Source organism: Serratia sp. H402Y, from assembly GCF_051172415.1.
In the GTDB taxonomy this organism is placed as follows: domain Bacteria; phylum Pseudomonadota; class Gammaproteobacteria; order Enterobacterales; family Enterobacteriaceae; genus Serratia; species Serratia ureilytica.
Map to the genome: position 1 here is coordinate 113,675 of NZ_JBPIYZ010000003.1, position 110,639 is coordinate 224,313.

Consider the following 110,639-nt stretch of genomic DNA (forward strand, 5'->3'; position numbering starts at 1 on the left):
CCCGCACCGTACAGGCGGCGCTGGACATCGCGCGTTACACCTCTGAAGATCCTTGCGCCGGCCCGGCGGAGAAAGATTTGTTGGCGTTTGAGGCGCCGGATCTCGATCTGTTCCACCCGACCGAGCTGGACGCCGAGCGCGGCATCGAGCTGGCGGCGCGCGCCGAGCAGGCTTCGCTGGCGGCGGACAAACGCATTACCAACACCGAAGGCGGCAGCTTCAACAGCCACTACGGCATCAAGGTGTTCGGCAACAGCCACGGCATGCTGCAAAGCTACTGTTCCAGCCGTCATTCGCTGTCCAGCTGCGTCATTGCGGAGCAGGACGGCGACATGGAGCGGGATTACGCTTACACCATCGGCCGTGCGATGGGCGATCTGCACAGCCCCGAGTGGGTGGGGCAGGAGTGCGCCCGCCGCACGCTGGCGCGTCTCGCGCCGCGTAAACTGTCGACCATGAAGGCGCCGGTGCTGTTCGCCTCCGAAGTGGCCACCGGGCTGTTCGGCCATCTGGTGGGGGCCATCAGCGGCAGCAGCGTCTACCGCAAGTCCACTTTCCTGCTGGACGCGCTCGGCAAGCAGATCCTGCCGTCGTGGCTGACCGTCGAGGAACATCCCCATCTGCTGAAAGGGCTGGCGTCAACGCCGTTCGACAGCGAGGGCGTACGCACCCAACGGCGCGATATCGTCAAGGATGGCGTGCTGCAAACCTGGCTGATGACCAGCTACTCGGCGCGCAAGCTGGGCCTGCACAGCACCGGCCATGCCGGCGGCATCCATAACTGGCGCATTGCCGGGCAGGGCGCAGACTTCGCCGGCATGCTGAAACAGCTTGGCACCGGCCTGGTGGTCACCGAATTAATGGGCCAGGGCGTCAGCGGCGTCACCGGCGATTATTCTCGCGGCGCCGCCGGTTTTTGGGTGGAAAATGGCGAGATCCAGTACCCGGTCAGCGAGATCACCATCGCCGGCAACCTGAAAGACATGCTGCGCAACATCGTCAGCGTCGGCAGCGATATCGAAACCCGCAGCAATATCCAGTGCGGTTCGGTGCTGCTGCCGGAAATGAAGATCGCCGGCCAGTGATCCTCTGTGCGGTCGGCGCCCGCCGGCCGCGCGTTATCCCGTCTCAACCTTGCTTACAAATCTCCGGTTTCGATTTTGCCCGGCCTTGCCTATGGTAGCGGTGGGTTAACTAAAACAATAACTGGAAGGTGAGCAAACATGCAGAATACCCTGAAAGCGCTGGCGGCGTTGACGCTGCTGGCGGCCAGTTCGCTGGCGGCCGCCGCCGATCTGGGCGACGATATGGACACCCTGGCGGAAAACTACAAAACGGTGCTGAATACCGACTCCGCCGCCACCCTCAAACAGAGCCTGCAGAACATGCGCGCCGCCGCGCAGGATGCCAAGCAGGGCACTCCGCCGAAACTGGAGAGCAAAGCCGCCGACAGCCCGGAGATGAAAGATTTCCGCAGCGGGTTGGATACCCTGATCGGCCAGATCGATCAGGCGCTGGCGCTGGCCAATCAGGGCAAAGTCGCCGAAGCCAAGCAGCTGGCGCAGGGCTTCAAGCAAACCCGCGACGCCAACCACAAGAAATTCCGCTAACCCGTCAACCGTCGCGCCCGTCTTCCGTCAGATAGGAGGAGGGCGCCTGCCCCAGCACGCGGCGAAACATGGTTGAAAACGCCGCGCTGCTGTCATATCCCATCTCCATGGCCACCTGCGTCACGCTGCGCCCTTCGGCCAGCAGCGCCAACGCCAGCACCACGCAGGCGCGCTGACGCCATTGCGAAAAAGGCAGGCCGGTCTGCGCGCGAAAGAAGCGACTGAAGGTGCGAATGCTCATGTACAGACGAGGGGCCCATTGCTGCGCGGAGTCGTGGGCGTCGGGGTGCTGCAAAAAGGCGCGGCACAGCTCGCCCAGCCGGGGATCGGCGGGCAGCGGGATGTGCAACGGCAAGGGTTGCAGCCGGGCCAGCTCGTGCAGCAGCAACGTCGCCAGCGCCCCGTCGCGTCCCTCCCGCTCATACTCCAGCGGCATGTCCACCGCCGCCATCAACAGCTGGCGCATCAGCGGGGTGACGCTGACCACCTGGCAAACCTGAGGCTGTTCGGCGGGCAACGCGCCCGGTTCGAGGTACAGACTGCGGGTAGTGACGCCGACCATCCTCACCGCGTGCGGCATCTGTGGCGGCAGCCACACCGCGTGCTGCGGCGGGACGATCCAATTGCCTTGCTGCGTGAAAACGTGCATGACGCCGGTGGCGCCGTACAGCAACTGCGCGCGCCGGTGGCTGTGCATCGGCAGCAAATGCCCCGGCGGATAATCGGTGCCGATGGCGATCACCGCGCGCGCTACGTGGTCGATGTCATCAATGCGGACGTTGCGCATGTGTCCCCTTTGGCGGCAGGTTGGCCGAAACGCAATGATAGTTGGCCTTTCATATAAAGCAAGCCAGCGGCGGTCGCCCTACTATCGGGGCAGAAAAATAACGCTTGTCCGGGGCGCCGTTATTTTATCGGCCATAAAGCCCGCGCAAGTTTTCACACCGGGGTGAGAAGAAGGTTTTCGTTCTCGCAATACAAGAAGTTAATAAGGAATAAATCGTCATTTTATTCCAACACCTGAAGCAATAGTTCTTAGCGCAGTTCAATGACTATAAGGTGATATTTCATGTATAAGTTCGGTGTGATTGGCGGCGGAGCCGCCGGCATCTCTTTTGCGTATAACTTTATAAAAAATAAGTCGGTTAATCATTGCAAAAGGCCGCTTTCCCTGACGGTGTTCGACAAGCAGGGCTTCAAGGGCGGTATGGCATACAGCAGCGATTTTGACAGCCATATATTAAATATGGCGCCAGAAAATATGTCGGCGGATATTTTCGACGACGCGCACTTCGTCGATTGGATCGCCATGCATTTCCCGCAGTTTTGCCAGGATCGTTATCCGCCGCGTTGGCTGTATCGGGAATATCTCGATTTTATTCGCGACATGACGATGTATATGGCGGCGGACAGCAACGTGGCGCTGAATTTCGTGACCGCCGAAGTGAATGCCATTGCGCCGCACGAGGCAGGCTATCGGCTGACCACCGCCTGCGGCGCCGCCGAACAGATGAACGCGCTGGTGTTGTGTTCGGGGCATAACCCGCCGGAATGTCTCTATCCGGTGGACGGGGTGATCGCTTATCAGGCCCACCGGGATCTGCCGCCGATCAACCCTTACTCAACCATCGGCGTGATCGGCTGCAGCCTGACGGCGATCGACGCCATCGTTGAACTGATGGAGCGCCTGGGGGCCACCGATATCTGCGCCCTGTCGCGTTCGGGCCTGTTCCCCAGCGTGCAACCGGCGTTGATGCGTCCGCCGCCGGAGGCGTTTGTTGAGGGGCTGCGGCGCTTTGTCGCCGGTCACGATTTTATTGATGCGCATCAGCTGGTGCATGCGATCAATGCCGCGCTGGCGCGTCACTATCCGGGGCCGGAACGGTTGACGGTGCTCTCGGCGCTGGGGGAAAGGCGCGATTGCTACCGCGATCTGGCGGACAGCCTCGACCGGGCGCGCTTTGCCCGTGAGCACATCTGCAGCTACCTGGCGGCGATCCATCCGACGGTGTGCGCCGCCTGGGTCAAAATGGATGCCAACAACCGGCAGATCTTCATGCGCTTTTACAACTCCTCCTGGATGCGCAATCGGCACGCCATGCCGATCAAGAACGCCTACAAGATCGTGGCGGCGTTGGAGAGCCAACGCCTGCGCGCCTGCGGTGGCCTGGCGGATATCAGCAAGGGGGAGGACGGATTTATCCTTCGTTGCCATGAGACGCGGGTGCATGCGCAGTATCTGTTCAACTGCACCACGCCTTCTTATCAACTGCCGCCCAACCGCCTGAGCCATCAACTGCTGCAAGACGGGGTGGTGCAGGAGAACCTGTTCGGCGGCGTGAAGTGCAACCCGCACACGCTGAAAATCGCCGATCGCCGCGGCCGCGAGCAGCATCTCTACTCGCTCGGCGCGCCCGCCAAGGGCGACCTTTTTTACACCTCGGCGATGGAATCCATCACGCGAGATATCAGCAAAATCGTGTTTAACAACCCTATTTTCAACGCAAAGAAGGCTGAAGCATGAAAAACGTAGCGCTCTTTGTCGGCAACGACATTTTCTCCTGGCTGGTGTGTCAGGATCTGATCGCCGCCCTGAAAGGCGAGTGTGCTTTTACGGTGTATTTCCCCCTGGCGAAAAGCGGCGGCCGCGCCCAGGAGCCGGCGGTTCGCCGCCTGGGGCTGTATGAGCGCGAGGTGCTGAACGATTTCGTGTTCCCGTTCGTTGGCCGCAACGCCGCCGCCTGTGAGGGCGCCTATCAGCCGCCGGCTCTGTTCCTGGCCGCCGCCGGGGTCAAAGCGCATCGCGTTCTCGACATCAATGACGCCGCGTTTATCAGCAGCCTGGGTCATATGGACGGGGTGATTTCTTTGCGCTGTTATCAGAAATTTTCCGCCGACTATGTGCGGGCCTTCAGCCGGCGCGGCAAGCTGCTGTGGAACCTGCATCCGGGCGACTTGCCGCGCTATCGCGGGGTGATGACGCTGTTCCGCGCGATGATGAACGGTGACAAGGACTGTGCGGTGACGCTGCATGAAATGGACGAACATTGGGATGCCGGCCCGGTGCTCGCCCGCCTGCCCGCCGAGCTGCGCCACGACCTGTCGTTCCTGGAAAACATGATGTTGCTGGGCGTGCAGAGCGGCACCTTCCTGGCGCGCCAGCTGATGCGGGCGGAACGGAGCGAAGCGATAGCGGCGGAAAAGCAGGGCGATTCGCGCTATTGGGGCTTCCCGGATGCGCAGACGCTGGCGCAGGCGGAACAGGCGGGCATTGAGCTGGTGGATCACGACGCCGTGCGCGAGCAGTATCTGGGGCTGTTCGTCGGCGATCGTTTCCACCCGCTGGCGGGGCAGTTCTGCGCCGGGTTCGACGACTTCGTGCGGGCGCACGGCCATGATTGAAATGTTAATCGTTCTGGGTGCCGGTTTTCTGACCGGCATCACCACCATTCTGTTCGGCTTCGGCGGCGGCTTTGTGGTGGTGCCTTTCGTTTACCATTTGATCTCCGCCTCAGGCGAGCAGCCCGGCCAGGCGATGCATATTGCGGTGGCGACCTCGACGGCGGTGATGATCCTCAACGCGGGGTACGCCACCCTGACCAACTGGCGCAGCGGCAACCTGCTGCGGGAAACCATCGTGCCGCTGATCTTTTTCATCGGCATCGGCGCGGCGCTGGGCGCGTTTGCCTCCTCGCTGCTGGCGGACGGCGTGATCCGCGTGCTGTTCGTGGCCTATATGGCGGTGACCATCGCTGACTGTCTGTTCCGCCGGGGGTTCCTGACCAAACCGGCGCGCGCTGAACTTTCCCCTGCCACGCTGTGGGGCGGCGGGCCGCTGATCGGCGGCATCGCCACGCTGCTGGGGGTGGGCGGCAGCGTGATGACCGTGCCGCTGCTGCGCCGCCATGGCTATGACATGAAGTATTGCGTCAGCGCCGCCAACCCGCTGTCGATCCCGGTGGCGGTGATCGGGGCGCTGATGTATATCGTGTTGGGATGGCGCGAGATGAGCGGGCCGCAGTATCTGGGCTACGTCAATCTGAACATTCTGGGGCTGCTGGTGGTGGCGGGGATTGCGGGGATCGTGTTTGCCAGGCGCTGTTTGCCGAAGGTGAGCGATGCGCTGCATGCCAAAATCTACGTGCTGCTGCTGATCGCCGTGCTGATCGCTATCTGCCTCTGAAACAGAAAGGGCGGCCGGATGCCGCCCTGAGAACCGCTTAACGGTGGTATTCGCCCGCCGCTTCCGGCTGGTACAGCAATTCCAGCACTTCAATCCGCGCTTCTTCACCGTTCGGCAATTGCCAGGAGATCTGCTTGCCGACGTGCATGCCGAGCAGCGCTGCGCCCAGCGGCGCCATCACCGACAGCTGATCGTGGCTGTCTTTCAGCGAGGCTGGGTAAACCAGCGTGCGCACGTGCTCTTCATCGGTGTGCAGATCGCGAAAACGCACGCGGCTGTTCATGGTCACCACGTTGGCCGGCATTTTCTCCGGCGGCAGGATTTCCGCGCGATCCAACTCGTCGTTCAGCGCGGCGGCGACGTCGGTGTTGGCAAAGGCCGGTTGTTCCAATAGCGCATCCAGGCGTTCCGCATCCAGCTCATTAATAGTAATGATGGGTTTGGTCATTCCACTCTCCAGTCAAATCAAAGGGCGCCAGTCTGTGCACCCATAAATTCGGAAAAACAACACAAAGCAACACCCCCGCGCCAGAGGAGCGGGGGTGTGGGTAATGTCGATTTGTCCCATTGATAGTAGGCGGTTGGGGCGAGAAAAGAAAGAGATCCCGATCACGAAGGCTTTTATCGTCAATCGAGGCAAAAAAAACCGTTAGCCGGGTTATGTAATTGTTATCTCATTTACTTTTTCGCCTTAACGCCGTTTTGCGAAATGGATCTCCGCGCGTCATTCGATTTCCACTTCGAACTGGAAAAAACCGGTCTCCACAGAAAATCTTACCGGGGGTAGGGTAAAGACATCACAGAAAGCGGATTATTCAGGTGATGCGCTTTACGGCTTACTGATTAATGTGGGATCTAGGGGTACTGAAAAGTGAATGATGGATCTGCTTCGATAAAAGAAATTGAACAATCCGATATCAGCGAAGCCGGTGAGATCACCGCTCGGGTGCTGGCGGATATTACCGCGATGCTGAATGCTGAGAATATTTATACCAATGCGGTGCAGCAACAGATGCTGGAATCGCATATTCGCGCCATGGTGCTGCGCTCAATAACCGGTGAGCCGTTGCCGGAGGTGGATAAATCACTGTTCGACGAAATTTCCGCCGAGTCCATGCAAATGGCGGAGCGCGTGGTGGATCAGTTTGGCACATTGCCTATCGAAGAAGCCTATTTGCTTTCAGTGCACTTCGAAGTGGCGAAAGATAATAACGCATAGCGGTTAACGCATCGATTTCAATCAGGAGAATATACCATGGGTCAAATTACCGTAGTGATCGGCGATCGTTTGGGAAAAGGGCAAAAAGTCGGCCAGGGCGTTGAAAACGCAGGCGGAAAAGCGGTGGTTATCCCCGGCGTGGCGGCGGATATGAAGCTGGGCGACGTCATGAAAGCGGAAAACGCGCAGCTGGGCATCTCTTTTTGCGGCAGCGGCGGCGCCGGCGCGATTACCGCGCAAACCAAATACGGCTACAAAGCCAAATACGGCATGCGTTCGGTGGAAGAGGGCGTGACGGCAATTAACGAAGGCTGCAACGTGCTGGGGTTCGGCTTTATGGATAAAGAAGAGCTGGGCCAGAAACTGGTGGAAGCCTACGTCAAAAAACATGGCAACCCATAATGAAAGAGCAATATACCACATCGGTAAAGGTGGAGGGTAAAGGCGACAGCAAAGCGAAAGCTTTTGCTTCCGCCTTGGCTAATGTGCAGGGCGCGGTATTAAAGTCCACCAACAATATTCTGCTGCGCATCGAGCCGCAGGACGTCAGCGTGGTGAAAGCGGAAGAGAAAATAACAAAAGAGAAATTTCTTTTCTTCTTTTTGCCGCGTGAAAGAAAGAGCTATGCCGTTTCTCTGGAAATAACCGTGAACGTAACCATTATCAATACCGAGAAGGTTGTCTTCGTCACGAAATAAAAACGTTAGCATAAATGAAAGGGTATACTGATGTTTTTAATCATCTTATTTAAATCGATTATTATCGGTGGGCTGGTGGGGGTCGGCGTAGGGGCCGGCGCCGCACGCATGTTCCACGCGCCGACAACACAGGGCATGGGGGCGTTTCGCACCCTGGGCGAGCTGAACTCCTGCGAGGGCGATCCGGCTTCCCACTTCTCATTCGGTCTGGGCTTCTTCTTCAACGCCTGGGCGTCTTCCGTGGCGGCGGGCTCCTTCACGCAGGATGTCGATCACCGCATCATCCCGCACTGGGGCGCGGCGGCCCTGATGGTCAAGAACCGCAATCTGGCGCAAACGCTGCACGATCCGAAAAAAATGGCCATCGCCTGCGGCATCATCGGCATGCTGGTGGTGGCCTTCCTCAATACCACCGCTTCCGCCGTGCCTGCCGCGCTGCAGGTCACCGCGATCAAGGTGCTGGTGCCGGCGGCCAACCTGCTGGTGAACACCGTGATGCCGGTGATCTTCTGGCTGGCGGCGATCGACGCCGGGCGCCGTTCCGGCTTCTGGGGCACCATTTTCGGCGGCCTGGCGCAGCTGATCATGGGCAACGCCGTACCGGGCCTGGTGCTGGGCATTCTGATCGGCAAAGGCGTGGAAGAGAGCGGCTGGAACAAAATCACCAAGATCATGATGGCGGTGATCGTGCTGCTGTTCGTGCTGAGCGGCTTCTTCCGCGGCTTCGACATGAAAGTTCTCGAGTCCTTCAGCCTCGGCGTGCCGGGCTGGCTGGACGCCATTCACAACACCCTGAGCGGTAAATAAGGAGCGGGATGATGGAAGAGCAAACCCAAAAAGGCTTCTGGTACGCCGACTGGTCATTCCCGATTTTTGTTGGCCTGCTGTCCTCCGGCGTGTTCGCCGGGACGCACATGTACTACCTGTACGGCATCGGCGCCTTTAACGAAGTGGCCTTCGTCTCCATGCTGCGGGCGGGGATGGATACCGGCGTGTACGGCGCGGTGGCGGCGTTCGGCGCCAGCTTCCTGTTCGCGCGCATCATCGAAGGTTCACTGGTGGGCATCCTCGACATCGGCGGCGCGATCCAGACCGGCGTCGGGCTGGGCGTACCGGCGCTGCTTTTGGGGGCCGGCATCGTGTTCCCGGTCGCCAACTTCGCCGCTTCGCTGGCTACCGGCCTGATCATCGGCCTGGCGATCGGTTATGTGATCATTCTGGCGCGCAAATTCACCATCAATCAGAGCAACTCCACCTACGGGGCTGACGTGATGATGGGCGCGGGCAACTCCTCGGGCCGCTTCCTTGGGCCGTTGATCATCCTGTCGGCAATGACTGCCTCGATCCCGATCGGCATCGGTTCGTTGCTCGGCGCGCTGCTGTTCTATATCTGGGGTAAACCGATCACCGGCGGAGCGATCCTCGGCGCGATGATCCTGGGGGCGATCTTCCCGGTAGCCATTTCTTAAGAGGCCTGCGCCAGGCGCCGCCCGATGCTGCGGCGGCGCCCGGGCTAACAGGAGCAATGCGGTATGTATGACTTAGTAATCAGAGGCGCCAGACTGGCGGACGATACGCTGATCGATCTGGCGGTGAAAGACGGCAAAATAGCCTCGGTGGGGCGGTTGGCGGCGGACGTCAGCGCCGTTCGCCAGCTGGATCTGGCGGGCAACTGCCGCCTGAGTGCCGGTTGGATCGATGCGCACGTGCACTGCTATCCCGAATCGCCGATCTACCATGACGAGCCGGATCGGGTCGGCGTCGCCAGCGGCGTCACCAGCGTGGTCGATGCCGGCAGCGCCGGTGCCGACGATATCGACGCCTTTTATCAGCTGACGCGCAGCGCCAAAACCAACGTTTTCGCCTTCCTCAATATCTCGCGCATCGGCCTGCTGCGGCAGAACGAGCTGGCGGAGTTGACGGACATCGACAAGCGCGAGGCCGGCCAGGCTATCGCCAACCATCCCGGTTTCATCATCGGCATCAAGGCGCGCATGAGCAGCAGCGTGGTGGGCAAGAACGGCACTCGCCCGCTGGTGTTGGCCAAAGAGATCCAGCAGGAAAACCGCCAGTTGCCGCTGATGGTGCATATCGGCAACAACCCGCCGGATCTGGACGACATCGCCGATCTGCTGACCCGTGGCGACATCATCACCCACTGCTACAACGGCAAACCGAACCGCATTCTGACGCCGGCGGGCACGCTGCGCGAGTCTATCCAGCGCGCGCTGCGGCGCGGCGTATTGCTCGACGTAGGGCACGGCACCGCCAGCTTCAGCTTCGAGGTGGCGCGCCAGGCGGTCAAACTGGGCATTTTGCCGCACACCATCAGCTCCGATATTTACTGCCGCAACCGCATGAACGGGCCGGTGCACAGCCTGGCGACGGTGATGTCCAAATTCTTCAGCGTCGGCCTGACGCTGCCGCAGGTGATCGCCTGCGTGACGGAGAACGCCGCGTCGGCGCTGCAGCTGAGCGGCAAAGGGCGGCTGGAGCCGGGCTATGACGCCGATTTCACGCTGTTTGAGCTGCGCCGCGAACCACAGGTATTCGCCGACGCCGAAGGGCAAACCGCCGAGGGCGAACGGCTGCTGGTGCCGCTGGCCGCGGTGGTGGCCGGGGAAATCCTATTAACCGAACAAGGGGAGGCAAGCCATGTCTTCGATTTATGAAAAATACGGTTTGAAGCAGGTGATCAACACCTCCGGCCGCATGACCATTCTCGGCGTTTCCACGCCGCGCCAGGACGTGATCGACGCCGTTGATTACGGCCTGAACCACTATTTCGAAATCAAGGATCTGGTCAACAAGACCGGCGCCTACATCGCCGATCTGCTCAACGTGGAGGATGCGGTGATCGTCTCCTGCGCCTCGGCGGGCATCGCCCAGTCGGTGGCGGCGGTGATCGTTAAAGATAACGCCAATCTGCTGGTGAACCTGCATTCGGCGCCGATCGCCGTGCCGCGCGAGATCGTGCTGCCGCGCGGTCACAACGTCAACTTCGGCGCGCCGGTGGACACCATGGTGGCGCTGGGCGGCGGCAAGGTGGTGGAGGCGGGGTACGCCAACGAATGTTCGCCGGAGCAGATTGAAGCCTGCATCACGCCGCAGACTGCGGCGATCCTGTACGTCAAATCGCACCACTGCGTGCAGAAAAGCATTCTGTCCGTCGAGCAGGCGGCGGTGGTGGCGCGCAAACATAACCTGCCGCTGATCGTCGACGCCGCGGCGGAAGAAGATCTGATGTGTTATTACCAGATGGGGGCCGATCTGGTGATCTACAGCGGCGCCAAAGCCATCGAGGGGCCGACCAGCGGTCTCGTGATCGGCAAGAAACAGTACGTCGAGTGGGTGAAGTTGCAATCCGGCGGCATCGGCCGGGCGATGAAGGTCGGCAAAGAGGGCATCCTCGGCCTGACCCAAGCGATTGAAAGCTATCTGACGCTTGAGAAAACCACCGGGCAACAGATGGTGGAGCGGATGACGCCGTTCCTCGACAGCCTCAACACCCTGACCGGCGTCAGCGCCAGGACCGTCTGGGACAGCGCCGGCCGCGATATCGCCCGCGCCGAGATCGCCTTTGACGAAGCGGTGCTGGGGCGGTCGACTTATGACATCGTCCAGGCGCTGAAAACCGGCGATATCGCCATCTACTTCCGCGGCTACAAGGCCAACGAGGGCAAGATTGAGGTCGACGTGCGCAGCGTCGACGAGCGGCAACTGATGACCGTCTTTACCTGTATCAAAAATCTGTTTACGGAGAAACAAGCATGAAGCTGCAGCCTAACTACTATCGCGACTGCGTCTGCCTGAACGTGCTGGCCGGCTCCAAAGCCAACGCGCAGGACATCTACGCCGCGGCGGAAGGCCATGTGCTGGTGGGCGTGCTCTCCAAGAACTACCCGGACGTCGACAGCGCGGTGACCGACATGCTGCGCTATGCGCGCCTGATCGAAAACGCGCTCTCGGTCGGCCTGGGCGCCGGCGATCCGAAGCAGTCGGCGATGGTCAGCCTGATCGCTCAGCAGGTGCAGCCGCAGCACGTTAACCAGGTGTTCACCGGCGTCGGCGCCAGCCGCGCGCTGCTGGGCCAGAACGACAGCGTGGTCAACGGCTTGGTGTCGCCGACCGGCCGCGTCGGTTGGGTGAAGATCTCTACCGGCCCATTAAGCGCCGCGGCGCCGGACGGCATCGTGCCGGTGGAAACCGCCATCGCCCTGCTGAAAGACATGGGCGGCAGCTCCATCAAGTATTTCCCGATGGGCGGCCTGAAGTGCAAGGACGAGTACCAGTACGTAGCCAAGGCCTGCGCCGAGCATGACTTCATGCTGGAGCCGACCGGCGGTATCGATCTGGAGAACTTTGAGCCGATCGTCGAGATCGCGCTGGCGGCCGGCGTGAAACGCGTGATCCCGCATATCTACAGCTCGATCATCGACGCCACCAGCGGCGATACGCGTCCGCAGGACGTGAAAGCCCTGCTGGCGATGACCAAAAAGCTGGTGGGTTGAACGCGTAATGGGATGAGGTAAACGCTGGGAGGCGAAGGTTTTCCCGTGGCGCGGCATGCCGCGCCGTTACCTATATTGAGGACTACTATGCGAAACTGGCAGGCTCCAACCCGACGCACCGCGTTGTTTATAGCGCTGCTGGCCGTGACCGGCCCGACGCTGCATGCTGAGGATGCAATGAACTCCACGTCATCTCATTTTGCCTATATCGGCACCTACAATCCCAACGGCGAAGGCGTTTACCGAGTGCGGGTCGATCCGGCCAGCGGCGCGTTGAGCCAGGTTACGCTGGTCAGCAACGTGCCGAATCCGGCGCAGCTGACGCTGGGCGCTGATGGCAAGACGCTGTATGTCGCCAGCGAAGTGGCCGATTTCAACGGCGGCAAGCACGGCGGCATCACCGCCTACCGGATCAATCCGGCCGATGGCGCACTGACTCAGCTCAACCAGGTGGATTCGCAGGGGGCGGGGCCGGTGTATCTCACCTCGACGCCGGACGGGCAGCATCTGCTGGTGGCGAACTACGTCAGCGGCAGCGTGGCGGTCTTCCCGATTGAAGCGGACGGCAGCCTGGGCGCCGCCAGCTCGGTGCAGCAGCAACAGGGCCCGGCGGGCGCGGCCAAACCGGCGGCGGCGGTGAACGGCAGCTTCGCCGTCAGCGATCACAACGGCCCGCATGCCCATATGATCGCCAGCGATCCGAGCGGCAAGTTCGTGTTCTCCACCGATCTGGGATTGGATCGCATCTACCAATGGCGCTTTGACGCCGCGAGCGGCCGGCTGACGCCGAACGATCCGCCGTGGATCGCCGCCTCTTCCGCCGGCGCGGGGCCGCGTCACTTTGTGTTCCATCCGGACGGCGAAACCGTGCTGCTGGTGAACGAAGAGGCCTCGACGTTGACCAGCTACCGTTTTGATCGCCAAAAAGGTACTCTGAAACAACTGCATGCGGTTTCCGCGCTGCCCGCCGACTATCAGGGCACCAGCTTCGCTTCGGGGTTGGCGCTCAGCAAGAACGGCGACACGCTGTACGTCGCCAACCGGCTGCATAACAGCATTGCCCAGTTCAGCGTGGGCGCTCGCGGTGAGTTGAAACCGGTGGCGGAAACCTGGACCCGCGGCGATTATCCGCGTTCGCTGGCGCTGAGCTTGGATGGCCGCTATCTGTATGCGTTGAACCAGCGCAGCGATAACGTCACCCGCTTCAGCGTCAACCCGACGGACGGCAAGCTCAGCTTTGTGGGCGGCTATCTGCCGATCGGCAGCCCCTCGCAAATGACGTTTCTGCCGCCGCCGAAGTAACCCGTGGCCCGCCCGGTTCGTCGGGTGGGCCACCTGATTGACGGACACAGAATGGTGCGATTTCCTTACCCGCGTTTGGCTTACTTGTTCGATGCTTTGCAAACCGAGACTTTGCCGCAGGATGAGCTGGCGAAGCGTTTCGCCGTGTCCACCCGCACGGTGCGGGCGGATATCACCGCGCTGAACGAGATCCTGGACAAATATGGCGCGCGCTTCGTGCATAGCCGCGGGGCCGGCTATCGTTTGCAGGTCGATAATGCCGCGCTGTTCAGCGCCCTGCAGCATCAGGAGCGCCGCAAACACGCCACCCCGCGCAGCGCGCAGGAGCGAGTGCATTATCTGCTGGTGCGTTTTTTGACCTCAGCCTTCTCCCTTAAACTGGAAGATTTGGCTGACGAGTGGTTCGTCAGCCGCGGCACGCTGCAAAACGACATGGCTGAGGTGAGAGAGCGTCTGGCGCACTATCAATTGACGATCGAAACCAAGCCGCGCTACGGCATGAAGCTGTTCGGTGCGGAGATGGCGATCCGCGCCTGCCTGACCGACCTGCTGTTCCAGCTGCAGTTGGCCGACGCCGAGAACCCGCTGCTCAACAACGAGATCCTGCTGCAGCCGCAGGTGGCGGCGTTCGCCGGATTGCTGCACCCGCTGCTGTCGCAATATGCCATTCGCCTGACCGACGAGGGCGAGCAGTACCTGATTTTCTACTGTGCGGTGGCGCTGCGGCGCATCAACGATGGCTATCCGCTGTCGGACTTCGAGGTGGAGGACGGCGACGAGGCGGTGCGCCAGGTGTCGACCCGCCTGGCGGCGGAGCTGCGTGCGGCCTCCGGCAAAGAGATCTCGATGGCCGAAGAGGCCTATCTGCGGGTCAACATCGCCGCGCGCCGCGTGCAGGACGTGCAGCCGACCGAAATCAACGCCGACGATGAAGAAGCGCTGGTGGACTACATTCTTTCCTACATCAACGCACACTATAACTACAACCTGCAGGGCGACGAGCAGCTGCGGGCCGATCTGCTTACCCATATCAAGACCATGATTACGCGGGTGAAATACCAGATCAACATCCCCAATCCGCTGTTGGCCAACATCAAGCAGCACTATCCGATGGCTTACGACGTGACGCTGGCGGCGGTCTCCAGCTGGGGCAAGTACACGCCTTATACGCTGAGCGAGAACGAAATCGGTTATCTGGTGCTGCACATCGGCGTGGGGCTGGAGCGGCATTACAACATCGGTTATGAACGCCACCCGCAGGTGATGCTGGTGTGCGACACCGGCAACTCGACGGTGCGCATGATCCAGGCGCAGATTGCGCGCAAGTACCCGCAGCTGGTGATGACGCGCATCGTCTCGCTGCGCGATTATGAGATGCTCGCGCACATCGACGAAGACTTCGTGATTTCCAACGCCCGCATCGGCGAAAAGAACAAGCCGGTAGTGGTGATGTCGCCGTTCCCGACCGATTATCAGCTGGAGCAACTGGGCAAACTGGTGCTGGTGGATCGCACCCGACCGTACATGCTGGAGAAGTTCTTCGACGCCGAGCATTTCATGGTGCTCAACGAGCCGCTGACGCAGGCGGAACTGTTCAGCCGGGTGTGCGGCCAGCTGGAGCGGGAAGGGTACGTCGGCGCGGACTTTTATCCGTCGGTGGTCGAACGCGAGGCGATCGTCTCCACGCTGCTGGGCGAAGGCATCGCGCTGCCGCACTCGCTGGGGCTGCTGGCGAAAAAGACCGTGGTGGTGACGCTACTGGCGCCGCAGGGCGTCGCCTGGGGCGAGGGCGAGGTCGCGCACGTGATTTTCCTGCTGGCGATCAGCAAGAGCGACTATGAAGAGGCGATGGCGATCTATGAGCTGTTCGTCACCTTCGTGCGTGAACGCTCAATGAGCCGCCTGCTGGGCAGCGACAGCTTCGACAGTTTTAAGGCGGTGGCGCTGGACTGCCTGAGCCGGAGTTGAGGGGAATTAATCCGCTTCCGGCAGGAACAGGGCTGGGGGCAGATTGAAGCGTTTGGCCAGCGCCATAATGTGCGGAATGGTCAGCGATCTTTTGCCGTTCAGGATTTGGTTAACCAACGACTTTTTGCCGATCTCATGTTCAAAATCACTTTGGCTGAGTTGGTGCTGTTCCATCAATACGCGAAGCGCGGCCACCCCCTGCGGGAGTTGGGCGATACGCTGGTTGAATGCGGTAAATTCGGCGCTGTTGTCTTCATATTCGGCGATTTTTTTTGCCAACATGTCAATCAGCGGATGGCGTTCATCGTTTTCCAGCAGATATTCCACCAATTCGAGCGCTTCTCGGTAGTCTTGCTGAGCGTGGCTGCCCTGCAATAAGGGGACGGCGCGCAGTAGCGCATCGGCCGCCTTAATGGCATCTGTAATCATGACGAACTCCTTCGATAGTGCTGCATCAGCTTGTCGTATTCGGCGTGGCTAACGATATGCTTTATGAAGACTTTCTGTGTCTCGAAGCTGGCAAAGAACAAGATCCGCAGGTGGTTGCCGCCGACGTCAATGACCCACCATTTCTCTTTGTACTTCATACGATCGAGCGAAGGAAAAAGCGCTTTTAACTCGTCCGGCGTGCGGAACTCACCCCGTCGCAACGCTTTATAAATGGCCTCGAGAGCAGTGGCTTCATTGGGATATTGCTTCGTTGCGTTATTGAACGGTTCCCTGGAAATGATATGCATCGTTCCTTCGATTCCTACCCGGTGAACATTATAGCGACTGCCGGTGAAGTTCACAAATTGTAAACTTTCTGTTGTCCCGCAAGCAAAGCGTGGGGAAACATCCGCCTGTTGTCTGTTTTTGCGTTACACACTATTGCGATTACCGTGGTGGGGGTAAATCCATAACGTGAATTTACAGGCGGTTACGGCTGATTCTGGAAGCGGATTCGCAAAATGAGAAACGGGAGGGCTACACTATGGGAGGGGCGGAGGCAACACATGCGCCGAGGCGACGCATGGGAAGAGTCTCAGCGACTAATCTTCATCAAACCCGGAGTTGAACAGCTCGACCACCGCCGCCAGCGCGTTGACTTCATCGGGGCCGGTCGCTTCGACTTCGATGTGCCGACCCTGGGCGGAGTCCAGCATCAGCAGCGCGATGACGCTGCTGGCTTCGGCTTCGGTGCCGCTTTCGTTGCGCAGCATCACTTCGGCGTCGAAGCTTTGCACCAGTTCGAACAGTTTCATCGCCGGGCGCGCGTGCATGCCCAGCTTGTTTTTGATTTCAACCGTCTGTTTGACCGTCATTGTTTGCGCTTTTCCAGCGTGCGGTGGCGCGATTGCACGTTCTTGCCGCGCGAGCGGAAGTAATCGGCCAGCTGTTCCGCCACGTACACCGAACGGTGTTTGCCGCCGGTACAGCCGATGGCGACCGTCAGGTAGCTGCGGTTGTTGGTTTCCAGCATCGGCAGCCACTGTTCCAGATAGCTGCGGGTCTGGTAAATGAAGTTATGCACTTCGGTATGGCGATCGAGGAACGACGCTACCGGCTTGTCCAGACCGGTCATCGGCCGCAGCTTCGGATCCCAGTGCGGGTTAGGCAGGAAGCGCACGTCGAACACGTAGTCGGCGTCGATAGGAATACCGTGCTTGAAGCCGAAGGATTCGAACACCATCGTCAGTTCGCGCTCGCGCTTGCCGAGCAGGCGGGTGCGCAGCATTTCGGCCAGTTCGTGCACCGACATTTCCGAGGTGTCGATAATCAGGTCAGCCCGCGAGCGCAGCGGTTCGAGCAGATCGCTCTCTTCGTCGATCGCGCTTTCCAGCGACAGGTTTTTGCTGGAGAGCGGGTGCAGGCGGCGGGTGTCGCTGTAACGGCGGATCAGCGTGTTGCGATCGGCGTCGAGGAACAGCAACTGCGGCGAGAAGCTGTCCGGCAGCTGAGTCATCGCGTATTCGAACACTTCCGGCGATTCCGGCATGTTGCGCACGTCGATGCTGACCGCCGCGGAGATATTGCGTTCCGCCAGCGTATTGGCGAGCTGCGGCAGCAGAACCACCGGCAGGTTGTCAACGCAGTAAAAACCCATGTCTTCCAGCGCCCGCAAGGCGACGGATTTTCCGGAACCGGAACGGCCGCTGACAATCATCAGCACCATGTGGCAACTCCCCTGGCATCGCGGCGGCGTTCATCGCCACCGTTAAACTTTGTTATTCCGGCCGCAGCCGGATCCATCATCGTAAAACAGTATCGTTATCCGGGCTGGAAGTCACGCCGGCCGGGCATCACTCGGTGATGATTTGGTAAAGTTCTTCGTCGCTCTGCGCGGCGCGCAGGCGGCGGCATACGGTTTTGTCTGCCAGGCGTTTGGCGACCAGCGACAGCGTATGCAAATGGGTTTTGCACTGATCGGCAGGCACCAGCAGCGCGAACAGCAGGTCGACCGGCTGATTGTCGATAGCGTCGAAAGCGATGGGTTGGTCGAGACGGATAAACACGCCAACGGCCCGCAGTGTGTCCTCTTCCAGTTTGCCGTGGGGAATGGCGATACCGTTGCCGATACCGGTGCTGCCCATGCGCTCCCGGGTGAGAACCGCGTCAAACACCACCTGTGAAGGCAGATTGAGCTGTTTGGCGGCCAGTTCGCTGATAATTTCCAAAGCCCGCTTCTTGCTGGTGCAGTGTACCGAGCTTTTGGTGCACTCGATGTTTAACACCGAGCTTAATTGCATATATTCGTTGTTCATCTCATCTTCACTTAAAACCGCGCCGCCGGGCGAACCCGGCAAGGCGGTTTTTCGTCGGTTTTGACCCTGATTACCGTTCGGCGCGTCACCCATGCGGGTCACGCGCCGAAGGGAGAGGCGGCGATGGATGCCGCCTCACGGAATGGGTCAGGGTGTCAGTGTTGCTTCAATTTGTCTTTATGTTTGTTCAATTGACGTGCCAATTTGTCGATCAGCGTATCAATTGCGGCATACATATTCTCGTCTTCCGAGGTGGCGTGCAACTCGCCTCCATTCACGTGCACCGTTGCTTCCGCAATTTGCTGCACTTTTTCCACACTTAATACAACATACACCTGATTGATGCGATCAAAATACTGTTCGAGTTTGGCGAACTTGTTGTTCACGAACTCGCGCAACGGATCGGTGATTTCGATGTGGTGTCCGGTAATGTTGAGCTGCATAGTGTCTTCCTTCTCAATAGAGGTCAAACCAACTGTTTGCGCTGGTTCGACGGCGGGATGGACAAAGACTCTCGGTACTTGGCGACGGTGCGCCGGGCCACGATGATCCCCTGATCGGCGAGCAGGGTGGCCAGCTTGCTATCGCTGAGTGGTTTGGCGGGGTTTTCCGCCGCAATCAATTTCTTCACCAACGCGCGGATCGCCGTCGAGGAGGCTTCGCCGCCGCTGTCGGTATTCACGTGGCTGGAGAAGAAATATTTCAATTCGAAAATGCCGCGCGGGCTGTGCAGAAACTTCTGCGTGGTGACGCGCGAGATCGTCGATTCATGCATCTCCACGGCCTGGGCGATATCCGCCAGCACCATGGGTTTCATAAACTCTTCGCCTTGCTCGAAGAACGCCTGCTGCTGATCGACGATGCAGCGGGTGACCTTCAGCAACGTCTCGTTGCGGCTCTCCAGGCTTTTAATCAGCCACTTGGCTTCCTGCAGGTTGCTGCGGATGAACTGGCCGTCGGCTTCGCTGCGGGCGCTGTTGCCCAGCGCGGCGTACTGCTGATTGATCTTCAAACGCGGCACGCTGTCGCCGTTGAGCTCGACCGTCCATTTGTTCTGCGTCTTGCGCACCAGCACGTCCGGAATGACGTATTCCGATTCGCCGGTATTGATCGACTGCCCCGGGCGCGGATCGAGCGACTGAATCAGCAGCATCGCTTCTTTCAGTGTATCTTCTTTTAGCCGGGTTGATCGCATCAGGCTGCGAAAGTCGTGGTTGGCCAACAGATCCAGATGCTCGCTGATGATCAGCCGCGCTTCGGCCAGATAAGGCGTATCTTTGGCGTATTGGGAGAGCTGCACCAGCAGGCAATCGCGCAGATCGCGCGCGGCGACGCCGATCGGATCAAAACGCTGCACGCGCTTCAGCACCGCCTCGACTTCCTCGAGGGTCACGTTCTCGTCGCCCAGGCTTTCCAGAATGTCTTCCAGCGGGACGGTGAGATAGCCGGTGTCATCCACCGCGTCGACGATGGAAGTGGCGATGGCGGCGTCGGTATCGGAAAACGGCGTCAGATCCACCTGCCACATCAGATAATCCTGCAGCGTTTGGGTGGTCTCGCCCTGATAGACCGGCAGCTCGTCGTCGCTGTAGTCGGTGCCGGTGCCGGACGGCGTGCCCGCGGTATAGATTTCATCCCAGGTGGCGTCCAGAGGCAGCTCTTCCGGCATGTCTTTCTGCTCCAAGGCCTCGCGGGTATCGAGCCCCTCGGTCTCCTGGGTTTCTTTGGCGTCGATTTCGTCGTGCAGATCGGTCTGTTCAAGCAGCGGATTGCTCTCCAGCGCCAGCTGGATCTCTTGCTGAAGCTCAAGCGTGGACAACTGCAGCAGGCGGATCGCCTGCTGGAGCTGAGGTGTCATGGCCAGCTGTTGGCTGAGCCTGAGTTGCAAACCTTGCTTCATAGTTTTCTGTCTACTTCCGTTAACGGTGTCGTCCCGCAGGACGCGCCGGCGCTTAGAGGCGGAACTCTTCGCCCAGATAAACGCGTTTAACCTGCTCGTCGGCCAGAATAGCATCCGGCGTGCCGTGGGCAATCAGTTTGCCCTGGCTGACGATGTAGGCGCGTTCACATACGTCCAGCGTCTCGCGCACGTTGTGGTCGGTGATCAGCACGCCCAGGCCGCTGTCACGCAGGTGCTCGATGATTTTCTTGATATCGATAACGGAAATCGGATCCACCCCGGCGAAGGGTTCGTCCAGCAGAATGAATTTCGGGTTGGCCGCCAGCGCGCGGGCGATTTCGACGCGGCGGCGTTCACCGCCGGACAGCGCCTGGCCGAGGCTGTCGCGCAGATGGGAGATATGGAACTCTTCCATCAGCTCTTTGGCGCGGTCTTCGCGCTGTTCGCTGGTGAGATCGGGACGGATCTCCAACACCGCCATCAGGTTGTCGTACACGCTCAGGCGGCGGAAGATCGACGCTTCCTGCGGCAGGTAACCGATGCCGCGGCGCGCACGGGCGTGCAGCGGCAACAGGCTGATGTCTTCTTCGTCGATCACGATGCGCCCGGCGTCGCGCGGCACGATGCCGACCACCATGTAGAAGGTGGTGGTTTTACCGGCGCCGTTCGGGCCAAGCAGGCCGACGATCTCGCCGGATTTCACTTTCAGGCTGACGTCTTCGACAACTTTACGGCCCTTGTAGGCTTTCGCCAGGTTTTCTGCGATGAGTGTTGCCATAAGTGATTAGTTACTCTTTTTTTGCCCGTTTTTGTCTTGCAACTGCGACGGTACCAGAACCGTTGTCACGCGTTTGCCTTTGTCGCTAAACGCCTGCATTTGCTGCTGTTGCACCAGATAGGTGATGCGATCGCCTTTCACGTTGCTGTCGAGCTGCTCCAGATAGGCGTTGCCCGTCAGGGTCACCAGCTGGGTCGCCACGTCGTAACGCACTTTCTGCGCGTGGCCTTTGACCGGCTTGCCGCTGTCCTGCATCTGGTAGAAGGTTACCGGGTTGCCGAACGCTTCAATATAGGTCTTATTCTGATCTCCGCCCGGACGGGTGACCACCACCTTGTCAGCGCGGATATCGATGGTGCCCTGTTTGATCACCACGTTGTCAGTAAAGGTGCTGACGTTGCTTTGCATATCCAACGACTGCTTGAGCGAGTCGATGCTGACCGGCTGGCTGGAGTCGGATTTCAGCGCCAGAGCAGGGGCGCTGGCGGCCAAAACTAAGCTGCCGATCAACAGATTACGGAGTTGGTTTTTGGTTCTGGATTTCATAGTTGGTCTTAACCTTATCAATCAGCTCAGCGGTTTTGGTCCGCAGGTTCCCACGCATTTTCATGCCGTTAGAGGTAAAATTGGTCCCGTAAAGCGTGACTTCGTCATCGGAGGTGACGTCCTGGGTGACCAGGTTTACCTGAGCGTTGTCCGTCTTAATTTTTTCCAGCTGCGAGGTGGTGGTCAGGCTGTTTACCTCGACGTGGCCATACAGATACAGCATCCGGTCTTTCGTCAGTTTGGCGCGATCGGCGCGAACTGACCAGGTGGCCACCGCATTCTCGTCGAACAGCGTCATCACCGGCTGGGTGAACCAGCTCAGCTCGCCGGCGGTGTAATACTTCGCGTCTTCCGCCACCAGCTTATAATTCAGTTTACCGGCCGGATTGTACACCACGGTGACCGTGTGCTGGCTCTGGTAGGTCGGATCCTGATCGTTAGCCGGGCCAGGAGCCGTATCGTCGCTGAAGTCCGTCATGTTCCAGCCGATCAGCGCCAGAACGATCACCGTCAACAGGATGGTGATCCAAAGTTTGGTTTTACTCATATCGACAGCCCTTTGGCGTCCTCCAGCTTATTTTGAGCCAAAAGAATGATGTCGCACAGTTCGCGCACCGCGCCGCGGCCGCCGGCAATGCGGGTGACGTAGTGGGCTCGCGGCGTCAGCAGCGGATGGGCGTCTGCGACCGCGACCGCCAGGCCCACCTGCGCCATCACCGGCCAGTCGATCAGGTCATCGCCGATATAGGCGACCTGATCCGCCGTTAACGACAGTTTATCCAACAGTTCGCGGAAGGCCAAAAGCTTATCGGATTGCCCCTGATACAGATGGGTGATGCCGAGCGTTTGCGCGCGGTCTTCCAGCAGCCTGGCGGAGCGACCGGTAATGATCGCCACCTCGATGTCGGAGGTTTTCAGACAGCGGATGCCGTAACCGTCGCGCACGTTGAACGCCTTCAATTCTTCACCGTTGTTGCCCATGAAGATCAGGCCGTCCGACAGTACGCCGTCAACATCGCAAATCAACAGGCGGATGTTCCCGGCACGCGCCATAACCTCTTGTTCTACCGGCCCGTAGCAGGTTTCTACCATACCCATTCCGTTCTATTCCTTAATTAAACGACGCCGGCGCGCAGCATGTCATGCATATGTACCACACCCAGCAACTGGTCGCCATCGGCAACCAGCAGCGCGGTGATGTGGCGTTGCTGCATCAGATTCAGCGCATCGACCGCCAGGAGGTTGGGACGCACCCGCACGCCGCCCGGCGTCATGACATCGGCGATCTTGGCTTCGTGCAGGTTGATGCCCATATCGAACACCCGGCGCAGGTCGCCATCGGTAAAGATGCCGGCGATTTTCATCAGATCGTCGCAGATCACCGTCAGACCCAGATTTTTGCGGGTGATTTCCAGCAGCGCGTCGCGCAATGAGGCGTCGGCGCTGACGTGGGGCATTTCGTCGCCGCTGTGCATGATATCGCTAACCCGCAGCAGCAGCTTGCGGCCGAGTGCGCCGCCCGGATGCGACAGCGCGAAATCTTCCGGCGTGAAACCGCGCGCCTTCAGCAGCGCGACGGCCAGCGCATCGCCCATCACCAGCGTGGCGGTGGTGCTGGTGGTCGGCGCCAGCCCCAGCGGGCAGGCCTCCTGCGGCACCTTGATGCACAGGTGGATGTCCGCCGCCTTGCCCATCGAACTTTCCGGATTGTTGGTCATGCAGATGAGGGTGATCCGCTGCCGTTTCAACACCGGGATCAGCGCCAGGATCTCGCTGGACTCACCGGAGTTGGAGATGGCGAGTACGATATCCTGCGGAGTGACCATGCCCAAATCGCCATGGCTGGCTTCCGCCGGGTGCACGAAGAATGAGGGGGTGCCGGTGCTGGCGAAGGTCGCGGCGATCTTGCAGCCGATATGGCCGGATTTACCCATGCCCATCACCACCACTTTGCCGCCGCAGGCGGCGATCGTTTCGCAGGCGCGGGTGAAGTCTGCGTTGATGTAGCTGTCGAGCTGAGCCAGCCCGTCACGCTCTATCTGAAGCACTTCTTTGCCGGCCTGTTGAAAATCGAAGCCCGGTTGCAACTCAATGTTCGACATACTCATTCCCGTCGGTTTAGCCGAAAGTACTGAAAGGGTTAAAGAACAGCACCGCAAGATACGCAATAAAGCCGCATAATAACAGCGCGCCGGCCAGGTGGCCGATGCGGTGTTTGCGGCCGATGCACAGCACGCTCAGCAGCACGCTGGCCGCCAGCATCACCCAGTAATCGCGCTGGAAGGCGGCGGCGTCCACGCTGCCCGGCGACAGCAGGGCGGGGACGCCCAGCACGATCACCGTGTTGAAAATATTGGAGCCGATGATATTGCCAATCGCCATATCATCTTCGCCCTTTAATGCTCCGGCGATGGACGTGGCCAGCTCGGGCAGGCTGGTGCCGATGGCTATAATGGTCAAGCCGACCACCAGTTCGCTCAGGCCGAAATAGTGCGCGATCACCGTCGCGTTATCGACCACCATTCTGGAAGAGAGCGGCAGAATGATAAACGCCAGCACCAGCCACAGCACCGCCACGGTATTGCTGCTGTCCTGCGGCAGTTCGGCGATCTGCTCCATGGTCAGGCTGTCGCTGCCCTCGCGCTGCGCCAGCCGGGCGATTTTCAGCATCAGCAGGATGAAACCGGCGGCGGCGGTCAGCAGCAGCACGCCGTCCAGCCTGCTCAGGGTGCCGTCCATCAACACGAAACCGCACAATACTGTGACCGCTAACATCAGCGGCAGTTCGCGCCGCAGTATTTCCGATCGTGCAGCCAGCGGGTGAATCAGCGCCGCTACACCCAGGATCAATAAAATGTTGGTGATGTTGGAACCTAATACGTTGCCAACGGCCATATCTATCTGCCCGTTCAGCGCGGCGGTGGTGGACACGATCAGCTCCGGCAGTGAAGTGCCGATGCCGACGATGGTCATGCCGATGATCAACGGCGGCACGCCAAGCGAACGGGAAATCACGGCAGCACCATAAACTAAGCGGTCTGCACCATACACCAGTAGAAATAAACCAACGATTAATAATGCTATTGCGAGAAACATGCAGTGTCCTTTGTCGGGTATTATCCCGGTTCGTTGGTTAAAGCCGTCAATGCGGCGGTATTGCTTGCCCTCCGGTGCGTGCGCTTGAACGCAGCACCGGTTTTTCCCGGCTAATTGTTGAACACTTTCGTTTTTTTTCGTTATGGCGCCAATTTTGACCGGGTGGCGCGGAAAAGTAAAACCAATGGCATCATTGGTTGCGAAATGGCAGTAAGTTTTTGTAAAGATGAGACGGATTGCGCCCATTGCTTTAACATCACGGGTAGATTCAGCAAAAGATGAGTCGTAAAGGGTCCATTAACATGCTCCAAAAGGCAGATAATTTGGTCGAAGTGCGCGACATGAGCTTCTCGCGCGGCGACCGGCGGATATTTGAAGACATTAACCTGACGGTGCCTCGCGGTAAGATCACGGCGATCATGGGGCCGTCGGGCATCGGCAAAACCACGCTGCTGCGTCTGATCGGCGGTCAGCTGACGCCGGACCGCGGGGAGATTTGGTTTGACGGCGACAACATTCCCGCATTGTCCCGCCGTCAGTTGTACGACGCGCGCAAAAAGATGAGCATGCTGTTCCAGTCGGGCGCGCTGTTCACCGATTTGACCGTATTCGAAAACGTGGCCTACCCGTTGCGTGAGCACAGCAACCTGCCTGAGCCCCTGCTGCGCAGCACGGTGCTGATGAAGCTGGAAGCGGTCGGGCTGCGCGGTGCGGCGCAGCTGATGCCCAATGAACTCTCCGGCGGCATGGCGCGCCGGGCGGCGTTGGCGCGCGCGATCGCGCTGGATCCGGAAATGATCATGTTCGACGAACCTTTCGTCGGCCAGGATCCGATCACCATGGGGGTGCTGGTCAAGCTGATCGACGAGTTGAACCATGCGCTGGGCATTACCTGCATCGTGGTGTCGCACGACGTGCCGGAGGTGCTGAGCATCGCCGACTACGCCTATATCGTGGCCGATCACCGGGTGATTGCCGAAGGCACCACGCAGCAATTGCAGAACAATCCTGATGCGCGCGTGCGCCAGTTCCTGGATGGTATAGCGGATGGACCGGTGCCGTTCCGCTATCCGGCCGGGGATTATCAGACTGAACTGCTAGGCTTAGGGAGTAAATAAGCTCATGTTATTAAGAGCGTTAGCGTCTCTGGGGCGCAGTGGCATCAACACCAGCGCCAGCTTCGGCCGCGCCGGGTTGATGCTGTTCAACGCATTGATTGGCCGGCCGGAACCCGGCAAGCAGTGGCCGCTGTTGTTGAAACAGCTTTACAGCGTCGGCGTGCAGTCGCTGCTGATCATCATGGTTTCCGGGCTGTTTATCGGCATGGTGCTGGGCCTGCAGGGGTATATCGTGCTTACCACCTACAGCGCTGAAGCCAGCCTCGGCATGATGGTGGCGCTGTCGCTGCTGCGCGAGCTGGGGCCGGTGGTGACGGCGCTGCTGTTCGCCGGCCGCGCCGGTTCCGCGCTCACGGCGGAAATCGGCCTGATGAAGGCGACGGAACAGATCTCCAGCCTGGAAATGATGGCGGTCGATCCGCTGCGGCGCATCGTGGCGCCGCGTTTCTGGGCGGGGATGATCAGCATGCCGCTGCTGACCATCATCTTCGTGGCGATCGGCATTTGGGGCGGCTCGGTGGTCGGCGTGGATTGGAAGGGCATCGACAGCGGCTTCTTCTGGTCGGCGATGCAAGGCGCCGTAGAGTGGAAAAAAGATCTGCTCAACTGCCTGATCAAGAGCGTGGTGTTCGCCATTACCGTAACCTGGATTGCCATTTTCAACGGGTATGACGCCGTGCCTACCTCTGAAGGGATTAGCCGGGCGACGACGCGTACCGTGGTGCATTCGTCACTGGCGGTGTTGGGATTGGATTTCGTGCTGACCGCACTGATGTTTGGGAATTGATTCGATGCAAACGAAGAAGAGTGAAATCTGGGTTGGGGCATTCATGCTGATCGCGCTGTGCGCCATCGTGTTTATCTGCCTGCAGGTGGCGAACCTTAAATCGATCGGCAGCGAGCCGACCTACCGCGTTTACGCGACGTTCGACAATATCGGCGGCCTGAAACCGCGTTCGCCGGTGAAGATCGGCGGCGTGGTGATCGGCCGCGTGGCGGACATCGAACTCGATCCGAAAACCTACACGCCGCGCGTGGCGCTCGATATCCAGAAAAAGTACGACGAAATCCCGGATACCAGCTCGCTGGCGATCCGCACCTCCGGCCTGCTGGGCGAGCAATATCTGGCGCTTAACGTGGGCTTCGAAGATCCTGATATGGGCACCACCATTCTGAAAGACGGCGGCACCATTCAGGACACTAAATCAGCCATGGTTCTGGAAGATCTGATCGGCCAGTTCCTGTATAAAAGCGGCGGTCAGGACAGCGCCAAACCGGGAGACGCGGCCGCTGAGCCCGCTGCCGGCGCTGCACCGCAACCCGCTGTTCCAAATCATTAAGAGAGGATACCTGCATGTTTAAACGTTTACTGATGGTGGCTCTGCTGGTGGTTGCGCCGCTGGCGAGCGCAGCCGACCAAACCAATCCTTACAGCATGATGCAAGACGCGGCGCAGAAGACCTTCAGCCGTTTGAAGAACGAACAGCCGAAGATCAAGCAGGACCCGAACTACCTGCGCTCCATCGTGCATCAGGAACTGATGCCGTTCGTGCAGGTGAAATACGCCGGCGCGCTGGTGCTGGGCCGTTACTACAAAGATGCGACGCCTGCGCAGCGCGAAGCTTACTTCACCGCTTTCCAGGCTTACCTGGAGCAGGCTTACGGCCAGGCGCTGGCGATGTACCACGGCCAGACTTACCAGATCGCGCCTGAACAGCCGCTGGGCAACGCCGACATCGTGGCCATTCGCGTCACCATCATCGACAACGGCGGCCGCCCGCCGGTGCGTCTGGATTTCCAATGGCGCAAGAACAGCAAAACCGGCTACTGGCAGGCGTATGACATGATCGCCGAAGGCGTCAGCATGATCACCACCAAGCAAAACGAGTGGGCGTCTACGCTGCGTACTCAGGGCATCGACGGCCTGACCAAACAGCTGCAGGCCGCTGCCGCGCAGCCAATCTCGCTGGACAAGAAAAACTGATGTCGGCAGCGCTCAGCTTCGAATCAGAGCAGCAGACGCTGATCCTGCGCGGTGAACTGGACCGTGAAACGCTGCTGCCGTTGTGGCGGCAGCGCGACGCGCTGATGGCGGATAAAACCGCGATCGACGTGGCGCAACTGCAGCGCGTGGACTCCTCCGGGCTGGCGCTGTTGCTGCATCTGCAGGAAGAGCAGCGCCAACGTGGCGTCGCGCTAAAAATTTTCGGCGTCACCGAGCGTCTGAAAACGCTGATCGCGCTCTACAACCTGCAGGCGATAATGCCTGTCGATACCGCCGGTTAGCGGCGTTTTACACCGCCTTTGCGTGGTTAAACGATACAAAGCCCCTGTTATGCAGGGGCTTTTTCTTTAGTTTAAGAAAACATCGTATTCCACTAAGATACTAGGCTGTTTATGATCCTTTAGCGGCAGAACTGGATACTATGGAAACCAACGAGATTAAAGACGTGCTGATGCAGGCATTGGCACTGGATGAAGCGCACGTGACGGGCGACGGCAGCCATTTTCAAGCGATCGTGGTCGGCGAACTGTTCGCCGGCATGAGCCGCGTCAAAAAACAGCAGACGGTTTACGCACCGCTGATGGAATACATTGCGGACAACCGCATTCATGCCTTGTCTATCAAGGCGTACACCCCTGAAGAGTGGCAGCGAGACCGCAAACTCAACGGATTTTAAGGCTGTTTGCCCTGCCGGGCGGGCAGCTTCAGATTAGATAACAGAGAGTAGTCAGATGGATAAATTTCGTGTGCAGGGTCGGACCCGCCTGAGCGGTGAAGTGTCTATTTCCGGGGCCAAAAACGCCGCCCTGCCGATCCTGTTCGCCGCCCTGTTGGCGGAAGAACCGGTCGAGCTGCAGAATGTCCCCAAGCTGAAGGACATCGATACCACCATTAAACTGCTCAGCCAGTTGGGCACCAAGATTGAGCGCAACGGTTCGGTCTTCGTGGACGCCAGCGGCGTGAACGAGTTTTGCGCGCCTTACGATCTGGTGAAAACCATGCGCGCTTCCATCTGGGCGCTGGGGCCGCTGGTGGCACGTTTCGGCCGCGGTCAGGTTTCCCTGCCGGGCGGCTGCGCGATCGGCGCGCGTCCGGTCGATCTGCACATCACCGGCCTGGAGCAGTTGGGGGCCGAGATCAAGCTGGAAGAAGGTTACGTCAAGGCGTCCGTCGATGGCCGTCTGAAAGGCGCGCACATCGTGATGGACAAGGTGAGCGTGGGCGCGACCGTGACCATCATGAGCGCCGCGACCCTGGCGACCGGCACGACCGTTATCGAGAACGCCGCGCGTGAGCCGGAAATTGTCGATACCGCCAACTTCCTCAATACGCTGGGCGCGAAGATCAGCGGCGCAGGCAGTGACAAGATCACCATCGAGGGCGTCGAGCGTCTGGGCGGCGGTGTGTATCGCGTGCTGCCTGACCGTATCGAGACCGGTACCTTCCTGATCGCCGCCGCGGTTTCCGGCGGCAAAGTGATGTGCCGCAACACCCGTCCGGATACGCTGGATGCGGTGCTGGCCAAGCTGCGTGAAGCCGGTGCCGATATCGAAGTGGGCGAAGACTGGATCAGCCTGGACATGCACGGCAAGCGCCCGAAAGCGGTCACCGTGCGCACCGCGCCGCACCCGGGCTTCCCGACCGACATGCAGGCTCAGTTCAGCCTGTTGAACCTGGTGGCGGAAGGCACCGGCGTTATCACCGAGACCATCTTCGAAAACCGTTTCATGCACGTGCCGGAATTGATCCGCATGGGGGCGCACGCGGAAATCGAGAGCAACACCGTGATCTGCCATGGCGTTGAACAGCTGTCCGGTGCTCAGGTGATGGCGACCGATCTGCGCGCTTCCGCCAGCCTGGTGATCGCCGGCTGCATCGCCGACGGCGTGACCGTCGTCGATCGCATCTACCATATTGATCGCGGCTATGAGCGTATTGAAGACAAGCTGCGCGCGCTGGGTGCGAACATCGAGCGTGTGAAAGGCGAGTAAGGCATTAACGCCGGCGCGGCTGCGTCGGCAGGATGAAAATCAAAGGGCCGGCTATCAATGCCGGCCCTTTTTTAATTGCTGTCTTCCGGGAATTCACCCACCGTCATTTTCAACGTAATGCGCTTGCCGTCACGCAGCACGATAACCGGTATCTCGGTGCCCGGTCTGATCTCCGCCACCTGATCCATGGTCTCCAGCACGGACACCGCCGGTTTGTTATCCACGTTGATGATGATGTCGTTGATCTGGAAGCCGGCGTTGCTCGCCGGGCCGTTTGGCGTAATCTCGGTCACGATGATGCCTTGAAGGCGATCGATGCCGGAATTGGACGAGCGCAGCGGAATGATCTCTTTGCCCTGAATGCCGAAATAGCCGCGGATGACGCGGCCGTCGCGGATCAGCTTGTCCATGATTTTGGTGGCCAGTTCGATCGGAATGGCGAAGCCGAGGCCCTCCGGCGTTTCGCCGTCGGTAATTTTGTCATAGGTCAGGGTGTTGATGCCGATCAGCTCGCCCAGCGAGTTGACCAGCGCGCCGCCGGAGTTGCCGCGGTTGATGGAGGCGTCGGTCTGCAGGAACGTCTGTCGGCCGGTGGTGCTCATACTGATGCGGCCGGTGGCGCTGAGGATGCCCTGTGTGACGGTCTGCCCCAGGTTATAGGGGTTGCCGATCGCCAGCACCACGTCGCCGACGTGGGCAACGCGATTTTTATTGGTCGGGATCACCGGCAAATTGCCGGGATCGATCTTCAGCACCGCCAAATCGGTCAGGCCGTCCGAGCCGACCAACAGCGCTTCGTAGCGGCGGCCATCCTGCAACACCACGGTGATCTGCTGAGCGTCTTTGATCACGTGGCGGTTGGTGATGATATAGCCGCGTTCATTCATGATCACGCCGGAACCGAGCGACAGCACGTTGGCGGCGCCGTTCAGGTTGCGGTTGTAAATGTTCACCACGGCGGGCGCGGCGCGGCGCACCGCTTTGTTGTAGCTCACTGGCGTTTCGTCGCTGGTGCTCTCAGGTTTGTCTGCAAACAGGCCGTTGGAAGAACGCAGCATGGGCAGTGCGGCCAACAGCAGGCCGGCAACGATGAGACCGATAACGACAGAACGCAAGAGCTTAGCAAACATGGAGTTTTCGTGGTGTGGTGAACGATGTTCGGAGGATAGCATGAGTTAACCGGGCGCAGTATGTCACCGAGCCCGGTTTTTGCACAAATTAACGCAGCAGCAGATAAATGGTTTCGTTGCCGCGCACGATATTGAGCGCCATCACCGGTGGCTTGGCCTCCAGCACTTTACGCAGCGTGGTGATGTTGTCCACGCGCTGACGGTTGACGCCGATGATCACGTCGCCTTTCTGCAGGCCGATCTGCGCCGCCGTTGACCCTTTATCCACGTTCTCCACCTTCACGCCCTTGTCGCCGTTCGGCAACGCGGCATTGCTGAGGGAAACCCCCTGCAGCGCCGGCGACAGCGTTTCGGCGTTGGTCGAGGCGCTCTCGCTGTTGTCCAGCGTGACCGAGACTTCCTGCGGTTTGCCATCGCGCAGCAGGCCCACCTTGAGGGTTTTGCCCGGCGCGGTGGTGCCGACTTTGGCGCGCAGTTCGGCGAAGCTGCTCACCGGTTTACCGTCGACGGAGACCAGGATATCCCCGGCCTTGATGCCCGCCTTGGCGGCGGCGGATTTCGGCAGCACTTCGCTGACGAAGGCGCCGCGCTGCGCGTCGGTGTTGAAGGCTTTGGCCATATCCGGGGTCATTTCGCTGCCCTTGATGCCCAGCAGGCCGCGTTTCACTTCGCCGAATTCAATCAGCTGCTGGCTCAGGTTCTGCGCCATATTGCTCGGAATGGCGAAACCGATGCCGACGTTGCCGCCGCTCGGCGCCAGAATGGCGGTATTGATGCCGATCAGCTCGCCGTTCAGGTTAACCAGCGCGCCGCCGGAGTTGCCGCGGTTGATGGAGGCGTCGGTCTGAATGAAGTTTTCCAGCCCTTCCAGATTCAGGCCGGAGCGGCCCAGCGCCGAGATAATGCCGGAAGTGGCGGTTTGGCCCAGGCCAAACGGGTTGCCGACCGCGACGGCAAAGTCGCCGACGCGCAGCTGATCGGAATCGGCCATCTTGATGGCGGTCAGGTTTTTGGTGTCGCTGAGCTGCAGCAGGGCGATGTCGGATTGCTCATCGCGGCCGACCAGCTTGGCGTCCAGCTCGCGACCGTCGTTCAACTGCACGCGGATTTTATCGGCATTGTTGATGACGTGGTTGTTGGTCAGCACATAGCCTTTGGCGGCGTCGATGATCACGCCGGAACCCAGCCCTTCAAACGGACGGGAGCTTTGCTGCTGGCCGGGGAAGTTAGGGCCGAAGAAGCGCCTGAACTCTTCCGGCAGTTGTTGACGCTGCACCTGAGTGCCGGCGACATGCACGCTCACTACGGCGGGCAAGACTTTTTCCAGCATCGGCGCCAGGCTCGGCAGCGGCTGCCCCTGAACGGCGACGGGCAGGGCCGCGTTGGCCACCGGTACGGAGCTGAGCGTCAGGCCGAGGCTCATTGCCAATGCACTAAGAATTAACGACTTTTTCTTCATTGATTATAACTCTCTCAATACCTGCCGATGAAAATTTGATGATAAGGCAATCACCTTGTCATAGTGAAGGGTAAGACCGTGAATTTGCGTGCAAAGTTCAGTAAAGGTAATGCGAGGGAAGGTCAAGACGGTAAACGGAGGAAGCCCGCGGGTGGCCCCGCGGGCGAAGGGGGTCAGTCGCGGCGCGCGCTTTGCCCGCGCAGCAGGCCGGAGGCGCCTTCCGAATAGTCGCGCGGCATTTCCACCGGCGCTTGATCGTTGTCTGCTTCCGCTTCGGTCAGGCGATAGCGGAACGGATTTTCCTGCATCGGCAGATCCGGCAGCAGGTTGTTCGAGCTTTTCGCCATGTGCTGATACAGCTGACGATAATCGCGCGCCATGTTGTCCAGCAGCTCGGCGCTGCGGGCAAAGTGGCCGACCAGCTCCTGACGGTACTCTTCCAGCTCGGTTTTGCTCTTGTCCAGCTCGTTCTGCAGGACTTGTTGTTGACGTAATTTACGGTTGCCAAAACGCATCGCCACCGCACCAATCACGATACCGACGACCAAACCAATCAGCGCATACTCCCAGGTCATGATGACTCCTATTTTGACTTCGTTGTTCCGCAGGGATTTTTCACTTAATAATATCCACTATAACCGTTAACCTTGTCCGAGTGGAATCCTGATGCGCTTCCACCTAATTTTTACAGGGTTTTCAGCGGCGCCCGCAGCGGGCATTTGTGGCGATAACGGTGCGAATCGGCATCAACTTGCCGCCAACGTTGGCTAAATAATTTCTAAGCGTTCTTAGGGAACATCGAACAGATGCAGGCACTATCACCGTTATCTCGCTACCAGCAGGCGCTGGATGCGGGGGAATATCAGGCCGATGAGGTTCAACGCCGGGCCGTCACTCAACTGGATCGCATTTATCAGGCTCTGTTGCAAAAGCCGGCGGCGAGCGCGCCTGCCGGCGGGCTGCGCGGTAAGCTCAGCCGCTTGCTGGGCAAGGGCGGCGACACGGCACCGCAGCGCCCGGTGCAGGGGCTGTATATGTGGGGCGGCGTCGGGCGCGGCAAAACCTGGTTGATGGATATGTTCTTCCACAGTTTGCCGGGCGATCGCAAAATGCGTCTGCACTTTCACCGCTTCATGCTGCGGGTGCATGAAGAGCTGACCGAGTTGCAGGGGCGGGAAAACCCGCTGGAAATCGTCGCCGACGGCTTTAAGGCCGAGACCGACGTGCTGTGTTTCGACGAATTCTTCGTGTCCGACATCACCGACGCCATGCTGCTGGCCACGCTGCTGCAGGCGCTGTTCGCGCGCGGCATCACGCTGGTGGCCACGTCGAACATCCCGCCGGACGATCTGTACCGCAACGGTCTGCAGCGGGCGCGTTTCCTGCCGGCCATCGATCTGATCAACGAGTACTGCGACGTGATGAACGTCGACGCCGGCATCGACTATCGTCTGCGTACCCTGACCCAGGCGCACCTCTACCTAACGCCGCTGAGCGACCAGACGCGCGAGACGCTGGATCGGATGTTCGTTAAGCTGGCGGGCAAGGCGGGGGAGGACGCGCCGGTGCTGCAGATCAACCATCGGCCGCTGCAGGCTATCCGTTCGGTGGACGGCGTGCTGGCGGTGGATTTCCACACGCTGTGCGAAGAGGCGCGCAGCCAACTGGACTACATCGCGCTGTCGCGGCTGTATCACAGCGTGATCCTGTATAATGTGCGGGTGATGGGGCCGCTGAAAGAGAATACCGCGCGCCGTTTCCTGGCGTTGGTGGACGAATTCTACGAGCGGCACATCAAGCTGGTGATCGGCGCCGAAGCGTCGATGTTCGAGATCTATCAGGGGGTGCAGCTGAAATTTGAATTCCAGCGCTGCCTGTCGCGCCTGCAGGAAATGCAGAGCGAAGAGTACCTCAAGCTGCCGCATTTGCCCTGAGTCTGCCGGGCTTGCCGCCGCCGTATCGCCGGTTGTCCGCCGCCGGCGATAAATTTATTTTCCATTCAAAAACCGTTCGATCTTTGTGAGCGACTTCTCTATAATCTTGCGACCCCACGTTACAACAAAGTTTTTTTTCCCAAAAACTTTATAGTGCCGGCAATGGCTATTCGAAGGGGTAGGTTTGCTGGACTTGTATGGTCGTGTGAGCCTCAACTGTTTTCGAGCGTTTGGGTGTTCACCAACGTGTAACTAATTATTGGGTAAGCTTTCTAATGAAAACTTTTACAGCTAAACCAGAAACCGTAAAACGCGACTGGTACGTTGTTGATGCAGATGGTAAAACTTTAGGCCGTCTCGCTACTGAACTGGCTCGTCGCCTGCGCGGCAAGCATAAAGCGGAATACACCCCGCACGTGGATACCGGTGATTACATCATCGTTCTGAACGCTGACAAAGTTGCTGTAACCGGCAACAAGCGTACAGACAAAGTGTACTACCACCACACCGGCCACATCGGTGGTATCAAGCAAGCGACCTTTGAAGAGATGATTGCCCGCCGTCCTGAGCGCGTGATTGAAATCGCGGTTAAAGGCATGCTGCCAAAGGGCCCGCTGGGTCGTGCTATGTTCCGTAAACTGAAAGTTTACGCGGGCACCGAGCACAATCACGCGGCACAGCAACCGCAAGTTCTGGACATTTAATCGGGATTAATGGCAATGGCTGAAAATCAATACTACGGCACTGGTCGCCGCAAAAGCTCCGCCGCTCGCGTCTTCATCAAGCCGGGCAACGGTAACATCGTTATCAACCAGCGCAGCCTGGAACAGTACTTCGGTCGCGAAACTGCCCGCATGGTAGTTCGTCAGCCGCTGGAACTGGTCGACATGGTTGGCAAACTGGATCTGTACATCACCGTTAAAGGTGGTGGTATCTCCGGTCAAGCTGGCGCCATCCGTCACGGTATCACCCGTGCACTGATGGAGTACGATGAGACTCTGCGTTCTGAACTGCGTAAAGCTGGCTTCGTCACCCGTGACGCTCGTCAGGTTGAACGTAAGAAAGTCGGTCTGCGTAAAGCACGTCGTCGTCCGCAGTTCTCCAAGCGTTAATTTCCGCTGCTTCGGCAGTGCGATTTACGCAAAAAACCCGGTGCTTCACCGGGTTTTTTTATGCCTGAAATCCGCTGTCCCCGACTAAAATCTGTGGCATATCAGACAATTCAACATGAATTCGCCGCAGCGCCCCCACAAAACAAGCAAAATCTGGTAAACTATCACCCACTTTTGCGCCTGTTCGCCGTGCAGTTGACCTCCTGGGCCGGTTTTTTATGGGTTTGGGTCGCGCTGCGTGCTGCCGGCCTGCGGCAAGATTATTCAGGATAGCAGCCTGTCAGTTGGCTATTCGCAGTATTTTCTAGATAACTTGGAGGTTTTCATGGCTGTCGCTGCCAACAAACGTTCGGTAATGACGCTGTTCTCTGGCCCGACCGACATTTTTAGCCATCAAGTACGCATCGTACTGGCGGAGAAAGGTGTCAGCGTCGAGATCGAGCAGGTCGAAATGGATAACCTGCCGCAAGATCTGATTGACCTCAACCCTTACCAGACGGTGCCTACGCTGGTCGATCGCGAACTGACCCTGTATGAATCCCGCATCATCATGGAATACCTGGATGAGCGCTTCCCGCACCCGCCGCTGATGCCGGTTTACCCGGTTGCCCGTGGTGAGAGCCGTCTGATGATGCTGCGCATCGAGAAGAACTGGTACTCGCTGATGGACAAGATCGAGAAGAGCAGCGGTCAGGAAGCAGAATCCGCCCGCCGCCAACTGCGTGAAGAGCTGCTGGCGATCGCGCCTATTTTCGGGCAGGCGCCGTATTTCATGAGCGAAGAGTTCAGCCTGGTGGATTGCTACCTGGCACCGCTGTTGTGGCGTCTGCCGCAGCTGGGCATCGAGTTGAGCGGCGCTGGCTCCAAAGAGCTGAAAGGCTACATGACCCGCGTCTTCGAACGCGACGCTTTCCTGGCTTCCCTGACCGAAGCCGAGCGTGAAATGCGCCTGCAAACCCGGGGCTAAGCGCGATGGACATGTCTCAGATGACGCCGCGTCGCCCGTATCTGCTGCGGGCGTTCTATGACTGGCTGCTGGATAACCAGCTGACGCCGCACCTGGTGGTCGACGTGACTCGCCCTGATGTTCAGGTGCCGATGGAGTTCGCGCGCGATGGCCAGATCGTGTTGAATATCGCGCCGCGCGCGGTAGGCAACCTGGCGTTGGGCAACGAAGACGTGCAGTTCAACGCGCGCTTCGGCGGCGTGCCGCGCCAGGTCTCGGTGCCGATGGCCGCCGTGCTGGCGATTTATGCGCGTGAGAACGGCGCCGGCACGATGTTTGAACCGGAAGCCGCCTACGACGAAAGCGAAGGCGTGTTCGAAGGTTTGGACAATGAGACGATCCCTTCGGAAACGTTGATGTCGGTGATCGACGGCGATCGCCCGGATACCGCGGAAGATGACGGCCCGGACGACGAACCGCCGCAGCCGCCACGCGGTGGCCGACCGGCGCTGCGTGTGGTGAAATAAGCCCGCGTGAACAAACGAAAAAGCACCCCGTGGGGTGCTTTTTTTTGCCCGGACGAAGCGGATCAGCCTTTCAAGGCGGCAATGCAGGCATCGCGCGGCGCGCTGAGATCGCCTACGCGCACGGTGGACAGCGCGCGGGCCGCGCGCTCACGGAAGCTGGTGATGGCGGTGTCGCCTTGCACTTCCGGTGGCGCGGTGCAGATGTCATTGAGCGGCAGATCGTTGCCTTTGTTGAGCGCCTGCAATACCGCCGCCGGGTTGTAGATCAGGGCGGCGGAGAGGGCAGATTTAATGCCGGCGGTAAATCCGGCATTGCCGCCGCCGGCCAGCTTGGGCGCCAGGGCAATCCAGTTGTCGTCCCCCAACCGGATACTGTTTTCCACGGCGCTGAACTGCCCGGCCTTGCCCAACTGCGCCACGACCGGCCGCGCGCCGCGCGCTTCGATATTGTAACCGACCTCCTGCGAATCCAGCGCCAGGGCTGAGGCGCTGAAACTGACGGCCAGCAGTGCGCCGGCCAACAGGGAAATGGAGCATTTCATGTTCGCTATCCTTATCTCGGTGTCAGGCGCAGCCGCGCCCTGCAATGGTGCTAACTCAATACTATAGCGCGTTGAGGCAGTGAGAAGGGGGGAGGTTGTTACAAAGCGTGGCCGGTTAAAACAAAGGCCCGGCAATGTGCCGGGCCTTTGGCGGTACGGAAGGTTTACACTTCCAGGTAGTTCATGATGCCGTCTGCCGCTTTGCGGCCTTCGGCGATCGCCGTCACCACCAGGTCGGAGCCGCGGACCGCGTCGCCACCGGCGAAGATTTTCGGGTTGCTGGTCTGGAACGCGTTGTCGCTGCCTTCCGGCGCCACGATGCGGCCCTGTTTATCGAGCTGCACGTCGTGCGCCGCCAGCCAGTCCATGCGGTGTGGGCGGAAGCCGAACGCCATCACCACCGCGTCGGCGTCGATCACGTGCTCGGAACCCGGCACCTGCTCCGCCGCCTGGCGGCCGTTGGCATCCGGCGCACCCAGCTGAGTGCGCACCATTTTCACCCCGGCCACGCGGCCGGCGCTGTTCAGTTCGATGCTCAGCGGCTGCAGGTTGAACTGGAAGTCCACCCCTTCTTCCCGGGCGTTCTTCACTTCGCGCTTGGAGCCCGGCATGTTGGCCTCGTCGCGGCGGTAGGCGCAGGTGACCTGCGTCGCGCCCTGACGCACCGAGGTGCGCACGCAGTCCATGGCGGTATCGCCGCCGCCCAGCACCACCACCCGTTTGCCTTCCATGCTGACATAAGGCTCGTGCTGCTCGGTTTCATACCCCATCAGCTGCTTGGTGTTGGCGATCAGGAACGGCAGCGCGTCGTACACGCCCTGCGCATCCTCATTCTCCAGCCCGCCACGCATCGATTGATAGGTGCCGACGCCGAGGAACACCGCATCGTACTCGCTCAGCAAAGTCTCCATGCTGACGTCTTTGCCTACTTCGGTATTCAACTGGAACTCGATGCCCATCTCGCTGAAGATGCCGCGGCGTTTGACCATCACTTCCTTTTCCAGCTTGAAGGCCGGGATGCCGAAGGTCAGCAGACCGCCGATCTCAGGATGACGATCATACACTACCGCCTTAACGCCGTTGCGGGTCAGCACGTCAGCGCAGGCCAACCCGGCGGGGCCGGCACCGACGATCGCCACGCGCTTGCCGGTCGGCTGCACGTGCGACATGTCCGGCTTCCAGCCCATTTCGATGGCCTTATCGCTGATGTAACGCTCGATATTGCCGATGGTGACCGCGCCGAACTCGTCGTTCAGGGTGCAAGACCCTTCGCACAGGCGATCCTGCGGGCATACGCGGCCGCACACCTCAGGCAGGCTGTTGGTCTGATGTGCCAGGTCCGCCGCTTCCATGATGCGGCCTTCGTTGGCCAGCTTCAGCCAGTTCGGGATGTAGTTGTGCACCGGGCACTTCCACTCGCAATACGGGTTGCCGCAGGACAGACAGCGGTCCGCCTGGGCTTTGGCCTGGGTTTCCGAAAACGGTTCGTAGATCTCGACGAACTCTATTTTGCGGATCTTCAGCGGTTTCTTAGGCGGATCAACACGCTGCAGGTCGATAAATTGATAAACGTTCTGGCTCATTAATGACCTACCTCTTACTGCGCCTGCACCCGCAGCTCGGCTGCGGAACGGCTACGGTGACCCAACAGCGCTTTGACATCGCTGGACTTCGGTTTGACCAGGGCGAACTTCGGCGCCCACTCCGGCCAGTTGGCCAGGATCTCTTCCGCGCGGGAAGAGCCGGTCGCCTGCACGTGTTCGGTGATCAGGCCGCGCAGATGCTCCTCATGGATCGCCAACTGATCGACATCCAGCACTTCCACCAGCTCCGGGTTCACGCGCTTGCGGAACTCGCCGTCTTCGTCCAGCACGTAGGCGAAGCCGCCGGTCATGCCGGCGCCGAAGTTGATGCCGGTTTTACCCAGCACGCAGACGATGCCGCCGGTCATGTATTCGCAGCCGTTGTCGCCGATGCCTTCCACCACGGTGATGGCGCCGGAGTTGCGCACCGCGAAACGCTCGCCCGCGCGGCCGGCGGCGAACAGTTTGCCGCCGGTGGCGCCGTACAGGCAGGTATTGCCGACGATGCTGGCTTCATGGCTGCGGAAGGCGGAGCCGATCGGCGGACGCACCGCGATGCTGCCGCCGGCCATGCCCTTGCCGACATAGTCGTTGGCGTCGCCGGTCAGGGTCAGCTCGACGCCGCCGGCGTTCCAGACGCCGAAGCTCTGCCCGGCGGTGCCGGAGAAGTGCGCCTTGATCGGATCGGCCGCCATGCCCTGATCGCCGTGCACGTTGGCGATAGCGCCGGACAGCATGGCGCCCACGGAGCGGTCAGTGTTGCGAATGTCGAAGTAGAAGGTTTTACCCTGTTTCGCTTCGATATGCGGCTGCGCCTGCGCCAGCAGCTCTTTGTTCAGCAGGCCCTTGTCGAACGCCGGGTTGCTGCTTTCGGTGCAGTACACCGCTTTACCCGGATGCGGCGTGGCGGTTTTCAGCAGCGGCGACAGATCCAGCTTGTTCTGCTTGGCGGAAATGCCGTCCAGCTCGGTCAGGAACTCGGTGCGGCCGATCAGATCCACCAATTGGCTCACGCCCAGTTGCGCCATGATCTCGCGGGTTTCACGTGCGATAAACTGGAAGTAATTCGTCACGCGTTCCGGCAGGCCGTGGTAGTGATCGCGGCGCAGCTTGTCGTCCTGCGTCGCGACGCCGGTCGCGCAGTTGTTGAGGTGGCAGATGCGCAGGTATTTGCAGCCCAGCGCCACCATCGGCCCGGTGCCGAAGCCGAAGCTTTCCGCGCCCAGGATCGCCGCTTTGACGATGTCCACGCCGGTTTTCAGGCCGCCGTCCACCTGCAGGCGGATCTTGTGGCGCAGACCGTTGGCCACCAGCGCCTGCTGGGTTTCCACCAGGCCCAGTTCCCATGGGCAGCCGGCATATTTCACCGAGGACAGCGGGCTGGCGCCGGTGCCGCCGTCGTAACCGGCGATGGTGATCAGATCGGCATAGGCTTTCGCCACGCCGGTGGCGATGGTGCCGACGCCCGGCTCGGACACCAGTTTCACCGAGATCACCGCCTTCGGGTTGACCTGCTTCAGATCGAAGATCAGCTGCGCCAGATCTTCGATCGAGTAGATGTCGTGGTGCGGCGGCGGGGAGATCAGCGTCACGCCCGGCACCGAGTAACGCAGTCTGGCGATGTACGGGGTGACTTTGTCGCCCGGCAGCTGGCCGCCTTCGCCCGGCTTGGCGCCTTGCGCCACCTTAATCTGGATCACGTCGGCGTTCACCAGGTAGGCCGGCGTTACGCCGAAACGGCCGGAGGCCACCTGTTTGATGCGCGACACCTTGTTGGTGCGGTAGCGCGCCGGATCTTCGCCGCCTTCGCCGGAGTTGGAGAAGCCGCCGAGGCCGTTCATGGCGATCGCCAGTGATTCGTGCGCTTCCGGGCTCAGCGCGCCGATCGACATCGCCGCCGTGTCGAAGCGTTTGAACAGCGATTCCGCCGGTTCGACCTGATCGACCGGGATCGGTTCGCCTTTCGGCGTGATGGCCAGCAGATCGCGCAGCATGGCGACCGGCCGCTCGTTCACCAGCTTGGCGTAAGCCTGATAGTCGCTGTACTCGCCGCTGTGTACCGCTTTTTGCAGCGAGTTCACCACGTCCGGGTTGTAGGCGTGGTATTCGCCGCCGTGCACGAATTTCAGCAGGCCGCCTTGCTCCAGCGGTTTGCGTTTCAGCCAGGCGCGCTTGGAAAGGTTCTGCAGATCCTGCTGGAAATCGCTGAAGCTGGCGCCGCCAATGCGGCTGACCACGCCCTGGAAGCACAGATCCGCCAGATCGCGGTGCAGGCCGACCGCTTCGAACAGCTTGGAGCAGCGGTAAGAGGCGATGGTCGAAATGCCCATCTTGGACATGATCTTGTACAGGCCTTTGTTGATGCCGTTGCGGTAGTTCAGCATCACGTCGCGGTATTTCTTGTCGATCGCCTGGCTGTCCACCAGCTTGGCCAGGGTTTCATAGGCCAGATACGGATAGATGGCGGTCGCGCCGAAGCCGAGCAGTACGGCGAAGTGGTGTGGATCGCGGGCGCTGGCGGTTTCAACGATCAGGTTGGCGTCGCAGCGCAGGCTTTTTTCCACCAGGCGGGTTTGCACGGCGCCGACTGCCATCGGAGCAGGCACCGGCAGGCGGCCGGGCGCGATGGCGCGGTCGGACAGCACCAACAGCACCGCGCCTTCGCGCACCTTACGTTCCGCTTCGTCGCACAGGGCGCGGATGGTCTGCTCCAGATCCTGCTGCTGCGGATCGAAGGTCAGATCGAGCGTCTCGGCGCGATAGTATTCGCCTTCCAGCGTGGTGAGCTGTTTGAAATCGGAGTACAGCAGGATCGGCGATTTGAAGCTCAGGCGGTGCGCCTGGCCTTCGGCTTCGCAGAACACGTTCATTTCGCGGCCTATGCTGGTGGCCAGCGACATGACGTGCGCTTCACGCAGCGGATCGATCGGCGGATTGGTGACCTGCGCGAACTGCTGGCGGAAATAGTCGTAAACGATGCGCGGCCGGCTGGAGAGCACGGCGAACGGGGTATCGTCGCCCATCGAACCGGTGGCTTCCTGGCCAATTTCGCCCAGCACGCGGATCACCTGATCCAGCTCTTCACTGCTGTAGCCGAACTGTTTCTGATAGGTTTCGAGCTGCGCGTCGTCGAGCTCGCGGCTGCCGACCTGATCGTCCGGCAGATCTTCGAACGGCACCAGGCGTTTGACGTTTTTCTCCATCCACTCTTTATATGGGTGGCGGCTTTTCAGATCGTTGTCGGTTTCCGCCGAGTGCAGGATGCGGCCGCTGCGGGTGTCGATCACCATCAGCTCGCCGGGGCCGACGCGGCCTTTTTCCACCACTTCATCCGGCTGGTAATCCCAGATGCCGACTTCGGAGGCGCAGGTAATCAGCTTGTCTTTGGTGATCACGTAGCGCGCCGGGCGCAGGCCGTTGCGATCGAGGTTACAGGCGGCGTAGCGGCCGTCGGACATCACGATGCCGGCCGGGCCGTCCCACGGCTCCATGTGCATCGAGTTGAAGTCGAAGAAGGCGCGCAGATCGCCGTCCATGTCCGGGTTGTTCTGCCAGGCCGGCGGCACCAGCAGGCGCATGGCGCGGATGAGATCCATCCCGCCCGCCAGCAGCAGCTCCAGCATGTTGTCCAGCGAACTGGAGTCGGAGCCGGTTTCGTTGACGAACGGCGCGGCGGCCTGCAGATCCGGGATCAGCGGCGTTTGGAATTTATAGGTACGGGCGCGCGCCCACTGGCGGTTGCCGGTGATGGTGTTGATTTCGCCGTTGTGCGCCAGGTAGCGGAACGGCTGCGCCAGCGGCCAGCGCGGCACGGTGTTGGTGGAGAAGCGCTGGTGGAACAGGCAAATGGCCGACTCCAGGCGCAGGTCCGCCAGATCGAGATAGAAGCGCGGCAGATCCGCAGGCATGCACAGGCCTTTATAGATCGTCACCAGGTTAGAGAAGCTGCAGACGTAAAAACTGTCGTCCTCCACGCGTTTCTCGATGCGGCGACGCGCCACGAACAGGCGGCGCTCCATATCACGCGGGCGCCAGCCGGCCGGGGCGTTAACGAAGATTTGCTCGATGCGCGGCAGGGAGGAGAGGGCGATTTCACCCAGCACGTCCGGGTTGGTCGGCACTTCGCGCCAGCCGACGATCGACAGCGTTTCGTTTTGCAGCTCTTCTTCCACGATGCGGCGGCTGAGGCGCGCTTCCTCTTCATTCTGGCTGAGGAACATCATGCCGACGGCGTAGTTCTTGGCCAAACGCCAGCCGCGCTCTTCCGCCACCATGCGGAAGAAACGATCGGGTTTTTGCAGCAACAGGCCGCAGCCGTCGCCGGTCTTGCCGTCGGCGAGGATCGCGCCGCGGTGCTGCATGCGGGCCAGCGCGTGAATGGCGGTGCGCACCACCTTGTGGCTAGGTTCGCCTTCTATATGGGCGATCAGGCCGAAACCACAGTTGTCCCTCTCTTGGGATTTATCGTACAACATATCGTGAACCTCCCCAGGCTCTGCGTGACTCTCACAACCTACTGCGAGGGGGCTTCCCAATTTCAGGCAGAAGTCCAATCAGCAAGTTAACCCCGCCAATCTGCTTTTCCGCCCTCCATCAATGGCCTCTCGTGACGGTCTCACAAGTGGTATAGGACTTGTTTTAAGAGGGAGTCTTCAATTACTGCATAAATATGACGAGACGTTTGCCCGTCCAGAAAGCTTCCAGCGGACTTCCAACTTAGCGAGAAAGAATTCGCAGGTCAAATGTGGGCTTAAGATAGATTCTTATCGAATTAATTATGTTTATTTATTTGATAAATAAGTAATTTAATGCATTTTTGCACTATCGTGGGGCAACGCCGATCCCTGCAGAAGTGTGAGCTGTCTCACTATAGTGCAACCCCTTAATCTCTGCACCATGCTAGTGCGGGGGGTAATGCCAGAATTTTATTCTATAAGATATTGCTTAGCTGATGTTTATGACTATTTTTCACCGTGTTGTCATATTGCCGTTAACGGTTGCGTGACGATTAGAATAATTCATCAGAATTAGAGTGAATTGATTTGCGTTTATGGTGAATAGTTATGCCTGATGGTGCCTTGCGGAGAAAGCGTTGATCTCTGTCATCGCGGGAAAAACCGTTTCTTATTAGCATCGCGGCTTTGAACACAGAGAACCACCAAGATTATGCAGTTGCCGCAATTAGTCAATATGTTTGGCGCGGATCTCCAGCGCCGCTATGGCGAAAAGATCCATAAACTCACGCTGCACGGCGGATTCAGCTGCCCTAACCGCGACGGCACGTTGGGGCGCGGCGGCTGTACGTTCTGCAATGTTGCCTCGTTCGCCGATGAAGCGATGCAACGCCAGAGCATTGCCGAACAGCTGGCGCAGCAGGCCGCGCGGGCCGATCGGGCGCGGCGCTATCTGGCCTATTTCCAGGCCTATACCAGCACCTATGCGGAGGTTGAACGGCTGGAGACGATGTATCGGCAGGCGTTGGCGCAGAGCGCCATGGTCGGCCTGTGCGTCGGCACCCGGCCGGACTGCGTGCCGCCCGCCGCGCTGGATCTGCTGACGGGATACCGCGAGCAAGGCTATGAAGTGTGGCTGGAGCTGGGGTTGCAGACGGCGCACGATAAAACGCTGAAGCGCATCAACCGCGGCCATGATTTTCGCTGTTATCAGCAGACTGCGCGACTGGCCCGGCAGCGCGGGCTGAAGGTGTGCTGCCATCTGATCGTCGGGCTGCCGGGAGAAACTCAGCGCGATCATCTGCTCACGCTGCAGCGGGTGACGGAGACCGGCGTGGATGGCATCAAACTGCATCCGCTGCACGTCGTCACCGGCAGTACCCTGGCGCGGGCGTGGCATGCCGGGCGGTTGCCCGAACTGGCGTTGGAGGACTACGCCGCCAGCGCCGGGGAGATGGTCCGCCATACGCCGGGCGGGGTGGTGTACCACCGTCTTTCCGCCAGCGCCCGTCGGCCGACGCTGCTGGCGCCGCTGTGGTGCGAAAACCGCTGGAGCGGCATGCAGGCGGTCGGTGCTTATCTGCAGCAATACGGCGGGCAGGGCAGCGCGCTGGATGAAAAGCGGCGCTACCGCCCCGGAATGCCGCTCTGAAGTGCAATCTTTGCCACACTTCGGCGTTTGCCGCCTTATCTCATTGCGGTTTTACGGTATGATTCAAAAGATTGTGTCTGATGGGAGCCGCTATGAAGCAAATCCGGGTGTTGGCCCAGTACTACGTTGATTTAATGGTGAAACTGGGGTTGGTGCGCTTCTCGCTGCTGCTGGCCTCGGCGCTGGTGGTGCTGGCGATGGTGGTGCAGATGGCGGTGACCATGCTGCTGCGCGGCGAAGTGGAAAGCATCGACGTGGTGCGTTCAATCTTCTTCGGTCTGTTGATCACCCCGTGGGCGGTCTACTTTCTCTCGGTGGTGGTGGAACAGCTGGAAGAGTCGCGCCAACGGCTGGCGCGGCTGGTGGACAAGCTGGAAGAGATGCGCCACCGCGATCTGGAGCTTAATCAGCAGCTCAAAGACAATATCAGCCAGTTGAATCAGGAGATCGCCGACCGTATCAAAGCGGAAGAAGAGCGCCTGCAGGTGATGGAAAAGCTGACGGAAGAGATGGAGCAGCGCGAGCAGGCGCAGATTGAGCTGGGCCAGCAATCGGCGCTGCTGCGTTCCTTCCTCGATGCCTCGCCGGATTTGGTCTACTACCGCAACGAAGACAAAGAGTTTTCCGGCTGTAACCGCGCGATGGAACTGCTGACCGGCAAAAGCGAGAAACAGCTGATCGGCCTGACGCCGTTCGACGTCTACGGCCAGGAGATCGCCGAAAAGGTCATTGAGACCGACGAGAAGGTGTTCCGCCACAACGTTTCGCTGACCTACGAACAATGGCTGGTGTATCCCGACGGCCGCAAGGCCTGTTTCGAGCTGCGCAAGGTCCCGTTTTACGACCGGGTGGGCAAACGCCACGGGCTGATGGGCTTCGGCCGCGATATTACCGAGCGTAAGCGCTACCAGGACGCGCTGGAGAACGCCAGCAGGGAGAAGACCACCTTTATCTCCACGATCAGCCACGAGCTGCGTACGCCGCTTAACGGCATCGTCGGCCTGAGCCGCATTTTGCTCGATACCGAGCTGAACGACGAGCAGCTGAAATACCTGAAGACCATTCACGTCAGCGCCATCACCCTCGGCAATATCTTCAACGACATTATCGAAATGGACAAGCTCGAGCGGCGCAAGGTGCAGCTCGACAACCAGCCGGTGGACTTCACCGGTTTCCTGGCGGATCTGGAGAACCTCTCGGGCCTGCTGGCGCAGCCGAAAGGGCTGCAGTTCATCATGGAGCCGCAGACGCCGCTGCCGCAGCAGATCGTGACCGACGGCACGCGCCTGCGGCAGATCTTGTGGAACCTGATCGGCAACGCGGTGAAATTTACCCAGCAGGGGCAAATTGTGGTGCGCGTGCGGCGCGAGGCGCAGGAGAAGCTGGTGTTCGAAGTGGAAGACTCGGGCATGGGCATCCCGCAGGACGAGCAGGACAAGATCTTCGCCATGTATTATCAGGTGAAAGATCAGCGCGGCGGCCGTCCGGCCACCGGCACCGGCATCGGGCTGGCGGTCTCCAAACGGCTGGCGCAGAGCATGGGCGGCGACATTACCGTGCGCAGCGAACAAGGGCACGGTTCTTGCTTCACTTTGACCATCAAGGCGCCGGCGGTGCAGGAAGCCGTCAGCGCGGCGCCGGAGGAAGAGGAGCTGCCGTTGCCGGCGCTGCACATCCTGCTGGTGGAAGATATCGAACTGAACGTGATCGTGGCGCGCTCGGTGCTGGAGAAGCTGGGCAACAGCGTCGAGGTGGCGATGAACGGCCACGACGCGCTGGCGATGTTCGATCCGGACGAGTTCGATCTGGTGCTGCTGGACATCCAACTGCCGGACATGACCGGGCTGGATATCGCCCGGGCGCTGCGCGAGCGTTACGCCGGACAGGCGCTGCCGCCGTTGGTGGCCCTGACCGCCAACGTGCTGAAAGACAAAAAAGAGTATCTCGAGGCGGGCATGGACGATGTGCTGAGCAAGCCGCTGTCGGTGCCGGCGCTGACCAAGGTCATCAAACACTATTGGGATCATCAACCTTCTCACACTTCTAAGAAAACGGAGCACAAGGCGATGCAGATTAATGAGTCGTTACTCGATACCGCGATGCTGGAGCAGTACATGGACCTGGTTGGCCCGCAGTTGATCCATCAAAGTCTGGAGATGTTCGAACAGATGATGCCGGGTTATCTGGCGGTGCTGGATTCCAATATGACGGCGCGCGATCAGAAAGGCATCACCGAGGAAGGGCACAAGATCAAGGGCGCCGCCGGTTCGGTCGGCTTGCGTCACCTGCAGCAGTTGGCGCAACAGATTCAAACGCCGACGCTGCCGGCCTGGTGGGATAACGTGCAGGACTGGGTAGATGAGCTGAAGCAAGAGTGGCGCAACGACGTGCAGGTACTGCGGGCTTGGGTTGAGAACGCTGAAAAAAAATGACCCCGACGTGAGCCGGGGTGCGCGAATATTGCGCCAACACCAGGGAAATTGTGAACCTGCGTATTGGTTTCAGTGTTCTGGTCGAGCAGGTTGTAGCGAATTCCTAAACATCATACAGCCAACAACATAGCAAATGTAAGCGCTCTTGTTAGAAGATTCATTAAAATGTGTGATGTAGATTAGTGTTTGTCAACTCCGAGCACGAACCAGTTGACAGCAGCGACAGGAGGAAGAGTGATGAAAAAGGTGGGTGTAGTCCTCAGCGGCAGCGGCGTTTATGACGGTACGGAGATCCACGAAGCGGTGCTGACGCTGCTGGCGCTGGACCGTGCCGGCGCGCAGGCGGTGTGTTTTGCGCCTGATAAACCGCAACGCCATGTTATTAATCACTTATCTGGTGAGGAGATGGCGGAATCGCGCAACGTCCTGATTGAATCGGCGCGCATTGCCCGCGGCGCAGTGCAGCCGTTGGCGCTGGCGGAGGCCGCGCAGTTGGATGCGCTGATCGTGCCCGGCGGCTTTGGCGCCGCCAAGAATCTCAGCAATTTCGCCGAGGCCGGCGCGGAATGTTGGGTCGATGAAGCGTTGGCGCGTCTGACGCGCGAGATGCATAAGGCCAACAAACCAATTGGCCTGATGTGCATCGCACCGGCGCTGTTGCCGAAGCTGCTCGATCAACAAGCGCGGCTGACCATTGGCAACGATCCCGACCTGGGAGAAGTGATTGACGCCATGGGCGGCGAGCCGGTGATTTGCCCGGTGGACGACATCGTGGTGGACAGCGAGCACAAGATCGTGACCACGCCGGCCTATATGCTGGCACCGTCGATCGCGCAGGCGGCTGTCGGCATCGATAAACTGGTGGCGCGGGTGCTGGAACTGGCTGAATGAGCAAATCGGTCGGCGGATGGCGGCGGCTGCGTCCGTGGTATTGGCTGAAACGCGGCGTCATCGCGATTATCGGCCTGTGGGTGTTGGGCATTGTGGCCTTCGCCTTCCTGCCGGTGCCGTTTTCCGCCGTGATGGTGGAGCGGCAGATCAGCGCCTGGCTGAGCGGCGACTTCGGCTACGTCGCTCATTCGGACTGGGTGTCGATGGGCGACATTTCGCCGCAGATGGCGCTGGCGGTGATGGCAGCGGAAGATCAGAAGTTTCCAGACCATTGGGGCTTCGATGTGGCGGCCATTGAAAAGGCGCTCAGCCACAACGAGAAGCGCCCGACGCGCATCCGCGGCGCGTCCACGCTGTCGCAGCAGACCGCCAAGAACCTGTTTCTGTGGGATGGCCGCAGCTGGCTGCGCAAAGGGTTGGAGGCCGGGCTGACGTCGGGCATCGAGCTGGTGTGGACCAAGCGACGTATTCTGACGGTGTATCTGAACATCGTGGAGTTCGGCGACGGGGTGTTCGGCGTGGAAGAGGCTTCACAGCGCTTTTTCCATAAGCCGGCCAAGCGCCTGACCGCGGCCGAAGCGGCGCTGCTGGCGGCGGTATTGCCGAATCCGCACCGCTTCAGGGCCGATGCGCCGTCCGGTTATGTGGCGCAGCGACAGCAGTGGATTATGCGCCAGATGCGGCAGCTGGGCGGGGAAACGTTTTTACGCGAGAACAAGCTGGATTAAGCGGGCGGGAACGGCACGGCGCCGCTCCCGCCAGGCGGATTATTTCACATAGGTAAAGGCGGTGGTGACGTGCTTCACGCCGCTGACCTGGCTGGCGATCTGCGCCGCCGACTGCCCTTCCTGCTGTGTGACCAGGCCCAGCAAGAACACTTCGCCGTTTTCGGTGGTGACTTTCACGTTGGACGATTTCACCGTATCGCTGGTCAACAGCTGCGAACGCACCTTGGTGGTGATCCAGGTGTCGGAGGACGCGGTGCTCAGGCTGACCGGCGTGCCCTGGCGAATTTCGTTATACACTTCGGTCGTGCCTTCCACGCCCATGGCGATCTGCTTGGCGCGCGCGGTGAGATCGGCGTTAGGCGACTGGCCGGTCAACAGCACCTTGCCCTGATAGGCGGTGGCGACCACCCGGGCCTCTTTCTTCAACTGCTGGTCTTTGCTCAGGGCGCTTTCTACCCTGGCTTCCAGCGTGCCGTCATCCACCTGGGTCCCTACGCTACGCGGGTCGGTGGCGGTTTTGGTGGCGACGGCCGCACTGCCGACGACGACGCCGGCGATACAGCCTTGCAACAGCAGGGCGCTGGACAGCACTGCAAATGTGGCTTTTAGCTTCATCTCAGTTCCTTAATCGTCCTGGTGGGGGAATAACGTATTGTCTATCAGGTCGCACAGGCAGTTTACGGTCAGCATATGCATTTCCTGAATGCGCGAACTGCGGTGCGACGGGATGCGGATCTCGACATCCTGTTGGCCGAGCAACCCGGCCAGCTCGCCGCCGTCGTAGCCGGTGAGCGCGACGATGGTCATATCGCGCGTGACGGCCGCTTCGACCGCTTTCACAATATCACGGCTGTTGCCGCGGGTGGAAATCGCCAGCAGCACGTCGCCGGTGTGCCCGAGCGCGCGCACCTGCTTGGCGTACACTTCGTCGTGCAGGCGATCGTTGCTGATCGCGGTCAGCACCACGTTGTCGGCGTTGAGGGCGATGGCCGGCAGGCTGGGGCGCTCGGTTTCAAAACGGTTGATCATGCTGGCGGCGAAGTGCTGTGCGTTGGCGGCCGAAGTGCCGTTGCCGCAGCACAGGATTTTGTTGCCGTTGAGTAAGGATTGAACCAGCGTCATCGCAGCGCGGGAAATGGCATCCGGCAGTGCTTCCGCCGCCGCGATCTGGGTTTGGATGCTTTCGGTAAAACAGACTTTAATTCTATCCAGCACGTTGTATTAATCCACTAAGTCAAAGGGCCGGTCTGCGCCGCAAAACCCCGATTAATCCGCATTGAAGGCGTTGGGTATCCATTCTAACTGGCTACCGGTAATGGCCAAAACATCAAAACGGCAAGATGATGTGTCAAAACTGGCGCCGCGCTCCGCCAGCCAGACGGCGGCGGCGTGCAGCAGCCGCTGTTGTTTGCGAGAGGTGACGCTGGCGGCCGCGCCGCCGAAGGCGTCGTTGCGGCGGTAGCGCACTTCGACGAACACCCAGGTGGCGCCGTCGCGCATGATGAGGTCGAGCTCGCCGCCGCGCACCGCGACGTTGGCGACGCAGAAGGTGAGCCCGGCGCGTTCCAGATGACGGCGGGCCAGTAACTCATAGCCCGCCCCGGCGGCGCGTGGGTTCAAGAGACCGGCACGACCGTACCCTGACGATATTGCAGCCAAGGCAGCTTGCGGTTGATCACGCAGTTCGGCGACGCGCTCAGCGTGCCGGTGGTGCCGGAAACCTGGAAGCCCGGCAGCTGGCGCATTTCAGCAAAGTGGTTGGCCAATGTCCAGGCATCCATCCCCATCGCATACAGGCGCACCAGCGAGTAATCGTTGCGGAAACGCGCGCTGGCTTGCTGCAACAGCTGAGGGTTTGAGCCCGCCAGCAGAGGGATATCGCTGAACTGCAGACCTTCCATTTCCAGACGGAAGTCCGGGCCGGCACCGGCCTGGTAGCTGCGCGAGCTGGCGTACATCGCCGGTTTGCCGCGCGAGCTGGTGGCCATGTCGATCATCGGTTTGATCAGCGTCAGTTGGGACTGGGTAGCGACGATGTACACCGCGTCGACGCTGCCGCCGGTAGCGGCGGGCACGTCGCTCGGCGGCGCCGGAATGGTCAGCCCGGCGATGGTGACGCTCTGCGGCGCTGGGGCGCTCGACATCGGCGTGCCGGTCATGCGGATGCCGCCGCTGTTCACCATCTGGCGCAGTTCACCGGCGGAGCCGATGTCCTGACGCAGCACGGTTTGCCCGCCTTGCTTCTGCCATTCCTGGTTAAAGGCCTTGGCGACGCGATCGCCGAAGGCGCCGCGCGGCACCAGCAGCAGCGGTTGGCGCTTCTGTTGTTCCCAGATGTGGCGGGCGGCGTCGCGCGCTTCATCTTCCGGCGACAGGGCGAAGTAACAGATGTTCAGGTTGTCTTTCGGCGTTTCGGGCTGGTTGAGCGCCAGCACGTTCAGCGTGGTGGTGCTGGCGGACAGCTGATCGACGTTCTCTTTCAGCAGCGGCCCGACCACCAGAGTGGCGCCATCCTGCTGCGCCTGGCTCAGCAAGGCGGCCAGCGGCTGGCTGGTGGTGTCGTACACTTTGACCTGCGCATTAGCGGCCTGCAGCGGCGTTATCGGCGCGCTGGACGGCGCAGCGGGTTGCGCGGCGGTGACGGCCGGCTGGCTCTCTTGCGCCGAAGGGCTGATCGCGCCGTTGGCGTTGATGTCACCGGCAGCGGCCTGATCGGCCGGCGCCGTTTGGGCCGGCGCGCCGGCCGGTTGCGCGGCTTGAGGCTGCGGCGCCGGCAGGGAACCGCCGTTTTTCGCCGCTTCGAACCCTTGCTGGATGGCGTCGGCGAACACTTTCGCCTGGCCGTTCAACGGCAGCAGCAGGGCGATTTTCGAGGTGGAGGCCTGGGTGAAGTTCAGCACCTGATTCAGGCGAGCCGGCAGCGTTTTGGCCGCCGGGTTCTTCGGATAACGGTTCTGCCAGTCTTTGATGCCGGCCTTCAGCAGATCGGGATCCTGCTTGTTGTCCTGATAGACACGCAGCAGATCCAGCCAGCCTTGCAGCACGTTCTCGTCGGCGTTGATCACCAGGCTGTTCATCTCCTGCGGCGTCAGCTGCAGCAGGGCCTGCCAGGTTTGATCCAGATTGTCCTGGTGCGCCTTGCCGGTCAGCAACGGCTCCTGAGCGATATAAGCGCGGATCAGCGGCAGCGATGCTTTGCCCTGGTTGGCGGCGATCTGCGCCTGGTAGTAGCGCACCTTTTGATTCGGCGACAGCGCACCGCTGTCCAGGTGGCCCAGCGTGCTGCGGGCGCTGACGTAGCTCTTGTTGGCGATCTGCAGTTCGGCGGTCAGCAACTGGCGTTCGGTCTGCTGTGCGCCGCTGAGGTTTTTCGGCAGCTGATTCAACTGGTCGCCGGCCTGCGGCAGTTTTCCTTCACGCAGCAAGGCGCGAATAGCAAGTAATTGCCAGTCAGCCTTGTTATCATCGCTGCTTTGCTGCAACTGCTGCAGGTAGTAATCGGAGCTGGCGCTCGCTTCGTCCTGTATATTGGCGGGCGGCGTTTGCGGGGCCCGACTCGGACAGCCTGCCAGGAAAAGGGCGGCCGCGATGACTGCGGTAAGTCGGACAGGCTTGGAACGCCCTGCTTTGGTACGAACGAATGTTGAGGAAAGCATACTGTATCCAGTGATGTTTTTTTCAAGATGCTCAATATTAAATCGGCAACCCGGATGAAACAATGAATCAACACCAACAATCAGTCATTTCTGCATCAACGCTGTATGTGGTGCCCACCCCAATCGGCAATCTGGGCGATATTACCCACCGCGCGTTAGAGGTACTGAAAAGCGTTGATCTGATCGCGGCGGAAGACACGCGCCATACCGGATTGCTGCTGCAACACTTCGCGATCAACGCGCGTCTGTTCGCGCTGCACGATCACAACGAACAGCAAAAGGCCGATCAGCTGCTGGCGAAACTGCAGGAAGGCCAGAGCATCGCGCTGGTTTCCGACGCCGGCACGCCGCTGATCAACGATCCCGGTTATCACCTGGTGCGCCGCTGCCGCGAGGCCGGCATTCGCGTGGTGCCGCTGCCGGGCGCCTGCGCCGCCACTACCGCGCTGTGCGCCGCGGGCGTCGCTTCCGACCGTTTCTGCTACGAAGGTTTTCTGCCGGCGAAAACCAAGGGGCGCAAGGATACGCTGATGGCGCTGGCGGAGGAACCGCGCACGCTGATTTTCTACGAATCCACTCACCGCCTGCTGGAAAGTCTGCAGGACATGGTCACCGTTTGGGGCCCGCAGCGCTATGTCGTGCTGGCGCGCGAGCTGACCAAAACCTGGGAATCTATCCACGGCGCGCCGGTGGGCGAGCTGCTGGCGTGGGTGCAGGAAGATGAAGTGCGCCGCCGCGGCGAAATGGTGCTGATCGTCGAAGGCCACAAGGCGCAGGAGGATGCGCTGCCGCTTGAGGCGCTGCGCACGCTGGCGCTGCTGCAAAAAGAGTTGCCGTTGAAAAAGGCGGCGGCGCTGGCGGCGGAAATCCACGGCGTGAAGAAAAATGCGCTGTATAAGCACGCGCTGGAGCAACAACAGCCGTAAAGCGGTTGACCTGCCGCCGCCGCGACGCTACTATCCGCGCCGGAGTTGACCAGACAGTCGCCGCTTCATTGCCGTCCTCTTCGGGGAGACAGATGGAGGGGAGGAAAGTCCGGGCTCCATAGGGCAGGGTGCCAGGTAACGCCTGGGAGGCGCAAGCCTACGACTAGTGCAACAGAGAGCAAACCGCCGATGGCCCGCGCAAGCGGGATCAGGTAAGGGTGAAAGGGTGCGGTAAGAGCGCACCGCGCGGCTGGCAACAGTTCGTGGCACGGTAAACTCCACCCGGAGCAAGGCCAAATAGGGGTTCACATGGTACGGCCCGTACTGAACCCGGGTAGGCTGCTTGAGCCAGTGAGCGATTGCTGGCCTAGAGGAATGACTGTCCACGACAGAACCCGGCTTACCGGTCAACTCCCTCGACAAAAGAAAACCCCGCGCAACGTCAGTTGCGCGGGGTTTTTCGTTTTCCGGCCGGCTTACACCGGCAGATCAATCAGCAGCGCGCGCAGCGGCGTCTCGGCGCGGATCGTCAGGCGATTCTCCTCGCGTACGAAGGCGCCGTCGCCGCAGGTCAGGCGTTGTTCCTCGTGGCGCTCGCCGGTGGCGGCGATGGTGCCGTGTATCGACTGCAGATAAGCGCGCGGCCCGTTAATCGTCAGCGTTTGTTCTTCGCCCGGCTGCAGATCGAGATGATGGATCCAGACCTGTTGACGCAGCTGCAGGCTGCCCTGCGCGCCGTCCGGCGAAGCCAACAGCAGGCTGCCCGCCGCCGGCAGCGCCAGGCGCTGCACCCGTTCGTTGCTGCGTTCCGGGCAGGCGTCCAGCCACAGCTGCAGGCGGGTGAGCGGCGTATCGCCGCTGACGTTCTGCTCGCTGTAGCTCAGGCCCGGGTGGGTGGCCAACAGCAACGCTTCGCCGGCTTTAACCCGCGTGGTGTTGCCGTCGCTGTCGCGGTATTCCGCCTCGCCCTGCAGGATCAGGTTCAGGATATCCACGTTGGGATAGGTGCGCGGCTGGAACGACGCGCCCGGCGCCAGCACCTCCTGATTCAACACCCGCAGCGACGCGTAGCCCATCAGTTTGGGATCGAAGTAGTGACCAAAGGAAAAGGTGTAGCGAGCCTGCAGCCAACCAAAGTCAGCTTGCCCGCATTGTTGTGCTGTTCTGCATGTAATCATGGCAATCGGCTCTCTAAATTCATTATCCAAATGGTAAGCATCTGGACGTCGGATTGTTAGCCAGTTAATCTGGTCGGCATATTCAAATTTCCTGACAGAGGGATGCGATGGCCAGAGATCGGGCGCTCACGCTTGAGGCACTAAGGGTGATGGATGCAATCGACCGGCGCGGCAGCTTCGCCGCGGCCGCCGACGAATTGGGCCGGGTGCCGTCGGCACTCAGCTACACCATGCAAAAATTGGAAGAAGAATTGGACGTGGTGCTGTTCGACCGTTCGGGCCACCGCACCAAGTTCACCAACGTGGGGCGCATGTTGCTGGAACGCGGTCGGGTGCTGCTGGAGGCGGCCGATAAGCTGACCACCGACGCCGAAGCGTTGGCGCGCGGTTGGGAAACTCACCTGACTATCGTCAGTGAAGCGCTGTCGCCGCCGAGCCTGCTGTTCCCGCTGGTTGACAAGCTGGCGCTGAAGGCCAACACCCAGGTGTCCATTTTCACCGAGGTGCTGGCGGGCGCCTGGGAGCGGCTGGAGCAGGGGCGAGCCGACATCGTGATCGCGCCGGACATGCATTTCCGCGCGTCGTCGGAGATCAACACCCGCAAACTGTATAAGGTGATGAGCGTTTATGTCGCCGCGCCGGATCATCCGATCCACCTGGAGCCGGAGCCGCTTTCCGAAGTGACCCGCGTGAAGTACCGCGGTATTGCGGTGGCCGACACCGCCCGTGAGCGCCCGGTATTGACCGTACAGCTGCTGGACAAGCAACAGCGCCTGACGGTGAGCACCATTGAAGACAAACGCCTGGCGCTGCTGGCCGGGTTGGGGGTGGCGACCATGCCGTACCCGATGGTGGAGAAAGATATCGAAGCCGGGCGGCTGCGCGTGGTCGGGCCGGAATACAGCCGCGAAGCCGACATCATCATGGCCTGGCGGCGCGACAGCATGGGGGAGGCGAAAGCCTGGTTCCTGCGTGAGATTCCGCGCCTGTTCGCGCAGCGTTAACGTCGGTTGGATGAGATCCCCTTGCCGGGCGGCAAGGGGATTTTTTTCGCCTTAACCGAAGCGCTGGTCGCGGCCGTGTGGCTCGTCCAGATCCTGCGCCGGCCCGATGGAAATGATGCCGTGCGGGTTGATGGTAGCGTGGCTGCGGTAGTAGTGGTTGCGAATGTGCGGCAGGCTGACCGTCTCGGCGATGCCCGGCATCTGGTAGATGTCGCGCAGGAAGCCGTACAGATTGAGGTAGTCGCTGATGCGGTGTTTGTCGCACTTGAAGTGGGTGACGTACACCGGATCGAAACGCACCAGCGTGGTCCACAGACGCAGATCGGCTTCGGTCAGCCGATCGCCGGTCAGGTAACGATGCTGCCCCAGGATCTGCTCCAGGCGTTCCAGCGCGTTGAATACCCCGTTGACCGCTTCGTCATAGGCTTCCTGGCTGGTGGCAAAACCGGCCTTGTACACGCCGTTGTTCACTTGATCGTAAATCCAACCGTTAAGCTCATCGATCTTGCCGCGCAGCGCGGTCGGGTAGTAGTCGCCTGCCCGAGCGCCGACGCCGTCAAACGCGCTGTTGAACATGCGGATGATGTCGGCGGACTCGTTGCTGACGATGGTTTGCCGCTGTTTATCCCACAGCACCGGTACGGTCACGCGCCCGCTGTAGTGCGGATCGGCCCGCAGGTAGATCTGGTACAGGAAGTCGGCGTGATACAGCGGATCGCCGGTGGTTTCAGGAAAATCCTGGCCGAAGGTCCAGCCGTTTTCCAGCATCAGCGGGTGCACCACCGAGACCGGAATGATCTGCTCCAGCCCTTTCAGTTTGCGCATCAGCAGCGTGCGATGCGCCCAGGGGCAGGCGAGAGAAACATAAAGGTGATAACGGCCCGCTTCGGCCTGGAAGCCGTCCACGCCGTGTTCGCCCGGCTGACCGTCGGCGGTCACCCAATTGCGAAACTGAGCGGTTGAACGTTTGAAACGGCCGCCGGTAGATTTGGTGTCATACCAGATGTCTTGCCAAACGCCATCGACGAGTTGTCCCATGGGAATCTCCTTGGTGTCCGAGTTAAAAAACGACAGGGCCCGGCATGCCGGGCCCTGAATGACAGTTTAGATTACCATTTCTTGTTCAGAAGACGGTCGATACTGAAGCCGCCTGGGCCGGCGACCGCCAACACGATGAAGCCGCCGGCGATGGTCAGGTTTTTCATGAACATCAGCTGGTTTACTTCGTTCGCAAAATCAGTGTGGAACAGCAGCGCGGTCAGGATGGTGAAACCGGCGGTGAACAGTGCCACGGTGCGGGTCAGGAAACCGAACAGGATCGCCAGACCGCCGCCAAATTCCAGCAGGATGGTCAGCGGCAGCAAGAAGCCAGGCACGCCCATCGATTGCATGTACTGTTGGGTTCCGGCGTAGGCGTCACCCATTTTGCCGTAGCCTGCCACGATAAACAGGATTGGCATCAGAATACGAGCAACCAACAAACCTGTATCTTCTAATTTTTTCATCATCTACTCCAAAGTGTTTTTGTATGCCTGTTCGGCGGAAGCCATGTCAACGAGCGGTATATCAGGACGTTCGCCCTGTCCGGCTCGTATCGTATTGATGGAGTGAATGTTAAGCGGGAAGTGCTCAGGTTGTTAGCAAGTAAAACTGTCGTAATTTTTCAAAAAATCTGAATCTTTAGCGTGCTAATAAAATGCCGCCGATCAGCAGGTTGCCCGGCCCCGGGGTTGGACGCGTTGTATCAAGGGAGAAAATGCGGGCAGAGCAACAGGAGGTTTGAAGGAAAGACCAAGCGGCTTACTTGGCGGAAAACGTCTTTTTAAACAGACGGATAGCGCTCCATGCGCCGAAAGCGCGACGCGACCAGCGGATCATCTTGCTGGGGTGGCGGATGCCGTACAGCGCCATGACGCTGGAACCGAGCACCAGATAGCGGCGCAGGCCAAACACCGTTTGCCAGCCGCGGTCGATGCGTTCGGTCTTTTCGAGCCACAGAGACTTGTGTTCGGCCAGATCCAGACGCTGTTGCTGGATCTGCCGAATCAGCCTCTCTTTTTTCCATTCCAGATAGCGGCGGCGGCTCATGGCTCTCGCTCCAGTTCGGCGCGATCGAGCTCCAGTTGCTTGCGCGTGGCGCCCAGCAGCGTGGTGCGACGGGCCTTGACCAGCGTCCAGATGGTGCCGACTACGGCGAGGAACAGCAGCACGCCGGTTGTCGCGCCCAGCGCCACCAGCCGATAGACCGGATCGATGGCCCAGAAGATCAGGATCAGCAGGCTCATCAAACCGAAGGCGGTGAACAGCAACGTCATGCCGGCCATGATCAGCAGCTGAATGAGGTTGGCTTTCTCCTCTTCCAGCTCGACGACCGCCAGCCGGACACGGGTTTCCACCATGCCGACCAGGATCGTGATGATGCGCTGACCGATATCCAGGACCCCTTTAGCGGGGCCCTGCGCGCGCACTTGCGGTTGTTCAGCCATGATTAACGACGCGCGAGCAGCACGCCCAACACCACGCCGACCGCCGCGCCGATACCGATGCCGGTCCACGGGTTGTCGCGCACATAGTCGTCGGCCTGGCCGGCGATCTGTTTGGTTTGCGAAGCCAGCTTGTCACCGGCGTCGCTCAGGCGAGCGCGAGTCTCTTTCAGCGCGCCTTCCGCCTTCGAGCGCAGCTTCTCCAGCTCGGCTTTCGGCTTGTCGGTGGAGGAGTTCAGCACTTCCTCCAGCGTATCGGCTAAGGACTTCAGTTCAGCGCGTAAGTTTTCTGCATTTGAATCATGTGCCATGTGATTATTCCTTAACGTTTATTTCGACAGACTTTTAACATAGCGGATTTTTTCGCCGGAGCAAAGGGGTGATGACCAGCAGATAACACCAGACATCAATTCCATATGCTTAAGAAATCCCGTGTGATGGGGCTCTCATCGATAAATCCGCTGGTGTAAAAAAATTATTCCGCCTGGGCGCGTTTCAATTCAGCCTGCGCTTCGGCCAGCTTTTGCTGCTTCTTGGCGACCTTGTCCAGCTTGCCGGTTTGTTGCGCTTCTTTCAGCTCTTCCCGGCGCTCGTCCACCTTGCGCTGTTTCTCTGCGATATTTTTCTGGCGTTCGGCCTGCAGGCCGGCTTCAGTGCAGTGGGTCTGCACTTCGCTCAGCGCTTTTTTCAGCCCATCCACGCGGTGGGTGTTGCCGTGCTGAGTCGCGTAGTCGATTTGCTGCTGGATATTTTGCGCTTTGGCGGCGCAGCCGCCCTCAGCGGCCGAGGACAGCGTCGGCAGCGCGCAGAGTGGCAGCAGCAGTAACAGTGAGTGGCGAAATTTCATTTCTCAGTTCCTTTTCATGGGATGCCTGAACAGGCATCCGCTTTCCTGACTGCCGGAGGCGGCAGCGCGAGAGGAGGGCGTTCATCGCCGGCTGAAGTTATCCTTCAGCATAGCCATGAAACCGGCACGCCCCCAAAGAATCAGCCGAAATTCGGCGCGACTGATTGTTTTTTGAGCTAAATGATGCGAATGAAAATGAAGATAACGGCAATGAAAGGAATCCCCTTCATTTGAAGGGGATTATCCCAGATTGAGTGGGGAGCGCGCAAATTCGCGCACCCAATGCGTTGGCACGGGAGATTCGCTCAGCGCGATGTGATAACCGGGAGGCAGGATGGTTTGCAGCGCTTCGCGCGCCAGCAACTGCTGCTCCGGCGAATCCAGACGGATAACCAAGCCATCGCCTTCCGGCGTGATGCTTTTGATGCGGATACCGCGCTCATCCAGGCGCTGGTAGACATAAAAACCGTCGGGCAGCGACAGCCCTTGCTGGCTGGCGCGAATGCGCAGCTCGCTCTCGGTGCGCACCATGCAGGGCACCAACAGCGTCGCCAGCGCCAGCAGGGCGAGCGCGATCATCAGGACGTATTGCCAGCGCGGGCGCTTTGCTGTCACGCCCCTTTCCCCGGGTTCTGGCCGCTGGCGCGTTTCTTGCGCCACAGCACGATCAGCGAGCCGACCAGGCCGACCACCAGCAACACCAGCGGCAACATCATCAGGCAGAACATCAGCTGGTCTTCATACTTGCGGAACACTGGGGTTTTTCCGAGGGCGAAGCCCAGCGTCGTCAGGATCAAGACCCACAGCAGGCCGCTCATCCAGTTGAAGAACTGGAAGCGTGCGTTGCTCAGGCCGGACAGGCCGGCGATGGTTGGCAGCAGGGTGCGCACGAAGGCCAGGAAGCGGCCGACCAACAGGGCGGAAAGGCCGTGGCGGTGGAACAGGTTATGCGCTCGCTGATGGTAGTGGGCCGGCAGATGCGAAAGCCAGCCTTGCACCGTTCGCGTATTGCCGAGCCATCGGCCCTGTATGTAACTGACCCAGCACCCCAGGCTGGCGGCGACGGTCAGGATAACGATGGTCAATGGGAAGCCCATGGTGCCTTTGGCGATCAGCACGCCGACCAGGATCAGCAGGCTGTCGCCCGGCAGAAAAGCGGCCGGCAGCAGGCCGTTTTCCAAAAACAGGATCATGAACAGCAGGATGTAGAGGGTCCACACCAACGAAGGGTTCGCCAGCGTCTCAAAATCCTGCTGCCATAAGGCATGTATCAGTTCTTTAATGATGTCCATCCGGTGTTCCTAAAACGTCATTGTTTATTTTTATCTCAGCGGCGGAGCGGGCGTGGGCTGAAAGCGCGCGGCGATCCTGAATGCTGATAACGATGAAACGGCGTTGCTTTAAGGTTTCTAAGCGGTGCGACACCGGTCATAGGTGGTAAGTCAGCGTGCCACGGTACTGCATGTTGCTTTCTTTCCAGCCGGCCTGCCGACTTTGTTGCCTGGAGGCATCCAGCATCCAGTCGACCTGGGCAAGCCGGTTGGGGGCCGGGGTGTCCTGGCGGGGGAAACGAATTCGGTAGCCCGGCTCTGCGGCCAGGGTATAGACCGGCGCCGGCAGGGAGGACGCGAGCAGCGAACCGGGGAAAGAGTACGCTCTGGGCAGCAGCAGCGGCAACTTGCCGGGCGCTTTGCGGCGCGCTTCGGCCGGTGCCCGATACACATGATCATAGGGGGAAAGCGCCGGCTCCGCCAGCAGTGGCAGGCTGCTCAGCGCGCTGGGGGTGGGCTTGGATGACGCCACGCATAGCTGTTGGCCGGAGACCGAACCGGTCCAGCAGAAAAGAGCAATCAGCATGGCAAACAACCAGCGCATTTATTCGCGTCCCGCCCCCGCAGCAATGGGTAAAAAAGTGGGCTAACTCTACCAAAATAGCACGATTGGCAACAGGGAAATCTACGTTGCCGACGGTGAAATAGTACACGGCAAACGGCGGTTCCGGCATCGATTCAGCGGATTTTACATTACCTGACATAAGCCGACGGTTTTTGACCGCCGTGGCTATTTCGGCTCGTGGCTCACGCCGTCCAGGTGCACCACCGGGTTCTCGGCGAACAGATAGCGGTCGGCGTTGTATTCGAAGTCGTCGCTGGTGGCGTTGAACAGCATCTGCTTGGTGTTCTCCAGGTGCTGCCACATCGCCAGTTTGGCGGCGTAAGGATCTTTGCGCATCAGCGCCTTGAGGATCTGATCGTGATCGTCGCACCAGCTGGCGATCGAGCGTTCGTCGATATGCTCGTGCAGTTTCTTCCAGTAAGGGTTGTTGACCCGCTGCACCCACATTTTTTCCACGATGGTGGCCATGGCGGTGTTCTGGGTGGCCAGCGCCACCTGCACGTGGAACTTCAGATCCCACTGCGAGTCGCGGAAACGATCTTCTTTGCGGGCGTGCTCCTGGATCTCCATCAGTTGCACGATATCCTGCTTGGTCACCTGGGTGGCGGCGAATTCGGCGATGTTGCTTTCTATCAGCTGGCGCGCCTGCAGCAGCTCAAACGGGCCGGCGGTGGCGAACTCGATGCTGTCGCCCGGCACCACCAGGTGCTTTTGCTGGTTGGACACCACGTGGATCCCGGATCCCTTGCGCACGTCCACATAGCCTTCCACTTCCAGCATGATGATCGCCTCGCGCACCACGGTGCGGCTGACATTCATCTCTTCGGCGATGTATCGCTCGGCCGGCAGCTTGTCGCCTACCGGGTAACGGCCGCTTTCGATGCGTTGCTTCAGCTCGGCGGCCAGTTGCTGATACAGGCGTCTGGTTTCAGTGAATTCCATAGTGAATGCTCTATACGGTGCGGTGGGAAGGGGCGCGTGGCCATCGGATTTGTTATACCACTTATTCGGCACCGCTGCCAGAGGAGCAAGGGGCCCGGCGCAGCGGCCGGGCGGGGGATCAGCTGCGCGCCGGGGTGGGCTGTAGCGCGGCCGGCTGCGGTTCGGCGGCCGGGCGGTTTTGCAGCACCGTCCAGATGACGATGGCGCCGAGAATGTCGAAGACCGACAGCGCGGCGAACAGCGGACTGAAGCCGAGGGTGTCTGCCAGGGCGCCGACCACCAGGGCGAACAGCGTGCTGGCGGTCCAGGCCGCCATACCGGTCAGCCCGTTGGCGGTCGCCACCTCATTGCGGCCGAACACGTCGGAAGAGAGGGTGATCAACGCGCCGGACAGCGCCTGATGGGCGAAGCCGCCGACGCACAGCAGCGCGATAGCCGCGTAAGGGCTGGTGAACAGGCCGATCATGCCGGGGCCGATCATCAACACCGCACCCATCGTCACCACCAGCTTGCGCGAGACGATCAGGTTGACCTTGAAATACTTCTGGAACAGCGGCGGCAGATAACCGCCGACGATGCAGCCGAGATCGGCGAACAGCATCGGCATCCAGGCGAACATGGCGATCTCTTTCAGGTTAAAACCGTAGGCCTTGAACATGAACAGCGGGATCCAGGCGTTGAAGGTGCCCCACGCCGGCTCCGCCAGAAAGCGCGGCAGCGCGATGCCCCAGAACTGGCGGTTGCGCACGATCTGCCAGGCGGACATCTTTTTGGCGTTAGAGGTCTGGTGCTGCGCTTCCTGGCCTTCGAGGATGTAACGGCGTTCTTCCTGGCTCAGTTTCTTCTGATCTTTCGGGTGTTTGTAGAACAGCAGCCAGCAGATGGCCCAGATCAGGCTCAGCACGCCGGTGATGATGAACGCCATCTCCCAGCTGTGCGCGACGATGGCCCATACCACCAGCGGCGGGGCGATCATGCCGCCGATCGACGAGCCCACGTTGAAATAGCCGACGGCGATCGAACGCTCTTTGGCCGGAAACCATTCGCTGCTGGCTTTCAGCCCGGCGGGGATCATCGCCGCTTCCGCCATGCCGACCGCGCCGCGCGCCAACGCCAGCCCGCCCCAACTGTTGGCCAACGCGGTGCCCATGCAGAACAGCGCCCACAGAATGGCGAACATGGCGTAGCCGACCTTGGTGCCCAGCACGTCCAGCACGTAGCCCGCCACCGGTTGCATCACGGTGTAGCACGCGGAGTAGGCGGCGACGATATAGGAATACTGTTGGGTGGTGATGTGCAGCGTATCTTCCAGCGTCGGCGCCGCCACGGCGATGGCGTTGCGGGTCAGGTAACCCAGCACGGTGCCGATGGTCACCAGTCCGATCATGTACCAGCGTAACCCTTTAATTTTACGCATCCGAAGTGTCTCCCCGTTTGAAGGTGTGGCCGTCGATGCGGCTGGCGAGACAATAACCTGTCATACAGGTTTAAAAGTTGAGTGATATCACAAAAGGAATTATTCGCCTGAGTGATACTGTGGCCGGTGAAACAGGGCATTTTTGCCGGTAAATTGAGCGAAAAAGGGCGTGGAGAGAGGATGAACGGCAGGCCTCGGGAAAAATTTGCTGGACGCTAGCAAAAATTGGTGTGATAACTTTTGTGATTCGAACCCCGTGCCGCACGGCAAGTAAGGAGCCCGAGATGGCGACGTTTTTGAGCGAAGATTTCCTGCTGGACAGCGAATTTGCCCGGCGCTTGTATCACGACTACGCGGCGCAGCAGCCGATTTTCGATTACCACTGCCATTTGCCGCCGCAGCAGATCGCGGAGAATACCCGCTTCAGCAACCTGTACGATATCTGGCTGCGGGGCGATCACTACAAATGGCGGGCGATGCGCACCAACGGCGTGGCGGAGCGGTTATGCACCGGCGATGCGGGCGATCGCGAGAAATTCGACGCCTGGGCCGCCACGGTGCCGCACACCATCGGCAACCCGCTCTATCACTGGACGCATCTGGAGCTGCGCCGCCCGTTCGGCATCACGGATATGCTGTTGTCGCCGGCCACGGCGGATGAAATCTGGCAGCGCGGCAATGCGCTGCTGGCGCAGGATGCGTTTCGCGCGCGCGGCATCATGCAGCAAATGAACGTGAAAATGGTCGGCACCACCGACGATCCGATAGACGATCTGCGTCATCATCGGGCGATCGCCGACGATCGCAGTTTCGCTATCAAAGTGCTGCCGAGCTGGCGGCCGGACAAGGCTTTCACCATCGATGCGCCCGGCTTCAACGACTATCTGCAGCAGCTGGAGGCGGCGGCGGACACCGCCATCGGCCGCTTTAGCGCGCTGTGCGACGCCCTGTACAAGCGCATGGATCACTTTGCCGCCCACGGCTGCAAGGTGGCCGATCATGCGCTGGACGTGGTGGTGTTCGGCGAGGCCGATGAAGCGGCGCTGGATGCGATCCTGCTGCGCCGCCTGAACGGCGAGCTGCCGACGCAGGAACAGAGCGCCCAGTTCAAAAGCGCGGTGCTGCTGTTTTTGGCCGGCGAATACCGGCGTCGCGGCTGGGTGCAGCAGTATCACATCGGCGCGCTGCGCAATAACAACAGCCGCATGTTGGCCGCCGTCGGGCCGGATATCGGCTTCGACTCGATCAACGACCGGCCGCTGGCGGAACCGCTGTCGCGGCTGCTGGATGCTCAGGCGCGGCAGGGCGGTCTGCCGAAAACCATTCTCTATTGCCTCAATCCGCGGGATAACGAAGTGATCGGCACCATGATCGGCAATTTTCAGGGGGAAGGCACGCCGGGCAAGATGCAGTTCGGCTCCGGTTGGTGGTTCAACGATCAGAAGGACGGCATGCAGCGCCAAATGACGCAGCTGGCCCAGCTCGGGCTGCTGAGCCGCTTCGTCGGCATGCTGACCGACAGCCGCAGCTTCTTGTCTTATACGCGCCATGAATACTTCCGCCGCATCCTTTGCCAGATGATCGGCCGCTGGGTGGCGGACGGCGAAGCGCCGGCGGATATCGCGCTGCTGGGCGAGATGGTGAAAAACATCTGCTTCGACAACGCCAAAAACTATTTCGCCATTGAACTGGCGTAGCCGTTATCCGGGACCGGTTTATGCAAAGTACGATAAAGATTCACGAGCAGGATAACGTGGCGGTGGCGCTGCGCGATCTGGCTGCCGGAGAGCGCGTTGAGCTGGAAGGCGCGGTCGTCAAACTGGCGCAGCCGGTGGCGCGTGGGCATAAATTTGCGCTCGGCCCGATCGCCGAGGGTGAAGACATCATCAAATATGGCCAGCCGATCGGCCATGCGCTCGCGGCCATTGCGCCTGGGGAGCATATTCATTCGCAAAACGTCAAAACCAACCTGAGCGATCTGGACAGCTACCGTTACCAGCCGCAGTTCCCGACGCTGCCGCCGCAGGCGGCGGATCGCGAGGTGCAGCTGTACCGCCGGGCCAACGGCGAAGTGGGGATCCGCAACGAGCTGTGGATCGTGCCGACCGTCGGCTGCGTCAACGGTATCGCTCGCCAGATCCAGCAGCGCTTTTTGCAGCAAACACAGGCGGACGGGATCGACGGCGTGCATCTGTTCAGCCACCCGTTCGGCTGCTCGCAGCTGGGGCAGGATCATGCCAACACCCGCATCATGCTGCAAAACCTGGCGCGCCATCCCAACGCCGGCGCGGTGCTGGTGATCGGGCTGGGTTGCGAGAACAATCAGGTGGATGCCTTTCGCGCCACGCTGGGGATAGGGGACGAGCGGCGGCTGCGCTTTATGGTGTGCCAACAGCAGGACGACGAAGTGGAGGCCGGGCTGGCGCTGTTGCACGAGCTGTACCGGGAGATGCGCCACGATCGCCGCGAGCCGGGCCGCCTGAGCGAGCTGAAGTTCGGCCTGGAATGCGGCGGTTCGGACGGGCTGTCGGGCATTACCGCCAACCCGCTGCTGGGGCGCTTTTCCGACTATGCGATCGCCAACGGCGGCACCACGGTGCTGACCGAAGTGCCGGAGATGTTCGGCGCCGAGCGCATTCTGATGAGCCGCTGCCGCGATGGAGGAACCTTCGACAAAACCGTCGACATGATCAACGATTTCAAACGCTATTTCATCGCCCATCAGCAGCCGATTTATGAGAATCCGTCGCCGGGCAACAAGGCCGGCGGCATCACCACACTGGAGGAGAAGTCGCTTGGCTGCACCCAAAAGGCGGGGCTAAGCCAGGTGGTGGACGTGCTGAAATACGGCGAGCGGCTGCGCGTGCCGGGGCTGAATCTGCTCAGCGCGCCGGGCAACGACGCGGTGGCGACCAGCGCGCTGGCCGGCGCCGGCTGTCATATGGTGCTGTTCAGCACCGGGCGCGGTACGCCGTACGGCGGCTTTGTGCCGACGGTGAAGCTGGCGACCAACAGCGAGCTGGCGGCGAAGAAACCGCACTGGATCGATTTTGACGCCGGCAGCCTGGTTCACGGCGTGGCGATGGAGACGTTGCTCAGCCGCTTCATCGATCTGATTGTCGAGATTGCCAACGGGCGTCCGGCTCGTAATGAAACCAACGACTTTCGCGAGCTGGCGATCTTTAAAAGCGGGGTGACGCTGTAAAGCTGACAAAAAAGGCGCTCGAGGGAGCGCCTTTTTATGAAGCAACGCGCGATTAACGCACCTTCAGCGGGTCTTCGTTCGCCAGCCGCTGGTCTTCCGCCTGGCAGGCGGCGGCGGTGAACAGCACGTCGGTGGAGGAGTTGAGGGCGGTTTCCGCCGAATCCTGCAGCACGCCGATGATAAAGCCGACCGCCACCACCTGCATCGCCACGTCATTCGGAATGCCGAACATGTTGCACGCCAGCGGGATCAGCAGCAGCGAGCCGCCGGCCACGCCGGAGGCGCCGCAGGCGCACAGGGCGGCCACCACGCTCAGCAGCAGGGCGGTCGGGACGTCCACCGCGATGCCCAGCGTGTTTACCGCCGCCAGCGTCAGCACGGTGATGGTGATCGCCGCGCCGGCCATGTTGATGGTGGCGCCCAGCGGGATGGAAACCGAGTAGGTGTCCTCATTCAGATTCAGCTTTTTGCACAGCTCCATGTTCACCGGGATGTTGGCGGCGGAGCTGCGGGTGAAGAAGGCGGTCACGCCGCTCTCGCGCAGGCAGGCGAACACCAGCGGATACGGGTTGCGGCGGATCTTCCAGTACACGATCAGCGGATTGAGCACCAGCGCTACCAGCAGCATGCAGCCGATTAACACCATCAGCAGTTGCGCATAGCCCCACAGCGCGCCGAAGCCGGTTTCCGCCAGCGTGGAGGCCACCAGGCCGAAGATGCCGAGCGGCGCACAGCGGATCACCGCGCGCACCACCAGCGTGACCGCATGGGACATGTCGTTGATCAGCCCCTTGGTGGTTTCGGAAGCGTGGCGCAGCGCCAGCCCCAGCCCGACGGCCCACGCCAGAATGCCGATGTAGTTGGCGTTAATCAGCGCATGGAACGGGTTGGCCACCACACTCATCAACAGGCCCTTCATCACGTCCACGATGCCGCCTGGCGGGGTGATGTCGGTTGCGCCGGTGGTCAGCGCCAGCGTGGAAGGGAAGATAAAGCTGACGACGACCGCCACCAGCGCCGCAGCGAAGGTGCCCAGCAGATAGAGGAACAGGATGGGGCGAATGTTGGTTTTCTGCCCCTGTTTATGGTTGGCGATCGAGGCCATCACCAGTATCAGCACCAGCAGTGGCGCTACCGCTTTCAGCGCGCCGACGAACAGGGTGCCGAGCAGGCCGACCGCCGCTGCCGCCGCCGGTGAAACCAGCGCCACCAGAATGCCGGCCACCAGGCCGACCATGATTTGTTTGACCAGGCTGCCCTGCGTGATCTTTTGTAGTAGTTTTTGCATAGTGCTTCTCTTCCTGATGTTATCTGGCCGCCGCGGCGGGAACGACGCCGGACAGCTTTATATGATTCTGTAACTAAGTGTGTTTGCCGAATCAGTATTCAGTAATCGAATGATGTTGGAAAGAGGCGAGGGTGAAATTCTGAGCGCGGATCAACACTTGATAACATACTGGTTACATTTGTGTGATCGTAATAACGTTTGGCGTTTTGGGGGAATTGCCAAACAATCGCGGGGCGACTAGCGCCCCGGATAACAGATTATGGTTATTTCTTCGCCAGGCGATCGTTGCGGCGATTGACCCAGGCGTTGATCAGCAAGGTGAGCGTCAGGATGCCCGCCACCACGCCGAGCGAGATACCGATCGGGATGTGGAAGAAGTCGATTATCAGCATCTTGATACCGATAAACACCAGGATCACCGACAGGCCGTATTTCAGCATCGAGAAACGTTCCGCCACGTTGGCCAGCAGGAAGTACATGGCGCGCAGGCCCATGATGGCGAACAGGTTAGAGGTCAGCACGATGAACGGGTCGGTGGTCACGGCGAAAATCGCCGGGATGCTGTCCACCGCGAAAATCACGTCGCTCAGTTCCACCAGGATCAGCACCAGCACCAGCGGGGTGGCGAACAGGATGCCGTTGCGGCGCACGAAGAAACGCTCGCCTTCCAGGCTGTCGGTCATGCGCAGGCGGCTGCGCAGCCATTTCACCAGCGGCTTGTCGCCGATTGCCGAGTCGTCTTCCTTCGCCAGCGCCATCTTGATACCGGTGAACAGCAGGAAAGCGCCGAACAGATACAGCAGCCACTGGAACTGGCTGACCAGCCAACTGCCGGCGAAGATCATGATGGTACGCAGCACGATCGCCCCCAACACGCCGTAGATCAGCACCCGCCGCTGCAGGTTGGCCGGCACGGCGAAGTAGCTGAACAGCATCAGCCAGACGAACACGTTATCCACCGCCAGCGCTTTTTCGATCAGGTAGCCGGTCAGGAAGGCCAGCGCCTGGGTATCGGCGACGGCGCGCCCGGCGGTTTCATTCAGGTAGTACCAGAAACCGAAATTGAACAGCAGAGAGAGGCTGACCCACACCAGCGACCAACTGGCGGCCTGCTTCAGGGTCATGGTGTGCGCGCCTTTACGGCCCTGCAACAGGAGGTCGATTGCGAGCATCACGACTATGACGGCGGCGAAGCTGCCCCATAACCACGGTGTGCCAACGGAATTCATCATCAGAGGTATCCTTCAAAAACAAAAACGGCCAACGTCGGAAGACGCCAGCCGCTCTGTGAACGCTGCAAGCAAACCTCGCCTTCCGGCAAGGTCTCACTTACAACGTTGATGAAGGTGGTTACACCTTTGACATCAGGTTGCCCGGTAACCGGATGCTTGCGCATCGTAATGACGATTGACCGGCAATGAAGTTACTCCCCTTTGCAGAGCAGAAAGTAATGCAAAATGTGTCGGCGGTCAACGTGAATCGCGTTAGCCGGCCAACGCTTTTTGCGCGCCCAGGCTGACGACGAATCCCTGCAGCAGCAGGCGGCTGAACGGCGTGTCGCTAACCTGCTGTTGTTGCTGCTGATAGCGGGCCTGCTGCTCGGGATGCAGCTCGCCGAGCCACTGCAGATACTGGCTCATCACCGCGCCGTTGAATTCCGGGTGGAACTGGGTGGTCAGGGCATGATCGCCATAGCGCAGGATCTGGTGCGCGTCCTGCTGCGAACGCGCCAGCGTCTGCGCGCCGGCGGGCGGCGTCAGCACGCTCTGCGAGTGGATCAGGTTGGCTTTGAAGCGCGGCGGCAGCAGGGTGAGCCGCCGGTCTTCGGCCGCGGCGGGCAGCAGTTCGATCTCCAGCGTGCCCACCTCCATGCCCTGCGGGTGGTAACCCACTTCGCCACCGAGCGCGTAGGCCAACAGCTGGTGGCCGTAGCAGACGCCGAACAGCGGCAGTTTGAGCGCCATCGCCTGGCGCAGCCACTCGGCCGCCGCCTCGCTCCACGGCAGCTGTTCGGTCACCATCGCCGGCGAGCCGGTGATGACCACGCCGCAATAGGCGGCCGGCGGCAACGGCCGCTCGCCGGCGGGCAAGTGTACGATGTGCGCGCGTTCGGCGTCGATATTGCCCTGTTGCAGGAACATGCCATCAAAGTTGGCCAATTCCTGACGAATGGCCTGCGGCGCGTCGCCGGTTTGCATCACGAGCAGCGGTTTCATCTCATTCTCCGTCGGCGGGGAAGACGACGCCGGTCTGGCGGCGGATATCGGTCAGCAGGCGGGCGACGATCAGCGAATTCTCCAGCCCCGGATGTTCCACCCGGTGATTTTCCACCAGCTCGGCGAAGGCCAGCGCTTCATACAGCATGGTGTTGATGTGCTGCGGCTGGCTCAGATCTTGGCGGTTGCCGCCGCGCGGCGTCAGCGCCACGCCCTGACACTCGGAAATCTTGTCGATAATCAGCGTGCCTTCCTCTCCCTGGATCTCGCTGGGGATCGCCGAGTCGCTGACCTTGGAATGGGAAAGCGTGACGTCGAAATCGCCGTAGTTCAGGCAGACGGTGCCGTGGGCGTCCACGCCGGTCTCCAACAGCGTGGCGCTGGCGAGCACCGACTGCGGCGCGCCGAACAGCGCCACCGCGCTGGCCAGGCAGTAGTAGCCGATATCCATGATGGAGCCGTTGGAGAACTGCGGATTAAACGTGTTGGGGTTCTCGCCGGCCAGGTAGCGCGGGTAGCGCGAAGAGTATTGGCAATAGTTGATGAAGGCTTTGCGCAGCCGGCCGACTTTCGGCAATGCCTGCTGCAGCGCCAGAAAATTCGGCAGATAGGCGCTTTTGAACGCTTCGAACAGCACCACCTGATTTTCCCGCGCGCAGGCCGCCAGCTGTTCCGCTTCGCGCTGGTTGGAGGCCAGCGGTTTTTCACAGATCACGTGCTTTTTATGGCGCAGGAACAGCAGCGATTGCGGGCAGTGCAGGGAGTTGGGGCTGGCGATATACACCGCGTCTATGGCATCGGACTGGGCCATTGCCTCGAGCGAGTCGAAAAACTGCGTGACCTGATAGTTGGCGCCAAACGCCTGCGCCTGTTCCAGGGAGCGTGAATACACGGCGCTCAGCTTGAGTTTGCCGCTTTCATGGGCGGCATCGATAAAACGTTCCGTAATCCAGTTGGTGCCGACGACGGCAAAGCGAATCATGGCGAACTCCGGTCCAGGCTTAAAACCGCAGATTATCACGCCCTCATTCGCTATGCATACAGCTCGCCGAACAGCGAAAGGTGCGTCAGATACAGCCGGGTATCGAACTCCAACTGGTGGTAATCCGGCTCCATATGGCAACACAGGCTGTAGAACGCCTTGTTGTGATCTTTCTCTTTCAGGTGCGCCAGCTCATGCACCACGATCATGCGCAGGAACGGTTCGGGCGCGACCTTGAACACCGTCGCCACGCGAATTTCCGCCTTGGCTTTCAGCTTTCCGCCCTGCACGCGGGAGATGGCGGTGTGCAGGCCCAGCGCGTGCTTCATGACGTGGATCTTGCTGTCGTAGGCCACCTTGCTCAGCGGCTGGGCGTTGCGCAGATACTGGTTTTTCAGATCGACGGTAAACTGATACAGCGATTTGTCGGTGGTGCAGTCGTGCACCTGCGGATAGCGCTGCAGCAGCACGTCTCCCAGCCGGTTCTGGTGGATCAATTGCTGCACCTGGCTTTGCAGATGCGCCGGGTAGCCTTGCAGGTAGGCGAGTTCGATGTCATGCATGAGTGATATTGCGTCCCAGTATTTCTTTGATTGGCCGCAGCCGCACACGCTGCGCATCGGCCTGTCTGGCTTCCCAGCGATCGTGTGCCGCCTGCAGGTTTAGCCAAAAGTCGGCGGTCGTTTCGAACAGATCGGCAAACAGATTGGCCTCGGCAACGCTCATGCGTCGATGCCCGTTGCACAGGCGATTGACGGTGGCGCGGGTGACGCCCAATACCTTTGCCAGTTCTTCTTGGCCGATGCCTAACGGCGTTAAATATTCTTCCTGCAGCACTTCTCCCACCGTGGTGGGTTCGCGAGTCGTGGTTTCCAACATAGGTTCCCCCTCGTTCAGGTATCTTGGTGAGGATCGAGGTAAATTTTTTCGGCGGCATCATGCCGCCACTGGAACATCAGCCGCCAGTGCATATTGACGCGCAGACTCGACCATCCCTGAAATGGCCCGGATAGCCGCTTGTAATAGTTACCCGTGGGGTGATGCAAATCACGCTCTTGCTGCGCGGCGGCTAACATATCGAGCTTTCTGGCCAACTGCCGCTCGAGCGCGCCGGGGATAAGACGGCTGCGCCTGCCTTCCAGATAGAACTGCTCCAGATAGCGATCGCGGAAAGATTTAATCATGCTTTCCCCCTTCCATAGGGACTGGCAGTGTAACATTTAAAGTTACACCCCGTCAGGTTAAAAAAACATCGGCATGGGTGCTCGGGAGGGAAAGGTTAATGTTGTTGAAGGAGAAAAGGGGCGCAGGTTTTCAGATACGCGGCGCAATACGCAATTTATCCGAAAAAACATTTTACTGACGGGCGTTTTTAGGGGATAAACAGCCCAAATTTTATCAGTCAGGAGGGGCAATGAGCCAACTCGATCTGGGAACACAGCAACTTGAGCTGGAGCGTTATCCCCAACAGGAAGAATCCACCCAACTGCAGGCGTGGGAAGCGGCGGACGAATATCTGCTGCAACAGCTTGAAAACGTAGATATCGGTGGCCGCCCGGTGCTGATTTTCAACGATAACTTCGGCACCCTGGCCTGTGCGCTGCACGCGCATCGTCCTTACAGCGTCAGCGACTCGTACATGAGCCAGCTGGCGACGCGTCACAACCTCAAGCTCAACGGTCTGGATCCTGAGCAGGTCACGCTGTTGGACAGCCTGGCCGAGCTGCCGGCGGCGCCGGCGGTGGTGCTGATTCGCGTGCCGAAAGCGCTGGCGCTGCTGGAACAGCAGCTGCGCGCGCTGCGCCACGTCGTGACCGAAGACACGCTGATCGTCGCCGGCGCCAAAGCGCGCGACGTGCATACTTCGACGATGCAGCTGTTTGAAAAGGTGCTGGGCCCGACGCGCACCAGCCTGGCGTGGAAGAAGGCGCGCCTGATCTTCTGCCAGGCGGCGGACATTGTCCCGCCGGCGGCGGCGGAAACCACCAACTGGACGCTGGACGGCACCGATTGGCTGATCCACAACCACGCCAACGTCTTCTCGCGCGGCAGCCTGGATATCGGCGCGCGCCTGTTCCTGGAGCATCTGCCGCGCGGCCTGAATGGCCATATCGTCGATCTGGGCTGCGGCAACGGCGTGATTGGCCTGACGGCGCTGGCGCAGAATCCGGACGCGCAGGTGACTTTCGTCGATGAATCCTACATGGCGGTGGCCTCCAGCGAGCTGAACGTGGAGCACAACCTGCCGCAAGAGCTGGACCGTTGCCAGTTTGAGGTGAACAACGCGCTGGCGGGCATCGAGCGCGAAAGCGTGCAGGCGGTGCTGTGCAACCCGCCGTTCCACCAGCAACACGCCATTACCGATCACACCGCCTGGCAGATGTTCTGCGACGCCAAGCGCTGCCTGCAAGTGGGCGGCGAACTGCGCATCGTCGGCAACCGTCACCTCGACTACCATCAGAAGCTCAAACGTCTGTTCGGCAACTGCACCCTGGTGGCCTCGAACAAGAAGTTCGTGATCTTGAGAGCGGTGAAATCCGGCGCGCGTCGCTGAGCGTGAATAACAAGGGGCGCGATGCGTGTAGACAAAGGGGGAAAAAGCGTGGTTTTTCCCCCTTTGTGGTTATCAGCCGAAAATCAATAAATTGATTTTCCTTGTTTTCTATTCGCTGCTCTCTGCCAACCCGGCATGGGGATGAGATTTGTCATCAATATCAGGGGCGCGATGCGCCCCTTTTTTACAGCGCCATCGCCAGCCGCGTGCCCTGATCGATCGCGCGGCGGGCGTCCAGCTCGGCGGCCACGTCGGCGCCGCCGATCAGATGCACGGTTTTCCCCATCGCCAGCAGCGGCTGCTGCAGTTCGCGGCGCGGTTCCTGCCCGGCGCAAATGACCACCGTGTCCACCGGCAGGCAACTCTCTTGCTCGGCGCGGGTGATGTGCAGCCCTTCATCGTCGATCAGCCGATAGCTGACGCTATTGAGCATCTTCACGCCGCGCATCGCCAGGCTGGCGCGGTGGATCCAACCGGTGGTTTTCCCCAGGCCTTCGCCCACCTTGCTGGTTTTGCGCTGCAACAGGTAGATCTGCCGGGCGGCGCGCGGTGCCTGCGGGCCTTGCGCCGCCAGCCCGCCGCGTTGCTCAAGGCGGCCGTCGATGCCCCATTCGCGGTTAAATTCCGCCTGATCCAGGCTGCTGGAGACGCCGTGCTGGCTAAGGTACTCGGCGGTGTCGAAGCCGATGCCGCCGGCGCCGATGATCGCCACCCGCTGGCCGACCGGTATTTTATCGCGCAGCACATCCAGATAGCTCAGCACCTTGGCGTGCCCGATGCCGGGAATATCCGGGGTGCGCGGCACGATGCCGCAGGCGAGGATCACCTCATCGAATTCGCTTAAATCCGCCGCCTCGACCTTGACGCCCAGTTTGACCGTCACTTCACGCAGCGCCAGCTGACGGCGGAAGTAACGCAGGGTTTCATGGAATTCTTCCTTGCCGGGGATTTGCTTGGCGATGTTGAACTGGCCGCCGATCTGCTCGGCGGCGTCGAACAGCGTCACCTGATGACCACGGCTGGCGGCGGTGGTGGCAAACGCCAGCCCGGCGGGGCCGGCGCCGACCACCGCCAGTTTTTTCGGCTTTTCCGCCATCGTCAGCGGCATTTCGGTTTCACGGCAGGCGCGCGGGTTGACCAGACAGGAAGTCAGCTTGCCTTCAAAGATCTGGTCGAGGCAGGCCTGGTTGCAACCGATGCAGGTATTGATCTCGTCGGCGCGCCCCTCGGCGGCTTTCTGCACAAAGGCGGCGTCGGCGAGGAACGGACGCGCCATCGACACCATGTCGGCGCAGCCGTCCGCCAGCACCTGCTCGGCCACCGCCGGATCGTTGATGCGGTTGGTGGTGATCAGCGGGATGCTGACCTTGCCCATCAGCTTGCGGGTCACCCAGCTGAATCCGGCGCGCGGCACCATGGTGGCGATGGTCGGGATGCGCGCTTCGTGCCAGCCGATGCCGGTATTGATGATCGTGGCGCCCGCCTGTTCGACCGCCAGCGCCAGCTGCTCGATCTCCTGCCAGCTGGAGCCGTCTTCCACCAGATCGAGCATCGACAGCCGGTAGATCAGAATGAATTCCGGGCCCACCTCCTGGCGTACCGCCCTGACGGTTTCGACGGCGAAGCGCATGCGGTTGGTGAAGCTGCCGCCCCATTGGTCGTCGCGCTGATTGGTGCGCGTCGTCAAGAATTGGTTGATCAGATAACCCTCGGATCCCATCACCTCAACGCCGTCATAGCCGGCCTGCTGCGCCAGCGCCGCGCAGCGGGCGAAGTCGGCGATAGTCTGCTCGATCTCCGCTGCGCTGAGCGCGCTCGGCGTAAACGGGTTGATCGGCGCCTGCAGCGCGGAAGGGGCCACCAGCTTGGGTTGATAGCTGTAGCGGCCGGTGTGCAGGATCTGCAGCGCAATTTTGCCGCCCGCCCGGTGGACGGCTTCAGTCACCGGGCGGTGGTGAGGCAATTGCTCCTCGCTGTTGAGGATCGAACCGCCGCGAAACACCACGCCCTGTTCGTTCGGGGCAATGCCGCCGGTGACGATCAGCGCCACGCCGGCGGCGGCGCGCTCGGCATAGAACGCGGCCAGGCGCTGCGGGCCGTCGGGCAGCTCTTCCAGGCCGGTATGCATCGATCCCATCAGCACCCGGTTTTTCAGGGTGGTGAAGCCGAGATCCAGCGGCGCCAGCAGGTGAGGGTAATTGCTCATTGCACTCTCCATCGTTCATCCCCCGCCTCTTTCAACCTGCAGCGTTGTTGCCTGCGTTCGCTCGCCCCAGTCACTTACTTGAGTAAGCTCCTGGGAACGCCCGAACTTGCCGCCTAGCTGCAGGTTGAAAGCGATTGGGGATGAGCATCTGTTATTATTATGTGAACACAAGTGGTCGGATGAGATAAATCTAGCCGTTGTCGCGCCGCTTGGGAATCTGCGTTGCGCCGAATGTGATAGATGTCATGAATCTCAGACTCTGTTTGCATAACGAACAAAAGATCGGTTAGCCTTTACGCGTTGTAAATACCTTCTCTCTGCGGAGCCATTACCGAAAATGAACACCCACACCTGTTGATATCGTGTCCCACGCTGTGCGCTCTCGCGCCCTGTGGGGATGTTTTGATCTCATTCAGGAGTGCTTATGGCTCATTCAGCGCAGTCCCCTTATTTCGTTTTACATCAACTGACCTGCCAATTTGCTGACGGCGAAACGCTGTTCGGCCCGCTGGATCTTGCTTTCGACCGGCAGCGCTGCGGCCTGGTAGGGCGCAACGGCGTCGGCAAAACCCAGCTGCTGCGCCTGATCGCCGGGCTGGATCAACCGGGCAACGGGCACGTCGAATCTCATGCCGCAGTAGCTTACGTTGCACAGCAACCGGAGATCGCCGCGGACACCACGCTGGCCCAGCTGTTGGGCTATGGCGAGGCGTTCGCCGCGCTGGCGCGTCTCGAGCAGGGGCGGCCGCTGGCGGACGATATCGATCGTCTGGAAGGGCGATGGGATCTCCACGATCGCCTGCAAAACGCCTTCGCCGCCGCCGGGCTGCCGGCCTTCGATCCGTTGCGATCCGCCAGTTCGCTGAGCGGCGGCGAGCGGATGCGCGCGGCGCTGTGCGGCGCCTTGCTCGGCGAAGCGGATTTTCTGCTGCTGGACGAACCGACCAACCACCTCGACAGCGTCGGGCGCGCCTGGCTGTATCAGCAGCTGGATCAGTGGCGGGGCGGGTTGCTGATCGCCAGCCATGACCGGCAGCTGCTGGCGCACATGGAGCGCATCGTCGAACTGACGCCCGGCGCGCTGCGCAGCTACGGCGGCAACTATGATGACTACCGGCGCCAGCGCGATACAGAGCAGCAGGCGGCGCGCGCCGATCTGGAGCATGCGCGCGAGGAGCGCCGCCGCACCCGCGCCCGCCAACAGAAAGAGCACGACATGAGCCAGCGGCGCTCGGCGCAAACGCTGCGCGTCGTCGATACGCTGAATATCGCCTCTTTCGAGCGGGTGGCCTACAAGTCGGCGGCGAAGGAGAGCCTCGGCACGCTGCGCAAACAGCATCAGGATCGGCGCGACAGCCTCGATGCGGCGGTGCGCGAAGCCTACCAGCGGGTGGAAGAGGAACCGCCGGTGTTGCTGGCGCTGCCGGGCAGCGAAGTGAACGCGAACAAGCAGGTGCTGGTGCTCGAGCGGCTGCAGCTGCCGTTCGTCAGCGCGCCGCCGCTCGATCTGCGTATCGACGGCCCGATGCGCGTGGCGTTGACCGGCCCCAACGGCTGCGGCAAATCCACTTTGCTGAAGACTATTCTCGGCCGGCTGGCGGCGCTTTCCGGCCATTGTCATTGTCCGCTGTCGACCGCCTACCTCGATCAAACCCTGTCGCAGCTCGACCCGGGCCTGTCGGTGATGGAGCATCTGGGGCTACAGGATTCGCCGTTGGTGGAAGGCGCGTTGCGCACCCGGCTGGCGCAGTTGCAGCTTGGCGCGGATCGCATCGCGTTGCCGCTGGGCTGGCTGAGCGGCGGTGAAAGGCTCAAGGCGGCGTTGGCCTGCGCGCTGTGGCGGCGACAACCGGCGCAGCTGCTGTTGCTCGACGAGCCGACCAACCACCTGGATCTGGCGTCGTCGTTGGCGATTGAGACCGCGCTGGCGGATTTCCCCGGCGCGATGATGGTGGTGTCGCACGACGAAGACTTCCTGCAGGCGCTGCGGCCAACGCACCGCCTGCACCGACAGGCGGACGGCTGGTGGCTTCAGGCCTGGTGAGGCAGGTGGGCGGCGCTCTGACTTAGTGCGGGGCGTTGATGCACGCCAGCAGCTGGGTGAAGGCGGCGGCCATCTGCTCTTCCGGCACGCAGGCAAAACCCATCAGCAGGCCGCGCCGCCGATTGGGCAGCATGTAGTAGCGCGACAGCGGCCGCACCAGCACCCCTTGCGCGCCGGCGGCGGCGGCGATCGCCACGTCGTCGGCCTCGTCCGGCAGGTTGAGGATCAGGTGCAATCCGGCGTTGCTGTTGAACTCGCTGAGTGCCTGTTTGCCGAGGTGCCGTTCGATCAATCCGGTCAGGAAGGCGCGCCGCCGGGCGTACAGCAACCGCATGCGACGGATATGCGCGGTGTAGTGCCCCGCCTGAATAAACTCCGCCAGCGCGCTCTGGATCAGCAGGTGCCCGCCGCGATAGAGCTCGGCGTGGGCGGTTTTCAGCGCCTGCACCAGCGGCGGCGGCAACACCACATAGCCGAGGCGCAGCGCGGGGTAGAGCGTTTTGCTGAAGGTGCCGATGTAAATCACCGGCGCGTCGGCTTCCAGCCCTTGCAGCGCCGGGATCGGTTGGCCGGAAAAGCGGAATTCGCTGTCGTAGTCGTCCTCGACGATCCAAGCGCCGGCGTTGCGCGCCAGCGCCAGCAGCCGTTGGCGGCGCGCCAGGCTCATCACCGAGCCGAGCGGATACTGGTGCGACGGGGTGACGAAGATCAGCCGCGGCGGGTTGGTCGGCTGCTCCGGCGGCACCAGCCCGGCTTCGTCCACCGCCAGCGGGCAGATGTTCAGCGCATTGATGCGCAGGATATTGCGGATCCCCCAATAGCCCGGCTCTTCGATCCAGGCGTCATCCCCCGGATTGCACAACATGCGCGTCACCAGATCGATCGCCTGATGGATGCCCTCGGTGATCAGGATCTGTTCCGGCGAACAGCGCACCGAGCGCGCCACCCGTAAATACTCCACCAGTGCATGCTGCAGCTCCGGGCTGCCCCCCTGATTGCTGTAGGTCAGCCGCTGTGGCGTCGGGCGGCGGCTGAGGCGCGCCTGGATCTTGCTGAACAGCTGATGAGGAAAGGCGTTGACGTCGGGGACGCCGGGAATGAACGCCCCCCACTGTTTGGGGCTGGCGCTGGCGTGGTGCAGCAGCGTGGCGCCGCGCTCCGACAGTTCGACGCGCCGCGGTTGCCCGCTGCCGTCCGCCGGGGCGCCGCCGGTGGAGAGGCAGCTGTCCGGCACCGTGTCGGCGACGAAGGTGCCGCTGCCGGCGCGCGCCGACACGTAGCCTTCCGCCAGCAGTTGTTCATAAACGGTTAACACGGTGTTGCGGGACAGGCTGAGCTCCTGCGCCAGATCGCGTGAGGCGGGCAGGCGGCTGGAGGGCGGCAGGCTGCCGTCGAGAATGCTGGTGCGGATCGCGTTGTAAAGCCGCTTGTGCAGCTTGTCATCGGGCTGTTCGCCGAGGCGCTGCAGCAACAGATCACCACTCAATGAGCGCAATTGGATCCCTCAATTATTCGTAACTGGCACTCGATTATAGGGCCACATCCTGTGTAAATAAACGGCATTGTTTCACGAATGTGAACGAAACGTGTAACTGGCACCGACCGGAGAGAACAGCATGAAAAACGCAGAATTGAACCAACGCCGTCAGGACGCCACCCCGCGCGGAGTGGGCGTGATGTGTGGTTTTTACGCCGAGCGCGCAGAGAACGCCACGCTGTGGGATGTGGAAGGCAAAGAAGTGATCGACTTTGCTTCGGGGATCGCCGTGCTGAACACCGGGCACCGTCACCCGAAGGTGATCGCCGCAATTGAAAAGCAGCTGCAGGCCTTCACCCACACCGCCTATCAGATCGTTCCTTACGAAAGCTATGTTTCTTTGGCGGAGCGCATCAACCAGCGCGCGCCGATCGCCGGTCCGTGTAAAACCGCTTTCTTCACCACCGGCGCGGAAGCGGTGGAAAACGCGGTGAAGATCGCCCGCGCTTACACCGGCCGTCCGGGCTTGATCACCTTCGGCGGCGGCTTCCACGGCCGCACCTATATGACCATGGCGCTGACCGGCAAAGTGGCGCCTTACAAACTGGGCTTTGGCCCATTCCCCGGCTCGGTGTTCCACGGCCAGTACCCGAACGCGCTGTACGGCGTGACCACCGAAGACGCGATGAACAGCCTGGATCGCCTGTTTAAAGCGGATATCGATCCCAAGCAGGTGGCGGCCATTGTGCTGGAGCCGGTGCAGGGCGAGGGCGGTTTCAACGTGGCGCCGGCCGATTTCATGCAGGCGCTGCGCACGCTGTGCGACCAGCACGGCATCCTGCTGATCGCCGACGAAGTGCAGACCGGCTTCGCCCGTACCGGCAAGCTGTTCGCCATGGAGCACTACAGCGTTAAGCCCGATTTGATCACTATGGCGAAAAGCCTGGCGGGCGGCATGCCGCTGTCGGCGGTGGCGGGCCGCGCCGAGGTGATGGACGCGCCGGCGCCGGGCGGGCTGGGCGGCACCTATGCCGGTAACCCGCTGGCGGTGGCCGCCGCGCACGCGGTGCTGGACGTGATCGACGAAGAGCAGCTGTGCCAGCGCGCTCAGCGCTTGGGTCAGCACCTGGTGGAAGTGTTGCAGCAGGCGCGCAAAACCAGCCCGGCGATCGCCGATGTGCGCGCGCAGGGATCGATGGTGGCGGTGGAGTTCAACGATCCGGTTACCGGCAAGCCTTCGGCGGAGATCACCCGTCAGGTGCAGCAGAAGGCGATGGAGGAAGGGCTGCTGCTGTTGAGCTGCGGCGTGAACGGCAACGTGATCCGCTTCCTCTACCCGCTGACTATCCCGGACGATCAGTTCACCAAGGCGATGGGCATTCTGTCCCGCGCGCTGGCCCACTAAGGAGCGATCGGCATGAAATTGAATAATCCCGAGCTGTTGCGCAGCCAGTGTCTGATCAACGGCGAGTGGTGCGATGCCCTGAGCGGCAAACGTGAAGCGGTGATCAACCCGGCCACCGGCGTCGAACTGGCCAGCATTCCGCTGGTCAGCGAAGAGGAAACCCAGCAGGCGATCGCGGCGGCGCAGCGGGCGCAAAACGACTGGAAACAGCTGACCGCCAAGCAGCGTTCCGCGCTGCTGTTGGCCTGGGCCGACAAGGTGCTGGCCGCACAGGAAGATCTGGCGCAGCTGATGACTGCCGAGCAGGGCAAATCGCTGGCGGAAGCGCGCGGCGAAGTGGCGTACGCCGCGTCGTTCATCACCTGGTTCGCCGAAGAGGCCAAGCGGGTGGACGGCGCGGTATTGCAGGCGCCGCAGGCTTCGCAGCGTCTGGTGGTGGTGAAGCAGCCGATCGGCGTGTGCGCGGCCATCACCCCGTGGAATTTCCCGGCGGCGATGATCACCCGCAAGGTGGCGCCGGCGCTGGCGGCCGGTTGCGCCATCATCGTCAAACCGGCCGAGCAAACGCCGCTGACCGCGCTGGCGTTGGCGAAGCTGGCGCAGGACGCCGGCATTCCCGCCGGCGTGTTGCAGGTGGTGACCGGCGAAGCGGCGCAGGTGGGCAGAGTGCTGTGCGACAGCCCGGTGGTGCGCAAGCTGAGCTTTACCGGTTCGACCGAGGTCGGCCGCATCCTGATGGCGCAGTGCGCGCCGAGCATCAAGAAACTGTCGCTGGAGCTGGGCGGCAATGCGCCGGTCATCGTGTTTGACGACGCCAATCTGGACGCGGCGGTGGCGGGCATCATGGCCTCCAAATTCCGCAACAGCGGCCAGACCTGCGTGTGCGCCAACCGTATCTACGTGCAGGACGGCATCTACGAGCGGCTGGCGGAGAAACTGGTGGCGGCGGTCGAGCAGTTGAAAGTGGGAGACGGCAGCCAGGAAGGCACCACCCAGGGGCCGCTGATCGACAGCGATGCGGTGGCGAAGGTGCAGAGCCATATCGACGACGCGCTGATCAAAGGGGCGCAGATCGCCACCGGTGGCCAGCCGCACGCGCTGGGCGGCACTTTCTTCCAGCCGACGGTGGTGACCGGCGTAACGCAGAAGATGCGCTTCGCCAAAGAAGAGACCTTCGGGCCGGTGGCGCCGCTGTTCCGCTTCCATGACGAGGCAGAAGCCATCGCCATGGCCAACGACACCGAATTCGGCCTGGCCGCCTACCTGTTCACGCAGAACGCCGCGCGCCAGTGGCGCGTGCCGGAGGCGCTGGAGTACGGCATGGTCGGCATCAACACCGGGCTGATTTCCAACGAAGTGGCGCCGTTCGGCGGCGTGAAACAGTCAGGGCTCGGGCGTGAAGGATCGCGCTACGGGATAGAAGAATATCTGGAGCTGAAATACCTGTGTATCGATGTGAGCTGTTGAGCGTCAGGACGTTAACCCATCCCGGCGGCCAGCGTCGCCGGGCGATAAAGGATGATGCATGTCTGATAATATCTCTGTTTCTCCGGCGCTTGCCGCCGGGGTGCGAGCACCTGCACCCGCCAAATCGTTAAGTTTCCTCGAAGGGGTGGCGATGATCGTCGGCACCAACATCGGCGCCGGGGTGCTCTCCATCGCCTACGCCTCCAGCAAGGCCGGCTTTCTGCCGCTGCTGTTCTGGCTGGTGCTGGTGGGAAGCCTGACCACCATCACCATGCTGTACGTTGCCGAATCCACGCTGCGCACCCGCGCGCATCTGCAGCTGAGCGGGCTGGCGAAGCGCTACGTCGGCGGCCTGGGCGCCTGGCTGATGTTCGCTTCGGTGTGCGTCAACAGCGTTGGGGCGCTCACCGCCTATATGACCGGCAGCGGCAAGCTGCTGCAATCGCTGCTCGGCATCTCGCCGGCGCTGGGCAGCCTGCTGTTCTTCGTGCCCGCCGCCGGCGTGCTGTACCTCGGTTTGAAAGCGATTGGCCGCGGCGAGAAGTTCATCAGCATCGGCATGGTGGTAATGTTGACCGCGCTGGTGGCGGCAACGCTGCTGAAAGACACCACCCAGATGCGCAACCTGCTGGACGGCGACTGGCGCTATATGGTGCCGGTGTTCAACGTGGTGGTGTTCTGCTTCTCGGCGCAGTACATCGTGCCGGAAATGGCGCGCGGCTTTGCCGACAAACCGGAGCAACTGCCGAAGGCGATCATCGTCGGCATGGTGGTGACGTTCATTTTGCTGGCGGCGGTGCCGATGTCGGTGATTGCGCTCAGCGGGCTGAATGATATCTCCGACGTGGCCACCATTTCCTGGGGCCAGGCGCTGGGGCAGTGGGCGTTCTTCTCCGCCAACATCTTTGCGCTGTGCGCGATGCTGACCTCGTACTGGGGATTGGGCGGCAGCTTCCTGACCAATATTTTCGACAAGTTCCGGCTGGGCAACGACGAGCTGCCGCTGCGCCGCTTCGGCGTGCTGCTGCTGGTGGTGGTGCCGCCGTTCGCGCTGGCCTACAGCGGGCTGGTGTCGTTCGTCAACGCGCTCTACTTCGCCGGGGTGTTCAGCGGGGTGATCCTGTCGATCATGCCGATGCTGATCCTGCGCGGCGCGCGCAAACACGGCGACCAAACCCCGCGCTGGCAGTGCAACTGGATCACGCATCCGCTGCTGCAGATCAGCATTGTGTTGCTGTACCTGGCCAGCGCGGTGTACGCCATCGCTTCATTGTTAGGCTATCTGCCCTCTGGATGGTGATTTGCCTTCCCTCAAGCAGTGATGTTGTTTCTCGGCATTGAGAACGGCGGCGTCGTGGCCGCCGATTTTTTTCTCACGCGCGCCGCTTTTCCGACAACGCCAGCCAGGCCTGCACCGACGGGCGCTGCCACTGCTTGTGCGCATAGTGGCGCACGCGCTCCGGCACCGTATCGCCGTGCATCACCAGCCGGTTGAGCATCAGCGCCAAATCGGTGTCGGCGATGCACCACTCCCTGAACAGATTATCCTGCCCGTGGCTCAGCAGTTTTTCCACTGCGGCGATCAGCTTGCGCGCGGCCTCCTGCGCGGCTTCGGACAGCGGCGGGAACTTGCCGTTGTTGAACACCACCTCGGTCGAGCGCTCGGCGCGGATCGGCAGCAGATCGCTGCGCAGCCAGGCCTGGATCTCGCGCGCCTTGGCGCGCAGCTTCACGTCGCGCGGGTATACGGCGTGGGCCGGGTGGATGTCTTCCAGGTATTCGGCGATCGCCGAAGACTCCGAGAGCTGGAACTCGCCGATCGCCAGCGTCGGCACCCGGCGGGTGAGCGACAGCGCCGCGTAGGCCGCCTCTTTGTTCTCTTCTTTCGCCAGGTCCACCGGCTTCACGGTGAACGGAATGCCTTTTTCCGTCAGCACGACAAAGGCGGACATGGCGTACGGGCTGAAAAATTCACTGTCGGTGTAAAGCTCGGTGATCGGTTGAGACATCGGCGGTTCCTCGGGGTTAAGGGGGGAACATTCATCATTGTTGAGGGGAGGCTAAAAATCAATCTGTTAGCCTAAAAGTTCTTTTATGACGCGGCGGACGGCGGCGCTGGCGCGACGTGATATATTTGTTGCCAACACGTGAATTGGGCCGTATCGGGTAACATGAAAACGCAGTGGATAGAACGGGTAAGAGTGGGAGTTGCGCGCCTGTGGCCGCACCCGCTGGCGGTGGGCAAGCGAGAGATGCTGATTTCCAGCGTCGGCGCCGGTTTGGGGCTGATGCTCGCCGGCTGGATCAGCCACTTTATTTTGGGTGAGGTGAACCTGTGGTTTATCGCGCCGATGGGCGCTTCGGCGGTGCTGCTGTTCGGCGTGCCCAACAGCCCACTGGCGCAGCCCTGGTCGATCGTCGGCGGCAATGCGCTGGCGGCGACGGTGGGCGTCAGCGCCGGTCTGCTGATCCCCGATCCGGGCCTGGCCTGCGGCGCGGCGGCGGCGGTGGCCATCGGCCTGATGTTCAAGCTGCGCTGCCTGCATCCGCCGGGCGGCGCGGTGGCGCTGACCGCCATCCTCGGCGGCCCCGGCATTCACCAGATGGGCTATCACTTTGTGCTGTACCCGGTGCTGCTGAACTCGGTGCTGCTGGCGGCGCTGGCCATTCTGTTCAATAACCTGGCCGGGCGACGCTACCCGCACGCGCTGGCGCCGGCGGAGGCCAAGCCGGCCAATCTGCCGATCGATGCCGTTGCCATCACCCGCGCCGATCTGCACGAGGCGCTGATGGAGGGAGATCTGTTCGATATCGACGAGGACGATCTGCAGGAGATCCTGCTGCGCGCCGAGCAGCTGGCGCATCAGCGGCAAAGCAAGGCCGCCTGATCAGCCCAGCGTTTTATCTGATGGCGGAAGGCGCGTAACCAAAACGCTTTTGAAAGCGTTCGCTAAAGCGCGCTCTGGATTTGTAGCCGCAGGCTTCTGCAATGCGGGTCATATCCCATCGGGTGGTTTGAACCAACATCATGGCGTGATGCATACGGACGTCTATCAGTAAGTCTTCGAAGCGCGTCTGTTCGGCGGCAAGACGCCGCCGCAACGTTGCCGGGCTCATCGCTAACGTTTTTCCCGCTGTTTCCGCCGTCCAGTTTTGTTCCGGAGCCTCAAAAATCAAGGTGCGCAGGCGCTGTGATGCGCTATCCAATGGCAAATGCGTGAAAACATGCCCCCGTTCGGCCAGCGCGGTCAAAAAGTCCAACAGGCGATATTGCAGGCGAATATCGCTGACTTCCTGTTTTTCCACGCTTTCAATCACGTGATAAAACGTCGCCGACAGATCTTCGTTCAGAGGCAGCGTGTTACACGCGTAGTCTGTATAGCGAATGGGGGCCGAAGCTTGCCGGTTTCGGTGAAAGGTATCCAGCAATTCTGCCGACAGCGTCAGGAATAGCGAGCGAAAAGGCCGATCGATGTCGACCGGTGTTTTGACCAAATCTGCACGGGTATTGGGGGCGATCAAGACCAGTTCGCCGGGGTTCTCCAGAGAGAAGTGGTGTGAGGCCGTTGTAATATCGAGCTGGCCGGCCACGATCAACAAGACCGTCGCTTCATGGAAGACGAATTGCGGCGTATGCAGCTGGCGTTTCAATGTCGGCTGACACACCCCGCATAGCCGGCGCCTTGACACCGGAGCCCCCGAAGGAGAATACCAAGGCAAGCGCTTCGCATCTGGCTCGCGTCTGGTTTTCATTGGCCTGGAGGAACTGTTCCGGTTCATGCTCGGCTCCTTCATGGGGTTATTTCACCCTCGGCGCTACGTTAGGATTCAGGCTGTAGAGCCCTGTCAGGCTTGCCTGGGCTAACACCGGCGCTTCCGCCAGGGCGGCATTCACATTAGCCCCTGTCAAAGGCCCCTGCACATCCAAACCGGGGGTAGCAAGCGCATAAACCGTGAAAATATAATGATGAACTAACGTATCGTTCCACGGTGGGCATGGGCCATCGTAACCGTAGTATTCCCCCTTCATCTGCTCGTCGGCGGCAAACCAACCGGTATAGTCATTGATGCCGTGGCGATAGGCTGAGGGGGCGCTTGGCCCGGCTTTGCCACGCGGCGTTACGCCGTCCGATTGAGAACCCGCCGCAATTTCCACGGTACTGGCCGGAATATCCAGCAGCAGCCAATGAAAGAAATCAACGCGCGGCAACGATGCGGGCACAACCCGACCCTCTTGATTCACATCATCACCACGGCTTGGCACGTCGGGATCATGGCAGACGATCACGAAAGACTGCGTGCCTGCAGGCACTTCACTCCAGGCCAGATGGGGGTTGCGATTTCCCGATAAAGCGACATGGTTGGCGGCATCGGGGACAGCGAAGGCGAACTCACCGGGAATGAACTCTCCTTCTTTAAAGCTTTGGCTGGTCAGTTTCATAAATGCCAATCTCCTGTTCTATTGAGCGGTATCTGCGGGTATGTGATGTCCCCATTATAAGTTTTTCAAAATAAAGTAAGGCGACAAATCCAATCAAAATAGAACCAATTACGCTCATTGTGATTGTATTTGATAGCCTTATGTTGATGGGCGACCGATTCGGTTGCTGTGCCGGTGAGAGTGCCACGGCAAACGCTGGATGGGGATGGGGTTTGGTTAATATTGGTGGGGAAGAGGCTGCTGCGCGCCGAGCAGTTGGTGCATCAGCGGCAACACAAGGTGCCTGATCAGCCAAGCGTTTTTCGGTAAAACACCACCCGTTCCGTTTCTGCAAAGCCCAGCGCCGCATGCAGGCGCTGGGAGTCCAGATTGGCGATATCGGTATCCGACGCCAGCTCGCTGCACCCCTGCTGCTTGGCCCACTCCTGCACCTGCGCGATTAAGCGCGCCGCCCAGCCCTGGCGGCGGGCGCGTTCGATGGTATAAATCCCTTCCAAAAACGCCACCGGCGACGATTCGCAGCCGTTGACATAATCGTAGCGCAGCGCGACCTCGGCAAAGCCAACGAAAGCGCCGTCCAGCCCCCGCGCCATAAACGCGGTGTGGTGCGGCGAAGCCAATATTTCGCGCATTTCTGCGCGGTGTTCTTCCCGCGGGCAGGTGGGCCACAGCGCCGAGCGCAGCGCCAGCCAGGCATCAAGGTTGTCGTGGTCGCAGTTGACGATCATGCGGTGTCCTTTTGAGTCGGAATAAATCAGGCATGCCGAAAGTGAAGTGTGGCACGGCGGAGGGAAACAAAAAAGCCACCCCGAACAGGATGGCTTGTAAGGCTGTGAAAACAGCTAAAATTTGGTGGCCCCTGTTGGGTTTGAACCAACGACCAAGCGATTATGAGTCGCCTGCTCTAACCACTGAGCTAAGGGGCCAAGCCGCGAGATTATAGGGAATCCTTAAGCGGCGGTCTACTGTTACCCGCCCGTATGTTGCTTTTCTGCACAGTTCTAGCCTGTTGTAATTGCTGGCGGATTTTGCGATAACCGCAGTAAATCCCTGCAATGGACTCACGATACTCATGGAACTTCTGGCGCCTGGCCTGAGGGTGGTGTTTTGCGGCATCAACCCCGGCCTTTCTTCCGCCCATCAGGGCTACCCTTTCGCCAACGGCAGCAACCGTTTCTGGAAGGTGATCCATCAGGCCGGCTTTACCGAGAGCCAGTTGGCACCGGAGCAGTGGCAGCAGCTGAAGGATAACGGCTGCGGCATTACCGCGCTGGTGGCGCGCCCGACGGTGGCGGCCAGCGAGCTGTCGCGTGACGAGTTGCGCAGCGGCGGTGAGGCGCTGCAAGAGAAGATCCTGCGCTACCAGCCGCGCGCGCTGGCGATTTTAGGCAAGCAGGCGTTCACCACCGCCTTCGGGGTGAAAAACGCGCCCTGGGGCAAGCAGGCGATGATGCTGGGGCAAACCGAGGTGTGGGTATTGCCCAACCCCAGCGGATTGAACCGCGCCACGTTGGAGCAGCTTACCGCCAGCTATCGCGAGCTGTTCCTGGCGCTGCAATGACACAAGGGAGTATGCGATGACATCGATAATGAAAGGCTGTGTGATGGCGCTGTTATTGGTGACCGGCGCTGCACAGGCGGGGCATTCGCCACAGGAAGCGCGCAACAAGCAGAACGTGCTGGAGTTTTATCGGCAGGGGCTGAACAACAAGGATTTTGCGGCGGCGCGGCCGTTTTTGGGGGAACAGTACAAGCAGCATAACCCCAACGCCAAAGACGGCGTGGCGGGTTTTCGTCGATTTGTCGAGCTGCTGAAAACGCGTTACCCCAACTCGCACAGTGAGGTAAAACAGGCGTTCGTCGACGGCGACTACGTGATTCTGCATGTGGAAGTCAGCGGGCGCGAAGCCGGCAAGACGGCGGCGATCGTCGATATCTTCCGTCTCGACAGCGCCGGAAAAATCGTCGAGCACTGGGACGTGACGCAGCCGGTGCCGGAGAAGACCGCCAGCGGCAACAGCATGTTCTGAGGCATAAAAAAACCCCGGCAGGCCGGGGTTTTTGTTTTGAGTGCAACCGCCGGACTTAGTCGTCCAGGAAGCTGCGCAGCACTTCGGAGCGGCTTGGGTGACGCAGCTTGCGCAGCGCCTTGGCTTCGATCTGACGAATACGCTCACGGGTAACGTCAAACTGCTTGCCAACCTCTTCCAGCGTGTGGTCGGTGTTCATGTCGATGCCGAAACGCATGCGCAGCACTTTCGCTTCGCGCGCGGTCAGGCCGGCCAGCACGTCGTGGGTGGCGGAACGCAGGCTTTCCGAAGTCGCGGAATCCAGCGGCAGCTCGAGGGTGGTATCCTCGATGAAGTCGCCCAGATGCGAATCTTCGTCGTCGCCGATCGGCGTTTCCATCGAGATTGGCTCTTTGGCGATCTTCAGCACTTTGCGGATCTTGTCTTCCGGCATCAGCATGCGCTCGGCCAGCTCTTCCGGCGTCGGCTCGCGGCCCATCTCTTGCAGCATCTGGCGCGAAATACGGTTGAGCTTGTTGATGGTCTCAATCATATGCACCGGAATACGGATGGTGCGCGCCTGGTCGGCGATGGAGCGGGTGATAGCCTGACGGATCCACCAGGTGGCGTACGTCGAGAACTTGTAGCCGCGGCGGTATTCGAACTTGTCTACCGCTTTCATCAGGCCGATGTTGCCTTCCTGGATCAGATCCAGGAACTGCAGGCCGCGGTTGGTGTATTTCTTGGCGATGGAAATAACCAGACGCAGGTTGGCCTCAACCATCTCTTTCTTCGCGCGGCGGGCTTTCGCTTCACCGATCGACATGCGACGGTTGATGTCTTTGACCTGCTCGATGGTCAGGCCGGTTTCTTCTTCGATCTGACGCAGTTTCTGCAGGCTGCGCTGCACGTCTTCAGCAACGTCTTTCAGCTTTTCCGACCATGGCTTGGCCATCGCCAGCGCCGCTTCGAACCAGGAGTCGCTGGTTTCGTTGCCGGCGAACAGGGTGACGAAGTTTTTCTTCGGCATTTTGCACTGTTCAACGCACAGCTTCATGATGATGCGTTCCTGGGTGCGAACGCGGTCCATCATGGTGCGCATGCTGTTGACCAGGAAGTCGAACTGTTTCGGCACCAGGCGGAACTGCTTGAACACTTCAGACAGCTTCAGGATCTCGTCCGCGGCGCTGGCGTGGCTGCGGCCGTTCTTTTTGATCACCAGACGCGTCGCTTCATACTGATCGCGCAGTTCGGCGAACTTCTGACGCGCCAGCTCAGGATCGATGCTGTTGTCGTCTTCGGTGTCGTCGTCTTCAGCATCCTCATCTTCTTCGTCGTCGTCTTGCTCTTCGCTCGACAGTTCGGAACCGATGTGGGTCGCGGTTGGGGCGATGTCCTCTTCCGCGTTAGGATCGACGAAGCCGGTGATCAGATCGGACAGGCGCGCTTCGCCCGCTTCGACGCGATCGTACTGCTCAAGCAGGTAGGTGATGGCTTCCGGGTATTCGGCAACCGAGCACTGCACCTGGTTGATGCCGTCTTCGATGCGCTTGGCGATGTCGATTTCGCCTTCGCGCGTCAGCAGTTCGACGGTACCCATTTCGCGCATGTACATGCGCACCGGGTCGGTGGTGCGGCCGATTTCGGATTCCACGCTGGACAGAACCTGTGCGGCGGCTTCTTCCGCATCTTCGTCCGTGCTGTTCGAGTTTTCGGCGAGCAGCAGGTCATCGGCGTCCGGTGCTTCTTCCATCACCTGGATGCCCATGTCGTTAATCATCTGGATGATGTCTTCGATCTGATCGGAGTCGACGATATCTTCCGGCAGATGGTCATTGACCTCAGCATAGGTCAGATAGCCTTGCTCCTTACCACGGGTGACAAGTAGCTTCAGCTGTGACTGCGGGTTTTGCTCCATAAGACGGTATCCACACTTCAGAGTATTTAGGTTGGTGTCGGTCGGCGAAACCGCCAACAATAGCATTTGGGGCGTTTTCGTTATCGCCGCGGCCCACTATGGCGGCACTGTGCAGGGCTCTGCCCTCGCAATTATCGGCACTTAAGCCGTTTGGTATTCAGTTTTTCTTCGCTAAAACCTGGTTGAGGGAACGGACTTCTTCACGTTCCTCCGGGCTCAGGCCGCGCGTTCTGGCCTGCGCGATCAGCGTTTCCAGCCGTTGCTCGAGCACCGAGTCGTACAGGCTGGCCAACGTATCCAAAAAGGTCTGTTCGACCATGTCCTCAACGATCATATGGTTCCAGGTCGCCAAGGTTTCAAGCTGCTGGCTGAATTTGTTGTCGCGATACAGCTCCAGCAATTGCCCGGTTGTCAGGCCCGGCTGCGCCAAACAGGTCTGCACCAGTTCGACGAACAGCGGCAATCCCGCCTGTTTGGTCTGCTCCAACCCTTCCAGCGAAGGGATAAGTGTAGCCAACTGCGGATTTTGCACCAGTAACCCTATCAGTATACGCATGGTTGTGCGTTTTAGCTGGGGCGCCTGATAAGGATTCGCATTTTCAGCCTGCTTGGGCATCAGCTTGTCGAGCTGACTGTCGTCCAGCAGCCCCAGCTTGTTGCCGAGCTCCTGACGCAGGTACAAGCGCAACGTTTCGCCCGGCACCTGAGTAATCAGCGGCAGCGCCAGCGTGCTCAGCTTGGCGCGCCCGTCCGGGCTGCTCAAATCCACCTGCGGCAGCAGGCTTTCGAACAGGAAAGTGGACAGCGGCTGCGCCTGCTCCATTCGCTGTTCGAAGGCTTCTTTGCCTTCCTTGCGCACCAGGGTGTCCGGGTCTTCGCCGTCGGGCAAAAACATGAACCGCAGCTGGCGCCCGTCGTTCAGGTACGGCAGCGCGGTTTCCAGCGCCCGCCAGGCCGCTTCGCGGCCGGCGCGGTCGCCGTCGTAACAGCAGACGACGTTGTCGGTGGCGCGGAACAGCAGCTGAATGTGTTCAGCCGTCGTCGAGGTTCCGAGCGAGGCGACGGCATAATCGATGCCGAATTGCGCCAACGCCACCACGTCCATATACCCTTCCACCACCAGCAGCCGCTGCAGGGTAGGGTGATTCTGCTGTGCTTCATACAGGCCGTACAGCTGGCGGCCCTTATGGAAAACTTCGGTTTCCGGCGAGTTCAGGTACTTGGGCATGCCGTCGCCCAGCACGCGGCCGCCGAAGGCGATGACGCGCCCGCGCTTGTCGCGGATGGGGAACATCACCCGTTCGCGGAAACGGTCGTACGAACGCCCCTGATCGTTAGTCACCAGCATGCCGGCATCGTTCAATGCGCGGCGCGAGTCGGTGTCGCGGCCGAAACGCTTCAGGGCGTTGTCCCATCCCGCCGGCGCGAAGCCGATGGCGAAATGGCGAATAACGTCGTCACTTAATCCGCGCTGCTGCAAATAGCTGCGCGCCGGTGCCCCGGAGGACTGCTGCAGTGACTGTTGATAGAACGCGCTGAGCTGTTCCATCAGTTGGTATAGGCTCTGGCGCTGATGGCGTTCGATCTGGGTCGGCCCGGTGCCCGCTTCGTAAGGCACTTCCAACCCGTGCATGGTCGCCAGCTCTTCGATGGTTTCGACAAACTCGAGTCGGTCGTAATTCATCAAAAAGTCGACGGCGTTGCCGTGCGCACCACACCCAAAACAGTGATAAAACTGCTTTTCGCCATTAACGGTAAAGGAAGGCGTCTTTTCGTGGTGGAACGGACAGCACGCGTGGTAGTTCTTGCCTTGCTTCTTGAGCTTCACGCGGGCGTCGATCAAATCGACGATGTCGGTGCGAGCCAGCAAGTCATTGATAAATACGCGCGGAATTCGTCCAGCCATAAGCCCTTACTTCATTAGCCTATAAACGAGAACAAGCCGCGCATTCCTTTCGGAAAGCACGGCCTTCGTATGCAACTACTCGGTCTGCGCGATTTTGAAAATCAGAAATTCACGCGGTGGGGTTGCCCCCGAAGAATTAATACAGACGAGTGCGGCGTGCGTTTTCGCGAGCCAGTTTCTTCGCGTGACGTTTCACAGCAGAAGCTTTAGCGCGTTTACGTTCGGTAGTTGGTTTTTCATAAAACTCACGACGACGAACTTCAGCTAAAACACCCGCTTTTTCGCAAGAGCGTTTGAAACGACGCAGAGCAACGTCAAATGGCTCGTTTTCACGTACTTTAATTACCGGCATGTGCCTCTCACCTCAATAAAATTCGGTTTGCTGCTGGCCAAGCGCCAGCCTTTTCAAAATGGTGCGGAATTTTACTCCAATGGATGCTGCTTTGTAAAGCATCACCGCAAATTGAAACCCGCGTCGCTCTGCCGCAACGTGCGCAATTTTGCACCGGGCGCTGATTATAGACTAATCAGAAAAAAATGCTCGTGTTTAATCGCTCGGGCATTTTCTGGATGAATCATCGACATAGGCGCAAGCCGGTGACAAGATGCGCCGCATCGGCGGTAAATGCGGCGGAATGTGGTAGACTGGCGGCCGCACGTGAATGATGGGAAATGTAATGCGAGTACTGGGTATAGAAACGTCCTGCGATGAAACCGGAATTGCAGTGTATGACGAGCAAACCGGTTTGTTGGCCAACCAATTATACAGCCAGGTGAAGCTGCACGCCGACTACGGCGGCGTGGTGCCGGAACTGGCCTCCCGCGATCACGTGCGCAAAACCGTGCCGCTGATTCAGGCGGCGCTGAAAGAGGCCAACCTGACCCCGGCCGATATTGACGGCGTGGCTTATACCGCCGGGCCGGGCCTGGTAGGCGCGCTGCTGGTCGGCGCTACCGTCGGGCGTGCGCTGGCGTTCGCCTGGAACGTGCCGGCGGTGCCGGTGCACCACATGGAAGGCCACCTGCTGGCGCCGATGCTGGAAGATAACCCGCCGGCGTTCCCGTTCGTCGCGCTGCTGGTCTCCGGCGGCCACACTCAGCTGATCAGCGTCACCGGCATCGGTGAATATGAACTGCTGGGCGAATCGATCGACGATGCCGCCGGCGAAGCGTTCGACAAAACCGCCAAGCTGCTCGGCCTGGATTATCCCGGCGGGCCGATGCTGTCGAAGATGGCGCAGCAGGGTACGGCGGGGCGTTTCACCTTCCCGCGGCCGATGACCGATCGTCCGGGGCTGGACTTCAGTTTCTCCGGCCTGAAAACCTTCGCCGCCAACACCATCCGCTCCAACGGCAACGACGATCAGACGCGTGCCGACATCGCCCGCGCCTTCGAGGATGCGGTGGTGGATACGCTGGCGATCAAATGCAAACGCGCGCTGGAGCAAACCGGCTTCAAACGCCTGGTGATGGCCGGCGGCGTGAGCGCTAACCGCACGCTGCGCGCCAAACTGGCGGAGATGATGCAGAAACGCGGCGGGGAAGTGTTCTATGCCCGCCCGGAATTTTGCACCGACAACGGCGCGATGATCGCCTATGCTGGCATGGTGCGGCTGAAGAGCGGCGCCAACCCGGAGCTGAGCGTGTCGGTGCGGCCGCGCTGGCCGCTGGCGGAACTGCCTGCGGTATAAAACAAAGGGCCGGATTATCCGGCCCTTACGTTATTCGTCTTTCGGCTGGTCGCCGTTATCCTCACCCGCGTCGTTTTTCTTCTTGCGGAACTTGCCCCAAATCTTGCCTTCCTGGCCGCGCCACAGGCGCTGAATATTGTCGTGATGCCGCATCAGGATCAGGCAGGAGAGCATCGCCACCGGGAAGGTGAACTGCGGTTTGAACCACCAGACGTAGAACGGGGCGATCAGCGCGCTGACGATGGCGCCGAGCGAAGAGTAGCCGCTGAGTAACACCGTCAGCAGCCAGGTGCCGGTCATCAGGCCGGTCAGATCCCAGCCGATAGGCGCGATGGCACCAAATGCCGTCGCCACGCCTTTACCGCCGCGGAAGTGGAAGAACACCGGATAGATGTGCCCAAGACAGGCGGCGATCGCCGTCAGGCCCAGATACAGCGGCGGCACATTGAGTTTGTAGGCCAGCCAGACCGGCAACATCCCTTTCAGAATATCGAACACCAGCACCGCCGCCGCCGCCAGCCGGCCGCCGATGCGCAGGACGTTGGTCGCCCCGGGGTTTCCTGAGCCATGTTCACGCGGGTCCGGCAGCCTGGCGATCCGGCAAACCAGGATCGCGCTCGAAATCGAGCCGCACAGATACGCGAAGATAATCATGCCAAGCGCGGTAGCACTCATAACGCGGTTCCGTTTAATAATGGTCGTTTTACTCGCAACATCTATGGATAATACGCACATTCCGCTGGAAGTGGTATCCGGCAAGGCCAAAAACAGAGAATGACGTGATGGATATCGTATTTATTGAAGAGCTTACCGTAATTACCACCATTGGCGTTTATGAGTGGGAACAGGGCATTCGTCAGAAGCTGGTGTTCGATATCGAAATGGGCTGGGATAACCGGCCGGCCGCCGCCAGCGACGACGTAAATGACTGTCTGAGCTATGCCGACGTCAGCGATGCCGTGATCCAACACGTGGAGTCGAACCGGTTCGCGCTGGTGGAGCGCGTTGCGGAGGAAATATCTGAAATTTTGCTCCAGCGCTTCAATTCCCCCTGGGTCCGTATTAAGGTCAGCAAACCGGGCGCTGTAGCACATGCCAATCGGGTCGGCGTGATCATTGAGCGCGGCACCCGTCCCGCATGATTTTATGTCATCTGCTTGCAACGAAAGACCGTTAACCTGGTCTTAATCCTGAGAATTGTTTTAGCGGCATTGTCTTTAAGCATTGCCGCTTTTTTATGTGATAGCCGTTATTTTATGGGGTGAGCGAAGCACATGGCAGACATGCATTCACTGTTTATTGCGTTTGTTCTTGGGGTTGTCGAGGGATTAACCGAATTTTTGCCGGTTTCTTCCACCGGGCATATGATCATCGTCGGCGAGTGGCTGGGCTTTACCGGCGACAAAGCCAAAACCTTTGAAGTCATTATCCAGCTGGGGTCGATCCTGGCCGTCGTCGTGATGTTCTGGCGCCGGTTGTTCGGTCTGATCGGCATCCATTTCGGCGGCAAGCCGGTGGAGCACGAAGGCAAAACCAGCGGCCAGCTGAAGCTGGGGCACATCCTGCTGGCGATGATCCCGGCGGTGGTGCTGGGGCTGGCCTTCCATGATTTCATCAAGTCGCTGTTTGCGCCGAAAAACGTGATGTACGCGTTGGTGGTCGGCGGCCTGCTGCTGCTGGCGGCGGAATGGCTGAAGCCGAAGAAGCCGAGCGCGGAAGGGCTGGATGACATCACTTACCGTCAGGCGTTCATGATCGGCTGCTTCCAGTGTCTGGCGCTGTGGCCGGGCTTCTCCCGTTCGGGTTCCACTATCGCCGGCGGCATGCTGGTGGGCGTGAACCGCTATGCGGCGTCCGAGTTCTCCTTCATTCTGGCTGTGCCGATGATGATTGGCGCCAGCGGCCTGGATCTGTACAAGAGCCTGCACTTCCTGACCTGGGGCGACCTGCCGATGTTCGCCGTCGGTTTCGTCACCGCCTTCGTGGTGGCGCTGGTTGCGATCAAGACCTTCCTGTCTCTGATCAAACGCATCTCGTTCGTGCCGTTCGCTATCTATCGCTTTATCGTGGCGGCCGTGGTTTACATGGTGTTCCTGTAAGCCTTCACGCCAGGAAAAAACCCCGCTCCGCGGGGTTTTTTTATGCCTGATCGTTGATGATAGTTTGGGTGAGCTTCCACTCGGCCAGCGCCTGCTGGCGGCGGCGTTTGAGCTCGTCGCGGATCGCGGTGCCCTGCAGCCCGCTGGCCACCACCTCTTTAATCGATACCGCGTTCGCCACCTGATACGCCTGACGCAGATAGTCGCCCTGCGGATAGGGATTCTCCTCAAAGCCGGTACGGCCGCGCGCGTCCGCCTCGCTGGTCAGGATCATCTGCTCCAGCCGGTGCGGCTTGCGCCAGACGTCGATGGCGTCGAACAGCTTCAATAGGGTCTCCGGCCGCAGCTTGTTCACGGTGTGGATCAGATCATGGTACTCGGCCACCAGCTTGCTCAGATCGCGCACCGGGTTGGGCACCCGCAGCCGCTGGCACAGCGCCTCAACCAGCCGCACACCGGCCGGGCCGTGGCCGTGGTGATGCGGCCAGAACGCTTTTGGCGTCAATCCCTTGCCGAGGTCATGGCACAGGGTGGCGAAGCGCACGTCCACCTCCGGCGTGAGGCGGGCGGCGATCGCCAACGCCATCAGCGTGTGCACGCCGGTGTCGATCTCCGGGTGCCACTTGGCGGGAGCCGGCACGCCGAACAGCGCGTCGATTTCCGGGAACAGCACCGCCAGCGCATCGCAGTCGCGCAGCACCTGAAAATAGACCTGCGGGCTCTGGCTTTGCAGCGCCTTTTCCGTTTCTTTCCAGACGCGTTCGGCGGTCAGCGCGGCCAGTTCACCGCTATGCGCCATCCGGCGCATCAGGGCGAGCGTTTCGTCGGCGATGCGAAAACCCAGGTGGGCGAAGCGGGCGGTGAAGCGCGCCACGCGCAGTACGCGCAGCGGATCTTCGCCGAAGGCGTCGGAAACGTGGCGCAGCACGCGCGCCTGCAGATCGGCCACGCCGCCGTAAGGATCAATCAGCTCCCCCTCGGCGGAACGGGCGATGGCGTTGATGGTCAGATCGCGCCGCAGCAGATCCTCCTCCAGCGTGACGTCCGGCGCGGCATAGCAGGTAAAACCGGTGTATCCCTGGCCGGATTTGCGCTCGGTGCGCGCCAGCGCGTACTCCTCGTGGGTGTCGGGATTGAGGAATACCGGAAAATCTTTGCCGACCTGCTGGTAGCCCAATGCCAGCAGCTCGGCCGGCGTGGCGCCCACCACCACCCAATCATGATCGACCACCGGAATGTCGAGCAGGCTGTCGCGAACGGCGCCGCCGACCAGATAAATCTGCACTGTTGACTCCTGAATATCGTGTAAGGCTCTGTCTATCAGATTACATGAATTGGCCGCGGGATGTCGGCGCCAATGAAAAGGGCGCCCGCAGGCGCCCATACTCAAACTGAACGATACTGAGATCAGTTCATCCAGCGATTGTTGTTCTTGCGGCGCGGGATCAGGTGCGGCAACAGCAGGCCCAGCAGCAAGCCGACGCCGGCGACGCCGCCGCCGTACATGAACCACTGCAGAATAATGGTGCGCTGTTTGTCGTCGAGCTGCAGGTTAACGGCGTTAACCTTCTTCTGCGCGACCACCAGCTGGTTTTTCAGATCCTGGTTTTCCTTCTGCAGGCTGCTGATGGTGCTGTCGCTGCCCGCGACTTTTTCCTGCATTTCCGCCGTGCGCTGGTTCCAGGTGTTATCGATGTTGGCCAGCTTGTCGGTCAGGGTTTTCACCTGCTGTTCCAGCTCGGGCACGCGGGTGCGCAGGCTCGGCGTCTGGCTGAGCTGATCGAGTGGGATCCAGGTGGTGCGGCCTTTCGGATCGCGGATCTGGCCGTAGTTGGTGCTGTCGTTGACGCTCAGCAGGGTGACTTCTTCACCGGCGTTAAGAGTGCCGACAATACGGTACTGATTACCTGGGCCGCTATGGACGTAAGTGCTTAACTCATCGGAGATATAGCGTTTATCTTCGGCATGTGCGCCCCAAGTGATGCTGAAGCTCAGCGCGGCAAGGCAAATCAGGCGTAATTTCTGCATTAGTTCATCGTTTCTTGGTGAATTTATGGAACGATAGTAGAGCGTTCAGTCTGACGACGCAACGCCAAAACCGGAATGAGAACTATCTTACTGTGGCTGATTCTGTGAGTTGCGCGGCGTTTTATAACGTAACAGGTTTTTTCTACAGTTAGCAGGGTTAAGGCGCCGGGAATCGCGGTAAGATAACGGCAACTGTGCGTCATTGGGCAGTATGCGGCGGGCCGAACGCGCCGCGCTGAAACAGACGTGAATGCATAACTTATTGGTGTTAAAGAATTATGACCGTTGAAATTGAACTGAAATTCATCGCCGCGCCGCAAGCGGTGGCCGCTCTGCCGCAATGGCTTGCCGCCTGGCCGCATCAGCATTCCGCGCCGCAAAAACTGACCAACATTTACTTCGAAACGGCCGATAACTTCCTGCGCAATCACGACATGGGGCTGCGCATTCGCGGTTTCGACGATCGTTATGAGATGACCATCAAAACCGCCGGTAAAGTGGTGGCCGGCCTGCATCAACGTCCGGAATACAACGTCGCTATCGCCGAGCCGCAGCTGGCGCTGGCGCAGTTTCCTGCCGACATCTGGCCACAGGATTGTGATATCGCGGCGCTGCAGCAGGCGTTGCAGCCGCTGTTCCGTACCGACTTTGCGCGTGAAAAGTGGGTGGTCACTTACGGCCAAAGCGAGATCGAGATTGGCTTGGATCAGGGAGAGGTGCGCGCCGGTGACCTCAGCGAAGCCCTCAGCGAGATCGAACTGGAGCTGCTGAAAGGCAACACCGCCGATCTGCTGGCATTGGCCGGCGAGCTGGCGGCCCATGGCGGGCTGCGTCAGGGCAGCCTGAGCAAGGCGGCGCGCGGCTACCACCTGGCGCAGGGCAATCCGCCGCGCGAGGTGCGCCCGCTGCGGGTGCTGAAACCGGCGGCGAAGGCGACCGTGGAGCAGGGGATGATCGCCGCCTTCGAACTGGCGCTCAACCATTGGCAGTACCATGAGGAGCTGTGGCTGCGCGGCGATGCTCAGGCGCGCGGGGCGGTCCTCGAAGCGGTCGGCACTATCCGCCAGGCGCTGGTGATCTTCGGCGGCCTGGTGCCGCGCAAGGCCAGCGCCGATCTGCGCGCCCGCCTGACCGAGCTCGAACCGCTGTTGGCGGACAAAGCCGCGCAACCGGAGAACCTGTGCTACAGCGCGGCCTATCTGCAATGTAAGTTGGCGCTCACATCATGGCTGGTGCGCGGCGCCTGGCGGCCGTTTATCGACGCCAAAGGGCAGGCCAAACTGGACGGTTCTTTCAAACGCTTCAGCGACATCATGCTGGGGCGCAGCGGCGCGGAGCTGAAAGAAGCCTTCAGCCGTACGCTGAACGAAGATGAATATCAGGAACAATTGCCGCGCCTGACGCGTCAGATTTCGGCGCTGGTCCTGCTGTCGGGCGCTTACCCCGACGAGCAGACCGGGCCTTATATCGACGCCTGGCGCGAGCTGCGGGCGGCGCTGAGCGAGCGCCGCCAGGGCTGGTATGAAGCCAGCCGCAAACAGGCCTTATCGCATGCGCCATTCTGGTTAAACGGCGCGCTTCGTTAATCCAGCCGGCCCGCCAGCCGCGGGCCGCAGAACGGGTCATACACTATGTCGCCACTTTCAGCCGCGTTACAGGCTCAGGCACAGCAGGTTGTGCAGCGTTTTCAGGAAGTTCACGGCGCGGACTGCGCCTTTAGCGAGCAAGAGCAGTGGGTGCTGGCGTCGAGCGACTTCGTCAGCGACGCGCTGCTCGCCCAGCCGGCCTGGCTGGCGACGCTGCGCGAACAGCCGCCGGCGCCCGGCGAGTGGCAACACTACGCCGCCTGGTTGCAGGACGAGCTGGAAGAGGTGCGCGACGAAGCGCAACTGATGCGCACGCTGCGTCTGTTTCGCCGCGAAACGCTGGTGCGCATCGCCTGGGCGCAGGCGCAGGGGCTGTGTTCGACCGAAGAAACGTTGCTGCAGCTGAGCGGGCTGGCGGAGACGCTGATCGTCAGCGCGCGCGACTGGCTGTACCAAACCTGTTGCCGCGAATGGGGCACGCCGTGCAACGCCGCCGGCGAACCGCAGCCGCTGCTGGTCCTCGGCATGGGTAAGCTGGGCGGCGGCGAACTGAACTTCTCGTCGGACATCGATCTGATCTTCGCTTACCCGGAAAATGGTCAAACCCAGGGCGGGCGGCGCGAGCTGGATAACGCCCAGTTCTTCACCCGCCTCGGCCAGCGGCTGATCAAGGCGTTGGATCAACAGACCATCGATGGCTTCGTCTATCGCGTCGACATGCGGCTGCGGCCGTTCGGCGACAGCGGCCCGTTGGTGATGAGCTTTGCGGCGCTGGAGGATTACTACCAGGAACAGGGGCGCGACTGGGAGCGCTATGCGATGGTAAAGGCGCGCCTGATGGGCGGGGCGGAAGACGCCTACAGCCAGGAGCTGCGCAAAACGCTGCGGCCGTTCGTGTTCCGCCGCTACATCGATTTCAGTGTCATCCAATCTTTGCGCAACATGAAGGGCATGATCGCCCGTGAAGTGCGGCGGCGCGGTCTGAAGGACAACATCAAGCTGGGCGCCGGCGGCATTCGCGAAATCGAATTCATCACTCAGGTATTCCAGCTGATCCGCGGCGGCCGTGAACCGGCGCTGCAGGGGCGTTCGCTGCTGCCGACGCTGCAGGCGGTGGGCGAGCTGGGGCTGCTGGAAAGCGAGCAGGTGCGGGCGTTGAGCGCCGCCTACCTGTTCCTGCGGCGGCTGGAGAACCTGCTGCAGGCGATCGGCGATCAGCAAACCCAGACGCTGCCGCAGGAGGCGCTCGATCAGGCGCGGTTGGCCTACGGCATGGGGTTGGCGGATTGGCTGGCGCTGATGGCGGCGCTGGACGTGCACATGCAGGCGGTGCGCGCGGTGTTCGACGACCTGATCGGCGACGATAGCCCGGATGTCGGCGAAGATCCCGATTACCAGCACTATCACAGCCTGTGGCAAGACGCACTGGAGGAGAACGAGCTGGCGCCGCTGACGCCGCACCTGGACGAAGAGGCGCGTCGACAGATGCTGCGCACCATCGCCGATTTTCGTCACGACGTCGACAAGCGCACCATCGGCCCGCGCGGCCGCGACGTGCTCGATCAGCTGATGCCGCGCCTGCTGGCGGAGGTATGCCCGCGGCAAGACGCGCCGACCGCGCTGGTGCGGCTGGCGCAGCTGCTGCTGAGCATCGTCACCCGCACTACCTATCTCGAACTGCTGGTGGAGTACCATGCGGCGCTCAGCCATCTGATCCGCCTGTGCGCCGCGTCGCCGATGGTCGCCAACCAGCTGTCGCGTTACCCGCTGCTGCTGGACGAGCTGCTGGATCCGGCCACGCTGTATCAGCCGGTGGCGCTGGACGCTTACCGCAGCGAGCTGCGGCAGTATCTGCTGCGGGTGCCGGAAGACGACGAAGAGCAAAAGCTGGAGGCGCTACGCCAGTTCAAACAGGCGCAGCAGCTGCGCATCGCGGCTGCGGATATCGCCGGCGCGCTGCCGGTGATGAAAGTGAGCGATCACCTGACTTATCTGGCGGAGGCGATCATCGACGCGGTGGTGCAGCAGGCCTGGAGCGATATGGTGGCGCGCTACGGCCAGCCCACCCATCTGCAGGAGCGCGAAGGGCGCGGCTTTGCGGTGATCGGCTACGGCAAGCTGGGCGGCTGGGAGCTGGGTTACAGTTCCGATCTCGATCTGGTGTTCCTGCTGGATTGCCCGCCGGAGGTGATGACCGACGGCGATCGCTGCATCGACGGCCGCCAGTTCTACCTGCGGCTGGCGCAGCGAGTGATGCATCTGTTCAGCACCCGCACGTCCTCGGGCATTCTGTATGAGGTGGACGCGCGCCTGCGGCCTTCCGGCGCCGCGGGGATGCTGGTCAGCACCGTCGAGGCGTTCGCCGACTACCAGCAAAACGAAGCCTGGACCTGGGAGCATCAGGCCCTGGTGCGCGCGCGCATCGTGCACGGCGATCCGGCGCTGCATCAGCAGTTCGACGCGATCCGGCGCGAGATCCTGTGCAAAACGCGCGATGCGCAGACCCTGAAGCGCGAAGTGCGCGAGATGCGCGAAAAGATGCGCAACCATCTCGGCAACAAGCAGCGCGATCTGTTTGATATCAAGGCCGATGAGGGCGGCATTACCGACATCGAATTTATCGCCCAATATCTGGTCTTACGCTATGCGCCGGGTGAACCGCGCCTGACGCGTTGGTCGGACAACGTGCGCATCTTCGAGCTGATGGCCAATTATGACATCATGCCGGAAGAGGAGGCGCGCGCGCTGACCCAGGCCTATGTCACCATGCGCGACGAGATCCACCACCTGGCGCTGCAGGAACATTCCGGCAAGGTCGGCAGCGAGCTGTTTGCCGCCGAGCGCGAGCAGGTGCGCGCCAGCTGGGCCAAATGGCTGGATTAATACCTTTTTGCGGGTATTCCGGCGGTCTGTGGTAATATCTGCGCCACTAAAATTTTGTTCTTTTTTGGAGTTATCGGATGAAAGTTACGCTGCCTGATTTTCGCCGCGCCGGTGTGCTGGTGGTCGGTGACGTCATGTTGGATCGCTATTGGTATGGGCCGACCAGCCGCATTTCACCGGAAGCCCCGGTGCCGGTGGTCAAGGTCGATACCATCGAAGAGCGTCCCGGCGGCGCGGCTAACGTGGCGATGAACATCGCTTCGCTGGGCGCCACTTCCCGTCTGGTGGGCCTGACCGGCATCGACGATGCGGCGCGGGCGCTGAGCGCCAAGCTGAATGAAGTCAACGTGCGCTGCGACTTCGTCTCGGTGCCGACCCATCCGACCATTACCAAGCTGCGCGTGCTGTCGCGCAACCAGCAACTGATCCGTCTCGACTTCGAAGAAGGCTTCTCCAACGTTGATCCGCAGCCGATGCTGGAGCGCATTCAGCAGGCGCTGCCGCAGATCGGCGCGCTGGTGCTGTCCGATTACGCCAAGGGCGCGCTCAGCCAGGTGCAGGGCATGATCCAACTGGCGCGCGCCGCCAAGGTGCCGGTGCTGATCGATCCGAAAGGATCCGATTTCGAGCGCTATCGCGGCGCGACGCTGCTGACGCCGAACCTGTCCGAGTTCGAAGCGGTGGTGGGCCACTGTAAGGATGAAGCGGAACTGGTGGAACGCGGCATGAAGCTGGTGGCGGATTTCGAGCTGTCGGCGCTGCTGGTTACCCGTTCCGAACACGGCATGACGCTGCTGCAGCCGGGCGTTGAGCCGCTGCACTTGCCGACCCAGGCGCAGGAAGTGTTCGATGTGACCGGCGCCGGCGACACCGTGATCGGCGTGCTGGCCGCCTCGCTGGCCGCCGGCAACTCGCTGGAAGAGTCCTGTTTCCTGGCCAATGCCGCCGCCGGCGTGGTGGTGGGCAAGCTCGGTACCTCCACCGTGTCGCCGATCGAACTGGAGAACGCGGTGCGCGGCCGCGCCGAGACCGGTTTTGGCGTGATGACCGAAGCGCAGCTGAAACAGGCCGTCGCGCAGGCGCGTCAGCGCGGCGAAAAAGTGGTGATGACCAACGGCATCTTCGACATTCTGCATGCCGGCCACGTCTCTTATCTGGCCAATGCTCGCAAGCTGGGCGATCGCCTGATCGTGGCGGTGAACAGCGATGCGTCGACCAAACGCCTGAAAGGGGAAAAACGCCCGGTCAACGCGCTGGAGAACCGCATGATTGTGCTGGGCGCGCTGGAAGCGGTGGATTGGGTGGTGCCGTTCGAGGAGGACACGCCGCAGCGCTTGATCGCCGACATCTTGCCGGATCTGCTGGTCAAAGGCGGCGATTACAAGCCGGAAGAGATTGCCGGCAGTGCGGAAGTGTGGGCCAACGGCGGCGATGTCAAAGTGCTGAACTTTGAAGACGGCCTGTCGACCACCAACATCATCAAAGCGATCAAAGACGGGCGCGGCTAACGCCGGGCGACGTAAAGAACAAGGGCGCGCGGTGCGCGCCCTTGGCGGGAATTATTCGTCTTCCTGTTTGGCGGCCGGCGCCGCGCTCAGCTTGCTTTCCAGCTCGGCCATGCGCTGTTCCAACAGCGCCAGCTTTTCGCGGGTGCGCAACAGCACCTGAGTCTGCACGTCGAACTCTTCGCGGTTAACCAAATCCAGGCGGGTCAACTGCGACTGCAGCACCTGACGGATTTTTTTCTCAACGTCTTCCCCGAATTCACGAACGCCTTTAGGCATGGACTCATGAACCTGGCGTGCGATTTGTTCGATTTTTTTCGGGTCAATCATGGCGTATCCCTTTCAGAGTTTAATAGCTGCCGCTTAGTGTAATGCGAGTTGCCCGCCGGATAAACACCATTAAGCGCATTCGCCGCGCGTGGCCGAATTGTGCTTTTGCCAATTGCCCTGTCTATCCATTAGCGTTATAGTCATCTTGCTTATTCTCAGGGCGGGGTGAAAGTCCCCACCGGCGGTAAATCACCTTCTACGGTGAAAGCCCGCGAGCGCTCAGCCAGCCTGTAAAGGCCGGTTAGAGGTCAGCAGATCCGGTGTAATTCCGGGGCCGACGGTTATAGTCCGGATGGGAGAGAGTAACGGTATCTGCCGGGCATGCGCCCGCTTGCGTTATTTTTTTAGCTATTGCTAGCTACTCCTCAAGATCGCCCTGGTTCTGGTAATCCATAATTTTTAATGAGGTTTTTTACCATGAATCAGACGCTACTTTCAGACTTCGGCACGCCGACAGAACGCGTTGAACGCGCGATCGACGCACTGCGCAACGGGCGCGGCGTGATGGTGCTCGATGATGAAAACCGTGAAAACGAAGGTGACATGATCTTCGCCGCGGAAACCATGACCGTTGAGCAGATGGCGCTGACCATTCGCCACGGTAGCGGCATCGTGTGCCTGTGCATCACCGAAGAACGTCGTCAGCAGCTTGAGCTGCCGATGATGGTGACCAACAACTCCAGCCAGTTCCAGACCGCCTTCACCGTGACCATCGAAGCGGCGCAGGGCGTGACCACCGGGGTTTCCGCTTCCGATCGCCTGACCACCATCCGTGCGGCGGTGGCAGACAGCGCCAAGCCGAGCGACCTGAACCGTCCGGGCCACGTGTTCCCGCTGCGCGCGCAGCCGGGCGGCGTGCTGAGCCGTCGCGGCCACACCGAAGCGACCATCGATCTGGTCTCCATGGCCGGTTTCAAACCTGCCGGCGTGCTGTGTGAACTGACCAACGACGATGGCAGCATGGCGCATGCGCCGGAAGTGATCGCCTTCGCCAAACAGCACGACATGGTGGTGCTGACCATCGAAGATCTGGTGGCCTACCGCCAGGCGCACGAGAAAAAAGCCAGCTGATAGCCGGCCGCTTTCAACGATAAAAAAGCCGCGTAATGCGGCTTTTTTGTATCTACCGTTCTGACAGGCGTTCGCTGATGCGGCTGGCGTAATTCATCACGTGGAAGGTGTAGTTCTCCTCAACCGTACCCTGGAACAGATGTGCCCAGGGGCCGATGGCGTAGATGCCGAGATCTTCCCCGCCGTGCGTCTCGCTTTTCAGCGGCACCAGCGCCGGCTGAATAAAGTCGGGCGCGGTGGTTTGCTCCATGGTCAATGCCGGGCGCTCGGTCAGCGGGATCGCGCCGCCGGGGCCGTTGGCGAAACCGACGGTGGTGTAGGGCTTGCCGTCGCTGCCCAGCCGAGGTTTACCGTCGACGCCGACGGAAATGCCGAGGATAGGATTGCCGCGCTTGGCATAGCCGGCGATGGTCAGCGTGTGGCTGTGATCGCCGGTCACGATCACCAGCGTTTCGTCCAGGTTGACCTTGCCGACAATGGTTTTCACCGCCTCGTTCAGGGCGACCGCGTCGCTCAGCGTGCGGTAGGCGTTGCCGTTATGGCTGCCGTGATCGACGCGCCCGCCTTCCACCAGCAGCAGATAGCCTTCGGGATTCCTGGCCAGAATATCGATGGCCTTGCCGGTCATTTCCGCCAGCGAAGGCTCTCCCGCTGCGTCTTGCCGCCGGTCGTGCTCGAAGTTCATGTGCGACGGCTCGAACAGGGCCAGCAAATGGTCGACGTTGCCCGGTTCGATTTTGTCGAACTGGGCCTGATTCCAGACGTATTGTCCGCGCTCGCCGTAGCGTTGCAGCCAGGCCTGCGTCAGGTCACGGCCGTCCTTTCTGGCGCCTTTCTTGCCGGGATATTCAGGATCGCTCACGCTGTCGGGCAGGAAGTTGGCGCGCCCGCCACCCATCGCCACGTTCAGGCCGTTGCCGTATTTCATTTCCACCAGCTGGCGCGCGATGTCGCGGCAGCCTGCGGCCAGGGCATCCGCCGGCATTTTGGCGTCAGACTCCCAGTCGCGGTTGGCGATATGGGCATAGGTGGCGCCCGGCGTGGCGTGGGTAATGGTCGCGGTCGTCACGGCGCCGGTGGACATGCCGAGCGTTGCGGCCATCTCCCACAGCGTGGTGACGGCCTTGGTTTGCTGATCCTTGCAGTTGTTGAGGGCGGCCGTATGGTTGAGGCCCATCAGATCGTTGATGGTTTTGACGCCGGTGGTCATCGCCACCGCGCTGGGCGCAGAGTCGGTGATTTGGGCGTCGGCGGAGTAGGTTTTGGCCGCCGCCAGATAGGGGAAGGCCTCCCAGGCCAGCACGTTGGATTCGCCGTCTACGCCGCGCTGCTGTCCTTCAAAAATACGGGCGGCGGTCACGGTGGAAAACCCCATGCCGTCACCGACCACCAGAATGACGTTTTTAGCGCGGTTGGTGTTTGGGGTCTGTTTCAGTCGCTGTTGCAGCTGAGCTTGCGCCTGAAGGAAGTAAGGGTCTTCGCGCTGCGTCAGCGGCGCGTTGTCCGTCGCTTTGGCGGCTGCCGCCCCGGTGGCTAACAAGGACATGGAAAGCGCCAGGCGGGTTGCCAGTGTGAGTCTGAACATGAATTCCTCCTTGGTGAGACGTGATTCCCGTAGCGCCGACGGGCTGCCAACACCCTGTCGACGGAAGGAGGAGTGTATCGATTGTGTTAACAAAAAATACATAAATTGTTCACAATTTAGATCTGTGTGGCAGTAATGCCATGGTATTCATGATTTTTATTAATCATTTGAAAATCATGCATTTTTTAACTTTTTGTTTGCCAGTGCATTTTTGCGATTTTTAATTCAAATTTATTGAATATCTTCATCACGGTTATCCGGCTGTGTTGCTGCGGCAAAGCGCGTAATGTAACGCCATAGCACAATTTGAACTAAGGATCGCTCTATGAACACCTCTCGTATGCCGGCACTGTTTCTTGGCCACGGTAGCCCGATGAACGTGCTGGAAGACAACCGCTACACCCAGGCATGGCGTGCGTTGGGTGAGTCATTGCCGCGTCCGAAGGCGATCGTGGCGGTTTCTGCGCATTGGTATACCCGCGGCACTGCGGTCACCGCGATGGAAAAACCCAAAACCATTCACGACTTCGGCGGGTTCCCGCAGGCGCTGTTTGATACCCGCTATCCTGCGCCGGGTTCCCCCGCGCTGGCCGCGCAGCTGCAGCACATTCTGGCGCCGGTGCCGGTAACGGCGGATCTCGGCGAGTGGGGGTTGGATCACGGCACCTGGGGCGTATTGATCAAGATGTATCCCAATGCCGATATCCCGGTGGTGCAGCTCAGCGTCGACGGCACTCAGCCGGCGGCTTACCACTATGAGCTGGGCCGCAAACTCGCGGCGCTGAGGGATGAGGGCGTGATGATCGTCGCCAGCGGCAACGTGGTGCACAACCTGCGCATGGTGAAATGGCAGGGCGATACCAGCGCCTATCCGTGGGCGGAGTCTTTCAATAACTTTGTCCGGGATAACCTGCGTTATCGGGGCGATAACCACCCGCTGGTGGATTTCATGCGCCATGAGGGCGCAGCGCTGTCGAACCCGACGCCGGAACACTATCTGCCATTGCTGTATGTGCTCGGCGGCTGGGATGGAAAAGAGGCCATCAGCGTGCCGATCGACGGTATCGAAATGGCAGCGCTGAGCATGCTGTCGGTGCAGGTGGGCTAAAGAAAAACGCCAGTCAGAGACTGGCGTTTTTGCCTTCAGCGGGGCGATCAGCCGAGGATGGTGTGCGGATAGAAGCGCGACAGATCCTGCGTGATCAGTTCGCGATCTTCGCGCAGGCCGATGCCGCAGGGTTGATCGTTCACCAGCCAGCTGCCGATCAGCGTGTAGCTGTCTTCGAACTTCGGCAGCGGATGGAACTGCTGCACGATCATGCCTTCTTCACCGTACGGCCCATCGACGCGCGCCACTTCCTGACCGTTTTCGACGATCTGGATATTGGCGCCTTCGCGTGAGAACAGCGGTTTGGTGACGTAATGATCCATCGGCGGATGATCGTCTTGCGCGAAATAAGCCGGCAGCAGGTTAGGGTGATTCGGGAACATTTCCCACAGCAGCGGCAGCAGCGCCTTGTTGGAGATGATGCTTTTCCAGGCCGGCTCCAGCCAGCGCACGCCGGCGTCTTCCAGCTTGGTGGAGAACATCTCGCGCAGCATGAATTCCCACGGATAGAGCTTGAACAGGTTGCCGATCACTTGATCCTGCAGATCGGTGAACTGGCCTTTCTCGCCGAGGCCGATCTCTTCCATGAACAGGAACTCGGTCGGCAGACCGGCTTCCTGCGCGCAGTCCTGCAGGTATTGCACCGTGCCGCGATCTTCTTCGCTGTCCTGGCAGCAGGCCAGGTGCAACAGGCCGAAGCCGTGATGCGCTTTCAGCTCGGCGAAACGCTCGATCAGTTTCTCCTGCAGGCTGTTGTACTGATCCGATTCCGGATCCAGCTTGCCGGCGTTGATCTGGTCTTCCAGCCACAGCCATTGGAAGAAGGCCGCTTCATACAGTGAGGTGGGCGTATCGGCGTTGTTCTCCAGCAGCTTCGGCGGATTGACTCCGTCGTAGGCCAGATCGAGACGCGAATACAGCGACGGCTGGTTGGTGCGCCAGGAGCTGCGCACGAATTCCCAGGTGTGTTTCGGGATGCAGAACTTGGCCATCAGCTCGTCGCTGGCGACCACTTTCTCCACCACCTGCAGGCACATCTGATGCAGCTCGGCGGTGGCGTTTTCGATCTCTTCAATCTGCGCCAGCGTGAACTGATAATAGGCGTCTTCACACCAGTACGGCTCGCCGTACATGGTGTGGAAACGGAAGCCGAACTCGGTCGCTTTTTCGCGCCAGTCCGGGCGCTCGGTAATGGCAATACGTTTCATGCATCAACCGCCCATGCTGCGAGAGCCGGAGTTGGAGGTGGCGCTGCTGCGCTGCATGCTGGTCTGCTTGGCCACGGTCTCGCCGAAACCGCCGCGGGTCACGGTGTTGGTGACCGCAGGCTTCGGCGCCATGGCGGTTTTCGGCACCGTCATGGTGCGGCCGCCGGCGGTGGCCGGGCCGTAGCTCTTGCCGCTGGCGTCGACAAACTTGCCGTTCGCCGGGCTGGCGGCGTTCTTGGAGGTGAACAGCGGCTGCTGCGCGAAGCCGGAACCGCCCATCAGGCGGCCCATCATGTAGCCCGCCATCAGCGGCATCCAGAAGCTGCCGCTGCTTTGCGATTCCGCCGCCATGCCGGCCTGCGCCGGAGCCGGCGCCTGGGTGCACTGCGCTTCGCCGAACTCGGCGACGCAGTCTTCGCGGGTGGCGTATTTCGGCGCGGTTTTCGCCGCTTCTTTCAGGGCGTTGTTGTAGGCGGTAGTGCACTGCTCGCTCATCGAAGGGTTGGCGCGCGAACAGTCATCGGCATTCTGATACAGGGAGACCGTTTCATCGCTCTTCTCGCAGCCGGCCAGCATAAAGACGGCGCTGATCGCCAAGGCCACGGGCGCGACACGGTAGCTGCGCCAGGATTTGCGGAACGTCTCTTGGTTGATGTTTTTTGTCCGTTTCATCGTTATCAATCCCATCATGCGGGCTGTTTTCGCCCTTTCCCAGTAGTGGCGCTAAGGATAGGGGAAACATGGTCAAAATTAAAGCTGAAACGCCCGCAGAATCCACTCTTTACGCAGTTATACGTTGGGGTGTGCGCCAGTTCGCTTTCGCGGCGAAAAAACGCGCATTGGCGTTTCATCATGAAACGTTATCGCTATGATGATGTTCCATAATGGAACAAAAATCGCGTGGCTCGCCAGGCGGGCGGCAGGCGCTCATAGTCGAAGCACAACAACAAGCCGGCGGCGAAGTCGGCGCGTCATCACCTGATATCTGAACGTTACCATCGCCAACTCCCTACAAGGATC

111 protein-coding genes, 1 tRNA gene, 1 other RNA gene and 1 riboswitch (1 of these 114 cut by a window edge) are annotated in these 110,639 nt (G+C 60.6%); of the genes, 52 read left to right on the plus strand and 61 right to left on the minus strand.

Annotated features, from left to right (window positions below):
- Positions 1-1,085: the 3' portion of a metalloprotease PmbA gene (pmbA, locus tag ACSBQS_RS17195; protein WP_042785444.1), read on the plus strand. 256 nt of this gene lie to the left of the window's left edge; the window shows 1,085 of its 1,341 coding nt (coding positions 257-1,341); its start codon lies beyond the left edge, outside the window; it ends in the stop codon at positions 1,083-1,085.
- Between the two features lie 138 nt (positions 1,086-1,223).
- The gene (cybC, locus tag ACSBQS_RS17200) at positions 1,224-1,610 is read left to right on the plus strand and encodes a cytochrome b562 (RefSeq protein ID WP_033644470.1); all 387 of its coding nucleotides are present in this window, start codon (positions 1,224-1,226) and stop codon (positions 1,608-1,610) included.
- A gap of 4 nt (positions 1,611-1,614) precedes the next feature.
- On the opposite strand, the gene ACSBQS_RS17205 is transcribed toward cybC, so the two are convergent.
- Positions 1,615-2,397: an AraC family transcriptional regulator gene (locus ACSBQS_RS17205; protein WP_033644472.1), complete on the minus strand. Its 783-nt coding sequence runs from the start codon at positions 2,395-2,397 to the stop codon at positions 1,615-1,617.
- Between the two features lie 282 nt (positions 2,398-2,679).
- On the opposite strand from ACSBQS_RS17205, the gene ACSBQS_RS17210 reads away from it, so the two are divergent.
- Genes ACSBQS_RS17210 through ACSBQS_RS17220 form a run of 3 tightly spaced genes read left to right on the plus strand, consistent with a single transcriptional unit; the run spans position 2,680 to position 5,793 of the window.
- Complete coding sequence (locus tag ACSBQS_RS17210; protein ID WP_197749947.1) at positions 2,680-4,134, plus strand: FAD/NAD(P)-binding protein; 1,455 nt, start codon at positions 2,680-2,682, stop codon at positions 4,132-4,134.
- Complete coding sequence (locus ACSBQS_RS17215) at positions 4,131-5,012, plus strand: formyltransferase family protein (protein ID WP_033644476.1); 882 nt, start codon at positions 4,131-4,133, stop codon at positions 5,010-5,012. Before ACSBQS_RS17210 ends, ACSBQS_RS17215 begins: the two co-directional genes overlap by 4 nt.
- Positions 5,005-5,793, plus strand: a complete 789-nt coding sequence (locus ACSBQS_RS17220) for a sulfite exporter TauE/SafE family protein (RefSeq protein WP_033644477.1) — start codon at positions 5,005-5,007, stop codon at positions 5,791-5,793. Before ACSBQS_RS17215 ends, ACSBQS_RS17220 begins: the two co-directional genes overlap by 8 nt.
- A gap of 37 nt (positions 5,794-5,830) precedes the next feature.
- Here ACSBQS_RS17220 and rnk read toward each other — a convergent pair whose 3' ends face one another.
- Positions 5,831-6,241, minus strand: a complete 411-nt coding sequence (gene rnk, locus ACSBQS_RS17225) for a nucleoside diphosphate kinase regulator (RefSeq protein WP_004936993.1) — start codon at positions 6,239-6,241, stop codon at positions 5,831-5,833.
- 444 nt (positions 6,242-6,685) lie between these two features.
- Between rnk and ACSBQS_RS17230 the strand changes: the two genes are divergently transcribed.
- The 10 genes from ACSBQS_RS17230 (at position 6,686) to ACSBQS_RS17275 (ending at position 15,491) form a co-directional block, all read left to right on the plus strand.
- On the plus strand, positions 6,686-7,012 hold the full coding sequence (locus ACSBQS_RS17230) for a glycine dehydrogenase (protein WP_089192640.1): 327 nt from the start codon (positions 6,686-6,688) through the stop codon (positions 7,010-7,012).
- A 36-nt stretch (positions 7,013-7,048) separates the two neighbouring features.
- Complete coding sequence (locus tag ACSBQS_RS17235) at positions 7,049-7,414, plus strand: glycine-rich SFCGS family protein (RefSeq protein WP_004937000.1); 366 nt, start codon at positions 7,049-7,051, stop codon at positions 7,412-7,414.
- Entirely contained in the window at positions 7,414-7,710 is a 297-nt protein-coding gene (locus tag ACSBQS_RS17240; RefSeq protein WP_004937003.1) for a DUF4312 family protein, read from the plus strand. Before ACSBQS_RS17235 ends, ACSBQS_RS17240 begins: the two co-directional genes overlap by 1 nt.
- A gap of 30 nt (positions 7,711-7,740) precedes the next feature.
- Positions 7,741-8,517, plus strand: coding sequence for a DUF4311 domain-containing protein (locus tag ACSBQS_RS17245; RefSeq protein WP_004937006.1), 777 nt, complete (start codon positions 7,741-7,743; stop codon positions 8,515-8,517).
- 11 nt (positions 8,518-8,528) lie between these two features.
- Complete coding sequence (locus tag ACSBQS_RS17250) at positions 8,529-9,179, plus strand: DUF4310 family protein (protein ID WP_004937013.1); 651 nt, start codon at positions 8,529-8,531, stop codon at positions 9,177-9,179.
- 63 nt (positions 9,180-9,242) lie between these two features.
- Positions 9,243-10,382: an amidohydrolase/deacetylase family metallohydrolase gene (locus ACSBQS_RS17255; protein WP_342164142.1), complete on the plus strand. Its 1,140-nt coding sequence runs from the start codon at positions 9,243-9,245 to the stop codon at positions 10,380-10,382.
- Positions 10,366-11,484: a DgaE family pyridoxal phosphate-dependent ammonia lyase gene (locus tag ACSBQS_RS17260; protein ID WP_042785440.1), complete on the plus strand. Its 1,119-nt coding sequence runs from the start codon at positions 10,366-10,368 to the stop codon at positions 11,482-11,484. The genes ACSBQS_RS17255 and ACSBQS_RS17260 overlap by 17 nt, the downstream gene beginning before the upstream one ends.
- Positions 11,481-12,221 carry a 2-dehydro-3-deoxy-phosphogluconate aldolase gene (gene dagF / locus ACSBQS_RS17265; RefSeq protein WP_342164144.1) on the plus strand — a complete coding sequence of 247 codons (741 nt, stop codon included), beginning with the start codon at positions 11,481-11,483 and terminating at the stop codon, positions 12,219-12,221. The genes ACSBQS_RS17260 and dagF overlap by 4 nt, the downstream gene beginning before the upstream one ends.
- An 87-nt stretch (positions 12,222-12,308) precedes the next feature.
- On the plus strand, positions 12,309-13,523 hold the full coding sequence (locus tag ACSBQS_RS17270) for a lactonase family protein (protein WP_233788328.1): 1,215 nt from the start codon (positions 12,309-12,311) through the stop codon (positions 13,521-13,523).
- Positions 13,524-13,574: 51 nt separating this feature from the next.
- Entirely contained in the window at positions 13,575-15,491 is a 1,917-nt protein-coding gene (locus ACSBQS_RS17275; RefSeq protein WP_033644486.1) for a BglG family transcription antiterminator, read from the plus strand.
- Between the two features lie 6 nt (positions 15,492-15,497).
- On the opposite strand, the gene ACSBQS_RS17280 is transcribed toward ACSBQS_RS17275, so the two are convergent.
- From ACSBQS_RS17280 to ACSBQS_RS17340, 13 genes are all read right to left on the minus strand, one after another.
- A complete protein-coding gene (locus ACSBQS_RS17280) occupies positions 15,498-15,920 on the minus strand; it encodes a helix-turn-helix domain-containing protein (RefSeq protein WP_033644489.1) in 423 nt (140 codons plus the stop codon).
- Positions 15,917-16,228 (minus strand): type II toxin-antitoxin system HigB family toxin, encoded by a 312-nt coding sequence (locus tag ACSBQS_RS17285; protein ID WP_004937033.1) that lies wholly within the window; start codon positions 16,226-16,228, stop codon positions 15,917-15,919. Before ACSBQS_RS17285 ends, ACSBQS_RS17280 begins: the two co-directional genes overlap by 4 nt.
- A gap of 294 nt (positions 16,229-16,522) precedes the next feature.
- Positions 16,523-16,795, minus strand: coding sequence for a PTS phosphocarrier protein NPr (gene npr / locus ACSBQS_RS17290; protein ID WP_004937034.1), 273 nt, complete (start codon positions 16,793-16,795; stop codon positions 16,523-16,525).
- On the minus strand, positions 16,792-17,646 hold the full coding sequence (rapZ, locus tag ACSBQS_RS17295; protein WP_015379177.1) for an RNase adapter RapZ: 855 nt from the start codon (positions 17,644-17,646) through the stop codon (positions 16,792-16,794). The genes npr and rapZ overlap by 4 nt, the downstream gene beginning before the upstream one ends.
- 127 nt (positions 17,647-17,773) lie before the next feature.
- Positions 17,774-18,235, minus strand: a complete 462-nt coding sequence (gene ptsN / locus ACSBQS_RS17300; RefSeq protein WP_016930212.1) for a PTS IIA-like nitrogen regulatory protein PtsN — start codon at positions 18,233-18,235, stop codon at positions 17,774-17,776.
- Positions 18,236-18,390: 155 nt separating this feature from the next.
- Complete coding sequence (gene hpf, locus ACSBQS_RS17305; RefSeq protein WP_004937038.1) at positions 18,391-18,678, minus strand: ribosome hibernation promoting factor; 288 nt, start codon at positions 18,676-18,678, stop codon at positions 18,391-18,393.
- A 23-nt stretch (positions 18,679-18,701) separates the two neighbouring features.
- A complete protein-coding gene (gene rpoN, locus ACSBQS_RS17310; RefSeq protein WP_004937039.1) occupies positions 18,702-20,135 on the minus strand; it encodes an RNA polymerase factor sigma-54 in 1,434 nt (477 codons plus the stop codon).
- 52 nt (positions 20,136-20,187) lie between these two features.
- Complete coding sequence (gene lptB, locus ACSBQS_RS17315; protein WP_004937040.1) at positions 20,188-20,913, minus strand: LPS export ABC transporter ATP-binding protein; 726 nt, start codon at positions 20,911-20,913, stop codon at positions 20,188-20,190.
- A 6-nt stretch (positions 20,914-20,919) separates the two neighbouring features.
- Positions 20,920-21,459 carry a lipopolysaccharide ABC transporter substrate-binding protein LptA gene (gene lptA, locus ACSBQS_RS17320; protein WP_025160121.1) on the minus strand — a complete coding sequence of 180 codons (540 nt, stop codon included), beginning with the start codon at positions 21,457-21,459 and terminating at the stop codon, positions 20,920-20,922.
- Positions 21,428-22,006 carry an LPS export ABC transporter periplasmic protein LptC gene (gene lptC / locus ACSBQS_RS17325; protein WP_033644491.1) on the minus strand — a complete coding sequence of 193 codons (579 nt, stop codon included), beginning with the start codon at positions 22,004-22,006 and terminating at the stop codon, positions 21,428-21,430. The genes lptA and lptC overlap by 32 nt, the downstream gene beginning before the upstream one ends.
- Positions 22,003-22,557 (minus strand): 3-deoxy-manno-octulosonate-8-phosphatase KdsC, encoded by a 555-nt coding sequence (gene kdsC, locus ACSBQS_RS17330; RefSeq protein ID WP_004937049.1) that lies wholly within the window; start codon positions 22,555-22,557, stop codon positions 22,003-22,005. Before kdsC ends, lptC begins: the two co-directional genes overlap by 4 nt.
- A gap of 17 nt (positions 22,558-22,574) precedes the next feature.
- Positions 22,575-23,561, minus strand: coding sequence for an arabinose-5-phosphate isomerase KdsD (gene kdsD, locus ACSBQS_RS17335; protein WP_033644492.1), 987 nt, complete (start codon positions 23,559-23,561; stop codon positions 22,575-22,577).
- A gap of 16 nt (positions 23,562-23,577) precedes the next feature.
- Positions 23,578-24,555: a calcium/sodium antiporter gene (locus ACSBQS_RS17340; RefSeq protein WP_033644493.1), complete on the minus strand. Its 978-nt coding sequence runs from the start codon at positions 24,553-24,555 to the stop codon at positions 23,578-23,580.
- A gap of 302 nt (positions 24,556-24,857) precedes the next feature.
- Here ACSBQS_RS17340 and mlaF point away from each other — a divergent pair, with 302 nt between their 5' ends.
- The 7 genes from mlaF to murA all read left to right on the plus strand — a co-directional run bounded on the left by mlaF (position 24,858) and on the right by murA (position 29,669).
- The gene (gene mlaF / locus ACSBQS_RS17345) at positions 24,858-25,673 is read left to right on the plus strand and encodes a phospholipid ABC transporter ATP-binding protein MlaF (RefSeq protein ID WP_033644494.1); all 816 of its coding nucleotides are present in this window, start codon (positions 24,858-24,860) and stop codon (positions 25,671-25,673) included.
- A 4-nt stretch (positions 25,674-25,677) separates the two neighbouring features.
- Entirely contained in the window at positions 25,678-26,460 is a 783-nt protein-coding gene (gene mlaE, locus ACSBQS_RS17350; protein ID WP_033644495.1) for a lipid asymmetry maintenance ABC transporter permease subunit MlaE, read from the plus strand.
- 4 nt (positions 26,461-26,464) lie between these two features.
- Entirely contained in the window at positions 26,465-27,013 is a 549-nt protein-coding gene (gene mlaD, locus ACSBQS_RS17355; RefSeq protein WP_033644497.1) for an outer membrane lipid asymmetry maintenance protein MlaD, read from the plus strand.
- Positions 27,014-27,027: 14 nt separating this feature from the next.
- Positions 27,028-27,657 carry a phospholipid-binding protein MlaC gene (gene mlaC, locus ACSBQS_RS17360; RefSeq protein ID WP_033644498.1) on the plus strand — a complete coding sequence of 210 codons (630 nt, stop codon included), beginning with the start codon at positions 27,028-27,030 and terminating at the stop codon, positions 27,655-27,657.
- Complete coding sequence (gene mlaB, locus ACSBQS_RS17365; protein ID WP_033644499.1) at positions 27,657-27,959, plus strand: lipid asymmetry maintenance protein MlaB; 303 nt, start codon at positions 27,657-27,659, stop codon at positions 27,957-27,959. The genes mlaC and mlaB overlap by 1 nt, the downstream gene beginning before the upstream one ends.
- A gap of 140 nt (positions 27,960-28,099) precedes the next feature.
- Positions 28,100-28,354: a BolA family iron metabolism protein IbaG gene (gene ibaG, locus ACSBQS_RS17370; protein ID WP_025304370.1), complete on the plus strand. Its 255-nt coding sequence runs from the start codon at positions 28,100-28,102 to the stop codon at positions 28,352-28,354.
- A gap of 55 nt (positions 28,355-28,409) precedes the next feature.
- On the plus strand, positions 28,410-29,669 hold the full coding sequence (gene murA, locus ACSBQS_RS17375; RefSeq protein WP_019453131.1) for a UDP-N-acetylglucosamine 1-carboxyvinyltransferase: 1,260 nt from the start codon (positions 28,410-28,412) through the stop codon (positions 29,667-29,669).
- 71 nt (positions 29,670-29,740) lie between these two features.
- Here murA and degS read toward each other — a convergent pair whose 3' ends face one another.
- The 3 genes from degS to zapG form a co-directional block, all read right to left on the minus strand.
- Positions 29,741-30,799: an outer membrane-stress sensor serine endopeptidase DegS gene (gene degS, locus ACSBQS_RS17380; protein WP_042785432.1), complete on the minus strand. Its 1,059-nt coding sequence runs from the start codon at positions 30,797-30,799 to the stop codon at positions 29,741-29,743.
- An 88-nt stretch (positions 30,800-30,887) separates the two neighbouring features.
- Positions 30,888-32,258, minus strand: a complete 1,371-nt coding sequence (degQ, locus tag ACSBQS_RS17385) for a serine endoprotease DegQ (RefSeq protein ID WP_047026556.1) — start codon at positions 32,256-32,258, stop codon at positions 30,888-30,890.
- 173 nt (positions 32,259-32,431) lie between these two features.
- A complete protein-coding gene (gene zapG, locus ACSBQS_RS17390) occupies positions 32,432-32,833 on the minus strand; it encodes a Z-ring associated protein ZapG (protein WP_004937074.1) in 402 nt (133 codons plus the stop codon).
- Between the two features lie 231 nt (positions 32,834-33,064).
- On the opposite strand from zapG, the gene zapE reads away from it, so the two are divergent.
- The 5 genes from zapE to sspB all read left to right on the plus strand — a co-directional run bounded on the left by zapE (position 33,065) and on the right by sspB (position 36,777).
- A complete protein-coding gene (gene zapE, locus ACSBQS_RS17395) occupies positions 33,065-34,192 on the plus strand; it encodes a cell division protein ZapE (RefSeq protein ID WP_033644501.1) in 1,128 nt (375 codons plus the stop codon).
- 275 nt (positions 34,193-34,467) lie between these two features.
- Positions 34,468-34,896, plus strand: a complete 429-nt coding sequence (gene rplM / locus ACSBQS_RS17400; protein WP_004937079.1) for a 50S ribosomal protein L13 — start codon at positions 34,468-34,470, stop codon at positions 34,894-34,896.
- Positions 34,897-34,911: 15 nt separating this feature from the next.
- A complete protein-coding gene (gene rpsI / locus ACSBQS_RS17405; protein ID WP_004937080.1) occupies positions 34,912-35,304 on the plus strand; it encodes a 30S ribosomal protein S9 in 393 nt (130 codons plus the stop codon).
- Positions 35,305-35,629: 325 nt separating this feature from the next.
- On the plus strand, positions 35,630-36,271 hold the full coding sequence (gene sspA, locus ACSBQS_RS17410; RefSeq protein WP_004937082.1) for a stringent starvation protein SspA: 642 nt from the start codon (positions 35,630-35,632) through the stop codon (positions 36,269-36,271).
- A 5-nt stretch (positions 36,272-36,276) separates the two neighbouring features.
- Complete coding sequence (gene sspB / locus ACSBQS_RS17415; protein WP_025304365.1) at positions 36,277-36,777, plus strand: ClpXP protease specificity-enhancing factor; 501 nt, start codon at positions 36,277-36,279, stop codon at positions 36,775-36,777.
- Positions 36,778-36,839: 62 nt separating this feature from the next.
- Here sspB and ACSBQS_RS17420 read toward each other — a convergent pair whose 3' ends face one another.
- The 3 genes from ACSBQS_RS17420 to gltB all read right to left on the minus strand — a co-directional run bounded on the left by ACSBQS_RS17420 (position 36,840) and on the right by gltB (position 43,377).
- Positions 36,840-37,319, minus strand: a complete 480-nt coding sequence (locus ACSBQS_RS17420; RefSeq protein WP_033644504.1) for a hypothetical protein — start codon at positions 37,317-37,319, stop codon at positions 36,840-36,842.
- Between the two features lie 164 nt (positions 37,320-37,483).
- The gene (locus ACSBQS_RS17425; protein WP_033644505.1) at positions 37,484-38,902 is read right to left on the minus strand and encodes a glutamate synthase small subunit; all 1,419 of its coding nucleotides are present in this window, start codon (positions 38,900-38,902) and stop codon (positions 37,484-37,486) included.
- 14 nt (positions 38,903-38,916) lie between these two features.
- Complete coding sequence (gene gltB, locus ACSBQS_RS17430; RefSeq protein WP_033644506.1) at positions 38,917-43,377, minus strand: glutamate synthase large subunit; 4,461 nt, start codon at positions 43,375-43,377, stop codon at positions 38,917-38,919.
- A gap of 691 nt (positions 43,378-44,068) precedes the next feature.
- On the opposite strand from gltB, the gene ACSBQS_RS17435 reads away from it, so the two are divergent.
- The 4 genes from ACSBQS_RS17435 to mtgA all read left to right on the plus strand — a co-directional run bounded on the left by ACSBQS_RS17435 (position 44,069) and on the right by mtgA (position 49,058).
- Entirely contained in the window at positions 44,069-45,007 is a 939-nt protein-coding gene (locus tag ACSBQS_RS17435; RefSeq protein WP_047026554.1) for a TIGR01212 family radical SAM protein, read from the plus strand.
- Between the two features lie 92 nt (positions 45,008-45,099).
- Entirely contained in the window at positions 45,100-47,439 is a 2,340-nt protein-coding gene (arcB, locus tag ACSBQS_RS17440; RefSeq protein ID WP_033644509.1) for an aerobic respiration two-component sensor histidine kinase ArcB, read from the plus strand.
- 237 nt (positions 47,440-47,676) lie between these two features.
- Entirely contained in the window at positions 47,677-48,330 is a 654-nt protein-coding gene (elbB, locus tag ACSBQS_RS17445) for an isoprenoid biosynthesis glyoxalase ElbB (protein ID WP_033644510.1), read from the plus strand.
- Positions 48,327-49,058, plus strand: coding sequence for a monofunctional biosynthetic peptidoglycan transglycosylase (gene mtgA / locus ACSBQS_RS17450; protein ID WP_434991253.1), 732 nt, complete (start codon positions 48,327-48,329; stop codon positions 49,056-49,058). Before elbB ends, mtgA begins: the two co-directional genes overlap by 4 nt.
- A gap of 39 nt (positions 49,059-49,097) precedes the next feature.
- On the opposite strand, the gene dolP is transcribed toward mtgA, so the two are convergent.
- From dolP to ACSBQS_RS17470, 4 genes are read right to left on the minus strand one after another with little or no spacing between them, the layout of a single operon-like run.
- Positions 49,098-49,673, minus strand: coding sequence for a division/outer membrane stress-associated lipid-binding lipoprotein (gene dolP / locus ACSBQS_RS17455; RefSeq protein WP_021505102.1), 576 nt, complete (start codon positions 49,671-49,673; stop codon positions 49,098-49,100).
- A gap of 9 nt (positions 49,674-49,682) precedes the next feature.
- Positions 49,683-50,273, minus strand: coding sequence for a DnaA initiator-associating protein DiaA (gene diaA, locus ACSBQS_RS17460; RefSeq protein ID WP_004937103.1), 591 nt, complete (start codon positions 50,271-50,273; stop codon positions 49,683-49,685).
- A gap of 51 nt (positions 50,274-50,324) precedes the next feature.
- Complete coding sequence (locus ACSBQS_RS17465) at positions 50,325-50,678, minus strand: YraN family protein (protein ID WP_434991254.1); 354 nt, start codon at positions 50,676-50,678, stop codon at positions 50,325-50,327.
- Positions 50,675-52,714 carry a penicillin-binding protein activator gene (locus ACSBQS_RS17470; protein WP_047026550.1) on the minus strand — a complete coding sequence of 680 codons (2,040 nt, stop codon included), beginning with the start codon at positions 52,712-52,714 and terminating at the stop codon, positions 50,675-50,677. Before ACSBQS_RS17470 ends, ACSBQS_RS17465 begins: the two co-directional genes overlap by 4 nt.
- A gap of 62 nt (positions 52,715-52,776) precedes the next feature.
- Between ACSBQS_RS17470 and rsmI the strand changes: the two genes are divergently transcribed.
- Both rsmI and rnpB read left to right on the plus strand, forming a co-directional pair.
- A complete protein-coding gene (rsmI, locus tag ACSBQS_RS17475) occupies positions 52,777-53,640 on the plus strand; it encodes a 16S rRNA (cytidine(1402)-2'-O)-methyltransferase (RefSeq protein WP_004937108.1) in 864 nt (287 codons plus the stop codon).
- Positions 53,641-53,681: 41 nt separating this feature from the next.
- Positions 53,682-54,059: RNase P RNA component class A (rnpB, locus tag ACSBQS_RS17480), an RNA gene on the plus strand.
- Positions 54,060-54,116: 57 nt separating this feature from the next.
- On the opposite strand, the gene ACSBQS_RS17485 is transcribed toward rnpB, so the two are convergent.
- Positions 54,117-54,818, minus strand: coding sequence for a pirin family protein (locus tag ACSBQS_RS17485; protein ID WP_099783939.1), 702 nt, complete (start codon positions 54,816-54,818; stop codon positions 54,117-54,119).
- Between the two features lie 107 nt (positions 54,819-54,925).
- Between ACSBQS_RS17485 and ACSBQS_RS17490 the strand changes: the two genes are divergently transcribed.
- Entirely contained in the window at positions 54,926-55,822 is an 897-nt protein-coding gene (locus tag ACSBQS_RS17490; protein ID WP_025304355.1) for a LysR family transcriptional regulator, read from the plus strand.
- Positions 55,823-55,873: 51 nt separating this feature from the next.
- On the opposite strand, the gene ACSBQS_RS17495 is transcribed toward ACSBQS_RS17490, so the two are convergent.
- The 11 genes from ACSBQS_RS17495 to ACSBQS_RS17545 form a co-directional block, all read right to left on the minus strand.
- On the minus strand, positions 55,874-56,860 hold the full coding sequence (locus ACSBQS_RS17495; protein WP_197666811.1) for a glutathione S-transferase family protein: 987 nt from the start codon (positions 56,858-56,860) through the stop codon (positions 55,874-55,876).
- A gap of 71 nt (positions 56,861-56,931) precedes the next feature.
- Entirely contained in the window at positions 56,932-57,327 is a 396-nt protein-coding gene (locus tag ACSBQS_RS17500) for a DoxX family protein (RefSeq protein WP_033644519.1), read from the minus strand.
- A gap of 295 nt (positions 57,328-57,622) precedes the next feature.
- Complete coding sequence (locus ACSBQS_RS17505; RefSeq protein ID WP_004937121.1) at positions 57,623-57,910, minus strand: YqjK-like family protein; 288 nt, start codon at positions 57,908-57,910, stop codon at positions 57,623-57,625.
- On the minus strand, positions 57,907-58,308 hold the full coding sequence (locus tag ACSBQS_RS17510) for a phage holin family protein (protein WP_015379160.1): 402 nt from the start codon (positions 58,306-58,308) through the stop codon (positions 57,907-57,909). Before ACSBQS_RS17510 ends, ACSBQS_RS17505 begins: the two co-directional genes overlap by 4 nt.
- A 2-nt stretch (positions 58,309-58,310) precedes the next feature.
- Positions 58,311-58,616: a DUF883 family protein gene (locus tag ACSBQS_RS17515; protein ID WP_004937125.1), complete on the minus strand. Its 306-nt coding sequence runs from the start codon at positions 58,614-58,616 to the stop codon at positions 58,311-58,313.
- Between the two features lie 164 nt (positions 58,617-58,780).
- The gene (locus tag ACSBQS_RS17520) at positions 58,781-59,152 is read right to left on the minus strand and encodes a DUF1090 domain-containing protein (protein ID WP_033644521.1); all 372 of its coding nucleotides are present in this window, start codon (positions 59,150-59,152) and stop codon (positions 58,781-58,783) included.
- A gap of 240 nt (positions 59,153-59,392) precedes the next feature.
- Positions 59,393-59,767: an EnvZ/OmpR regulon moderator MzrA gene (gene mzrA, locus ACSBQS_RS17525; RefSeq protein WP_071845111.1), complete on the minus strand. Its 375-nt coding sequence runs from the start codon at positions 59,765-59,767 to the stop codon at positions 59,393-59,395.
- Complete coding sequence (locus tag ACSBQS_RS17530; RefSeq protein WP_033644523.1) at positions 59,764-60,444, minus strand: DedA family protein; 681 nt, start codon at positions 60,442-60,444, stop codon at positions 59,764-59,766. The genes mzrA and ACSBQS_RS17530 overlap by 4 nt, the downstream gene beginning before the upstream one ends.
- A gap of 136 nt (positions 60,445-60,580) precedes the next feature.
- Positions 60,581-61,027 (minus strand): hypothetical protein, encoded by a 447-nt coding sequence (locus ACSBQS_RS17535; RefSeq protein ID WP_033644524.1) that lies wholly within the window; start codon positions 61,025-61,027, stop codon positions 60,581-60,583.
- Positions 61,028-61,213: 186 nt separating this feature from the next.
- Entirely contained in the window at positions 61,214-61,990 is a 777-nt protein-coding gene (gene exuR, locus ACSBQS_RS17540) for a transcriptional regulator ExuR (RefSeq protein ID WP_033636102.1), read from the minus strand.
- Between the two features lie 118 nt (positions 61,991-62,108).
- Positions 62,109-63,407 carry an MFS transporter gene (locus ACSBQS_RS17545; protein ID WP_025304349.1) on the minus strand — a complete coding sequence of 433 codons (1,299 nt, stop codon included), beginning with the start codon at positions 63,405-63,407 and terminating at the stop codon, positions 62,109-62,111.
- Between the two features lie 284 nt (positions 63,408-63,691).
- On the opposite strand from ACSBQS_RS17545, the gene uxaC reads away from it, so the two are divergent.
- Both uxaC and ACSBQS_RS17555 read left to right on the plus strand, forming a co-directional pair.
- Positions 63,692-65,104: a glucuronate isomerase gene (uxaC, locus tag ACSBQS_RS17550; RefSeq protein WP_420067218.1), complete on the plus strand. Its 1,413-nt coding sequence runs from the start codon at positions 63,692-63,694 to the stop codon at positions 65,102-65,104.
- 20 nt (positions 65,105-65,124) lie between these two features.
- Positions 65,125-66,612 carry a UxaA family hydrolase gene (locus ACSBQS_RS17555; RefSeq protein WP_196018888.1) on the plus strand — a complete coding sequence of 496 codons (1,488 nt, stop codon included), beginning with the start codon at positions 65,125-65,127 and terminating at the stop codon, positions 66,610-66,612.
- 52 nt (positions 66,613-66,664) lie between these two features.
- Here the strand turns inward: ACSBQS_RS17555 and sstT are convergent, their stop codons facing one another.
- The 7 genes from sstT to ACSBQS_RS17590 all read right to left on the minus strand — a co-directional run bounded on the left by sstT (position 66,665) and on the right by ACSBQS_RS17590 (position 72,282).
- Positions 66,665-67,900 carry a serine/threonine transporter SstT gene (gene sstT, locus ACSBQS_RS17560; protein ID WP_047573594.1) on the minus strand — a complete coding sequence of 412 codons (1,236 nt, stop codon included), beginning with the start codon at positions 67,898-67,900 and terminating at the stop codon, positions 66,665-66,667.
- A gap of 263 nt (positions 67,901-68,163) precedes the next feature.
- Positions 68,164-69,132 (minus strand): TerC family protein, encoded by a 969-nt coding sequence (locus tag ACSBQS_RS17565; RefSeq protein ID WP_025304345.1) that lies wholly within the window; start codon positions 69,130-69,132, stop codon positions 68,164-68,166.
- 252 nt (positions 69,133-69,384) lie between these two features.
- The gene (locus ACSBQS_RS17570) at positions 69,385-70,116 is read right to left on the minus strand and encodes a glutamine amidotransferase (RefSeq protein ID WP_089195209.1); all 732 of its coding nucleotides are present in this window, start codon (positions 70,114-70,116) and stop codon (positions 69,385-69,387) included.
- A 1-nt stretch (position 70,117) separates the two neighbouring features.
- On the minus strand, positions 70,118-71,098 hold the full coding sequence (locus ACSBQS_RS17575) for a Gfo/Idh/MocA family protein (RefSeq protein WP_046897262.1): 981 nt from the start codon (positions 71,096-71,098) through the stop codon (positions 70,118-70,120).
- 50 nt (positions 71,099-71,148) lie between these two features.
- Positions 71,149-71,661: a M48 metallopeptidase family protein gene (locus ACSBQS_RS17580; protein WP_042785417.1), complete on the minus strand. Its 513-nt coding sequence runs from the start codon at positions 71,659-71,661 to the stop codon at positions 71,149-71,151.
- Entirely contained in the window at positions 71,654-71,977 is a 324-nt protein-coding gene (locus ACSBQS_RS17585; RefSeq protein WP_015379150.1) for a HigA family addiction module antitoxin, read from the minus strand. Before ACSBQS_RS17585 ends, ACSBQS_RS17580 begins: the two co-directional genes overlap by 8 nt.
- 14 nt (positions 71,978-71,991) lie before the next feature.
- The gene (locus tag ACSBQS_RS17590; RefSeq protein WP_016930174.1) at positions 71,992-72,282 is read right to left on the minus strand and encodes a type II toxin-antitoxin system RelE/ParE family toxin; all 291 of its coding nucleotides are present in this window, start codon (positions 72,280-72,282) and stop codon (positions 71,992-71,994) included.
- A gap of 230 nt (positions 72,283-72,512) precedes the next feature.
- Here ACSBQS_RS17590 and rlmG point away from each other — a divergent pair, with 230 nt between their 5' ends.
- Positions 72,513-73,652, plus strand: coding sequence for a 23S rRNA (guanine(1835)-N(2))-methyltransferase RlmG (rlmG, locus tag ACSBQS_RS17595; protein WP_033651272.1), 1,140 nt, complete (start codon positions 72,513-72,515; stop codon positions 73,650-73,652).
- A gap of 184 nt (positions 73,653-73,836) precedes the next feature.
- Here the strand turns inward: rlmG and ACSBQS_RS17600 are convergent, their stop codons facing one another.
- Positions 73,837-75,858: an FAD-dependent oxidoreductase gene (locus tag ACSBQS_RS17600; RefSeq protein WP_434991255.1), complete on the minus strand. Its 2,022-nt coding sequence runs from the start codon at positions 75,856-75,858 to the stop codon at positions 73,837-73,839.
- A 424-nt stretch (positions 75,859-76,282) separates the two neighbouring features.
- On the opposite strand from ACSBQS_RS17600, the gene ACSBQS_RS17605 reads away from it, so the two are divergent.
- On the plus strand, positions 76,283-77,902 hold the full coding sequence (locus tag ACSBQS_RS17605; protein ID WP_434991256.1) for an ABC-F family ATP-binding cassette domain-containing protein: 1,620 nt from the start codon (positions 76,283-76,285) through the stop codon (positions 77,900-77,902).
- 22 nt (positions 77,903-77,924) lie between these two features.
- Here the strand turns inward: ACSBQS_RS17605 and ACSBQS_RS17610 are convergent, their stop codons facing one another.
- Entirely contained in the window at positions 77,925-79,397 is a 1,473-nt protein-coding gene (locus tag ACSBQS_RS17610) for a PLP-dependent aminotransferase family protein (RefSeq protein WP_197666804.1), read from the minus strand.
- A 121-nt stretch (positions 79,398-79,518) separates the two neighbouring features.
- Between ACSBQS_RS17610 and ACSBQS_RS17615 the strand changes: the two genes are divergently transcribed.
- The 3 genes from ACSBQS_RS17615 to ACSBQS_RS17625 are packed head-to-tail and all read left to right on the plus strand — an operon-like array spanning position 79,519 to position 83,551.
- The gene (locus ACSBQS_RS17615) at positions 79,519-80,784 is read left to right on the plus strand and encodes a 4-aminobutyrate--2-oxoglutarate transaminase (RefSeq protein WP_047026542.1); all 1,266 of its coding nucleotides are present in this window, start codon (positions 79,519-79,521) and stop codon (positions 80,782-80,784) included.
- Between the two features lie 12 nt (positions 80,785-80,796).
- A complete protein-coding gene (locus tag ACSBQS_RS17620) occupies positions 80,797-82,251 on the plus strand; it encodes an NAD-dependent succinate-semialdehyde dehydrogenase (protein WP_123061982.1) in 1,455 nt (484 codons plus the stop codon).
- Positions 82,252-82,309: 58 nt separating this feature from the next.
- Positions 82,310-83,551 (plus strand): amino acid permease, encoded by a 1,242-nt coding sequence (locus ACSBQS_RS17625; RefSeq protein ID WP_342164170.1) that lies wholly within the window; start codon positions 82,310-82,312, stop codon positions 83,549-83,551.
- A 73-nt stretch (positions 83,552-83,624) separates the two neighbouring features.
- On the opposite strand, the gene yfcF is transcribed toward ACSBQS_RS17625, so the two are convergent.
- Entirely contained in the window at positions 83,625-84,260 is a 636-nt protein-coding gene (gene yfcF, locus ACSBQS_RS17630; protein WP_342164172.1) for a glutathione transferase, read from the minus strand.
- Between the two features lie 162 nt (positions 84,261-84,422).
- On the opposite strand from yfcF, the gene ACSBQS_RS17635 reads away from it, so the two are divergent.
- Positions 84,423-85,139: an HPP family protein gene (locus ACSBQS_RS17635; protein WP_197666800.1), complete on the plus strand. Its 717-nt coding sequence runs from the start codon at positions 84,423-84,425 to the stop codon at positions 85,137-85,139.
- 13 nt (positions 85,140-85,152) lie between these two features.
- Here ACSBQS_RS17635 and ACSBQS_RS17640 read toward each other — a convergent pair whose 3' ends face one another.
- From ACSBQS_RS17640 to ACSBQS_RS17655, 4 genes are all read right to left on the minus strand, one after another.
- Positions 85,153-86,031, minus strand: coding sequence for an AraC family transcriptional regulator (locus ACSBQS_RS17640; RefSeq protein ID WP_197787427.1), 879 nt, complete (start codon positions 86,029-86,031; stop codon positions 85,153-85,155).
- Positions 86,032-86,050: 19 nt separating this feature from the next.
- Complete coding sequence (locus ACSBQS_RS17645; RefSeq protein ID WP_434991257.1) at positions 86,051-86,692, minus strand: YbhB/YbcL family Raf kinase inhibitor-like protein; 642 nt, start codon at positions 86,690-86,692, stop codon at positions 86,051-86,053.
- 287 nt (positions 86,693-86,979) lie between these two features.
- A complete protein-coding gene (aac(6'), locus tag ACSBQS_RS17650; RefSeq protein ID WP_033651281.1) occupies positions 86,980-87,420 on the minus strand; it encodes an aminoglycoside 6'-N-acetyltransferase in 441 nt (146 codons plus the stop codon).
- Positions 87,421-87,542: 122 nt separating this feature from the next.
- Positions 87,543-87,618: transfer RNA gene (locus ACSBQS_RS17655), tRNA-Ile, on the minus strand.
- 146 nt (positions 87,619-87,764) lie between these two features.
- Between ACSBQS_RS17655 and mug the strand changes: the two genes are divergently transcribed.
- Positions 87,765-88,253, plus strand: a complete 489-nt coding sequence (gene mug / locus ACSBQS_RS17660; protein WP_033644588.1) for a G/U mismatch-specific DNA glycosylase — start codon at positions 87,765-87,767, stop codon at positions 88,251-88,253.
- Between the two features lie 16 nt (positions 88,254-88,269).
- Positions 88,270-88,722 (plus strand): nuclear transport factor 2 family protein, encoded by a 453-nt coding sequence (locus ACSBQS_RS17665; RefSeq protein ID WP_197666946.1) that lies wholly within the window; start codon positions 88,270-88,272, stop codon positions 88,720-88,722.
- 55 nt (positions 88,723-88,777) lie between these two features.
- Here the strand turns inward: ACSBQS_RS17665 and rpoD are convergent, their stop codons facing one another.
- The 3 genes from rpoD to rpsU all read right to left on the minus strand — a co-directional run bounded on the left by rpoD (position 88,778) and on the right by rpsU (position 92,877).
- Positions 88,778-90,619, minus strand: coding sequence for an RNA polymerase sigma factor RpoD (rpoD, locus tag ACSBQS_RS17670; RefSeq protein ID WP_025304326.1), 1,842 nt, complete (start codon positions 90,617-90,619; stop codon positions 88,778-88,780).
- 157 nt (positions 90,620-90,776) lie between these two features.
- The gene (dnaG, locus tag ACSBQS_RS17675) at positions 90,777-92,525 is read right to left on the minus strand and encodes a DNA primase (protein WP_033651286.1); all 1,749 of its coding nucleotides are present in this window, start codon (positions 92,523-92,525) and stop codon (positions 90,777-90,779) included.
- Positions 92,526-92,661: 136 nt separating this feature from the next.
- Positions 92,662-92,877 carry a 30S ribosomal protein S21 gene (gene rpsU / locus ACSBQS_RS17680; RefSeq protein WP_001144069.1) on the minus strand — a complete coding sequence of 72 codons (216 nt, stop codon included), beginning with the start codon at positions 92,875-92,877 and terminating at the stop codon, positions 92,662-92,664.
- Positions 92,878-93,202: 325 nt separating this feature from the next.
- On the opposite strand from rpsU, the gene tsaD reads away from it, so the two are divergent.
- Complete coding sequence (gene tsaD, locus ACSBQS_RS17685) at positions 93,203-94,216, plus strand: tRNA (adenosine(37)-N6)-threonylcarbamoyltransferase complex transferase subunit TsaD (protein WP_172755716.1); 1,014 nt, start codon at positions 93,203-93,205, stop codon at positions 94,214-94,216.
- A gap of 30 nt (positions 94,217-94,246) precedes the next feature.
- Here the strand turns inward: tsaD and plsY are convergent, their stop codons facing one another.
- A complete protein-coding gene (gene plsY / locus ACSBQS_RS17690; protein WP_047026476.1) occupies positions 94,247-94,891 on the minus strand; it encodes a glycerol-3-phosphate 1-O-acyltransferase PlsY in 645 nt (214 codons plus the stop codon).
- A gap of 107 nt (positions 94,892-94,998) precedes the next feature.
- Here plsY and folB point away from each other — a divergent pair, with 107 nt between their 5' ends.
- Both folB and bacA read left to right on the plus strand, forming a co-directional pair.
- On the plus strand, positions 94,999-95,358 hold the full coding sequence (folB, locus tag ACSBQS_RS17695) for a bifunctional dihydroneopterin aldolase/7,8-dihydroneopterin epimerase (protein WP_015379095.1): 360 nt from the start codon (positions 94,999-95,001) through the stop codon (positions 95,356-95,358).
- A 132-nt stretch (positions 95,359-95,490) separates the two neighbouring features.
- Positions 95,491-96,315: an undecaprenyl-diphosphate phosphatase gene (gene bacA, locus ACSBQS_RS17700; protein WP_033644592.1), complete on the plus strand. Its 825-nt coding sequence runs from the start codon at positions 95,491-95,493 to the stop codon at positions 96,313-96,315.
- 40 nt (positions 96,316-96,355) lie between these two features.
- Here the strand turns inward: bacA and ACSBQS_RS17705 are convergent, their stop codons facing one another.
- Together ACSBQS_RS17705 and ACSBQS_RS17710 are read right to left on the minus strand one after the other, a co-directional pair.
- A complete protein-coding gene (locus ACSBQS_RS17705; protein ID WP_072626962.1) occupies positions 96,356-97,600 on the minus strand; it encodes a multifunctional CCA addition/repair protein in 1,245 nt (414 codons plus the stop codon).
- A gap of 122 nt (positions 97,601-97,722) precedes the next feature.
- Positions 97,723-98,343, minus strand: a complete 621-nt coding sequence (locus ACSBQS_RS17710; RefSeq protein WP_033644594.1) for a TIGR04211 family SH3 domain-containing protein — start codon at positions 98,341-98,343, stop codon at positions 97,723-97,725.
- 278 nt (positions 98,344-98,621) lie between these two features.
- On the opposite strand from ACSBQS_RS17710, the gene ACSBQS_RS17715 reads away from it, so the two are divergent.
- From ACSBQS_RS17715 to hldE, 3 genes are all read left to right on the plus strand, one after another.
- Complete coding sequence (locus ACSBQS_RS17715) at positions 98,622-99,929, plus strand: inorganic triphosphatase (protein WP_197666945.1); 1,308 nt, start codon at positions 98,622-98,624, stop codon at positions 99,927-99,929.
- Between the two features lie 45 nt (positions 99,930-99,974).
- On the plus strand, positions 99,975-102,812 hold the full coding sequence (gene glnE, locus ACSBQS_RS17720) for a bifunctional [glutamate--ammonia ligase]-adenylyl-L-tyrosine phosphorylase/[glutamate--ammonia-ligase] adenylyltransferase (protein WP_197749912.1): 2,838 nt from the start codon (positions 99,975-99,977) through the stop codon (positions 102,810-102,812).
- Positions 102,813-102,889: 77 nt separating this feature from the next.
- On the plus strand, positions 102,890-104,320 hold the full coding sequence (gene hldE / locus ACSBQS_RS17725) for a bifunctional D-glycero-beta-D-manno-heptose-7-phosphate kinase/D-glycero-beta-D-manno-heptose 1-phosphate adenylyltransferase HldE (protein WP_033644597.1): 1,431 nt from the start codon (positions 102,890-102,892) through the stop codon (positions 104,318-104,320).
- 51 nt (positions 104,321-104,371) lie between these two features.
- On the opposite strand, the gene ubiK is transcribed toward hldE, so the two are convergent.
- Positions 104,372-104,647, minus strand: coding sequence for a ubiquinone biosynthesis accessory factor UbiK (gene ubiK / locus ACSBQS_RS17730; protein WP_004937216.1), 276 nt, complete (start codon positions 104,645-104,647; stop codon positions 104,372-104,374).
- Between the two features lie 147 nt (positions 104,648-104,794).
- Positions 104,795-104,955: riboswitch (FMN riboswitch) on the plus strand.
- Positions 104,956-105,064: 109 nt separating this feature from the next.
- Between ubiK and ribB the strand changes: the two genes are divergently transcribed.
- Positions 105,065-105,718 (plus strand): 3,4-dihydroxy-2-butanone-4-phosphate synthase, encoded by a 654-nt coding sequence (gene ribB, locus ACSBQS_RS17735; RefSeq protein ID WP_033636071.1) that lies wholly within the window; start codon positions 105,065-105,067, stop codon positions 105,716-105,718.
- 52 nt (positions 105,719-105,770) lie between these two features.
- On the opposite strand, the gene ACSBQS_RS17740 is transcribed toward ribB, so the two are convergent.
- Entirely contained in the window at positions 105,771-107,303 is a 1,533-nt protein-coding gene (locus ACSBQS_RS17740; protein ID WP_342164182.1) for an alkaline phosphatase, read from the minus strand.
- Positions 107,304-107,628: 325 nt separating this feature from the next.
- Here ACSBQS_RS17740 and ygiD point away from each other — a divergent pair, with 325 nt between their 5' ends.
- Positions 107,629-108,411 (plus strand): 4,5-DOPA dioxygenase extradiol, encoded by a 783-nt coding sequence (gene ygiD, locus ACSBQS_RS17745; protein WP_353440480.1) that lies wholly within the window; start codon positions 107,629-107,631, stop codon positions 108,409-108,411.
- 47 nt (positions 108,412-108,458) lie between these two features.
- Here the strand turns inward: ygiD and ACSBQS_RS17750 are convergent, their stop codons facing one another.
- Together ACSBQS_RS17750 and ACSBQS_RS17755 are read right to left on the minus strand one after the other, a co-directional pair.
- On the minus strand, positions 108,459-109,619 hold the full coding sequence (locus ACSBQS_RS17750; RefSeq protein WP_033644600.1) for a glutathionylspermidine synthase family protein: 1,161 nt from the start codon (positions 109,617-109,619) through the stop codon (positions 108,459-108,461).
- A gap of 3 nt (positions 109,620-109,622) precedes the next feature.
- Positions 109,623-110,291 (minus strand): DUF1190 family protein, encoded by a 669-nt coding sequence (locus ACSBQS_RS17755; protein ID WP_033644601.1) that lies wholly within the window; start codon positions 110,289-110,291, stop codon positions 109,623-109,625.
- Between the last annotated feature and the right edge of the window lie 348 nt (positions 110,292-110,639).

Coding starts and splice junctions, on each gene's coding strand:
- rapZ (WP_015379177.1), bottom strand. CDS start 17,646: ATGGTGCTGATGATTGTCAGCGGCCGTTCCGGTTCCGGAAAATCCGTC.
- mlaE (WP_033644495.1), top strand. CDS start 25,678: ATGTTATTAAGAGCGTTAGCGTCTCTGGGGCGCAGTGGCATCAACACC.
- ACSBQS_RS17490 (WP_025304355.1), top strand. CDS start 54,926: ATGGCCAGAGATCGGGCGCTCACGCTTGAGGCACTAAGGGTGATGGAT.
- ACSBQS_RS17485 (WP_099783939.1), bottom strand. CDS start 54,818: ATGATTACATGCAGAACAGCACAACAATGCGGGCAAGCTGACTTTGGT.
- uxaC (WP_420067218.1), top strand. CDS start 63,692: ATGGCGACGTTTTTGAGCGAAGATTTCCTGCTGGACAGCGAATTTGCC.
- zapG (WP_004937074.1), bottom strand. CDS start 32,833: ATGACCTGGGAGTATGCGCTGATTGGTTTGGTCGTCGGTATCGTGATT.
- kdsC (WP_004937049.1), bottom strand. CDS start 22,557: ATGGGTATGGTAGAAACCTGCTACGGGCCGGTAGAACAAGAGGTTATG.
- ACSBQS_RS17620 (WP_123061982.1), top strand. CDS start 80,797: ATGAAATTGAATAATCCCGAGCTGTTGCGCAGCCAGTGTCTGATCAAC.
- cybC (WP_033644470.1), top strand. CDS start 1,224: ATGCAGAATACCCTGAAAGCGCTGGCGGCGTTGACGCTGCTGGCGGCC.
- ACSBQS_RS17500 (WP_033644519.1), bottom strand. CDS start 57,327: ATGAAAAAATTAGAAGATACAGGTTTGTTGGTTGCTCGTATTCTGATG.
- npr (WP_004937034.1), bottom strand. CDS start 16,795: ATGACGGTCAAACAGACGGTTGAAATCAAAAACAAGCTGGGCATGCAC.
- ACSBQS_RS17750 (WP_033644600.1), bottom strand. CDS start 109,619: ATGAAACGTATTGCCATTACCGAGCGCCCGGACTGGCGCGAAAAAGCG.
- ACSBQS_RS17210 (WP_197749947.1), top strand. CDS start 2,680: ATGTATAAGTTCGGTGTGATTGGCGGCGGAGCCGCCGGCATCTCTTTT.
- ACSBQS_RS17205 (WP_033644472.1), bottom strand. CDS start 2,397: ATGCGCAACGTCCGCATTGATGACATCGACCACGTAGCGCGCGCGGTG.
- tsaD (WP_172755716.1), top strand. CDS start 93,203: ATGCGAGTACTGGGTATAGAAACGTCCTGCGATGAAACCGGAATTGCA.
- mtgA (WP_434991253.1), top strand. CDS start 48,327: ATGAGCAAATCGGTCGGCGGATGGCGGCGGCTGCGTCCGTGGTATTGG.
- ubiK (WP_004937216.1), bottom strand. CDS start 104,647: ATGATTGACCCGAAAAAAATCGAACAAATCGCACGCCAGGTTCATGAG.
- ACSBQS_RS17665 (WP_197666946.1), top strand. CDS start 88,270: ATGACATCGATAATGAAAGGCTGTGTGATGGCGCTGTTATTGGTGACC.
- ibaG (WP_025304370.1), top strand. CDS start 28,100: ATGGAAACCAACGAGATTAAAGACGTGCTGATGCAGGCATTGGCACTG.
- lptB (WP_004937040.1), bottom strand. CDS start 20,913: ATGGCAACACTCATCGCAGAAAACCTGGCGAAAGCCTACAAGGGCCGT.
- mlaB (WP_033644499.1), top strand. CDS start 27,657: ATGTCGGCAGCGCTCAGCTTCGAATCAGAGCAGCAGACGCTGATCCTG.
- ACSBQS_RS17505 (WP_004937121.1), bottom strand. CDS start 57,910: ATGAGCCGCCGCCGCTATCTGGAATGGAAAAAAGAGAGGCTGATTCGG.
- ACSBQS_RS17565 (WP_025304345.1), bottom strand. CDS start 69,132: ATGATGAATTCCGTTGGCACACCGTGGTTATGGGGCAGCTTCGCCGCC.
- mlaD (WP_033644497.1), top strand. CDS start 26,465: ATGCAAACGAAGAAGAGTGAAATCTGGGTTGGGGCATTCATGCTGATC.
- glnE (WP_197749912.1), top strand. CDS start 99,975: ATGTCGCCACTTTCAGCCGCGTTACAGGCTCAGGCACAGCAGGTTGTG.
- ACSBQS_RS17520 (WP_033644521.1), bottom strand. CDS start 59,152: ATGAAATTTCGCCACTCACTGTTACTGCTGCTGCCACTCTGCGCGCTG.
- ACSBQS_RS17435 (WP_047026554.1), top strand. CDS start 44,069: ATGCAGTTGCCGCAATTAGTCAATATGTTTGGCGCGGATCTCCAGCGC.
- lptC (WP_033644491.1), bottom strand. CDS start 22,006: ATGAGTAAAACCAAACTTTGGATCACCATCCTGTTGACGGTGATCGTT.
- exuR (WP_033636102.1), bottom strand. CDS start 61,990: ATGGAATTCACTGAAACCAGACGCCTGTATCAGCAACTGGCCGCCGAG.
- ACSBQS_RS17215 (WP_033644476.1), top strand. CDS start 4,131: ATGAAAAACGTAGCGCTCTTTGTCGGCAACGACATTTTCTCCTGGCTG.
- dnaG (WP_033651286.1), bottom strand. CDS start 92,525: ATGGCTGGACGAATTCCGCGCGTATTTATCAATGACTTGCTGGCTCGC.
- folB (WP_015379095.1), top strand. CDS start 94,999: ATGGATATCGTATTTATTGAAGAGCTTACCGTAATTACCACCATTGGC.
- ACSBQS_RS17740 (WP_342164182.1), bottom strand. CDS start 107,303: ATGTTCAGACTCACACTGGCAACCCGCCTGGCGCTTTCCATGTCCTTG.
- ACSBQS_RS17425 (WP_033644505.1), bottom strand. CDS start 38,902: ATGAGCCAGAACGTTTATCAATTTATCGACCTGCAGCGTGTTGATCCG.
- ACSBQS_RS17280 (WP_033644489.1), bottom strand. CDS start 15,920: ATGATTACAGATGCCATTAAGGCGGCCGATGCGCTACTGCGCGCCGTC.
- ACSBQS_RS17285 (WP_004937033.1), bottom strand. CDS start 16,228: ATGCATATCATTTCCAGGGAACCGTTCAATAACGCAACGAAGCAATAT.
- ACSBQS_RS17340 (WP_033644493.1), bottom strand. CDS start 24,555: ATGTTTCTCGCAATAGCATTATTAATCGTTGGTTTATTTCTACTGGTG.
- ACSBQS_RS17255 (WP_342164142.1), top strand. CDS start 9,243: ATGTATGACTTAGTAATCAGAGGCGCCAGACTGGCGGACGATACGCTG.
- ACSBQS_RS17515 (WP_004937125.1), bottom strand. CDS start 58,616: ATGGCACATGATTCAAATGCAGAAAACTTACGCGCTGAACTGAAGTCC.
- ACSBQS_RS17710 (WP_033644594.1), bottom strand. CDS start 98,343: ATGCAGAAATTACGCCTGATTTGCCTTGCCGCGCTGAGCTTCAGCATC.
- ACSBQS_RS17245 (WP_004937006.1), top strand. CDS start 7,741: ATGTTTTTAATCATCTTATTTAAATCGATTATTATCGGTGGGCTGGTG.
- ACSBQS_RS17535 (WP_033644524.1), bottom strand. CDS start 61,027: ATGCGCTGGTTGTTTGCCATGCTGATTGCTCTTTTCTGCTGGACCGGT.
- ACSBQS_RS17575 (WP_046897262.1), bottom strand. CDS start 71,098: ATGATTCGCTTTGCCGTCGTCGGCACCAACTGGATTACGGAACGTTTT.
- rlmG (WP_033651272.1), top strand. CDS start 72,513: ATGAGCCAACTCGATCTGGGAACACAGCAACTTGAGCTGGAGCGTTAT.
- degS (WP_042785432.1), bottom strand. CDS start 30,799: ATGTTTGCTAAGCTCTTGCGTTCTGTCGTTATCGGTCTCATCGTTGCC.
- ACSBQS_RS17275 (WP_033644486.1), top strand. CDS start 13,575: ATGGTGCGATTTCCTTACCCGCGTTTGGCTTACTTGTTCGATGCTTTG.
- rnk (WP_004936993.1), bottom strand. CDS start 6,241: ATGACCAAACCCATCATTACTATTAATGAGCTGGATGCGGAACGCCTG.
- kdsD (WP_033644492.1), bottom strand. CDS start 23,561: ATGTCGAACATTGAGTTGCAACCGGGCTTCGATTTTCAACAGGCCGGC.
- gltB (WP_033644506.1), bottom strand. CDS start 43,377: ATGTTGTACGATAAATCCCAAGAGAGGGACAACTGTGGTTTCGGCCTG.
- ACSBQS_RS17545 (WP_025304349.1), bottom strand. CDS start 63,407: ATGCGTAAAATTAAAGGGTTACGCTGGTACATGATCGGACTGGTGACC.
- lptA (WP_025160121.1), bottom strand. CDS start 21,459: ATGAAATCCAGAACCAAAAACCAACTCCGTAATCTGTTGATCGGCAGC.
- ACSBQS_RS17420 (WP_033644504.1), bottom strand. CDS start 37,319: ATGAAATGCTCCATTTCCCTGTTGGCCGGCGCACTGCTGGCCGTCAGT.
- ACSBQS_RS17600 (WP_434991255.1), bottom strand. CDS start 75,858: ATGAGCAATTACCCTCACCTGCTGGCGCCGCTGGATCTCGGCTTCACC.
- ACSBQS_RS17530 (WP_033644523.1), bottom strand. CDS start 60,444: ATGGACATCATTAAAGAACTGATACATGCCTTATGGCAGCAGGATTTT.
- bacA (WP_033644592.1), top strand. CDS start 95,491: ATGGCAGACATGCATTCACTGTTTATTGCGTTTGTTCTTGGGGTTGTC.
- ACSBQS_RS17250 (WP_004937013.1), top strand. CDS start 8,529: ATGGAAGAGCAAACCCAAAAAGGCTTCTGGTACGCCGACTGGTCATTC.
- yfcF (WP_342164172.1), bottom strand. CDS start 84,260: ATGTCTCAACCGATCACCGAGCTTTACACCGACAGTGAATTTTTCAGC.
- hldE (WP_033644597.1), top strand. CDS start 102,890: ATGAAAGTTACGCTGCCTGATTTTCGCCGCGCCGGTGTGCTGGTGGTC.
- elbB (WP_033644510.1), top strand. CDS start 47,677: ATGAAAAAGGTGGGTGTAGTCCTCAGCGGCAGCGGCGTTTATGACGGT.
- degQ (WP_047026556.1), bottom strand. CDS start 32,258: ATGAAGAAAAAGTCGTTAATTCTTAGTGCATTGGCAATGAGCCTCGGC.
- rpsI (WP_004937080.1), top strand. CDS start 34,912: ATGGCTGAAAATCAATACTACGGCACTGGTCGCCGCAAAAGCTCCGCC.
- ACSBQS_RS17260 (WP_042785440.1), top strand. CDS start 10,366: ATGTCTTCGATTTATGAAAAATACGGTTTGAAGCAGGTGATCAACACC.
- ACSBQS_RS17495 (WP_197666811.1), bottom strand. CDS start 56,860: ATGGGACAACTCGTCGATGGCGTTTGGCAAGACATCTGGTATGACACC.
- ACSBQS_RS17605 (WP_434991256.1), top strand. CDS start 76,283: ATGGCTCATTCAGCGCAGTCCCCTTATTTCGTTTTACATCAACTGACC.
- ACSBQS_RS17590 (WP_016930174.1), bottom strand. CDS start 72,282: ATGATTAAATCTTTCCGCGATCGCTATCTGGAGCAGTTCTATCTGGAA.
- sstT (WP_047573594.1), bottom strand. CDS start 67,900: ATGCAAAAACTACTACAAAAGATCACGCAGGGCAGCCTGGTCAAACAA.
- ACSBQS_RS17615 (WP_047026542.1), top strand. CDS start 79,519: ATGAAAAACGCAGAATTGAACCAACGCCGTCAGGACGCCACCCCGCGC.
- plsY (WP_047026476.1), bottom strand. CDS start 94,891: ATGAGTGCTACCGCGCTTGGCATGATTATCTTCGCGTATCTGTGCGGC.
- ACSBQS_RS17220 (WP_033644477.1), top strand. CDS start 5,005: ATGATTGAAATGTTAATCGTTCTGGGTGCCGGTTTTCTGACCGGCATC.
- ACSBQS_RS17580 (WP_042785417.1), bottom strand. CDS start 71,661: ATGCATGACATCGAACTCGCCTACCTGCAAGGCTACCCGGCGCATCTG.
- ACSBQS_RS17235 (WP_004937000.1), top strand. CDS start 7,049: ATGGGTCAAATTACCGTAGTGATCGGCGATCGTTTGGGAAAAGGGCAA.
- zapE (WP_033644501.1), top strand. CDS start 33,065: ATGCAGGCACTATCACCGTTATCTCGCTACCAGCAGGCGCTGGATGCG.
- rplM (WP_004937079.1), top strand. CDS start 34,468: ATGAAAACTTTTACAGCTAAACCAGAAACCGTAAAACGCGACTGGTAC.
- ACSBQS_RS17625 (WP_342164170.1), top strand. CDS start 82,310: ATGTCTGATAATATCTCTGTTTCTCCGGCGCTTGCCGCCGGGGTGCGA.
- mlaF (WP_033644494.1), top strand. CDS start 24,858: ATGCTCCAAAAGGCAGATAATTTGGTCGAAGTGCGCGACATGAGCTTC.
- ACSBQS_RS17510 (WP_015379160.1), bottom strand. CDS start 58,308: ATGGCTGAACAACCGCAAGTGCGCGCGCAGGGCCCCGCTAAAGGGGTC.
- ACSBQS_RS17645 (WP_434991257.1), bottom strand. CDS start 86,692: ATGAAACTGACCAGCCAAAGCTTTAAAGAAGGAGAGTTCATTCCCGGT.
- sspB (WP_025304365.1), top strand. CDS start 36,277: ATGGACATGTCTCAGATGACGCCGCGTCGCCCGTATCTGCTGCGGGCG.
- rpoN (WP_004937039.1), bottom strand. CDS start 20,135: ATGAAGCAAGGTTTGCAACTCAGGCTCAGCCAACAGCTGGCCATGACA.
- ACSBQS_RS17570 (WP_089195209.1), bottom strand. CDS start 70,116: ATGAAACCGCTGCTCGTGATGCAAACCGGCGACGCGCCGCAGGCCATT.
- mlaC (WP_033644498.1), top strand. CDS start 27,028: ATGTTTAAACGTTTACTGATGGTGGCTCTGCTGGTGGTTGCGCCGCTG.
- dolP (WP_021505102.1), bottom strand. CDS start 49,673: ATGAAGCTAAAAGCCACATTTGCAGTGCTGTCCAGCGCCCTGCTGTTG.
- ACSBQS_RS17270 (WP_233788328.1), top strand. CDS start 12,309: ATGCGAAACTGGCAGGCTCCAACCCGACGCACCGCGTTGTTTATAGCG.
- sspA (WP_004937082.1), top strand. CDS start 35,630: ATGGCTGTCGCTGCCAACAAACGTTCGGTAATGACGCTGTTCTCTGGC.
- ptsN (WP_016930212.1), bottom strand. CDS start 18,235: ATGAACAACGAATATATGCAATTAAGCTCGGTGTTAAACATCGAGTGC.
- rpsU (WP_001144069.1), bottom strand. CDS start 92,877: ATGCCGGTAATTAAAGTACGTGAAAACGAGCCATTTGACGTTGCTCTG.
- rsmI (WP_004937108.1), top strand. CDS start 52,777: ATGAATCAACACCAACAATCAGTCATTTCTGCATCAACGCTGTATGTG.
- ACSBQS_RS17555 (WP_196018888.1), top strand. CDS start 65,125: ATGCAAAGTACGATAAAGATTCACGAGCAGGATAACGTGGCGGTGGCG.
- ribB (WP_033636071.1), top strand. CDS start 105,065: ATGAATCAGACGCTACTTTCAGACTTCGGCACGCCGACAGAACGCGTT.
- hpf (WP_004937038.1), bottom strand. CDS start 18,678: ATGCAGCTCAACATTACCGGACACCACATCGAAATCACCGATCCGTTG.
- mug (WP_033644588.1), top strand. CDS start 87,765: ATGGAACTTCTGGCGCCTGGCCTGAGGGTGGTGTTTTGCGGCATCAAC.
- ACSBQS_RS17470 (WP_047026550.1), bottom strand. CDS start 52,714: ATGCTTTCCTCAACATTCGTTCGTACCAAAGCAGGGCGTTCCAAGCCT.
- dagF (WP_342164144.1), top strand. CDS start 11,481: ATGAAGCTGCAGCCTAACTACTATCGCGACTGCGTCTGCCTGAACGTG.
- ACSBQS_RS17715 (WP_197666945.1), top strand. CDS start 98,622: ATGACCGTTGAAATTGAACTGAAATTCATCGCCGCGCCGCAAGCGGTG.
- ACSBQS_RS17240 (WP_004937003.1), top strand. CDS start 7,414: ATGAAAGAGCAATATACCACATCGGTAAAGGTGGAGGGTAAAGGCGAC.
- ACSBQS_RS17585 (WP_015379150.1), bottom strand. CDS start 71,977: ATGTTGGAAACCACGACTCGCGAACCCACCACGGTGGGAGAAGTGCTG.
- ACSBQS_RS17640 (WP_197787427.1), bottom strand. CDS start 86,031: ATGAACCGGAACAGTTCCTCCAGGCCAATGAAAACCAGACGCGAGCCA.
- rpoD (WP_025304326.1), bottom strand. CDS start 90,619: ATGGAGCAAAACCCGCAGTCACAGCTGAAGCTACTTGTCACCCGTGGT.
- ACSBQS_RS17755 (WP_033644601.1), bottom strand. CDS start 110,291: ATGAAACGGACAAAAAACATCAACCAAGAGACGTTCCGCAAATCCTGG.
- ygiD (WP_353440480.1), top strand. CDS start 107,629: ATGAACACCTCTCGTATGCCGGCACTGTTTCTTGGCCACGGTAGCCCG.
- arcB (WP_033644509.1), top strand. CDS start 45,100: ATGAAGCAAATCCGGGTGTTGGCCCAGTACTACGTTGATTTAATGGTG.
- murA (WP_019453131.1), top strand. CDS start 28,410: ATGGATAAATTTCGTGTGCAGGGTCGGACCCGCCTGAGCGGTGAAGTG.
- ACSBQS_RS17635 (WP_197666800.1), top strand. CDS start 84,423: ATGAAAACGCAGTGGATAGAACGGGTAAGAGTGGGAGTTGCGCGCCTG.